The 81,955-nt window shown below is 29.5% G+C and carries 72 protein-coding genes, 4 tRNA genes and 1 rRNA gene (1 of these 77 only partly in view); 45 read left to right on the top strand and 32 right to left on the bottom strand.

Annotated features, from left to right (window positions below; translation table 11 throughout):
• Positions 1 to 88: 88 nt before the first annotated feature.
• Positions 89 to 197: ribosomal RNA gene (gene rrf / locus Q0881_RS09745) — 5S ribosomal RNA — on the top strand.
• Between the two features lie 62 nt (positions 198 to 259).
• Here the strand turns inward: rrf and Q0881_RS09740 are convergent.
• From Q0881_RS09740 to Q0881_RS09715, 6 genes are read right to left on the bottom strand one after another with little or no spacing between them, the layout of a single operon-like run.
• Complete coding sequence (locus Q0881_RS09740) at positions 260 to 2,836, bottom strand: phosphoenolpyruvate carboxylase (RefSeq protein ID WP_299159516.1); 2,577 nt, start codon at positions 2,834 to 2,836, stop codon at positions 260 to 262.
• A gap of 22 nt (positions 2,837 to 2,858) precedes the next feature.
• Positions 2,859 to 4,316, bottom strand: coding sequence for a glutamate synthase subunit beta (locus tag Q0881_RS09735; protein WP_299159514.1), 1,458 nt, complete (start codon positions 4,314 to 4,316; stop codon positions 2,859 to 2,861).
• 3 nt (positions 4,317 to 4,319) lie between these two features.
• Positions 4,320 to 8,831: a glutamate synthase large subunit gene (gltB, locus tag Q0881_RS09730; protein ID WP_299159512.1), complete on the bottom strand. Its 4,512-nt coding sequence runs from the start codon at positions 8,829 to 8,831 to the stop codon at positions 4,320 to 4,322.
• Positions 8,832 to 8,844: 13 nt separating this feature from the next.
• Complete coding sequence (gene amt, locus Q0881_RS09725; protein ID WP_299159510.1) at positions 8,845 to 10,083, bottom strand: ammonium transporter; 1,239 nt, start codon at positions 10,081 to 10,083, stop codon at positions 8,845 to 8,847.
• Between the two features lie 7 nt (positions 10,084 to 10,090).
• Positions 10,091 to 10,429, bottom strand: coding sequence for a P-II family nitrogen regulator (locus Q0881_RS09720; RefSeq protein ID WP_299159509.1), 339 nt, complete (start codon positions 10,427 to 10,429; stop codon positions 10,091 to 10,093).
• 16 nt (positions 10,430 to 10,445) lie between these two features.
• Positions 10,446 to 11,435, bottom strand: a complete 990-nt coding sequence (locus Q0881_RS09715) for an outer membrane beta-barrel protein (RefSeq protein ID WP_299159507.1) — start codon at positions 11,433 to 11,435, stop codon at positions 10,446 to 10,448.
• Positions 11,436 to 11,815: 380 nt separating this feature from the next.
• On the opposite strand from Q0881_RS09715, the gene Q0881_RS09710 reads away from it, so the two are divergent.
• On the top strand, positions 11,816 to 12,595 hold the full coding sequence (locus Q0881_RS09710; RefSeq protein ID WP_299159505.1) for a tRNA pseudouridine synthase A: 780 nt from the start codon (positions 11,816 to 11,818) through the stop codon (positions 12,593 to 12,595).
• A gap of 41 nt (positions 12,596 to 12,636) precedes the next feature.
• On the opposite strand, the gene Q0881_RS09705 is transcribed toward Q0881_RS09710, so the two are convergent.
• Together Q0881_RS09705 and Q0881_RS09700 are read right to left on the bottom strand one after the other, a co-directional pair.
• A complete protein-coding gene (locus Q0881_RS09705) occupies positions 12,637 to 13,122 on the bottom strand; it encodes an outer membrane beta-barrel protein (protein ID WP_299159503.1) in 486 nt (161 codons plus the stop codon).
• 119 nt (positions 13,123 to 13,241) lie between these two features.
• Positions 13,242 to 14,384 carry an acyl-CoA dehydrogenase gene (locus tag Q0881_RS09700; RefSeq protein WP_299159501.1) on the bottom strand — a complete coding sequence of 381 codons (1,143 nt, stop codon included), beginning with the start codon at positions 14,382 to 14,384 and terminating at the stop codon, positions 13,242 to 13,244.
• 92 nt (positions 14,385 to 14,476) lie between these two features.
• On the opposite strand from Q0881_RS09700, the gene Q0881_RS09695 reads away from it, so the two are divergent.
• From Q0881_RS09695 to Q0881_RS09510, 37 genes are all read left to right on the top strand, one after another.
• Complete coding sequence (locus Q0881_RS09695) at positions 14,477 to 15,544, top strand: anhydro-N-acetylmuramic acid kinase (protein WP_299159499.1); 1,068 nt, start codon at positions 14,477 to 14,479, stop codon at positions 15,542 to 15,544.
• A gap of 296 nt (positions 15,545 to 15,840) precedes the next feature.
• On the top strand, positions 15,841 to 17,073 hold the full coding sequence (locus Q0881_RS09690) for a Glu/Leu/Phe/Val dehydrogenase dimerization domain-containing protein (RefSeq protein WP_299159497.1): 1,233 nt from the start codon (positions 15,841 to 15,843) through the stop codon (positions 17,071 to 17,073).
• Positions 17,074 to 17,089: 16 nt separating this feature from the next.
• Positions 17,090 to 18,484 (top strand): sodium:proton antiporter NhaD, encoded by a 1,395-nt coding sequence (gene nhaD, locus Q0881_RS09685; protein ID WP_299159495.1) that lies wholly within the window; start codon positions 17,090 to 17,092, stop codon positions 18,482 to 18,484.
• A 142-nt stretch (positions 18,485 to 18,626) separates the two neighbouring features.
• Complete coding sequence (locus Q0881_RS09680; RefSeq protein WP_299159493.1) at positions 18,627 to 19,310, top strand: MotA/TolQ/ExbB proton channel family protein; 684 nt, start codon at positions 18,627 to 18,629, stop codon at positions 19,308 to 19,310.
• Positions 19,310 to 19,702 carry a biopolymer transporter ExbD gene (locus tag Q0881_RS09675; protein WP_299159490.1) on the top strand — a complete coding sequence of 131 codons (393 nt, stop codon included), beginning with the start codon at positions 19,310 to 19,312 and terminating at the stop codon, positions 19,700 to 19,702. The genes Q0881_RS09680 and Q0881_RS09675 overlap by 1 nt, the downstream gene beginning before the upstream one ends.
• Positions 19,703 to 19,705: 3 nt before the next feature.
• Positions 19,706 to 20,524 carry an energy transducer TonB gene (locus tag Q0881_RS09670; RefSeq protein WP_299159488.1) on the top strand — a complete coding sequence of 273 codons (819 nt, stop codon included), beginning with the start codon at positions 19,706 to 19,708 and terminating at the stop codon, positions 20,522 to 20,524.
• Between the two features lie 63 nt (positions 20,525 to 20,587).
• On the top strand, positions 20,588 to 21,796 hold the full coding sequence (locus tag Q0881_RS09665; protein WP_299159486.1) for a folylpolyglutamate synthase/dihydrofolate synthase family protein: 1,209 nt from the start codon (positions 20,588 to 20,590) through the stop codon (positions 21,794 to 21,796).
• A 70-nt stretch (positions 21,797 to 21,866) separates the two neighbouring features.
• Positions 21,867 to 21,941 (top strand) — tRNA-Val (locus tag Q0881_RS09660).
• A 26-nt stretch (positions 21,942 to 21,967) separates the two neighbouring features.
• Positions 21,968 to 22,045, top strand: a tRNA-Val gene (locus Q0881_RS09655).
• 221 nt (positions 22,046 to 22,266) lie between these two features.
• Positions 22,267 to 23,388: a GDP-mannose 4,6-dehydratase gene (gene gmd / locus Q0881_RS09650; RefSeq protein ID WP_299159483.1), complete on the top strand. Its 1,122-nt coding sequence runs from the start codon at positions 22,267 to 22,269 to the stop codon at positions 23,386 to 23,388.
• A gap of 3 nt (positions 23,389 to 23,391) precedes the next feature.
• The gene (locus Q0881_RS09645; RefSeq protein ID WP_299159480.1) at positions 23,392 to 24,324 is read left to right on the top strand and encodes a GDP-L-fucose synthase; all 933 of its coding nucleotides are present in this window, start codon (positions 23,392 to 23,394) and stop codon (positions 24,322 to 24,324) included.
• Entirely contained in the window at positions 24,311 to 25,471 is a 1,161-nt protein-coding gene (locus Q0881_RS09640) for a DegT/DnrJ/EryC1/StrS family aminotransferase (protein WP_299159478.1), read from the top strand. The genes Q0881_RS09645 and Q0881_RS09640 overlap by 14 nt, the downstream gene beginning before the upstream one ends.
• Positions 25,472 to 25,615: 144 nt before the next feature.
• Positions 25,616 to 26,902 carry a nucleotide sugar dehydrogenase gene (locus tag Q0881_RS09635; protein WP_299159476.1) on the top strand — a complete coding sequence of 429 codons (1,287 nt, stop codon included), beginning with the start codon at positions 25,616 to 25,618 and terminating at the stop codon, positions 26,900 to 26,902.
• A complete protein-coding gene (locus Q0881_RS09630; protein ID WP_299159474.1) occupies positions 26,902 to 27,837 on the top strand; it encodes a Gfo/Idh/MocA family oxidoreductase in 936 nt (311 codons plus the stop codon). The genes Q0881_RS09635 and Q0881_RS09630 overlap by 1 nt, the downstream gene beginning before the upstream one ends.
• Positions 27,834 to 29,150: a UDP-glucose/GDP-mannose dehydrogenase family protein gene (locus Q0881_RS09625; protein ID WP_299159472.1), complete on the top strand. Its 1,317-nt coding sequence runs from the start codon at positions 27,834 to 27,836 to the stop codon at positions 29,148 to 29,150. The genes Q0881_RS09630 and Q0881_RS09625 overlap by 4 nt, the downstream gene beginning before the upstream one ends.
• Complete coding sequence (gene wecB / locus Q0881_RS09620) at positions 29,147 to 30,286, top strand: UDP-N-acetylglucosamine 2-epimerase (non-hydrolyzing) (protein ID WP_299159470.1); 1,140 nt, start codon at positions 29,147 to 29,149, stop codon at positions 30,284 to 30,286. The genes Q0881_RS09625 and wecB overlap by 4 nt, the downstream gene beginning before the upstream one ends.
• A gap of 170 nt (positions 30,287 to 30,456) precedes the next feature.
• Positions 30,457 to 31,506 carry a dTDP-glucose 4,6-dehydratase gene (rfbB, locus tag Q0881_RS09615; RefSeq protein WP_299159468.1) on the top strand — a complete coding sequence of 350 codons (1,050 nt, stop codon included), beginning with the start codon at positions 30,457 to 30,459 and terminating at the stop codon, positions 31,504 to 31,506.
• Positions 31,507 to 31,508: 2 nt separating this feature from the next.
• Positions 31,509 to 32,384 (top strand): glucose-1-phosphate thymidylyltransferase RfbA, encoded by an 876-nt coding sequence (gene rfbA, locus Q0881_RS09610; protein WP_299159466.1) that lies wholly within the window; start codon positions 31,509 to 31,511, stop codon positions 32,382 to 32,384.
• 2 nt (positions 32,385 to 32,386) lie between these two features.
• Entirely contained in the window at positions 32,387 to 32,959 is a 573-nt protein-coding gene (gene rfbC, locus Q0881_RS09605) for a dTDP-4-dehydrorhamnose 3,5-epimerase (protein WP_299159464.1), read from the top strand.
• Positions 32,952 to 33,803, top strand: coding sequence for a dTDP-4-dehydrorhamnose reductase (gene rfbD, locus Q0881_RS09600; RefSeq protein WP_299159462.1), 852 nt, complete (start codon positions 32,952 to 32,954; stop codon positions 33,801 to 33,803). The genes rfbC and rfbD overlap by 8 nt, the downstream gene beginning before the upstream one ends.
• 133 nt (positions 33,804 to 33,936) lie before the next feature.
• Positions 33,937 to 35,277 carry an oligosaccharide flippase family protein gene (locus Q0881_RS09595; RefSeq protein ID WP_299159460.1) on the top strand — a complete coding sequence of 447 codons (1,341 nt, stop codon included), beginning with the start codon at positions 33,937 to 33,939 and terminating at the stop codon, positions 35,275 to 35,277.
• A 27-nt stretch (positions 35,278 to 35,304) separates the two neighbouring features.
• A complete protein-coding gene (locus Q0881_RS09590; protein WP_299159457.1) occupies positions 35,305 to 36,399 on the top strand; it encodes a glycosyltransferase in 1,095 nt (364 codons plus the stop codon).
• A 57-nt stretch (positions 36,400 to 36,456) separates the two neighbouring features.
• The gene (locus tag Q0881_RS09585) at positions 36,457 to 37,662 is read left to right on the top strand and encodes a hypothetical protein (protein ID WP_299159455.1); all 1,206 of its coding nucleotides are present in this window, start codon (positions 36,457 to 36,459) and stop codon (positions 37,660 to 37,662) included.
• A 38-nt stretch (positions 37,663 to 37,700) separates the two neighbouring features.
• Positions 37,701 to 38,774, top strand: a complete 1,074-nt coding sequence (locus tag Q0881_RS09580) for an acyltransferase family protein (protein WP_299159452.1) — start codon at positions 37,701 to 37,703, stop codon at positions 38,772 to 38,774.
• A 152-nt stretch (positions 38,775 to 38,926) separates the two neighbouring features.
• Positions 38,927 to 39,796, top strand: coding sequence for a glycosyltransferase (locus tag Q0881_RS09575; RefSeq protein ID WP_299159449.1), 870 nt, complete (start codon positions 38,927 to 38,929; stop codon positions 39,794 to 39,796).
• Positions 39,793 to 40,446: a hypothetical protein gene (locus Q0881_RS09570; RefSeq protein ID WP_299159446.1), complete on the top strand. Its 654-nt coding sequence runs from the start codon at positions 39,793 to 39,795 to the stop codon at positions 40,444 to 40,446. The genes Q0881_RS09575 and Q0881_RS09570 overlap by 4 nt, the downstream gene beginning before the upstream one ends.
• Positions 40,436 to 41,596, top strand: coding sequence for a phosphotransferase (locus Q0881_RS09565; RefSeq protein ID WP_299159444.1), 1,161 nt, complete (start codon positions 40,436 to 40,438; stop codon positions 41,594 to 41,596). Before Q0881_RS09570 ends, Q0881_RS09565 begins: the two co-directional genes overlap by 11 nt.
• A 262-nt stretch (positions 41,597 to 41,858) precedes the next feature.
• Positions 41,859 to 42,743 (top strand): hypothetical protein, encoded by an 885-nt coding sequence (locus Q0881_RS09560; RefSeq protein WP_299159442.1) that lies wholly within the window; start codon positions 41,859 to 41,861, stop codon positions 42,741 to 42,743.
• A gap of 6 nt (positions 42,744 to 42,749) precedes the next feature.
• On the top strand, positions 42,750 to 43,961 hold the full coding sequence (locus Q0881_RS09555) for a glycosyltransferase (RefSeq protein ID WP_299159439.1): 1,212 nt from the start codon (positions 42,750 to 42,752) through the stop codon (positions 43,959 to 43,961).
• A gap of 25 nt (positions 43,962 to 43,986) precedes the next feature.
• Positions 43,987 to 44,706, top strand: a complete 720-nt coding sequence (locus Q0881_RS09550) for a hypothetical protein (protein ID WP_299159436.1) — start codon at positions 43,987 to 43,989, stop codon at positions 44,704 to 44,706.
• Between the two features lie 4 nt (positions 44,707 to 44,710).
• Positions 44,711 to 45,316 (top strand): sugar transferase, encoded by a 606-nt coding sequence (locus Q0881_RS09545; RefSeq protein ID WP_299159434.1) that lies wholly within the window; start codon positions 44,711 to 44,713, stop codon positions 45,314 to 45,316.
• Entirely contained in the window at positions 45,303 to 46,280 is a 978-nt protein-coding gene (locus Q0881_RS09540) for an ATP-grasp domain-containing protein (RefSeq protein WP_299159431.1), read from the top strand. Before Q0881_RS09545 ends, Q0881_RS09540 begins: the two co-directional genes overlap by 14 nt.
• Complete coding sequence (locus Q0881_RS09535; RefSeq protein ID WP_299159429.1) at positions 46,264 to 46,923, top strand: HAD family hydrolase; 660 nt, start codon at positions 46,264 to 46,266, stop codon at positions 46,921 to 46,923. Before Q0881_RS09540 ends, Q0881_RS09535 begins: the two co-directional genes overlap by 17 nt.
• A gap of 9 nt (positions 46,924 to 46,932) precedes the next feature.
• Positions 46,933 to 48,072 (top strand): aminotransferase class I/II-fold pyridoxal phosphate-dependent enzyme, encoded by a 1,140-nt coding sequence (locus tag Q0881_RS09530; protein WP_299159427.1) that lies wholly within the window; start codon positions 46,933 to 46,935, stop codon positions 48,070 to 48,072.
• Between the two features lie 166 nt (positions 48,073 to 48,238).
• Positions 48,239 to 48,343: a dTDP-4-dehydrorhamnose 3,5-epimerase family protein gene (locus Q0881_RS09525; protein WP_299159425.1), complete on the top strand. Its 105-nt coding sequence runs from the start codon at positions 48,239 to 48,241 to the stop codon at positions 48,341 to 48,343.
• Positions 48,344 to 48,615: 272 nt separating this feature from the next.
• Entirely contained in the window at positions 48,616 to 48,780 is a 165-nt protein-coding gene (locus Q0881_RS09515; protein WP_299159524.1) for a sugar nucleotide-binding protein, read from the top strand.
• Complete coding sequence (locus Q0881_RS09510; RefSeq protein WP_366139562.1) at positions 48,749 to 48,895, top strand: sugar nucleotide-binding protein; 147 nt, start codon at positions 48,749 to 48,751, stop codon at positions 48,893 to 48,895. The genes Q0881_RS09515 and Q0881_RS09510 overlap by 32 nt, the downstream gene beginning before the upstream one ends.
• 72 nt (positions 48,896 to 48,967) lie before the next feature.
• On the opposite strand, the gene Q0881_RS09505 is transcribed toward Q0881_RS09510, so the two are convergent.
• The 5 genes from Q0881_RS09505 to porV form a co-directional block, all read right to left on the bottom strand.
• On the bottom strand, positions 48,968 to 50,818 hold the full coding sequence (locus Q0881_RS09505; RefSeq protein WP_299159419.1) for a LysM peptidoglycan-binding domain-containing protein: 1,851 nt from the start codon (positions 50,816 to 50,818) through the stop codon (positions 48,968 to 48,970).
• A 25-nt stretch (positions 50,819 to 50,843) separates the two neighbouring features.
• Complete coding sequence (guaA, locus tag Q0881_RS09500; RefSeq protein ID WP_299159417.1) at positions 50,844 to 52,379, bottom strand: glutamine-hydrolyzing GMP synthase; 1,536 nt, start codon at positions 52,377 to 52,379, stop codon at positions 50,844 to 50,846.
• Between the two features lie 62 nt (positions 52,380 to 52,441).
• Complete coding sequence (locus Q0881_RS09495; RefSeq protein WP_299159414.1) at positions 52,442 to 53,506, bottom strand: 3-oxoacyl-ACP synthase III family protein; 1,065 nt, start codon at positions 53,504 to 53,506, stop codon at positions 52,442 to 52,444.
• Positions 53,507 to 53,663: 157 nt separating this feature from the next.
• Positions 53,664 to 54,146 (bottom strand): cytidine deaminase, encoded by a 483-nt coding sequence (gene cdd, locus Q0881_RS09490; protein ID WP_299159412.1) that lies wholly within the window; start codon positions 54,144 to 54,146, stop codon positions 53,664 to 53,666.
• An 82-nt stretch (positions 54,147 to 54,228) separates the two neighbouring features.
• Positions 54,229 to 55,320 (bottom strand): type IX secretion system outer membrane channel protein PorV, encoded by a 1,092-nt coding sequence (gene porV, locus Q0881_RS09485; RefSeq protein ID WP_299159409.1) that lies wholly within the window; start codon positions 55,318 to 55,320, stop codon positions 54,229 to 54,231.
• A gap of 382 nt (positions 55,321 to 55,702) precedes the next feature.
• On the opposite strand from porV, the gene gldJ reads away from it, so the two are divergent.
• Positions 55,703 to 57,418 (top strand): gliding motility lipoprotein GldJ, encoded by a 1,716-nt coding sequence (gene gldJ / locus Q0881_RS09480; RefSeq protein WP_299159406.1) that lies wholly within the window; start codon positions 55,703 to 55,705, stop codon positions 57,416 to 57,418.
• A 66-nt stretch (positions 57,419 to 57,484) separates the two neighbouring features.
• A complete protein-coding gene (gene murF / locus Q0881_RS09475; protein ID WP_299159404.1) occupies positions 57,485 to 58,738 on the top strand; it encodes a UDP-N-acetylmuramoyl-tripeptide--D-alanyl-D-alanine ligase in 1,254 nt (417 codons plus the stop codon).
• Here murF and Q0881_RS09470 read toward each other — a convergent pair.
• Positions 58,735 to 59,586: an N-acetylglucosamine kinase gene (locus tag Q0881_RS09470; RefSeq protein ID WP_299159402.1), complete on the bottom strand. Its 852-nt coding sequence runs from the start codon at positions 59,584 to 59,586 to the stop codon at positions 58,735 to 58,737. The genes murF and Q0881_RS09470 overlap by 4 nt on opposite strands.
• Before the next feature lie 162 nt (positions 59,587 to 59,748).
• On the opposite strand from Q0881_RS09470, the gene Q0881_RS09465 reads away from it, so the two are divergent.
• Entirely contained in the window at positions 59,749 to 60,486 is a 738-nt protein-coding gene (locus Q0881_RS09465; RefSeq protein ID WP_299159401.1) for a CpsB/CapC family capsule biosynthesis tyrosine phosphatase, read from the top strand.
• 51 nt (positions 60,487 to 60,537) lie between these two features.
• On the opposite strand, the gene Q0881_RS09460 is transcribed toward Q0881_RS09465, so the two are convergent.
• The 11 genes from Q0881_RS09460 to Q0881_RS09410 form a co-directional block, all read right to left on the bottom strand.
• Positions 60,538 to 62,907, bottom strand: a complete 2,370-nt coding sequence (locus Q0881_RS09460; RefSeq protein WP_299159399.1) for a tyrosine-protein kinase — start codon at positions 62,905 to 62,907, stop codon at positions 60,538 to 60,540.
• A 6-nt stretch (positions 62,908 to 62,913) separates the two neighbouring features.
• On the bottom strand, positions 62,914 to 63,681 hold the full coding sequence (locus tag Q0881_RS09455) for a polysaccharide biosynthesis/export family protein (protein ID WP_299159396.1): 768 nt from the start codon (positions 63,679 to 63,681) through the stop codon (positions 62,914 to 62,916).
• 29 nt (positions 63,682 to 63,710) lie between these two features.
• Complete coding sequence (locus Q0881_RS09450) at positions 63,711 to 65,615, bottom strand: nucleoside-diphosphate sugar epimerase/dehydratase (protein WP_299159393.1); 1,905 nt, start codon at positions 65,613 to 65,615, stop codon at positions 63,711 to 63,713.
• Positions 65,616 to 65,658: 43 nt separating this feature from the next.
• Entirely contained in the window at positions 65,659 to 66,174 is a 516-nt protein-coding gene (locus tag Q0881_RS09445; protein ID WP_299159391.1) for a DUF2892 domain-containing protein, read from the bottom strand.
• Between the two features lie 50 nt (positions 66,175 to 66,224).
• A complete protein-coding gene (ccsA, locus tag Q0881_RS09440) occupies positions 66,225 to 69,374 on the bottom strand; it encodes a cytochrome c biogenesis protein CcsA (protein WP_299159389.1) in 3,150 nt (1,049 codons plus the stop codon).
• Between the two features lie 96 nt (positions 69,375 to 69,470).
• The gene (locus Q0881_RS09435) at positions 69,471 to 70,349 is read right to left on the bottom strand and encodes a phosphatidylserine decarboxylase (RefSeq protein WP_299159387.1); all 879 of its coding nucleotides are present in this window, start codon (positions 70,347 to 70,349) and stop codon (positions 69,471 to 69,473) included.
• Positions 70,350 to 70,353: 4 nt separating this feature from the next.
• On the bottom strand, positions 70,354 to 72,417 hold the full coding sequence (gene scpA / locus Q0881_RS09430) for a methylmalonyl-CoA mutase (protein WP_299159385.1): 2,064 nt from the start codon (positions 72,415 to 72,417) through the stop codon (positions 70,354 to 70,356).
• Positions 72,410 to 73,759: a methylmalonyl-CoA mutase subunit beta gene (locus Q0881_RS09425; protein ID WP_299159382.1), complete on the bottom strand. Its 1,350-nt coding sequence runs from the start codon at positions 73,757 to 73,759 to the stop codon at positions 72,410 to 72,412. The genes scpA and Q0881_RS09425 overlap by 8 nt, the downstream gene beginning before the upstream one ends.
• On the bottom strand, positions 73,759 to 74,076 hold the full coding sequence (locus Q0881_RS09420; RefSeq protein WP_299159380.1) for a septum formation initiator family protein: 318 nt from the start codon (positions 74,074 to 74,076) through the stop codon (positions 73,759 to 73,761). Before Q0881_RS09420 ends, Q0881_RS09425 begins: the two co-directional genes overlap by 1 nt.
• A gap of 1 nt (position 74,077) precedes the next feature.
• Positions 74,078 to 74,683 (bottom strand): uridine kinase, encoded by a 606-nt coding sequence (udk, locus tag Q0881_RS09415; protein WP_299159523.1) that lies wholly within the window; start codon positions 74,681 to 74,683, stop codon positions 74,078 to 74,080.
• Positions 74,684 to 74,785: 102 nt separating this feature from the next.
• A tRNA-Thr gene (locus Q0881_RS09410) sits at positions 74,786 to 74,859 on the bottom strand.
• A 793-nt stretch (positions 74,860 to 75,652) separates the two neighbouring features.
• On the opposite strand from Q0881_RS09410, the gene Q0881_RS09405 reads away from it, so the two are divergent.
• Both Q0881_RS09405 and Q0881_RS09400 read left to right on the top strand, forming a co-directional pair.
• Positions 75,653 to 75,802, top strand: coding sequence for a hypothetical protein (locus Q0881_RS09405; protein ID WP_299159379.1), 150 nt, complete (start codon positions 75,653 to 75,655; stop codon positions 75,800 to 75,802).
• 99 nt (positions 75,803 to 75,901) lie between these two features.
• Entirely contained in the window at positions 75,902 to 76,837 is a 936-nt protein-coding gene (locus tag Q0881_RS09400; protein WP_299159377.1) for a hypothetical protein, read from the top strand.
• Between the two features lie 532 nt (positions 76,838 to 77,369).
• On the opposite strand, the gene Q0881_RS09395 is transcribed toward Q0881_RS09400, so the two are convergent.
• From Q0881_RS09395 to Q0881_RS09375, 5 genes are all read right to left on the bottom strand, one after another.
• The gene (locus Q0881_RS09395; RefSeq protein WP_299159375.1) at positions 77,370 to 77,546 is read right to left on the bottom strand and encodes a hypothetical protein; all 177 of its coding nucleotides are present in this window, start codon (positions 77,544 to 77,546) and stop codon (positions 77,370 to 77,372) included.
• Positions 77,547 to 77,822: 276 nt separating this feature from the next.
• Positions 77,823 to 78,068 (bottom strand): hypothetical protein, encoded by a 246-nt coding sequence (locus Q0881_RS09390; protein ID WP_299159374.1) that lies wholly within the window; start codon positions 78,066 to 78,068, stop codon positions 77,823 to 77,825.
• A gap of 202 nt (positions 78,069 to 78,270) precedes the next feature.
• Positions 78,271 to 78,789, bottom strand: a complete 519-nt coding sequence (locus Q0881_RS09385; RefSeq protein WP_299159372.1) for a hypothetical protein — start codon at positions 78,787 to 78,789, stop codon at positions 78,271 to 78,273.
• Positions 78,790 to 79,411: 622 nt separating this feature from the next.
• A tRNA-Pro gene (locus Q0881_RS09380) sits at positions 79,412 to 79,486 on the bottom strand.
• Between the two features lie 156 nt (positions 79,487 to 79,642).
• Entirely contained in the window at positions 79,643 to 79,873 is a 231-nt protein-coding gene (locus tag Q0881_RS09375; RefSeq protein ID WP_299159369.1) for a hypothetical protein, read from the bottom strand.
• A gap of 426 nt (positions 79,874 to 80,299) precedes the next feature.
• Between Q0881_RS09375 and Q0881_RS09370 the strand changes: the two genes are divergently transcribed.
• Entirely contained in the window at positions 80,300 to 80,905 is a 606-nt protein-coding gene (locus Q0881_RS09370) for a DUF1684 domain-containing protein (RefSeq protein ID WP_299159366.1), read from the top strand.
• 27 nt (positions 80,906 to 80,932) lie between these two features.
• On the opposite strand, the gene Q0881_RS09365 is transcribed toward Q0881_RS09370, so the two are convergent.
• Together Q0881_RS09365 and crcB are read right to left on the bottom strand one after the other, a co-directional pair.
• On the bottom strand, positions 80,933 to 81,637 hold the full coding sequence (locus tag Q0881_RS09365) for a crotonase/enoyl-CoA hydratase family protein (protein WP_299159363.1): 705 nt from the start codon (positions 81,635 to 81,637) through the stop codon (positions 80,933 to 80,935).
• 4 nt (positions 81,638 to 81,641) lie between these two features.
• Positions 81,642 to 81,955 carry the 3' portion of a fluoride efflux transporter CrcB gene (gene crcB, locus Q0881_RS09360; RefSeq protein ID WP_299159361.1) on the bottom strand. Its footprint extends 58 nt past the window's final position, so only the last 314 of its 372 coding nucleotides appear in the window; its start codon lies beyond the right edge, outside the window — the gene reads right to left on this strand; the stop codon is at positions 81,642 to 81,644.

Raw genomic sequence — 81,955 nt, 5'->3', positions numbered from 1 at the left:
CCTTGTGAGGGAAGCGAAACTCTTTGACAATTTACGATATGATTTTACTAATATGTTAACTTATACAGTTGAAATATACTGAACGATTTAAGGTGATTATTGCAATGGGGCTCACCTCTTACCATTCCGAACAGAGAAGTTAAGCCCATTAGCGCCGATGGTACTGCCAATGGTGGGAGAGTAGGTCGTTGCCTTTCTTTTAAACCTCAATCTTTTTTAAGATTGAGGTTTTTTTTTGTTCTAAACTTAAATGAAATACTTATGCTGAATTTCTACTAGCATTAATATTTCCATATAAAGAACGAATTACGATCTTTTCTAATATGCTTATTTGATTTTGATTTACTGATTTATTCTTTTCTAATTCTTGTATTTCTTTTAAAGCATATTGTTGTATGGTTAATAGAGGACGAACAATTGATTCTCTAATATCTATAGAGGCTTTTACTGAAGGTTGATTTTCCATTAATTGATTGTATCCTGTTAATTTTAAAATTAATCGATATGATAATTGGTACTCTTCATAAATTATTTGCCAGAATTCTCCATATTCTTTGTTATTTCTCATATACTTTGTCAATTCAAAAAAAGATTTAGAAAGTGACATCATGCTGTTTTCAATTAAGGTTTTAAAAAAACTAGACTGATTATATAATTCTATTAATTTATCAAATTCATTATTATCTTCATAATGTTTTAAAGCTGTTCCAACTCCAAAAAAACCTGGAACATTTTGCTTTAATTGGCTCCATGAGCCCACAAATGGTATCGCTCTTAAATCACTAAATATTAATTTATCTGAGTTACTTCTCTTTGATGGTCTACTTCCAATGTTTGTTTTTGCATAATATTTTAGCGTACTCATTTTTTCTAAATAAGCTAAGAATTTTGGATGCTTTTTAAAGTTTGAATAAGTGTCATAACTAATTTCAGCCAATTTATTTATGGTTTGCAAATCGTTTGTAACTAGTTTATCATCTAGTTTATTTGTAATACCCGAACTAATTAATTGTTCAACGTTGTATTGTGACGATTCTAAAGTTCCAAAATTTGAACTTATGGTTTGCCCTTGAATAGTTAATTGTATTTCTTTATCTTCTATATTAGGTGCTAAAGATGCATAGAATTGATGCGTTTTGCCTCCTCCTCTTGCAGGTGGACCTCCACGACCATCAAAAAAGATTACCATAATTCCGTATTTACGTGAAATTTTGGTTAACTCTTCCTTCGCTTTGAATATTGCCCAGTTGGCCATTAAATATCCACCATCTTTTGTGCCATCACTAAAGCCTAACATGATTGTTTGTTTGCTATTCCTTTCTTTTAGATGGTTTATGTAAGATTTGTTTGTATATAATTCTTCCATAACAGAAGACGCATTTTCTAAATCTGATATAGTTTCAAATAATGGAACGATATCTACCGTTAGTTTTTCATGAAAAGCAACCAATTTTAACATTGCATATAATTGCATCACATTTAGAGATGTTTGATTGTTACTAATAATATATCTATTTGCTGCTTTTTCACCATTAATTTCTTGAATTGTTTTTATGGCTTTGATAGTTTCTAATGTTGTAATCACAAATTCGTCATTGAATATAGAGAGGTCTATTTTACCTTCCACTTTCGATAATATTTTTATTTGTTCCTCACTAGTTAATTCTTCATAATTGCTAGGAAAAATGTCAATGTTATTCTCTTTTAATTTTTGAATAATAGTATTGAAAACGTTGTGATGTTGACGACTATCTTGTCTTATATCTAAATTTGCAAAATGAAAGCCAAATAATTGTATTTTATTTATAAGACTTTCTATTTCTTTTAGATATAATGATTGATGTTGTGTTTTAAGAACTTCTCTAATCTTGGTTAATTCATCTTTAATATATTCTAATGTAAGAGAATTGTTTTTAGGATTTACAAGTGTACTATAGAGTTGTTGTTCGAGACTAAGTATTTTGTCTTCAACACCAACAAAAGTTAGCTTACGTTTTAAAAGTTTAATATCTCGATGATAACTTTTAATAATCGCTTCTTTTAATTTTTCAGCTACTTTTAATGTTATTTCTGGTGTTACGTAAGGATTACCATCTCTATCTCCTCCTGGCCAAAAACCTATGTTTATTATCTCGTTATTTAAATTTTTATCATTGTCAAATATGTTTTTTTTAACATAATCATAAATATCTCCAAACGATTTATAAAATACATTTTCTAAATACCATATTAAGCTAATAGCCTCATCATATGGAGTTGGTTTTTTTTGTCTAAAAAATGGTGTTTTTCCTAATTGAGCTAGTAATTGTGTTATTTGTTGTATATCATTTACTTTAATTGATTTAGAAAGATCATTTATAATTCCTAATACAGAATCAGGATAAAATTGTGTTGGATGTGCGGTAAGTACAATTCTAACTTTAAAGTCATTTAAATATTTTTTTAAATCATCGAGTTTATTGTTTTTACTTGCATACTCTTTTAAGTTTCTAAGTGTACCTATACCATCCATATTATTAATAATAGGAAAGGCTGCGTCTTCAATAGCATCAAATAATACAACTTGTCTTTCGATGTATTGTATAAACCTGAATAATAAATTTATTTGGCTTTTCTCATCTCTTCGTGCTTGATATTTATTAAAAAAAGATTTTACAATTGTTGTTGGATCATCTCCTCTTTCATATCCTTTTTGACATGTTTCATGAAATAGGGGTAATAAAACACCCGTTTTTGTAATACTATCAAAAGGTAAGGTCATAAATATACTATTGTATATTTTATATTTAGCTTCTACATTTTCTTTAAATCGTTGTATTTTAGGTAGCTTGGACATATTTTTTGTTTTAACTTATATTTTATACTAGAGGTATGTCTCCAGCACCTTTTGTTTGTAAATAAGAAACATTTGTTAAATATTTATCAACTTGCACAGCAACTTCTCTTCCTTCTGAAATGGCCCAGACAATTAGAGATTGACCTCTACGCATATCTCCTGCTGTGAATATGTGTGGTATACTGGTTTGATAATTTTTTGATTCATAATTATTTTTCTTATTTAAATTTATTCCCAACTGCTTACTTAATATTGTTTCGGGACCTGTAAATCCAAGAGAAAGTAAGACTAAATCACATGGCCATATTTTTTCGGTATTAGGTTTTTCAATTAATTTTGGTCTCTGGCCTGGAATAATTTCCCATTCAACTTGAATCGTTTTTATTGCCGTAAGATTCCCATCACTATCTGTTATAAATTCTTTCGTATTAATAAGCCAGTTTCGTTCACAACCTTCTTCGTGTGATGTAGTAGTTTTTAATTGTAGTGGCCAATAAGGCCATGGTGTCTTTTCACTTCTTGAACCTGGAGGTTTTGGCATAATTTCAAAGTTTGTAACAGATTTTGCTCCCTGTCTATTTGAAGTTCCTATGCAGTCTGAACCAGTATCTCCACCACCAATAACAATTACATTCTTGTTTTTGGCTGAGATTTTTTTTTCATCAATAGGTTTATTGAATACTATTTTAGTTTGTTGTGTAAGGAAATCCATTGCTTGATATACTCCTTTTGATTCTATACCTTTTATAGGTAAACTTCTAGGTTTGGTCGCTCCTCCACATAAAACAATTGCATCAAAATAATCTAAATTTTTTATATCGTAATTTACTCCAACATTTGCATTGGTTTTAAATATAATTCCTTCCTGTTCTAAGATTTTTAATCTTCTGTCTATAATATTTTTTTCTAATTTGAAATTTGGTATACCATAACGAAGTAAACCGCCTATCTCATCATCTCTTTCAAATACGGTTACATTATGACCTGCTCTGTTTAATTGTTGAGATGTAGCTAATCCAGATGGACCAGACCCGATAACTGCAACAGTTTTTCCTGTTCTTTTTTTAGGTGGTTGTGGTTGAATCCATCCATTTTTAAATGCCCTTTCTACAATATTTTTTTCAATATTTTCTATAGAAACAGGATCGTTTACAATTCCTAATACACATGATTTTTCACAAGGAGCTGGACAAAGTCTTCCTGTAAATTCTGGAAAGTTATTTGTTGAATGTAACAGTTTAGATGCTTTTTCCCATTCTCCTTTATATACCATGTCGTTAAAATCTGGAATTAAATTTCCAAGTGGGCAACCACTATGACAAAATGGAATACCACAATCCATGCATCTAGCTCCTTGTTTTTTTATTTCTGCTTCATTTAAAAGAATAGCAAATTCGTTATAATTTTTAATTCTTTCTTTTACAGGAATATTTTCTTCATTCTGTCTATTAATTTCGATAAATCCTTTTATTTTTCCCATAATTTACGCTGAAATTTTTTTAAGTATTGTTTTTTCTTCTGATAATCTTTTTAGGGCTTTTTTAAAGTCTTTAGGAAATACCTTTATGAAATGAAGTTTTTGTTCCTCCCAGTTTTCTAGAAATTCTTTTGCTAAACTACTATTCGTATAAGAATAATGTTCTTTTATATATTCTTTAAGTTCTTTAAAATCATCATTAGAGAGAGGGTCTAAATCGACCATTTCTTTATTACATGATGTTTTAGTAAATTCTTTGTCATTGTCAAAAACATACGCAGTTCCACCACTCATTCCTGCTGCAAAGTTTCTTCCTGTTTTACCTAATACAATAATTTTTCCTCCTGTCATATATTCACAACCGTGATCACCTACGCCTTCAACAACAGCTGTTACTCCCGAGTTTCTAACGGCAAAACGTTCTCCAGCGATCCCATTAATAAATGCTTTCCCACTTATTGCACCATAAAAACTTACATTTCCTGTAATTACATTTTCTGAAGCATTAAAAGTAGCTGTAGGTGGTTTTTTAATTATTAAGGTTGCTCCTGAAAGTCCTTTTCCTAAATAATCATTAGTTTCTCCTTCAACTATTAGTGTTAATCCTTTTGTAGAGAATGCTCCAAAACTTTGACCTGCTGATCCTTTAAATGTTATATTTAATGTGTTTTTTTGTAAGCCTGATTCTCCATAACGCTTAGAAATTTCGTTACTTAAAATTGCTCCAACTGCTCTATCTGTATTTTGAATTGGATAGGTTAATGTAGTTTCTTGTTTATTAATAATTGCTGCTTTAGCGTCATTAAAAATTTTGAAATCTAATACATTATCTAAATTATGGTTTTGATTTTCAGTATTGTATTGAATGTTATTCTTACTCTGTTGAGGCTTATACAGAATAGCTGAAAGATCTACTCCTTTTGCTTTATAATGTTTTATTGCTTTGTTTGTGTTTAGTTTATGACTTTGCCCAATCATTTCATTAAGTGTTCTATAGCCTAATTGCGCCATGATTTCTCTTAACTCTTCTGCAACGAAATACATGAAGTTGATTACATGTTCCGGTGTTCCTTTGAAGTTTTTTCTAAGCTTAGGATCTTGAGTAGCTATACCTACTGGGCAAGTGTTTAAATGACAAGCACGCATCATAATACAACCTGAAGCTACTAAAGGGGCTGTTGCAAAACCAAATTCTTCTGCCCCCAATAATGCAGCTATAGCGACATCTCTTCCTGTTTTTAATTGCCCATCACATTCAAGAACAACTCTATTTCTTAATCCGTTTAATATTAATGTTTGTTGCGCTTCTGCTAGTCCTAATTCCCAAGGAAGCCCTGCATGTTTCAATGAAGTTAAAGGAGAGGCTCCTGTTCCTCCATCAAATCCAGATATTAATATTACATCTGCTTTTGCTTTTGCTACTCCTGCTGCTATTGTTCCTACACCAACTTTAGAAACTAATTTTACATTAATTCTAGCTTCTCTATTGGCATTTTTTAAATCGAAAATTAATTGTGCTAAATCTTCTATTGAATAGATGTCGTGGTGAGGTGGTGGAGAGATTAAACCAACATAAGGAGTTGAATTTCTAACGTTAGCAATCCAAGGTAATACTTTTTCACCTGGAAGATGCCCTCCTTCTCCTGGCTTAGCTCCTTGAGCCATTTTAATTTGTATTTCTTTTGCATTGGTTAAATAATTACTTGAAACTCCAAATCTACCAGAAGCTACTTGTTTAATTGCACTATTCTTCCAATCACCATTTTTTTCTTTTATAAAACGTAATTTGTTTTCTCCTCCTTCTCCTGAGTTACTTTTAGCTCCAATTTTATTCATAGCAATGGCTAAATTCTCATGAGCTTCTTGACTTATTGATCCGTAAGACATAGCTCCAGTTTTAAAACGTTTTACTATTTCTGTCCATGGCTCAACTTCATCAATAGAAATTGGATCTAAATTATTAAACTCAAATAGACCTCGTAGGGTCATTAAATTTTCACTTTGTTTATTTACTTTATCAGCATAAACTTTATAACTGTCTTTACTTTTACTTCTAACTGCTTGTTGTAGTTTTGCAACTGTGGTTGGATTAAACATGTGTTTTTCACCGTTTCTTCTCCACCTATAATCACCACCAATTTCAAGATCTAATACCGATTTATAATTTTCTAGTTTAAATGCTTTGTCAAATCTTTTTTGAATATCTTTTTCTAAAACAACTAACCCTATTCCGCCAATTCTTGAAGGAGTATATGGAAAGTGTTTTTCAGTAAAAGCTTTTTTAAGCCCTAAAGCTTCGAAAATTTGTGATGCTCTGTATGAATGTAGTGTAGAGATCCCTATTTTATTCATTATTTTTAAAATCCCTTTTCCAATAGCTTTATTAAAATTATTTACTGCTGTTTCTTCATCTAAGTCTTTAATAACTTTTGTTTTTACTTGCTCTCTTATAATTTCATTTACTAAGTATGGATTAATGGCACTGGCTCCATAACCAAATAAAGTAGCAAAATGATGTGGTTCACGTGCTTCAGCAGTTTCTAAAACGATACCAAATTTTGACCTTTTTTGTTTGTTATTTAAAGAATGATGCACATAAGAACAAGCTAATAAAGCAGGTATTGGTGCATTATTTTTATCTACATTTCTATCTGAAAGTATAATAATATTTGCTCCTTCAAAAACAGCTTTTTCTACAGCAATAAGAATGTTGTCTAACGCTTTCTCTAAACCATTTACACCTTCAGAAATAGGGTATAACATAGGAATAGAAACCGCTTTAAATTCTGGATGCGTTATGTTTTTAATTTTATCTAAGTCGTCATTAGAAATAACAGGGTTTTGAATTTTCAATTTTTTTGCTTGATCGGGGATAATGTCGAAAATATTACGATCTCCTCCAATAGCTAAACTGATATCTGTAATTAATTCCTCTCTTATTCCATCTAATGGAGGATTGGTTACTTGTGCGAATAATTGTTTGAAATAATTATATAGCAATTGCGGTTTGTCTGATAAAACTGCAAGAGGAGTATCTGTTCCCATTGAACCAATAGCTTCTTTTGCTTTTATAGCCATTGGATTGATTATAGAACTGATTTCTTCTAAAGTATAACCAAAAGCTCGTAATCTTGTTTTATATGCTGTAGGTTCAATTGGACACATATTATTTGTGTAAGGAACTTGCGCTAGTGGTAACATGTGTTCCGAAACCCATTTTTTATATGGATTCTTAGATACAATTTTAGTTTTTATTTCTTCATCTTCAATAATTCTACCAGCATCCATGTCTACTAAAAACATTTTTCCGGGTTCTAGTCTACCGTGTTTTTCAACATTTTCTGGAGCAATTTTTACGACACCAATTTCTGAAGACATAATTACAAACCCATCTTTAGTAACTGTATATCTTGAAGGCCTTAATCCATTTCTATCTAGTAAGGCGCCGATATAGATTCCATCAGTAAAAGGAATTGATGCTGGACCGTCCCAAGGTTCCATTATACACGAGTTGTATTCATAAAAAGCCTTTTTATCTTCGGACATTGTTTGGTGTTTTTCCCAGGCTTCAGGAACCATAATCATCATTACTTCTGGTAATGTTCTTCCAGTCATTAATAGTAATTCTACGACTAAATCCATAGACGCAGAGTCAGATTTACCGTCGGTTACAATAGGAAATAATTTTTTTATGTCTTCTCCGAATAAGTCACTTTTCATTAATTCCTCTCGTGCTCTCATTCTACTAACGTTTCCACGAAGTGTATTAATTTCTCCATTATGACACATATAACGAAAAGGCTGTGCTAAACTCCAAGCTGGGAACGTGTTTGTAGAAAAACGCTGATGTACTAAAGCTAATCTGGTAACTACATCTTTTTCTTTTAAATCGATATAATACCTGCCTATATCTTCTGGAATTAATAAACCTTTGTAAATTAAAGTTGTTGTTGAAAGGCTAGAGATATAGAAATAATTTGCTTGCGAAAGTTTAGATTTAGCAATAATATGTTCTGCTATTTTACGAGCAGCAAATAGTTTAGCATTAAACTGTATATCTGTTAGTTTGCTTTCATTCTTATCTATGAATATTTGTTTTACTTTAGGTTCAGTTTTTGAAGCAATTTCTCCAATAATAGAAGTGTCTACAGGAACATCTCTCCACCCAATGATTCGTAAGCCTTGCTTTTTTATTTCATCTTCTAAAATTGAAACACAATAGTTTGTCTGGTTAGAACTTTTAGGTAGAAAGACCATACCTACGGCATATTCTTTTGATTTAGGAATTATAAATGAACAAACTCGTTTAAAGAATTTATGGGGGATATCAATTAAAATACCAGCACCATCTCCAGTTCGACCATCAGAACTAACAGCTCCACGATGCTCTAATTTTACTAAAATTTCAAGTGCATTATGAATAATTGTATTAGACTTTTCTCCATTTAAATTACAAATGAAGCCAGCACCACAATTGTCTCTTTCGAATTCGCTTAAATATAATCCCTGATCTTCCATATTGTTTATGTTTTTAATGTTCGTTTAATCTAAAATCTGGATATGCATTAATTCCATGTTCAAATTTGTCTAGTCCTTCTAATTCTTCTCTTTCGTTTACTCTAATTCCCATTGTCTTTTTTAAAGTAAAAATGATTATAAATGAAGAAGCTGAGCAGAATACTGTATACGCTAAAATTCCAATTAATTGAGAAACAAATTGATTCCAACCTGCTAAGTTTCCAAAGATTCCTACAGCCAATGTTCCCCAAATACCACATACTAAGTGTACAGCAATGGCACCAACAGGATCATCTAATTTTAAACGATCAATTATGCTTACTGCAAAAACGACAATGATACCTGCAATTCCTCCAATAAGTATAGCATCGGTAGGAGACATTTGATCTGCTCCAGCAGTGATCCCAACTAAACCACCTAAAATTCCATTTAAATACATGGTTAAATCAAATCCTTTATAAATAATTGAAGATGTTAGGAAAGCTAAGAAGCCTCCAGCGGCGGCAGCTAAACATGTAGTTACTAATGTTAGAGAAGTAGCTGATGGATTAGCTGAAAGTACTGAGCCTCCATTAAAACCGAACCAGCCTAACCATAGAATTAAAACTCCAGCAGTAGCAATAGGAATGTTATGCCCAGGAATAGCTTGTGCTTTTCCTTTTTTAAATTTTCCTATTCTTGGGCCTAATAAACAAACAGCAATTAAAGCTGCCCATCCACCTACAGAATGTACTAAAGTAGATCCAGCAAAATCATAAAATGGAGTTTCTAAGGTATGTAAAAAGCCACCTCCCCATTTCCATGAGCCAGCAATTGGATATATAATCCCTACATATATTATTGTAAAAATAATAAAGGGAATTAATTTCATTCTTTCAGCTACAGCCCCAGAAACAATTGTAGCAGCAGTTGCGGCAAACATTCCCTGAAATAAAAAGTCAGTCCAATATGTGTAACCTTCATTATATGTTAAATCTAAAACACCGTTTTTTAATGGAGCATCTAATCCAATTCCTGAAAAACCTAAAATGCCTAAAGCATCTTTAGAAAAACCAGGGTACATTAAATTGAAACCAATTAGATAGTATAAGAGTAATCCTACGGTGATTATAAAAATATTTTTGAATAATATATTTATCGTGTTTTTTTGTCTTGTTAGTCCTATTTCCAAAAAGGCAAAACCTAAATGCATAAAGAAAACAAGAGCTATGCATATCATCATCCACACATTATTTATTGTAAGCATATCCATAATTTTGTTAGTTAAGTGTGTTTTTTCCTTTTTCTCCTGTTCTTATTCTATAACTCTCCTCAATATTTGAAACAAATATTTTTCCGTCACCAACTTCTCCGGTTGAAGCAGAGGATAAAATAGCATTGATGGTAGCTTCTTTAAAATCATCATTAACAACAATAGATAAATATCTTCTTTGAATATCACTAGTACTATAAGACACACCTCTGTATACATGTCCTTCTTTTTCATTTCCAAGTCCGGTTACATCCCAATAAGAGAAGAAGTTAATGCCAGCTTCATGCAAAGATTTTTTGACTTGATGGAATTTTGATTTTCGTATAATTGCTTCTATTTTTTTCATGTATTAAGTGGTTTAGTTATTTTAAAGTATACACAGCTGCAACTGTAATTCCTGTTAGATTATTTCTATTAAAAAATGTTATATCTTTTGAAGTATCATATCTTATTTCTGCAATCATTTTTAATTCTTTTGAAAGAGTTTTTTGAGCAGTTAGAGTATAAGCAGACTGATCTAAGTTTTTTTGAGCAGAAATTGTAGAGAAAAACTCTGGTCTAAAGCCTAAAGCAAAATCGTTTTTGAATTCTTTTTGAAAGTATAAAGCAACTCCTTTGTATCCAGCTTCAGTTTTGTTAGAATAAGAATATGCTGCATTTATACCCATATAAATGGTACTTGAAAAATTTAAACCTGCTGTGTAATCAATTAAAAGAGCATCGTTAGCATTGAAACCATCTGCACCATAAATAAGATTTAAATATTGTTTTTTATAACCTATTTGAAAACCAGTTTGATAAGAACTTGTTGAATTGGATCCAGTAGTTATACCATGAGGATTAGTAACAGCTAACATTAAACTTAGATCATCAGAAGCATTGTAATCTATTCGTAAACCAGTATGAGAAAAAGGACCTGCGCTAAATAAGTATGAAACAGTATAGTTGAAGTTAACCGTTGGAGAGATTACTTCATATCCAAAAAAAGTGTTGAACTGACCAAGGGTGAATTTAAGGTTTTCAACAGGTTTGTAATAGACATATAGTTGATTGATTGCTCCATCGTAGGCATTTGCTGAATTAGCTCTAGGTCCAAAAGCTAAATCTGCAACGGCACCTATTTTCTCTTTTTTATAAGAAGCTATAGTGTTAACCATACCAAGACCAAAACCATTAGTTTGAACATCTGATAGTAATCCTAAAGTTCCTTTAGCATCTTTGTTGAGATTACTAGTATAATAGACATCCACACTTCCACTCAGAGAAAGATTACTTTTTTTAGAATCAGTTTGAGAAAATGAGTTAAAACAAAGTATCCCTAATGTAAGTGTGACAGGTTTAAAATGAATCATAATTGTTGGTTTTTTTTGCTTGATATGAGCTGCTAATTTTCAATATTTATTCGGTATAAGCAAATGATTTACAGTAGGTTGTGTGTAGAAAACGTTTTCGTTAAACCAGTAAGAATCAAAAAAGTAGGGTAAAAAATGATGATATAATAATTCACCCATATTTATAAGGAGAGGAAATAGAGAGAAACCAAAATGAGAGTAAAAAATTATTGATATGATAAAAATGATGATTATTGAAAAAAACAACAAATTATTGTGTTTTTGTTATTGTATTTTATGTGTAATCGTGTTTTTAATATATTTATTTGTATGTTTTATTTGTTTTTGTGAATTAAATGTAATTTTTATTTTAATCAAAAATCATTGTAGATTTGAGGCTTATGAATTACAAGCATTCTTACTTAGTTACAATACAATATTTAGGGTTTCGTTTTCATGGATGGCAAAAGCAACCTAATTTAAAAACAGGACATCTTTTTTTAGATAAAACTCTGAAGTTTATTTACAAAGGAATTCGATTTAAGAGCTTAGGAGTTGGAAGAACTGACGCTAGAGTTTCAGCTAATTATTTTGCATTTCAACTATTTATTGATCATGAAGTAGACTTTAATCAATTTATGTTAGATTTTAACGCAAATGCTCCAGGTGATATGAGAGCTCTAAAGATTGAAGATATTGATAGAGATTTTAATATAATTCAGCACCCAAAAGTTAAAGAGTATCGCTATTATTTTTCATATGGAGAAAAAAATCATCCGTATGCTGCACCTTTTTTAACACGTTTTAGAGAGCAATTAGATGTTCCTTTAATGAAAGAGGGAGCAAAGTTGTTTGAAGGTTTTCATAATTATAAGAGGTATTGTACTAAGCCATCTGAAGAAACGAAGGTTGAAAGGGAGATTATATATTGTAGAATTGAAAAAAATACTGAACTCACCGCTTCTTTTTTTCCGAAAGAAAGTTATGTTCTAATTGTTAGAGGAGAGGGGTTTTTAAGAAATCAAATTCGTTTAATAATGGGAGGTTTACATAGTTTAGGGAAAGGTGAATTTGATTTAAATTTTATTAGACAAAGTTTAGATCCAAATTCAGATATAGAGTTAATTAAAAATATAGCTCCAGCATCTGGGCTGCATTTACAAAATATAGAGTTTAAGTAAAAAAAACAGTCTCATTTTGAGACTGTTTTTAGTTAAGTTCTTTATAAACTAAAAGAAACTCCTATACCAATATTAGAAATGGTATTTCCATTTTTTGAAATTCCAGAATAGCTTCCTTGAATAGCCATCTTTTCTGAAATAGCATAACTAATTAATGGACGATAATAAAAGCCTCCATCATTACCATTGTTAATACCTATTCCATATCCTAAATCTGCTCCAAAAGAAAATTTTTCAGATAAATTATATCTAGCAGCAGCTGAAACTGGTAAAAATTGAATATCTCCAAAACCAATATTATTTTCTTCTTTACCAAAATAATTAATGAAAGCAACCGATGGTCCAACTTTAAAGTTTTCAGCGACTTCAAATAAGTAATTAACTTCAGCACCTAAGGTAAAAGAATGGGTTTTGTCAAAATCACCTATAGGCAAACCTCCGTTAATTCCTAGATTAAATTGTCCGTCTTGTGCATTAGCAGTTAAAGCAGTAATAACTAAAACAATTGTACATAATAATTTTTTCATAATTTTTATAATTTAAGATTAGATTACGGAAGTTTACAATTACTATGCCAGTGTTTTATAAATAAAAAACACCCATTATAAATTAATGAGTGTTTTTAAGTCTATTTTATGTAAAATCTTTATTCTTTAATTAAACTTCTTGAGATTACAATTTTCTGAATTTCTGAAGTTCCTTCATAGATTTGAGTAATTTTTGCATCACGCATTAAACGCTCAACGTGGTATTCTTTTACAAAACCATTACCACCATGAATTTGAACAGCCTCTACGGTATGTTCCATTGCAACTTTAGAAGCGTATAGTTTAGCCATAGCTCCAGAGCGCGTATAATCATCTCCATTGTCTTTATCACAAGCAGCTGCCATTACTAAATGACGAGCAGCAGTAATTTCAGTATACATATCTGCTAATTTAAAAGCAATAGCTTGATGGTTACAAATCTCAGTTCCGAAAGCTTTACGTTCTTTAGAATATTTTAAAGCTAGTTCATAACCTCCCGCGGCAATACCTAATGCTTGAGCAGCAATACCAATACGTCCACCAGATAAAGTTTTCATAGCAAATTTAAATCCGAAACCGTCTTCTCCAATTCTATTTTCTTTAGGAACTTTTACATCGTTAAATTGTAAAGTATGTGTATCAGAACCACGGATACCTAATTTATCCTCTTTAGGTCCAATGTCAAAACCTTCCATTCCTTTTTCAAGGATAAAAGCATTAATACCGCGATGTCCTTTTTCACGATCAGTTTGCGCAATTACTAAATAAACACCGGCACGACCACCATTGGTAATCCAGTTTTTTGTTCCATTTAATAAATAATGATCTCCTTTGTCGATAGCTGTAGTTGCTTGAGAAGTAGCATCAGAACCAGCCTCAGGTTCACTTAAACAAAAAGCTCCAATTTGTTCACCAGTAGCTAATTTTGTTAAATATTTTTGCTTTTGTTCTTCAGAACCATATGCTTCTAAACCATAACATACTAATGAATTATTCACAGAAACCATTACAGAAGCAGATGCATCAATTTTAGATAATTCTTCCATAATTAATACATAAGAAACAGCATCCATTCCACTTCCTCCATATTTAGGATCTACCATCACTCCCATAAAACCTAATTCTCCCATTTTACGAACTAATTCGTCAGGGAAACTTTGTTTTTCATCTCTTTCTATAACTCCAGGTAATAACTCAGTTTGAGCAAAATCACGTGCAGCATCTCTAATCATTAAATGCTCTTCAGTAAGATTAAAATCCATTATTTATTATGTGTTTTGTTAAATTCGTAAAAAATGTGCTCAAAGATACTTTTTTAATAGCAAATTTTCAATAGACTTGTTATTTTTACTTTATGAATAACAATTATACTTATTGTATAGGATTAATGTCTGGAACCTCACTAGATGGTGTTGATCTAGCGTATGTGAAAATTAATAATAACTCTTATGTTGATTTTGAAATTATTAAAGCGAATACGTTTTCGTATTCTAACGAATGGAAAAAGAAATTACAAGAAGCAATTTCTTATAATAAGAGTAATTTAATAAGTTTAGATATTGAGTATGGAATATTTTTAGGGAACCTTTTAAATGAATTTATAACTGTAAATAAAATTGCCAAATTAGATTTTATAGCTTCCCATGGACATACAGTTTTACATCAACCAGATGATGGAATTACTTTGCAAATTGGAAATGGTGAGGAAATAGCAAAAATAACCAATGAAAAAGTTATTTGCGATTTTAGAACTCAAGATGTTAAATATGGTGGACAAGGAGCTCCTTTAGTTCCAATAGGTGATAAACTATTATTTTCAAGTTATGAATATTGTTTGAATCTAGGAGGATTTGCTAATGTATCTTTTGAGAAGGGAGCTAACCGAATAGCATTTGATATTTGTCCAGTTAATATAGTTTTGAATCATTATACAAGAAAACTCGGTTTTGAATACGATGATGGTGGTGAAATATCTTCAAAAGGAAAGATAAATGAGCTTTTGTTAATGGAGTTAAATAAACTTAATTTCTATGCAGTTAAGCCACCAAAATCGTTAGGATTGGAATGGGTGCAAGAAGAAATTTTTCCACTAATTGATAATTTAGAAGAAGATATTCAAACAATATTGAGAACTTTTGTAGAGCACATTGCTATTCAAATAAGCAATATCATAAAGAATACAGAATCAGTATTGGCCACAGGAGGAGGTGTTTTTAATTCTTTTTTAATGAAGAGAATTGAATTTCACACAAAAAATAGAGTAGAAATCCCTAATGATAAACTTATAAACTATAAAGAAGCATTAATTTTTTCATTATTAGGAATGCTTAAGGATAATAATGAGGTAAATTGTTTAAGATCAGTAACTGGAGCAATAAAGGATCATTCATCGGGGGAAATTTTTTATCCAACAAAAGAATAATAGATATGTTAAAATTAACAAAAACCAAGGAAACTTTTTTAGTATTTAAAGTTTCCTATGTATTTTAGCACGGTTATTTTTAATATACTATTAAATAGTGCTTAAAAGTAATAAAGCTAATTGCATTAATAATGTGTAAAATATGTTTTTTTATGCTAGTTTTGTAAGCACAACTATTATTAATAAAACTACAGTAAAATGGATCAACTTTAACTCCCCTTAGGGGACAAATTGTAAAGAACTTCAAAGTATGAAAAAGAGAACAATTAAAGTTGAATTTACCTATAAGATTTAAAATGAAAGATTTATTAAAAAAATACGAAGAAAAACAACCAGAAATAGTTTTTAACTGGAAAGATTCAGAAACAGAAGCTGAAGGTTGGACAGTAATAAACTCATTAAGAGGTGGAGCTGCTGGCGGTGGAACAAGAATGCGCAAGGGTTTGAATAAAAATGAGGTTTTGTCTTTAGCAAAAACAATGGAAGTTAAGTTTACTGTTTCGGGACCTGCAATTGGAGGAGCAAAATCAGGAATTAATTTCGATCCGAATGATCCAAGAAAAAGAGGCGTTTTAGAGCGTTGGTATAAAGCGGTAACTCCGTTGTTAAAGCATTATTATGGAACAGGAGGAGATTTAAATGTTGATGCAGATAAAGATGTAATCCCAATCACAGAAAGTTGTGGTGTTTGGCATCCGCAAGAAGGTATTTTTAATGGTCATTTTAAGCCAACTGAAGCTGATAAAATTAATAGAATTGGTCAGTTACGTCAAGGGGTAATTAAAGTGATTGAAGACGAGCAGTTTTCGCCAGATTTATCTAAAAAATATACTGTAGCAGATATGTTAACTGGTTATGGTGTTGCCGAAGCGGTTAAGCATTATTATAATATTTATGGAGGAACTATTTCTGGAAAAAGAGCAATCGTTCAAGGTTTCGGAAATGTAGGTTCAGCTGCAGCTTATTACTTAACTCAGTTAGGAGCAAAAGTTGTTGGAATTATTGATAGAGATGGTGGAGTTATAAATGAAGAAGGATTTTCTATGGAAGAAATGAAAGATTTGTTTTTAGCTAAAGATGGAAACAAATTAGTTTCAGATAAGATGATTCCTTTTGATGAAATTAATAATAAAATATGGAGTTTGCCAGCAGAGATATTTGTTCCTGCAGCAGCTTCAAGACTAGTTTCTCAAGATCAAGTTCAACAAATGATTAATACAGGTTTAGAAGTAGTTTCTCCAGGAGCAAATGTTCCGTTTGCAGATAAAGAAATTTTCTTTGGGCCAATTATGGAATATACAGATAAACACTTAAGTTTATTGCCAGATTTCATCTCTAATTGTGGGATTGCTAGAGTTTTTGCTTATTTAATGGAAGCTAAAGTAGCATTACCAATGGAAGATAAAGCAATTTTTGATGATACTTCAAATACAATTAAAAAAGCATTGCAAAGATCATTTGCAAAAAGCGCATCAAAAACAAAAATCTGTTCAACAGCATTTGAAATTGCATTAAAAGAATTGATATAAACACAAATTATAAAAAATGGAGTCAGCGATTATTTTAGTATTCGTAATGGGATATTTGGCCATTACTTTAGAGCATAATATTAAGTTAGATAAATTAATACCAGCATTAATAATGATGGCTATTTGTTGGGCTTTAGTAGCTCTAGGAGTAGATAGCTTTTCTAACTGGTTTGATTCGTCAAAGCATGCTTTAGTAGAAGGTTTTGGAGCCTTAGCCCATGATGATAAGTTGCATTTAGTAGAAGAAACATTATTACATCATTTAGGTAAAACAGCAGAAATATTAGTTTTCCTTTTAGGAGCTATGACTATAGTTGAAATTATCGATTATTTTGATGGTTTTTCTACTATTAAAGGATATGTAAAAACTAAAAGCAAGAAGAAGATCTTATGGATGTTTGGGGTTTTAGCTTTTATATTATCGGCAATTATAGATAATTTAACTGCTACCATTGTATTAATATCTATTTTACAAAAAATAGTAAAGAGAAGAGAAGATCGAATCTGGTTTGCTGGTTTAATTATTATAGCAGCAAATGCAGGTGGTGCTTGGTCTCCTATTGGAGATGTTACAACAACAATGTTATGGATTGGTAAAAAAGTAAGTACACCAATGTTGATTACATACTTATTTATACCATCGGTTCTATGTATGATAGTACCAACGTTTATTGCATCTTTTTTACCAGCTTTTCAAGGAGAAATAGAATCTGATAGTAATGAAGAAGAGAAACAAAAAAGCCCGCATAGTGCAAGAATGTTATATTTAGGTCTAGGAGCAATAGTATTCGTTCCTTTCTTTAAAACGGTAACGCATTTGCCTCCATATGTAGGAATGATGTTGTCTTTAGCAGTTGTAGCAACTTTCGCTGAGATTTATAGTAGAACAAAATTCTCTCTTACAGATTTTGATAGCGAAGAATCTGATGCTCACGCACACCATAGCCCTGTACATGCGTCATTATCTAAAATAGAAATGCCTAGTATTTTATTCTTTTTAGGTATTTTAATGGCTGTAGCAGCTTTAGAATCTTTAGGAATCTTATTTAATTTTGCTGACAGTTTAAAGGAAGGAATACCTTTAATGGGAAGTGAATTAGATGGGACTAAAGTTTCTGATTTAGTAGTAATATTATTAGGAATAGGTTCAGCAGTAATTGATAATGTACCATTAGTAGCAGCATCATTAGGAATGTTTTCTGAGCCATTAGATAATCCGTTATGGCACTTTATTGCATTTTCAGCGGGTACTGGAGGAAGTATGTTAATTATCGGATCTGCAGCAGGTGTTGTAGCAATGGGAATGGAAAAAATAGACTTCTTTTGGTATTTGAAAAAAATATCATGGTTGGCTTTAATAGGATTTTTAGTTGGATCATTAGCATTTGTGTTAATGAGAGGAATCATATAAGTTTAACATAAAATAAAAAATAAAGTCTTCCTTAATTATGGTTATTGAGGAAGACTTTTTTATACTTGTGTTTTAAAGCAATTTTCAATAAAACAAAACGTTAGTTAGTTAACGTAAATTACAAACTCTAATATTATTTTTAATGTTATTATTTCAAGAAAGTAAAGAATTGTTAGAAGAAGTGTCAGAAGAAAAAACATTATCAATTATTCAATTAATTAAAGATGGTGGATTAGGAGGTCAAATTATTATAGCGCTATTGTTTGTGTTATTAGCAGTAGCATTATATATATACTTTGAACGATTCTTTGCAATAAAATCAGCATCTCAAGTTGATAAAAACTTCATGAATCAAATTAGAGATCACGTTACCAGTGGTAAGTTAGAGAGTGCAAAAGCAATGTGTGAAAACACGCAAACACCAACGGCAAGGTTGATAGGTAAAGGAATTTCTAGAATAGGAAAACCTTTAGATGATATTAATAAAGCAATAGAGAATGCAGGGAAGCTAGAGGTTTATCAATTAGAAAGAAATGTTTCAGTGTTAGCAACCATAGCAGGAGCAGCACCTATGATAGGTTTTTTAGGGACAGTAATTGGAATGATAGTTGCAATACACGAAATAGCAAATTCGGGAGGGCAAATAGATATAAAATTATTATCCGACGGATTGTATACAGCAATGACAACTACAGTAGCTGGATTAATAGTTGGTATTATAGCCTATATAGCGTATAATCATTTAGTAGTTCGTACAGATAAAGTAGTTTATCAAATGGAAGCTAAATCGGTAGAGTTTTTAGATCTATTAAATGAGCCAGTATAATGAATTTAAAAGGAAGAAATAAAGTAGATCCAAGTTTCAATATGTCTTCAATGACAGATATTGTTTTCTTATTGTTGATTTTTTTTATGTTAACATCTACATTAGTTACTGTAAGTGCAATTGATGTATTATTGCCAAAAGCAGGAGGGAAGACAGAAAACAATACAGCAGTAGCAGTTACAATAACAAAAAACTCTTCTTTTTATATAGACAAAACAAAGGTGAGTAATGTAAATTTAGAAAATACAATATTAGCCAAAGTAGGAGTAGATAAAAAGAAAACAGTAGTAATACGAGGAGATCAAAACGTTCCTTATAAAAATGTCATGAAAGTAATTGATATTGCAAATAGGAATAAGTTAAAAATGATTTTAGCGGTAAAGGGCAAATAAATAATGTCAGTTTTAGATACACAACATAAACGTAAGTCAGCTGTAATAACAGCTGTTATTTTGATACTTTTATTGTTAGGGATATTTAATTATGGAATGAAATATCTAGACCCTCCAATTGAGTATGGATTGGCAATTAATTTTGGTAATTCAGAAGTAGGGAGTGGAGAGCCTGTAGAAAAAACAAAAACACAATCAGCACCAGAAGAGCAAGAAGAAGTTGTTGAGGAAGTAAAAGTAACACCGCAAGAAACAATTCAAGAGGATGTAATTACTGATGAGTCAGCAAAAGATGTGCCTGTAATTGAAAAGGTAGAAGAAAAAAAAGAAGTAGTAAAAGATACTCAAAAGAAAGAAAAACCAAAAGAAAAGCCAAAGCCAAAACCTTCAAAAGAAACAACAGATGCTTTAAATAGTTTGTTAAATGGAACATCAAAAGATGGAGGGGATAAAGGAGAAGGAGATGATAATGAATCAGGGGTAAAAGGAAAAGAAAATGGAGATCCAAATTCAAATAAATATTATGGAAATTCAGGAAGTGGCTCAGGAGGTAATTATAATTTAGCAGGAAGGAAGGCGTTGTCTAAGCCTATAAAAAAACCAGATTGTCAAGAAGAAGGAACAGTGGTTGTTAGTATAGAGGTAGATCAGAATGGAAAGGTAATTAAAGCTGTTCCAGGAGTAAAAGGATCAACAAATACAGCACCTTGTTTACTTAGACCAGCAAAAGATGCAGCTTTAAGAACAAAATGGAATGCAGATGGTAAGGCACCGTCAAAACAAAGAGGAACAATAATCTACAAATTTTCTTTGTCACAATAATAAACTTATATCATAATTAATATCATCTCAAACATTGAAGTAGAGATGTTGTAAGAAATAAATATGACATATCAAGAAACTTTAAATTGGATGTTTGCTCAATTGCCAATGTACCAACGTCAAGGCAAGACAGCATTTAAAAAAGATTTAACAAATATTGTAGTTTTAAGTAAAGAGTTAGGAAGTCCAGAGAAAAAGTTTAAAACTATTCATGTAGGAGGAACTAATGGTAAGGGGTCAACAAGTCATATGATTGCTTCTATTCTGCAAGAGGCAGGCTATAAAGTAGGATTATATACTTCACCACATTTAAAAAACTTTACAGAGCGTATTCGAATTAATGGAGAAGAAATTCCGAGAGATAGTGTTATTGATTTTGTAACTGAGAATAAGAGGTTTTTAGAAGAGCAAAAGTTATCTTTTTTTGAAATGACAGTAGGAATGGCTTTTGACTATTTTGCAAAAGAAGAAGTAGATATAGCTATTATTGAAGTAGGTTTAGGGGGAAGATTAGATTCCACTAATATTATAGAGCCAGAAGTGTCGGTAATAACAAATATTGGATTAGATCATACACAGTTTTTGGGAGAGACTTTACCAGAAGTAGCATTTGAAAAAGCAGGGATAATAAAAGATAAAATTCCAGTAGTTATTGGTGAGAGGCAAGAGTCCATTGAACATGTTTTTATAAATAAAGCATTAGAATGTAATTCTGAAATTTTATTTGCTTCAGATGAAGAGAGTAAATTTAAGACTGATTTATTAGGAGAGTATCAATTGAAAAATGTTAAGACAGCAGTTTTAGCAGTTCAACAATTAAAAGAGTTTGTCGTTTCTGATGAAGCTATAAAGAAAGGATTGTTAAAAGTAGTAAAAAACACAAGTTTAAAAGGACGTTGGCAAGTTTTACAAGAAAAACCTAAAATAATTTGCGATACAGCTCATAATAAAGAGGGGTTGATTTATACATTAAGACAACTTAAAAAAGAGGAATATGGAAAATTGCATATTGTTTTAGGGATGGTTTCAGATAAGAAGTTGAATGAAATATTAGCATTATTTCCTAAAAAAGCAACTTATTATTTTTGCAAACCAAATATTCCTAGAGGAATGTCAGAAGTATTTTTGCAAGAGCAAGCAAGGGGGTATAATTTAAAAGGAGAAGTTTTTGAGTCTGTAAATCAAGCTCTTGAAAAAGCGAAAACACAATCAGAGAAAGAAGATGTAATTTATGTAGGTGGGAGTACGTTTGTCGTAGCGGAAATTTTATAAAAAAAAAGTAAAAAAAGTCATTGCAGATATCTAAAAGAGTTATATATTTGCACCCGCAATTAGCAATTAAGGGCGCGTAGCTCAGTTGGTTCAGAGCACTTGGTTTACACCCAAGGGGTCAGGGGTTCGAATCCCTTCGCGCCCACAACTCTTAAGAAGTTAATTGCAATAGGGCGCGTAGCTCAGTTGGTTCAGAGCACTTGGTTTACACCCAAGGGGTCAGGGGTTCGAATCCCTTCGCGCCCACCAAAAGTCTTCATCTTTTTAGATGAAGACTTTTTTGTTTTAGGATATTTTGTTAATGATGTTTTTTGTAATTTCGTAAGCTATTCTATGGTGAGAGAAATTAAAAATGAGTGAAGTCAATTTTAGTGATATTGATACATTGTTAATTTTGAAAAGGAGGAAAACGAGAAGTCTAAAAATATAATATAGGTAAAAGAAGAATTGCCTAACTTAATAAAATGATTATGAGTACTAAAAAAGTAGCATTGATTACTGGTGTAACTGGACAAGATGGGGCTTACTTAAGTGAGTTTTTATTGAAAAAGGGGTATGAAGTTCATGGGTTAAAAAGAAGAACATCTTTGTTTAATACAGATAGAATAGATCATTTATATCAAGATCCTCATGTAGAAGATAGAAATTTCTTTTTGCATTATGGGGACATGACAGATAGTACAAATATTATTCGTTTAATACAAGAAATTCAGCCAGATGAAATCTATAATCTGGCGGCAATGAGTCATGTTCATGTCTCTTTTGAAATACCAGAATATACAGGTAATGCGGATGGTCTAGGAACATTACGTATTTTAGATGCAGTTAGATTACTAGGTTTGGAAAAGAAAACAAGAATTTATCAGGCATCAACTTCAGAGCTTTATGGGAAAGTTCAAGAAGTACCACAGTCGGAAACAACACCTTTTTATCCTAGAAGCCCATATGCAGTAGCAAAAATGTATGCGTATTGGATAACAGTAAATTATAGAGAGGCATATGGGATGTATGCATGTAACGGAATTTTATTTAATCATGAATCACCAATAAGAGGTGAGACATTTGTTACAAGGAAAATAACAAGAGCAACATCAAGAATAGCATTAGGTTTACAAGATAAATTCTATTTAGGGAATTTAGATGCACAGAGAGATTGGGGGCATGCTAAAGATTATGTGCGAATGATGTGGATGATATTACAAGCGGATGAGGCAGAAGATTGGGTAATAGCAACAGGTAAAACAACAACAGTTCGTGATTTTGTTAAAATGAGTTTTAATGAAGCGGGAATAGAGTTAGAGTTTAAAGGAATTGGGGTTGAAGAGAGGGCTTATGTAAAAGCGTGTAACAATCCAGAATATCAAATAGAAATAGGAAAAGAAGTGTTATCGGTAGATCCTAAATATTTTAGACCAACAGAAGTAGATTTATTAATAGGAGATCCTACAAAAGCAAAAACAAAGTTAGGTTGGGAATTGCAATATGATTTACAGGATTTAATAAAAGATATGATGCAGAGTGATTTGAAGTTAATGACAAAAGATCAATACCTGAAAAAAGGAGGATACTATACTAATAATTATTTCGAATAGAGAATGAAGATATTGTTAACTGGAGCGTCAGGAATGGTGGGAAGAAATATTTTAGAATATTCCGAAGCTTCGAAACATCAATTTTTAGCGCCAACAAGTAAAGAGTTAAACTTGTTGAATTACGACTCAGTATATAATTATATAAAAGAGAATAAACCAGATTTTATTATTCATGCGGCTGGAAAAGTAGGAGGTATTCAAGCTAATATTGCGGAGCCAGTAAGTTTTTTAGTGGACAATATAGATATGGGCAGGAATATAATAATGGCTGCTAAAAATAATGGAGTAGAGAATCTGCTTAATTTAGGAAGTTCATGTATGTATCCTAGAAATGCTAAAAATCCACTATCAGAAGATCTTATTTTAAAAGGGGAATTAGAGCCAACAAATGAAGGTTATGCAATTGCAAAAGTAATGTCTGCTAGATTATGTGAATATATAATGAAAGAAGATAACACAAAAAACTATAAAACAGTAATTCCATGTAATTTATACGGTAAATATGATAAATTTAGCCCTAAGAATTCTCATATGATACCCGCTGTTATTAGAAAAATTTATGATGCTAAGTTAACTAAGGCTGAAGAGATTGATATTTGGGGAGATGGTTTAGCGAGGAGAGAGTTTATGTATGCTGAGGATTTAGCAGATTTTATTTTTTACGCCATTGATAAATTTAAATCAATGCCGCAAAATATTAACGTTGGTCTAGGTCATGATTATTCAATAAATGAATATTACAAAGAAGTTGCTGAGACTATAGGGTATAAAGGGCAATTTGTACATGACTTAACAAAGCCAATAGGAATGAAGCAAAAGTTGATAGATGATTCAAAATTAAAAGAGTTTGGCTGGGAGTTTAAAACAACTTTAAAAGAAGGGTTAAAAAAAACATTTGAATATTACAAAAAAGAAGAGTTCAATGAAGCAGTATAAGTTAGCATCTTCAACATGGGATGAGAAAGAATTAGGAGCAATACAATCTGTAATAGATAAGGATATTTATACTATGGGAGATAGTGTAAAAAAATTCGAAGAAGACTTTTCTAATTTTCTTGAGACAAAATATTGTGTAATGACGAGTTCTGGGTCTACCGCAAATTTATTAGCTGTAGCAGCACTTTTTTTTACTAAGAATCCTAAGTTAAAAAGAGGAGATGAGGTAATAGTCCCAGCGGTATCATGGTCTACGACTTATTTTCCTTTACAGCAATATGGTCTAAAGTTAAAGTTTGTAGATATAGATTTAGAAACTTTGAATTATGATTTAGAAGCTTTAGAAGAAGCAATATCAGAGACTACTAAAATGATAATGGTAGTAAATCTTTTAGGTAACCCAAATGATTTTGATAAAATTAACGACCTTATAAAAGATAAAGATATTTTTCTTATAGAGGATAACTGTGAATCAATGGGAGCTACTTATAAAAATAAGCAGGCAGGTACTTTTGGGGTTATGGGAACTTTTTCAACATTTTTCTCTCATCATATGGCTACAATGGAAGGTGGTTTTGTAACGACAGATGATGAAGAATTGTATCATATTTTGTTATCGATCAGAGCACACGGTTGGACTAGAAACTTGCCAAAAAAGAATTTAGTATCTAATAAAAGTGATGATTGGTTTGAGGAGTCATTTAGGTTTGTGCTTCCAGGATATAATGTTAGACCACTTGAAATGAGTGGAGCAATAGGGGTTGAGCAATTAAAAAAATTACCTTCTTTTATAGAGAATAGAAGGATGAATGCGGGATTTTTTGTTGAGTTATTTAAAGATCATAAAGATTTTATAATACAAAAAGAAATAAGTAAAAGTTCTTGGTTTGGATTTTCATTAATAATAAAACCAGAATCAGATTTAAATAGAAAGGACTTAGTTAATAAATTGTATGATAAAGAAATTGAGTGTAGGCCTATTGTAACTGGGGATTTTACTCAAAATGAAGTAATGAAATATTTCGACTATGAAATTCATAAAGAATTAAAGAATGCAAAATATTTACATGAAAATGGTTTGTTTGTAGGTAATCAACAAGTTTTGATTAAGGAGGAAATTCAATATTTATTTGATGTATTGAAATAGTTGTTAAAGAAGAAAAGAGAAAAGAGGAGTCTTTTCCGTTATAACAAAAAGTCTTCATCTTTTAAAGATGAAGACTTTTTGTTATATGATGTTTTGTTATGATGTTTTTTGTAATTTCGTAAGCTATTTTATTAGGTATAAGAGATGGATACACCAAAGATTGCAATTATTGGATTAGGGTATGTTGGTTTGCCGTTGGCAAGATTATTTGCAGAAAAATATTCAGTAGTAGGTTTTGATATAAAGACAAAAAGAGTTGAGGAGTTAAGATCAGGTATTGATGTGACACTAGAGGTAGAAAATGATTTGCTTAAGTCCGTTTTAGTTTCTGATAGAATTTCTGAAGATAAGGGCTTGTTTGTAACTACTAGTATAGAAGATATAGAAGATTGTGATTTTTATATTGTTACAGTTCCGACGTCGGTAGATAAAAATAACCAACCTATTTTGAAACCGTTATTAAGTGCAAGTAAGACAATTGGAAATGTCCTTAGAAAAGGTAATGTTGTTATTTATGAATCAACAGTATATCCAGGAGCAACAGAAGAAGATTGTGTACCTGTATTAGAGGAGATTTCAGATTTGGTATTCAATAAAGATTTTTTTGTAGGATATTCACCAGAAAGAATAAGTCCAGGAGATAAAATTCGAACAGTAGAAAATATTTTGAAGGTTACTTCAGGATCTGATGAAAAGACAGCTAAAAAGGTAGATGGATTGTATAAGTCAGTGATTAAGGCAGGGACGCATATGGCATCATCTATAAAAGTAGCAGAAGCTTCAAAAATTATAGAAAATTGTCAGAGAGATATTAATATAGCTTTTGTTAATGAACTTGCTAAGATTTTTAACCTAATGGATATTAATACTAGTGAGGTTTTAGAAGCTGCATCGACAAAGTGGAATTTTTTACCATTTAAACCAGGGTTAGTTGGAGGTCATTGTATCGGTGTTGATCCGTTTTATTTAGCTCAAAAAGCACAACAATTTGGCTATTATCCAGAGATAATATTATCGGGAAGAAGGTTGAATGATAGTATGGGGAGTCATGTAGCTTCAGAGGTTGTTAAGTTGATGATTTCAGAAGATGTTAAGGTGAAAAATGCAGAGGTTCTAATTTTGGGAATTACTTTTAAAGAAAATTGTCCAGATGTAAGAAATACTAAGGTGATTGATGTGTGTCATGCGCTTAAAGATTATGGGGTCAATATAAATATATATGATCCTTGGGCAAAAAAAGAAGAAGTGTCAGGAGAATATGATATTCAGCTAACAGAAGAGCTTTATGATAAAAAATACGATGCTGTCGTTTTAGCAGTGTCTCATGATGAATTTAAACAAATAGATTTGTTGAGGTTGAAAAAGCAAGATGGAGTAGTCTATGATGTGAAAGGTTTTTTCTCTCAAGAATTAATAGATAAAACTTTATAATGAAAAACTTTGCTTTAATAGGAGCTGCGGGTTATATCGCTCCACGTCATTTGAAGGCAATAAAAGATACTAATAATAATTTAATAGCTGCACTTGATAAATTTGATAGTGTAGGTGTTATGGATAGTTATTTTCCTAATGCTGATTTTTTTGTAGAATTTGAACGTTTTGATCGTCATATTGAAAAAATTAAACGTCAACAAAATATACAATTAGATTATGTAAGTATTTGTACACCAAATTACTTGCATGACTCACATATTAGGATGGCTTTACGAAGAGGGGCTGATGCGATTTGTGAAAAACCTTTAGTCTTAAATCCTTGGAATGTAGATGCTTTACAAGCAATAGAAAAAGAATCTGGGAATAAAATAAATACAATTCTTCAGTTGCGTTTGCATCCAAGTATTATTGCGTTGAAGAATAAAGTCGATGCGGAAAATAAAAAAGGAAAATACGATATTGATTTAACATATATTACTTCTCGAGGAAATTGGTATGATGTGTCATGGAAAGGAGATCAAAGTAAATCAGGAGGAATAGCTACAAATATTGGAGTGCACTTTTATGATATGTTATCATGGGTTTTTGGAGAAGTTCAGGAGAATATAGTACATCTTAGAGAGAAGAATAAATCAGCAGGATACTTGGAGTTTGAAAATGCCAGAGTACGTTGGTTTTTGTCAATAGACGAAGATTCGCTTCCAAAAGAAGTAAAAGAGAAAGAACAAAGAACATATCGTTCAATAACTGTAGATGGAGAAGAGATTGAGTTTAGCGGAGGATTTACAGAACTGCATACGGAAAGTTATAAAGAGATATTAAAAGGAAATAGCTTTGGGCTTTTAGATGCTAAATCTTCTATTCAAATAGTTCATGATATAAGAAATAAAGAGTTGGTGAATTTAGGAGAAAAACATTTTTACGTAAGATGAAAATAACAGTTGTTGGTACGGGTTATGTCGGTTTGGTAACTGGGACTTGTTTTGCAGAAATGGGAAACGAAGTTATCTGTGTAGATATAGATAAAGAAAAAATTAATAACCTTAAAAAAGGAATTGTTCCTATTTATGAGCCTGGCTTAAAAGAGTTGATAAATAATAATTTATCTAAAACGCTTTTGTTTTCCACAAATATAAATGAGGCAATAAATAAATCTGATATTGTTTTTATAGCGGTGGGTACACCTATGCAAGAAGATGGCAATGCTGATTTATCAGCAGTTTTTAATGTAGCTAAAACTATAGGGGAGAATATAAAAGATTATAAAGTTGTAGTTTCAAAATCTACAGTGCCAGTTGGAACGACTTTTGAAGTGCAAAAATGTATCAAATCAAAATTAATAGAGAGAGGAATTAGTGTTGGTTTTGATGTTGTTTCTAATCCAGAGTTTTTAAAAGAAGGGGCAGCTGTAAATGATTTCATGAAGCCAGATAGAGTATTGATTGGTGCAGAAAAGGACTCTGTTTTTTTAATGATGAAACAGTTATATAGTCCATTTTTTAGAACGCACGATCGTTTTATAACGATGGATATTCGTTCAGCAGAGATGACCAAATATGCAGCAAACGCAATGTTAGCAACAAAAATTTCGTTTATAAATGAAATAGCAAATATTTGTGAAAGAGTTGGAGCAGATGTTAATAAAGTTCGTGTTGGAATCGGTTCGGACTCTAGAATAGGCTATAGTTTTATGTATCCAGGAATAGGATATGGAGGAACTTGTTTTCCAAAAGATGTTTCAGCTTTGATTCAATTGGGCAAGAAAAACGGATATGAATCTAAGTTAATTTCTTCAGTAGATGAGGTAAATCAACAACAGAAGAGAATATTTTTAGAAAAGATAATCAATAGGTTCGGAGTAGATCTATCAAATTTGACTTTTGCAATTTGGGGTTTGTCGTTTAAGCCAGAGACTGATGATATGAGAGAAGCACCTTCGATATTTATAATTAATGAGTTGGTGAAGAGAGGGGCGAAAATAAAAGCATATGATCCAAAAGCGATGGGAGAGTCTAAAAGAATTTATTTAAAAGGGACTGATGTTTTTTATGGGGCAAATAAATATGAAGTAGTTGAAGATACTGATGCTTTAATATTACTGACGGAATGGAAGGAGTTTCGTTCGCCAGATTTTGAGAAAATTAAAGAAATTATGAATAATAATATTATCTTTGACGGTCGAAATCAGTATAAAGATTTTGAATTAGAAAAAAAAGAAATTGAATATTATCAAATAGGGAAATGAAAAAGAAAAATTTAATAATTTTTGGTACAAGACCAGAAGCAATAAAAATGGCACCTCTTGTTAAGGAGTTTTTTAAAAATTCTGATGTGTTTGAAACGAAAGTTTGTATTACGGCTCAGCATAGAGAAATGTTAGATCAGGTTTTAGATTTTTTTGAGATTACTCCAGATTATGATATGAATTTGATGAAACCGAATCAAAATTTATATGGCTTAACAGCAGATATAATTACAGGTTTAAAACCAATTCTTGAAGAATTTAAACCAGATTATGTATATGTTCATGGAGATACAACAACTACAATGGCATCTAGTATTGCTGCATTTTATTCAGGAGCAAAAGTTTGTCATGTAGAAGCAGGTTTAAGAACATTTAATAAGCGTTCACCTTTTCCAGAAGAAGTAAATAGAAGTGTAGCAGGAAGTATTTGTGATTATCATTTTTCTCCAACAACAACTTCAGAAAAGAATTTATTAAACGAAAACATTTCAAAAGAAAATATTTTAATAACTGGTAATACAGTTATAGATGCATTACATTTTAGTTCAGATAAAGTTACTTCAGATTCTTATTCAGATAATGAAGTTACTATGCTAAAAGATGTTGTAAATAGTTCTAAGAAGTTGGTTTTAGTTACTGGACATAGGAGAGAAAATCATGGACAAGGATTTGTAAATATTTGCTCTGCATTAAAACTGATAGCAGAAAAAAATCCTGATGCTCAAATAATTTACCCAGTACATTTAAATCCGAATGTACAAAGACCTGTTTATGAATTATTAGACGGAGTTAATAATATTAAATTAATTTCACCATTATCATACCCTTCTTTTGTGTGGTTAATGAATCAATCATATTTAATAATTACTGATAGTGGTGGTGTGCAAGAAGAAGCACCAAGTTTGGGAAAACCTGTTTTGGTAATGAGAAACACAACAGAAAGACCAGAAGCTGTAGAAGTTGGTACGGTTTTATTAGTTGGTACAAATACAGAAAAAATAGTTTCAGAAGCACAGAAATTATTGAATAATAAAGAAGATTATGTTTCAATGAGTAAGTTACATAATCCTTATGGAGATGGAACAGCTTGTGCTAAAATTGTTAACTTTATTAAAGGGTTAGAAATGAGTAAGTAAAAAAATAATGACTATACTAAATTGTATTGAAATTCTATAGAGTATAAATAAGGTTAGATTAAAAATATAAACGTTATAATCTAAGTTACAGGCGATATTAGTATTTTCAATTAAAGAATAATGTTTGAAAATAGTAATAGTTTACTGTGAAATAAAATCATAATTTAAATATGAGTAAAAAAATATTAATTACAGGAGGAGCAGGTTTTATAGGTTCTCATGTTGTACGACTTATTGTAAATAAATACCATGAGTATGAGGTCTATAATATAGATTTGCTTACGTATGCTGGTAATTTAGAAAACTTAACAGACATAGAAAATAGATCTAATTACACTTTTATTAAAGGTGATATAACTGATGAAGTTTTTATAAGAAAACTTTTTAGAAAGTATAAATTTGATAGTGTTATACATTTAGCCGCTGAATCTCATGTGGATAGGTCTATATCAGATCCATTGGCATTTGCGAAAACTAATATATTGGGAACTATGGTATTGTTGAATGCTTTCAAAGAATTGTGGCAAGATAAATGGGAAAACAAATTGTTTTACCATATAAGTACTGACGAAGTATACGGAACACTTGGAGAAACTGGGTTGTTTACTGAAACAACTTCTTATGACCCTAATTCACCTTATTCTGCTAGTAAGGCAAGTTCTGATCATTTTGTAAGAGCTTATGGAGAAACATATGGATTACCATATGTGATTTCTAATTGTTCAAATAATTATGGAGGTAATCAATTTCCAGAAAAGTTAATTCCATTGTTTATTAATAATATAATAAAGAATAAAGCATTACCTGTTTATGGAGATGGTAAATACACACGTGATTGGTTATACGTTGTAGATCATGCCATTGCAATAGATTTGATTTTTCACAAAGGAAAAAATGAAGAAACGTATAATATTGGCGGTTTTAATGAATGGCAAAATATTAACTTGATTAAATTATTATGCCTTCAGATGGATGAAAAACTTGGAAGAGATAAAGGAGAAAGCGAAAAACTAATTACTTATGTAAAAGATCGTCCAGGGCACGACTTGCGCTATGCTATTGATGCTTCAAAAATAAGTAAAGAGTTGGGGTGGAAGCCTTCCGTTACTTTTGAAGAAGGTTTGTCTAAGACAATTGATTGGTACCTTGATAATGAAGGATGGATGAAGCGTATTGTAAGTGGAGAGTATGAAAAATATTATAAAAAACAATACAAGTAAATATGAAAGGAATTATTTTAGCGGGAGGCTCAGGAACTAGGTTGTATCCATTAACAAAGGCTGTTTCAAAACAGTTGTTACCTATTAACGATAAACCGATGATTTATTACCCTTTGTCAGTATTAATGCTGGCAGGTATTAAAGAAGTATTGATAATTTCGACACCAGATGATTTACCAAATTTCATTAAATTATTGGGAACAGGTGAGGAGTTGGGAATGAAGTTTTTATATAAGGTGCAACCCTCGCCAGATGGACTTGCTCAAGCGTTTATTTTAGGCGAAGATTTTATAGGTAATGATGATGTGTGCTTGGTATTAGGAGATAATATTTTTTATGGCCATGGATTTACAAAATTACTAGCATCCTCTCTGAGAAATGTTGAAGAAGAAAAAATGGCTACTGTTTTTGGTTATTATGTGCAGGATCCAGAACGTTATGGGGTTGTAGACTTTAATAAAGAAGGAAGTGCATTGAGTATTGAAGAAAAACCCAAAAATCCAAAAAGTAACCATGCCGTTGTTGGTTTATATTTTTATCCAAATTCGGTTATAGGAATAGCTAAGAAGGTGAAACCAAGTGATAGAGGTGAGTTAGAAATTACTTCGATAAATCAAGCTTACTTAGATAAAGGTAATCTAAAAGTGGAGTTAATGGGGAGAGGATATGCTTGGTTAGACACAGGTACTCATGAATCACTGTTAGAAGCTTCAAACTATATTCAAGCAATAGAAAATAGACAAGGGTTAAAAATAGCTTGTATTGAGGAAATTGCTTTTGAAATGGGGTATATTTCTAAAGAAGAATTATTAGTGTTAGCAGAACCATTAAAGAAAAATGGTTATGGACAATATTTAATTAATAGGGTAAAAAATTAGTGATGAGATTTACAAGAACAGAAATACCTGATGTAGTGATTTGTGAACCTCAAATTTTTGGTGATGAGCGTGGGTATTTTACAGAAACATTTCGAGAAGACAAGCTAGATGCTTTTTTAGGGTTTGATATAGATTTTTGTCAAGATAATGAGTCAAAATCATCGTATGGAGTTTTAAGAGGACTTCACTATCAATTAGCACCGTATGCACAAACAAAATTAGTTAGAGTAATTACAGGTAGTGTATTAGATGTAGCTGTTGATATTAGAAAAGGGTCTCCTACATTTGGAAAGCATGTTGCAGTTGAATTGACAGGAGAAAATAAAAAACAACTATTAGTTCCTAGAGGGTTTGCTCATGGTTTTTTAGTATTAAGTGAGGAAGCTACTTTTGCATATAAAGTAGATAATTTCTACAATCCAGAATGTGATAGAGGAATTGCATTTGATGATGATTTTTTAAATATTGATTGGGGGATTCCTATAGAAGTAATGAAGTTGTCAGAAAAAGATACGAAACAACCTGTTTTTGAAAAGGCATCCTATTTTAATTTCAAAGATAAATTGTATGTCTAAGATATTAGTTACAGGAGGAAGTGGCCAATTAGGCTCTGAATTGAAAGATTTTCAGAGTAAGTATTATGAGCATGTTTTTTATTTTACAGATTCAAAAGAGTTAGATATTACAAATCATTCTTTAGTGAAAAATTTCATTATAAACAATGAAATTGAAGTGATTGTTAATTGTGCAGCTTATACTGCTGTCGATAAAGCTGAAGGAGAAAAGGAACTGAATGATGAGGTAAATCATTTGGCTGTTAAGAATTTTGCTAGAATTGCCAAAGACTTAAAAATTAAATTAATTCAAATCTCTACAGATTATGTGTTTGATGGAATCCAAAACAGACCTTATTTAGAATCAGATGCTACAAACCCACAAACTGTTTATGGAATAACAAAAGCGGCAGGAGAAGTAGCAGTTCAGGAAATTGCTCCAGAAAACTCTATTATTATTAGAACGTCATGGGTGTATTCTAATTATGGTAATAATTTTGTAAAAACAATGCTAAGATTGGGGAGTGAAAGAGATGAGTTATCTGTTATAGCTGATCAAGTCGGTACTCCCACATACGCTAAAGATTTAGCAAGAATTATTCTTGAAATTTTACCTCAATTACAAAATAAAGAGGTAGAAGTGTATCATTTTTCAAATCAGGGTATTTGTAGTTGGTATGATTTTGCAAAGGCAATCTTTGAATGTTCTGGAATTGATATTAAAGTGAATCCTATTGAGACAAACCAATATCCTACAGCAGCAAAAAGACCATTATATTCTATATTAAGCAAAAGAAAGATTATAGAACAATATAATATAGAAATACCATATTGGAAAGACTCATTAAGACTTTGTTTAAAATAATTTTTAATATTGATTAATCTTACCTTTACCAATGATATGTAGCGTTTAGTGAACTAAAAAAACAGATAGATACATTACTTAAATTAAGTAATTTCTTTGCAGGTAAAAAATCTAAATCATCTAATAAATAGTTTTGAATAATATAGGAGTTAAAATATATTCGATTCTTCCAAAGGTTCTTAAAAAGTTTTGGAATAGAGTTGAAGAATCAGATATAGGAAGGCGAATTGCTAGTGGAGCTTTATGGTCTCTAACAGGTTCAGTTCTTTCACAAGGATTAATGTTAGTAGCTTCGATAGTTGTTGCGCGAATATTAGGGAAAACAGAATTTGGAGAATTAGGAATTATTCGTTCTACGGTAAATATGTTTACAGTTTTTGCGGGTTTTGGATTAGGCTTGACAGCAACCAAATATATCGCTGAATTTAAGATAAAAGATAAAGATAAAGCAGGGAAAATTATTGGACTTACATCCCTTTTTGCAGGAGCTACGGGAGGTGTTATTGCTGTTTTTTTATTAATTTCCGCACCATTTTTAGCGGAAAAAACTATAAATGCAGCCCACTTGGTTAATGAAATTCGCTTGAGTGCATTTATACTTTTTTTTAGTTCGCTAAACGGAGCACAAACAGGTATACTTGCAGGTTTTGAGTCTTTCAAGATTATAGCTAAGGTTAATATTATATCAGTAATTCTGGTTTTTCCAATTCAAATTGGCTTTACTTTTGTTTTTGGTTTACCTGGATCTGTAATTGGTTTTGGGTTAAATTTTTTAATTTTGTGGGTACTTAATTTTGTAGCGGTTCGGAGAGAATCTTTTAAATTTGGGATTACTATCCAATTTAAAAAAGCATTAAATGAATGGCCAATTCTTTATAAATTTAGTTTGCCAGCTCTTCTTTCTGGATTAATGGTGAGTCCTATTATTTGGGCATGTAATGCAATGTTAGTGAATGAACCAAAAGGTTTTGATGAAATGGCTATGTTTTCTGCGGCTAATCAATGGAAGAGTGCCATTCTTTTTGTACCTGTTGTCCTTTCTCAGATTGTATTACCACTTTTGTCGGGTTCTACCGACCGACAACAATTTATGCGTATCTTGAAACTAAATGTTATAATTAATTTTATAATTTCATTGATTATGGCAATTGGAATCTCTCTCTTTTCTTCTATAATCATGAATACTTATGGGAAAGGTTTTGCTGAGGGAAATATTATTCTTATAATATTGGCATTTTCTACTGTTTTAATTTCAATTAATGGAGTTGTTGGACAAGCAATAGCTGGAAAAGGTAAAATGTGGATTGGGTTTATTTTTAATTCAATTTGGGGTGCAGTCTTATTGATAAGTACATTTATTTTATTAAAATTAGGATATGGAGCAAAAGGTTTAGCTTATAGTTTTTTGATATCTTACTTGATACACACTATTATTCAATCAGTTTTTACAGTTAAGTATTTAGATAGAATGTAATCAAATCATAATTAATATTTTACAAAAATGGAACATAGTAAAAGAAAAATGCTATATATAATGCATGTTAGTTGGTATTGGATAAAGCAAAGACCGCACTTTTTAGCAGAAAACTTAAATGAATATTTTGACGTAACTATATTATATAAAAAATCACTTACAGACTTCTTGACAAGATCAACGATTCCAAATAATTGTATTGGTATATTCCAATTTCCATTAAGTAGATTTCAAATTATTGCAAAGTTAAATAGATTTATTTATAGACAATATGTCAAAAAATATTTAAAGAATGTTGACTGCCTTTGGATGAGTAGTGCTATTGATTATTCAAGTATTTCGGACATAATAGATATTAAACTAAATTTAGTTTATGACTGCATGGATGATGTATGTGAATTTCCTAAATATAAGAAAGAACCAGAAGCTTCAAAAATTATTAATAAGGAAAAGAAGTTCGTTGAAAGAGCTAATAATATAATTGTTTCATCTAATTGGTTAAAACAGGTAATATATAAGCGATATGGAATTAAAAAAAATATTCATTTAATAAATAATGCAATTGACCAAAATTTTTTGCACAAGAATTTGCTTAATAAAGAAATAAGTTATCCACTCAAAAAAGCGTATGTAGATATTATGTACATAGGTACAATATCTGAGTGGTTAAACTTTGAGATCATTCAAAAAGCGTTAGATGATTTTTCTGAATTAAGACTCATTTTGATTGGTCCTTTAGGGAGTGAAATACCTACTCACAACCGAATTATTCACCTAGGAGCAAAAGCACATGTTGAGTTGCCTCTTTTTATGGCAAAAGCGGATGCATTAATTATGCCGTTCATAGTTAATGATTTAATATTATCTGTGAATCCAGTAAAATTATATGAATATATATTTGCAGGAAAACCGGTAATAACATGTAATTATAAGGAAATTGAACAGTTTAATGAATTTGTTTATGCTTATAATGATGATGAAGATTTTTTACAGTTAATAAATAATTTAATGCTTGGAAACTTATCTGTTAAATCAAAAGAAGAGAGAACTAATTTTCTTAAAATTAATTCTTGGAAGGAACGGTCATTAGATATATCTAAAATTATTTTAAGAGATTTTTAAAAAAGAACTAATATGCTTGCTTTTCTTAGTGTTGTTGTCTTTTTAGTATTAATTATAATGATACTAAAAACTCTTTATAGCAAACCTTATTATTCTGCAATGTTTTTTGCTTTAGCAACAAGTTTATCACCTGTTATAAATGCAAATTTTCGTTCAGGCTCATACTTGTTAATAGCCTTAATAATATTAATGTTATCCATACATCTTGTTAAAGATAGTTTAATTAAAACTAAGCATATTGTAATTTGGGCTTTAGTTAGTGTTTTGATCTTACTACAAGTATTGTTGGTGTCATTATCAGGATTTCAAATAATTCTTTCAATTTATAGATTTATTGTAATACCGTTTGTTATATATTATTCTTTCATTTATTCAAAAAAAAATAATTTAAAATTCTCCCAACTTTTAGTGCCTTATTTTATTGTAAACTTAATTATAGTTTATTACAGAACTGTTATTGATTATTCCTTTTTTGGAGTGGTTAATATTTATTCTGGTACTGAATTTGAACATTTATTTGCATATGGAGGACAAAGTTTTAGACCGTCAAACCTTAGTACTCCAATTATTTTTTCTATTGAACTTGTAAGCTTTTTGTCTTTTTTTTATTATGAAAATAAAAAAACTAAAATGTTTTATTTTCTTGTGATTATATCTATAATACCTATGATAGTTATGGGAAGTAGATCTTCATATGTAATGCTTTTTGTTGTTATTTGTTATAACTTGATTTACCACAAGAAAACCTTAAAAATTTTGTTATCAAGTTTTGTTTTTGCGTTTGCAGTTGTTCTTACAGGTAAATTGGATGATATATTATCGATTGTTACATTAAAGGAGCATAGTTATACAGCAAGGTTAGGTTCTATAACACAATTAATAGATAATTTAGGGAATGACAATTTTATAACAATCTTATTTGGAAAAGGTGTTGGTTTTGCAAATATGGAACTTGAACCAGGAATGGGGTTTGGGGTTTATGTAGAAAATTTTCATTTAGCATTATTATATGATAGTGGGATATTCATTTTCCTTTTTTGGATTTTATTTAACCTTACTCTTATTCTCTTTACTATTTTTAAAAAGCGATATTTTGAATTAGCAATAATTATTTTTGGTATTTTATTGGTAAATATATTTTCTTCAAATTTGACAGGATATACTGTTGAAATTATATACTGGCTTCTTGTATTCAAACAAATGGATAATTTAAGAATCACTAGTTATAGTAAGAGAAATGATTTTCAATATAAACCTTTATAATTTTTACGGTTTAAATTTCATAAAAAAAGCAATTCTTTATGAGTAAAATAAATAAAATGAATGAAAGATTTAAGTTTTTAGATATTAGTAAAGCTATCTTAATAATTTTAATGGTAATAGGTCATTCAGGTGCTCCATTCACTTCTTATATCTATTTGTTTCATATGGCTGCATTTATTTTTTTATCTGGTTATACTTTTAATGGTAAATACCCTTTAAAAATAGCTATGGTAAAAAAAATTAAATCGCTTTACATTCCATTCATTAAATATTCATTGTTTTTTTTAATATGTTATAATATTTTTGTATGGTTTGGTCTGTTTAAAGATAGTGTTATGGTTTGGTCATTTGACTTTTATCTTAAGCCTATGATAAACATTTTACTTCTTGGAGGAGGTATTAAAGGAGATGGGCTTCTTGGAGCATTTTGGTTTTTAACAATGTTAATAGAAATCAGTATGATTTATTTAATTTTGAACTTTATAGTTGTAAAATATTTAAAAAATGTTAGAGCAATGACAATTATTTGTTTATTGATTTTTATTATAGCTAACACTATTCTTATGATGGGATATAAACTACCTAGGTTTTTGGATAATTCCTTAATAATGATTTTAATTTATCATGCTGGTGTTATATATCGCCAATATGAAGATAAAATACCAAATAAATTTCAATACGCATTAATTTCAATTTTTATATTAATATTTTTTAATCAATTCGGTTCTATTAATGTAGGATTAAATGTTTATGTAAATCCATTATTTTTTATTATATCCTCAATGTCAGGTGTTTATTTGGTTTTGTATATATCAAAGACTTTAATAAGATTTTCTGAATGTAATTTTTTAAATTATATTGGAAAAAATACGTTAACAATATTAGCATTACACTTCTTTTCTTTTAAATTGGTTAGCTTAATTATTATTTATGTTTATTCATATCCTTATGAAAAAATTTCATCTTTTCCTGTCATTAGTATTAAAGGATCTATGTGGTGGTTTTTGTATAGTATTGTTGGAGTAATTTTACCACTTATAATACACCAAGTATATAAATATATTTTTTTTAATCAGAAAAATAAAAATCCAAGATTATTGCGTAGAAACTAAATAATTTATGAACTAGAAGAAATTAAAAATAGTATTTTTGCGCTTCATTGATTTTAAGCTTATGAAGTTTTTTAAAATAAAACTTAATTTGAGTTTTATAATGATTTTAAGTAAACAATAATCTACCAATAGCCTTATTAATAATTTAATAAATGATTTCAGTTATTATCGTCACATTTCACTCAGAAGAAGTTATTTTTGATTGTTTAGATTCATTATTAAAATACAATGATATTGGTAGGGGATTAGAAATTATTGTTGTTGATAATAGCAATGATGAAGTTTCAAATAGAATGAGTGATAATTTTATTAATCTTTATGGTGATAAGATTATATATAAAAGAAGTGGGGGTAACGTCGGATTTGGTACTGCCAATAATATAGGTTTTAATATTTCCTCTGGAGAAATTTTACTTTTTTTGAACCCTGATACAATATTGATTGAACCAATATTTTTAAAAATAATTGAAAGTTTTAAGAATACAAAATTGGGCACATTAGGATTACAAATGGTTGATGAACATTTAAATAAACAGATTTCTTTCTTTTTTATACGAGGTTACTTTACTCCTTTGTTAAATTTTCTTGTAAAATGGTTTAATAGATTCGATTTTAAACTTGGTAATATGATAAGTTCAGGAGCTTGCCTTTTTATTAAAAGAAATGTTTTTGAAGATATTGGAGGTTTTAATACAAATATGTTTTTATACCACGAAGAGTCATATATAGCTAAGAAAATTTTAAATTTACCAGAAAAATATTTATTAGGATTTAGATCTGATTTAAAATATATTCATTTGGAAAAGAAAGTTCAGATGTCTGAGTTTTTGTTAAACGAACACCACAAATCTCTTTCATTTTATTATAAATATTTTGGATTTAATTTTAAAATAGTTAAATATTTAAACTTACTTCTGCTAAGTGTTAAGGGACTTGTTTTCTACATTACAAACAATAAAAAAAAGCTGTTACAATTAAATAAAGAAAAAGAGAGTTTTAATAAATTAATAAATAAGAAATGATAGTTTTTTCAGGATTAGATGGTGCGGGTAAGTCGACACAAATAGAGATATTGAAACAATATTTTGAAAAAAAAGGATCCAAAGTTTTGGTTTTTTGGAGCCGTGGAGGATATACTGATGGATTTGAGCTTCTTAAAACAATTTTGAGGAAGGTTTTAAGAAAGAAACTGCCAAAATCAGGAAATACACCAGCTAGAGACAAGGCAATTAGTAATGTTAAAGTACAGAAAGTTTGGTTGTTTATAGCAATTGTTGATTTGATTTTTTATTATTCATTTTACCTTAGGTTTCAAGAAAAAATTTTACGAAAAGTAGTTATATGTGATAGGTATCTTTATGATACATTTATTGATTTTAGATTGAATTTTCCTTTGCAAAAATTCGAGAATTGGGTTATTTGGAAAATCCTTGTTAAGACTATGTATAAGCCTTCTAGTCATTTTGTAGCGCTAATTACAGTAGAAGAATCTGTTATAAGGTCAAAACAAAAGTTTGAACCATTTCCAGATACTCCTGAAGTTTTAGCAAAAAGATTAAACTATTATAAAAAATATTTAGAAAATAATAAAGGGATTTATATAAATGGTTTTGATAGTAAATCAGATATTAAAAAGCAAATAATTTCGTATATAGAAAAAAATGAGAATTAGCGAATTAGTTAAAAGGGAACCTTTTTTTAATATTATTGAAAGTACACTTATTGAAGCTAAAAGAGAAGCTGTAATAGGGAGCATGATTAATAATAATGAAGGAGTTTACTATATTAATAAATATTTGAATTTTATAACAACTCTCCCAAAAACAAAACATTTTTTTACTAATTTGAGTAATGAATATTCTGTTGGTAAAACTTACTTAAGAACTGTTTTACAGAGCAGCTATGTATTCTTAGCGACTAACAGAATGATATTGCCTATTTTATGTAAAAAAATTAGGTTTCAATTTACAATAAGTGATTTTTTAATTATTGGAGGTAATCATAGAATGAGATTGTCAAATGAAATAAAGGGACAAATTTATGTATTACTAAAAAAAGGAGAAGATACATCACTAATATCTAATGAAATTAACTTTAGAAAATCTAGTGCTAATGATGTTTCATATATACCTAAGTTAATAAATCATGGGATGTTTTGGTTTCAGGAAGAGTTTATTTATGCGACTCCTATTAATAGACTTAAGAATACGAAAACAACTTTTAATTTAAAATTAAAATGTTATGAGTTGCATGAAAAAGAACTGTTAAAACCAAATTTAAGTGAAATTAATGTATTAACTTACTTTAAACATTTAATATCAACGCTTGAAGTTAAAATATGGGATGTCGCAAGTAAATTTAACAATAAAGAGATTAATAATAGAGCTTTTAAAACTGTTACTGAATTGAACAGCTTAAAGGATCTGATTAATAAATATTCTGATATTATAATCCCTATATCATTAAATCATGGAGATTTTCAATCTTCAAATATCTTAATTAATTCAAAAAACAAGCCTGTGGTTATTGATTGGGAAATGGTGTCGAATAGATTTATGTTTTATGATCTTTTTGTTTTGGTATCAGGTATAAGAGAAGGGAATAATTTAATTAAAGCTTTTGAAAAACATGAGATTTTTAAACAAAAAAATTCTAAATATTTTATAAAAACAAAAGGAATACCTGATGAGCTATATAAACTATTAATCTTAATTGAAGAATTCTCATTTTTGATAATGAATGATTGGTCAATAAACTTTTTTAATCCAGGTGTAAGAACAGATAAGTTTATAAAAGAATATAATTCGTTTTTATATGATTAGAAAAGTTGTTATAGTTTCAAATTTTTTTGAAAGACTACCAAATTCAAGGCCTTACCTTGCATCAAAATATTTCGAACAAAGAGAAGATTTCGAGATGCATGTTGTATACTCCGATTTCTCTCATAGTAACAAGAAAAAAAGAGAATTTGATGCTCCTAATTACCATAAGATTAATACTCTTGGTTATAGTTCGAATTTCTCTGTGATTAGAATAATTTCTCATATTATTTTTAGCATCAAGACTTTATTTTTTTTAAAAAAAATGAATGTAGATTTACTTTTTGTAACTGTGCCCCCAAATTTTTTAGGTTATTTATTGACAAAGTTTTCAAAAAAAAATAACATAAAAATAATAGTTGATATTATTGACGTATGGCCAGAAGCATTACCTGTACCTGTACCTGCAAAAAAAATACTTAATATAACCTTTGGTAAAATTTGGAAGAGTCTTAGAAATTTTACGATCCAGAATTCGGATTATATAATTACAGAATCTAATTACTTTTTTCAACTCATGCAAATTGATAAAGAAAAAAAAGCCAGAATTATTTACCTTAAAAAAACTCAAGAAAATGAATTAATAGACTATAATAGTTCTATTTCAGAAACGTTAACCTTTTGTTATTTAGGAAATATTGGGAGGATTAATGATATTGATAGTTTTATTCAGATAGCTTTAATTGTATCAAAAAAACGTGAAATTTTCATAAAAATTATTGGAGATGGAGATAAAAAAGATTATTTTATTGATAAATTGAATTTTTACGGAATTAACTATGTTTATTATGGTAAAATTTTTGAAGAAAATAAAAAATATGAATTATTAAAAGACTCGTGGTTTGGTTTTAATGGCTATAAAGATACCACAGAAGTAGCGTTATCATATAAATCTATTGATTACTGGTCTTATGGTATTCCTATAATTAATTCTGCAAAAGGTGATACTTCGTTGTTTATTAAGGGAAATAGAATAGGTGTTAATTTTAGTGAAAATGATTTAACTTATGCTATAAGCTTTTTAGAATCTATTAGTTTAAATGAAGTTAAATTAATGAAAACAATGTCTTATAATTTTTTTAAAGAGAATTTTTCATATTCTTCTTATGTTAAGGATTTTGATGATATTTTGTTAAACATATATAAATAGAAAACGATGAGAGTTTTAAATTTAGCAAATGTTGCTGGTCTTAAAAGAGGTGGAGGAGTACACGAGGTTGCTTTTGCGTATTTTAAATTACAAAACTTTAAAGAAGTTGATTCTCATTTATGGTTTCCAGGAAGTAAAAATGAAGAAATAGAGATAAGAGAAGATTTAACAAATGAAATGAAAATTAGAATAAAAGCCTTAGATACATATTTAAACCCTAATTATGGGCTTTTAAAAAAAATGAATTTTTTAAAAAAAGAGTTAAGTGATTTTGATTTGATTCATCAACACGGACTATGGTTAAGGAATTCAGAACTTTCAATTGCAGCTGCTCGTGATAATATACCTGTAATTATTCAACCACATGGTTATTTAGAGCCTTTTAGTTTGAAAATGTCTAGTTTGAAAAAAAAAGTTATGTATAATTTATTTGAAAAAATAAATTTAACTAGATCATCTATATTAATTGGTTGTTCAGAAAGAGAAGTAAAACATTTAAGAGATTTATTTCCAAATAAAGATATTGCTCTAATACCAAATGGGGTTTGGAGAAGTTTTATTAAAAAAGAAGAAAAAAAGAAGTCTTTAGCCGAAAAGAGAAAAATGCTTTTTTTGTCAAGAATTCACCCTTCAAAAGGAATTGAGAGATTATTTTTAGCATTTTCAAAATTAAACCAAACAAGACAAAATAGTTGGGAACTAACAATTGCGGGTAATGGAGAAGCTATATATATAGAGTCTTTAAAGGCATATGCAAATGAGCTTGGAATAAAAGACAAAGTTATTTTTTGCGGGCCGGTTTTTAATGACAATAAAATAAAATTATTTGATTCTTCTGATTTATTTGTTTTACCTACATACACTGAGAATTTTGGTATTGTTGTAGCAGAAGCATTAGCAAGATCGGTACCAGTATTAACGACTTATGGTGCTCCATGGGAAAATTTACATACTACAAATAGTGGGTTTTGGGTAGAGAATACTCAAGAAGGAATTGAAGATGGGCTTTTTGAGGCTACTAGCAAATCTACTGCTGAATTAGAAGAAATGGGAGTTAATGGGAGAGAATTAGTATTAAAAGATTATGTTTGGGAAGATATTGGTCATAAAACTATTCAACTATATAAATGGTTATTAGGTGAAGTTAGTAATATTCCTAATTTTGTTTCTTTAGGAAATAAAAAAATAAAAAATAAAAAAATGTTTAAAAACTTTTAAAATTAGATGTTTTAATAAATTGATTATGGATGCTATTTTTTTGAGAGAATTATTTGAAGAATTAAATAAGGAGTCTATAAGGTATTGTGTTTTAAGAGGGTATGAAAAACTGCCAAAAAAAGTTGTAAATGACGTAGATTTTGGAATTGCTTCGAGTGATAAAAAGTTTTTTTTTAGTATTTTGAATAAATTAGCCTTTAAACATTGTTATGATGTAAAGATTGAATTGATAAGGCTTGATGTTATTAAGATGCAGTTTTATAATGAGTTTGATGAGGTTTTAAAAATAGATATATGGTGGAGTTTTAATTATGTTGGACTTGAATATTTAAATATTGATGAGCTGTTAAGTTCTAAAATGCTTTATAATGGTTTAATTTATGTCCCTTCAGAAGAATATGAATTTGCTTTATCTTTTTTAAAGGAATTATTGCATAATAATTGGATAAGAAAAGATAAGATAAAAACATTGAAATCTAAAATGAAAGAGAATAGCTATAAGCCCTTTGAAGGAAGCTTCAATAAAGCAATTGTAAAAAGTTTTTATTTGGCAGTAAATAATAGTGAATTGAAACTAAGTAAATTGTCTGCAAAAGCAAAAGTTAGCCTTATATTTAATAATTTTAAGAATAAAAGTTTATATCATGTTTTTAATAAAATATTTATTTTTTTTAAAATTAGATATAACTATAAAGATGAATATGGTTTTTTGTTAAAACAATTTTCGTTAGATTTTAAAAATTAAAAATATGTATAACAAGATATTTAAAAGAGTTATAGATTTTATATTTGCTACTTTAGGATTGTTTTTAACATTCCCGTTACTTGTTTTAGTTTCAATTGGCTTAACTATTGTAAATAAAGGGAAACCTTTCTTTTTTCAATCTCGACCAGGAAAAGATGAAAAATTGTTTTACATTATAAAGTTTAAAACAATGAATGATAAAAAGGATAGTAAAGGAAATTTGCTACCTGATTCTAAACGGATTAGTAAAATTGGACGTATAGTGCGTAAATCATCCTTAGATGAATTGCCTCAATTAATTAATGTATTAAAAGGTGATATGAGTATAATTGGACCTAGACCTTTATTACCAGAATATTTATTATACTATAATCAAGAACAAAAAAAACGACATGATGTTAGACCTGGTATTTCTGGTTGGGCACAAGTAAATGGTAGAAATGCCATTAGTTGGACTTCAAAATTTCAGTTGGATATTTATTATGTTAATAATATCTCGTTTTATTTAGACCTAGAAATCTTTTTTAAATCTTTTAAAAAAGTTATTAAGTCAGAAGGAATATCAGCCGAGAATCATGCTACAATAGAGAAATTTAATGGAAAAAACTAATATACTTATTACATCAGCAGGGAGAAGAGTTTCTCTTGTGAATTCTTTCAAAGAAGAGGTTAAATCACTAGGGCTTTTTTCTAGAATCTATTGCACTGATCTTAATCCAATATTATCTTCAGCATGTCAAGTTGCAGATGGCTTTTTTAAAGTAAAAAAAGTTACAGATATAGAATATATTAATGATTTATTAGATATATGTATTGAGAATAATATAAGAATCGTAATTCCAACTATTGATACTGAATTAGAAACTTTAGCTAAAAATGTAGAGCTTTTTTCTAAAAATGGGATTATAGTTTTAATATCTAATCTAGAGTTTATTCAGAAATGTAGAGATAAAAGGTTGATACATGATTTTTTTGATTCAATAGAGTTTAAAAGAGCACAGGAATATAATATTAAAAAACTTAAATACCCATCTTTTGTAAAACCATCTGATGGAAGTAGGTCACAAGGTATTTATTTGATAGAATCCAAAAATGACTTAACTCAAGAGATTTTAGAGAATAACAAAAATATGTTCTTAGAATATTTACCAAGCGATAATTATGTTGAATTTACAATTGACATTTATTTTACGAAACATTCTAAAATTAAATGTATTGTTCCTAGAGAAAGAATAATTGTCCGCGATGGAGAAGTCAATACTGCATGCACTAGGAATAATAGCATTGTATTATACGTAAAAGAAAAATTAAAGAATTTGAATGGATTGAGAGGCTGCATTACACTTCAAGTTTTTAAGCATAATGATAAAGATGAAATTATTGGAATTGAAATAAATCCAAGGTTTGGAGGAGGTTATCCTCTATCTTATAATTCTGGAGCAAACTTTCCTAAATGGATCATTGAAGAATATATATTAGATAGATTTGAAGATGATTATTTTGATGATTGGATAGAAAATTTATTAATGATTAGATATGATCAAGAAATAATAGTTAATGGATATAAAGGTTGATTTTAATACTTTGATAGTCTTTGATTTAGACGACACACTTTACAATGAGTTAGATTATCTAATTTCTGGATATAAATGTATTGCTAGTTACATTGATAAAACAAAAGAGAGAGAAATATTCTCTGTTATGTTTTCATTATATAGAAATAACCAAGATGTATTTGAATATTTATCAGGTGTTTATCCAGTACAAAAAGAGAATCTTTTAAGTATTTATAGAAATCATAAACCTTCATTAAGTTTAGATTACTCAGTCTTAGAATTATTTCAAATACTTAAAACTAAATCTGTAAAATTGGCTTTATTGACAGATGGAAGATCAATTACTCAAAGGAATAAATTAAGGGCTTTAGGGATTCAAGAAATGTTTGATTATATTTCTATTTCTGAAGAGATAGGTGAAGTTAAGCCTTCTTTAAAAGGGTTTCAATTAATTCAAAATGAATTTAAAAGAGAAGATTGCTATTATATTGGAGATAACCTTTTGAAAGATTTTATTGCACCAAACAAGTTAAATTGGAAAACGATATGCCTAATAGATAACGGAAAAAATATCCATCACCATTCTCAAGAGAAATTAGATGTAGGAAAACTCCCAAACTATTATATTTATTCATTAAAAGATATACGGATAATTTCTTAAAAAAAAGAGATGAAAAAACATAAAATTTGGCTATCCTCTCCACATATGGGAGGAGCTGAGCAAAAATACGTACAGGAAGCTTTTGATACAAATTGGGTAGCCCCGTTAGGCCCAAATGTAAATGGGTTTGAGAAAGATTTAGAAGATTATATAGAAGAAAACTCAAAGGTAGCTTGTTTGTCTTCAGGGACTTCTGCGTTACATTTAGCGCTAATACTAGCTGAAGTATCTAATAAAGATCAAGTTATTTGTCAAAGTATGACTTTTTCGGCTTCGGCAAACCCAATTATTTATCAAGGAGCAACTCCTGTTTTTGTAGATAGTGAGAAAGATACATGGAATATGTGTCCGATTGCGCTAGAAGAAGCTATTAAAGATAAAATAGTAAAAGGCAATAAGCCTAAAGCAATTATTGTAGTTCATTTATATGGTATGCCTGCTAAAATGGATGAGATCTTAGCTATTTCAAAAAAATATGATATTTCTTTAATAGAGGATGCTGCAGAAGCCTTAGGTTCAACCTTTAAAGGGCAAAAATGTGGGACTTTTGGTGATTTTAGTATTTTATCTTTCAATGGAAATAAAATCATAACAACTTCAGGAGGAGGAGCATTGGTTTGTAAAAATAAAGAAGATAAAGAAAAAGCTATCTTTTTTGCTACTCAAGCACGTGACAATGCACCCCACTATCAACATTCAGAAGTTGGATATAACTATCGCATGAGTAATATTGTAGCAGGTATTGGTCGTGGTCAAATGGAAGTGTTGGATGAACATATTGATTATCGTAGAGCAAATAACCAGTTTTATAAAGAAGTATTTAAAAATATTGAAGGAATAACTGTATTCGAAGAGGCTACACAAGATTATTACTCGAATCATTGGTTAAGTGCTATAATTGTAGATGAATCTAAAACAGGGTTTTCAAGAGAAGATTTACGTTTAGCTATAGAAAAAGATAATATTGAATCTCGTCCATTATGGAAACCAATGCATTTACAACCAATTTTTAAAGATTATGATTATTATGGTTCTAATGTGTCAGAGAAATTGTTTAAAGATGGATTGTGTTTACCTTCTGGGTCAAATTTAACAGACGAAGATAGAATTAGAATTAAAAAATCTATAAATAAGGTACTAAATAAGTAAAAATAAAGCTCAGAAAAATATCTGGGCTTTATTTTTCTATAATTTGGTTAGATATCATGTTGCTTTATAAAAGGGATCATATTAACTAATAGATTGGTAACTTATAGTATAATAGAGGTAGTAATAATGAATCTTTTAAATATTTAATAAATTTAGTTAAATAATAATGAAGTTTGTAAATACAGAAATCCCTGAAGTAATAATAATAGTACCAACTATATTTGGTGATAAAAGAGGTTGTTTTTTTGAATCGTTTAAACAAAAAAATTGAAGAATGTATAAAAAATACAACTTTTATTCAAGATAATGAATCTAAATTAAATAAAGGAGTTTTAAGAGGATTACATTTTTAAAAGTCTCCTTTTACACAGTCTAAATTGATTAGATACATTAGTAGTAGATATAAGAGTTACTTAACCTACTTATGGAAAACATATTGTAGAAGAATTATCAGAAGAAAATAAAAGACAACTATAAGCTTATAAAGTAGATAATTATTATACGCCAACTTATGCTAGAGATTTAGCTAGAGTCTGTTTAAATATCTTATCAAAAGAAGGGGAAATAGATGAAAAATCTAAAATTTATCATTATTCTAATGAAGGAGTAACTTCTTGGTATGATTTTGCCATTGCTATTATGGAAATTTCTAATTTAAAGTGTAAGATAAGTCCTATTGAGACTAAAAAATTACTTAACTCTCGCTAAAAGACCAAATTATTCACTTTTGAATAAATCTAAAATAAAAGAAGACTTTAATATTGAAATACCATATTGGAGAGATTCATTAAAAGAGTGTTTAGAAAGAATAAACAAAAAATAATGAGAGTAAAGACAATGTTAAAATAAGTAATAAATAAAAAGGGAAGTTATTAATAACTTCCCTTTTTATTTATTACTTAAGTCTACTTAAACTTAAATCTTTATTGTATTTTACAATAAACAAACCACTATTACTACTGCTACCAAAAACCTTTTTACGATAGTCAAATTTGTTTTCTAAACGAAGTGATACACCATCTTTAAAAGTATCAGTTAAGCTTTTTCCTGAAGCTAATCTCATTAACACATCATAAGTAATATCAAACCCTTTAATAGCATAATCAGAAGGAATAGTGTTATTTTTAGTATAATATTTTTTATTGAAAGCTTTTACATCAGTAGATGAATCATCAGCAAAAGAATTAGAAACATAAGTGAAATCAATACTAGCTAGTTTATTATTCTCTATTTTATCATATGCTTTGTTTTTCTCGATAGCAAATACCTGAACAGTTATATCATCAGGTAAACCAATCATACTATTTAAAGCATCAGCAATTGCTACATTATTGTTTGATGTGATTACAACCCAATTGTGCTTTTTAGGGTTCATTTCTTTAGTAAATCGTTCTCTTTTAATATAACCATCTTTAGGTTTTAAAACATGAATGTTTTTAATTGAATCATGGCTTTTTAAACTACGAACAATTTTATTTATTCTAGCATTAGAATTTGAATCACCATCACCAACAATAAAAATTTCTTCACCATTATAAGTGTCTTTTAAGAAAGATGTTAAATAATCTGTATAATTATCTTTTTCTGGAGCAGTTTTTATCAGTTTAGAAGCTGAGAAATTTTGCTGTTTACTTGAAAAATGAGGAAAAACAACAGGAACACTAACTTTACGAGCAATGATTTCGGCTTTGTTAGAATAAAAAGGACCAATAACAACATCTGCACTGTCTAGTTTATCTTCATCTAATATTGAAGTTATATTATTTCCTCTGTTTCCAGTATCAAAAATATTCATATTAACAATAACTCCTTGTTTTTTTATAGAATCAATTGCCATTTCTGAACCCATGTAAAAATCGGTAACCATGTTAGCTAATGAAGCTGATTTGTTTTTCTTCTCGCTAAAAATATTTCTTGCTGATAAAGAATCGTATTCTTTAGCTTTGAAAGGAAGTAAAATAGCTAAGTTAATAGATGTATTTTCTTGAATAGTATCTTTATAAAAAGTATAATTTTCATCTGAATTAACCTCTTCTATCGGTTTAATTTTAAGTAATTGATCAATAGAAAGTTCATTGTCAACAATATTAGGATATTCAGGATTCAATCGAATTAAATCCTCTTTAGAAATATTGTAAAAACGTGTCAAGCTATAAACAGTCTCTTTACTTTTAACAGTGTGTGTTAAAAACTTTTTTAACACCTCTTCACGATCAATAGTTATTACATTCTCAGTTGCCTTAACTTTTAAAACTTGACCAATGCTTAAATCGTTATTTTTAATACCTGGATATTCAGGATTCCACTTAATTAAATCATCTTTAGATATATTATATTCTTTAGTGATTCTATATACAGTTTCACCTGCTTTTACTACATGTGTTTCATATTCATAAACAGTTTGTTGAAATATGTTTTCTGTAGTTTCTGTGTTTTTCTCTGGCGATTCAGATTCTGTACTTTCTGTATCAGTTATAACAGGATCCTCTGTATTTTCAGATGAAGATGAAGAAACTCCTTTTTTAATTTCAGGATTCGGAATAACAATTACCGTATTTGCATCTGGTCTTCTCCCTACATCAGGGTTTAAACGAAGCAAATCTTTAGTTTTCATGTCTAGGCGTTTAGCAATGTCACGCATTGTTTCACCATCTTGAACTTTATAAGAGACATATCGTTTTTGTTGACCACAAGAAACGGCAAAGGTTAAAATACAAATTAAAAGTAAAAATTGTAATTTCTTCATCTACGTTGTTTTTATTATTAGGATTTTATTCCCATTCAATTGTTGCAGGTGGTTTTGAGCTAATGTCATAAACAACTCTATTAACACCTTTCACATTATTAATTATTTTATTCGATATTTTTTGTAAAAACTCATAAGGTAAATTTACCCAATCAGCAGTCATTCCATCAGTACTTTCAACAGCACGTAAAGCTACTACTTTTTCATAAGTTCTTTCATCACCCATAACTCCAACAGAGTTAACTGGTAATAAAATTGCTCCTGCTTGCCATACCTTATTATATAAACCATCTTCCTTTAATCCGTTGATAAAAACAGCATCAACTTCTTGTAAGATTCTAACTTTTTCTGAAGTTATATCTCCTAAAATTCTAATTGCTAAACCTGGTCCTGGAAAAGGATGACGACCTAATAATTCTTTATCAATTCCCATAGATGCACCTACACGACGAACTTCATCCTTAAAGATCATACGTAGAGGTTCAACAATTTTCAATTTCATAAAATCTGGTAAGCCGCCTACATTATGATGACTTTTAATCGTTGCTGATGGGCCACCATTAACAGAAACAGACTCGATAACATCTGGATAAATAGTTCCTTGAGCCAGCCATTTTGCATCTTTAATTTGGTTTGCTTCATCATCAAAAACATCTATAAAAACTTTACCAATAGCTTTACGTTTAGCTTCAGGGTCACTTAACCCAGCAAGTTCATTCAAGAAACGTGCCGAAGCATCTACTCCTTTTACGTTTAAGCCCATACCTTCATATTGTTTTAATACGTCAGTAAATTCGTTTTTTCGTAACAAACCGTTGTTAACAAATATACAGTGTAAATTACTACCAATAGCTTTGTGCAATAATACTGCTGCTACTGTTGAATCTACACCTCCAGATAACCCTAAAACAACTTTGTCGTTTCCAACTTTAGCTTTTATATCGGCTACTGTTTCATCAACAAAAGATGCTGGTGTCCATGTTTGAGCTACTCCTGCTATATTAACTAAAAAATTTTGTAATAATTGTTTTCCATCTGTAGAATGATAAACTTCAGGGTGAAATTGAATAGCATAGGTAGCTTCTCCTTCAATTTTATATGCTGCATTTTTTACATCATGAGTACTTGCTAATAAAGTTCCTCCAGTTGGTAATTCTTTAATCGTATCTGAATGACTCATCCAAACTTGACTTCCTTCTGAAATTTCTTTAAAAAACTCTTCACCTTCTTTTACAAAAGATAAGTTAGCTCTACCATATTCTCTAGTGTTTGACGGAGCTACAAGACCGCCAGAAAAATGGGCTAAATACTGAGCACCATAACAAACAGCTAATAAAGGTTTTTTACCTCTAATCTCTGATAAATCTGGGTGTGGAGCTTCATCAGAACGAACAGAAGATGGACTTCCTGATAGAATTACAGCTTTAAAATAGTTTAAGTTTTTTGGTATTTTGTTATACGGATGAATTTCACAATAAATGTTTAATTCTCTTACCCGGCGCGCAATTAATTGCGTGTATTGCGATCCGAAATCTAATATAAGTACGTTGTGTTGTTGCATGTGCAAAAATAGTACTTAGATTTTAGATTTTAAGTATTTGATTTTAGATTTTTTGAAGTTTTTTAATAGCGATAAACTATTGCATTTATATTCATACCTGAGCCTACAGAAGCTAACATAATTACATCTCCTTTTTCTACTTTCTGATTTTCTATTTGGTTTTTTAAAACTAAATCTAAGAGGGTAGGTACCGTAGCTACTGAACTATTTCCAAGTTTATGAATACTCATTGGCATAATGCCTTCAGGGATTGGTTTTTTATATAACCTATAGAAGCGTTTAATAATTGCTTCATCCATTTTTTCGTTAGCCTGATGGATAAATATTTTTTTAACTTCATCTATTTCGATACCACTTTTATCTAATGCAGTTTTCATGGCATTAGGTACGTTATTTAATGCAAATTCATAAATTTTACGACCATGCATTTTTATATAACGTACATCTTTATCATGTTTTTTATTAAAAGATTTTCCGAAAAATAAATAAAAAGCTTCTTCTTTTGTGAATGTTTGAGTCGCATGACTAATAACTCCAGATTCAGCACCTTCTTTAGCTTCAAGAATACAAGCGCCAGCACCATCGCTATATATCATAGAATCTCTATCGTTTTTGTCGACAACTCTAGATAAAGTTTCAGCTCCAATAACTAAACATTTTTTTGCAATTCCTGCTTTTATAAAAGCTTGTGCTTGAATTACTCCTTCAATCCATCCAGGGCAACCAAATAAAATATCATAAGCTACGCAATTTGGATTTTCTATGCCTAACTTGAATTTGACCCTGGTGGCTAAACTCGGTAAGATGTCACTTTGTATAGCATTACTTTTTACATCACCAAAATTATGAGCTAGTATAATATAATCTAATTGTTCTGGATTTACACCAGCGTCTTCAATCGCTTTTTGAGCAGCAAAATAACCCAAGTCTGAAGTATTGTATTCATCCTTAGCATAACGACGTTCTTCAATACCAGTAATCGATTTAAATTTATTAATAATAACATCATTAGTGCTAGGGAAATCTGAACCATCTTCATTTAAAAACTGATGATTAGAAAACTCTGCATTTGTTTTTTGAACGGTAGTAATATATGTACCTGTTCCTGTAATTACTGATGATGTCATTAGATTCTTTTATATTTAAAGAATACAAATAAAGCATTTTTAATTACATTAATGGTTTAATTATCAGTCAATTTTAAAGAATTGTTGAATTCTTAAAAAAGAAGAAAATAATTAGTTATTTTTTAATAAAAAGATGGCTTTTCTAAGCTTGTTGTTTTTATAAATAAGAGCTATCAAAAGAAAAAGGTAATAAAGATAGTAAAGATTCAGTTTTTATAATCTTACCAACTTCTCCCATAAATAAAATTTCCATAGGTTCTTTTTGATTGATTTCATATTCAGACAAAGTTTGTCTACAAGCTCCACAAGGTCCAACTGGTTTATTTACTTTGGTTTGAGTTGATGCAGCAGTAATTGCAAGCTTTTTAATTTTGACTCCAGGAAATTCAGAGCCAATTTTCCAAATACCAACCCTTTCAGCACACATACCTGAAGGGTATGCCGCATTCTCTTGATTGTTTCCTAAAATAACAGCTCCATTTTCTAATAAAAAAGCAGCTCCAACATTAAATTTAGAATAAGGGGCATAAGCTTTTGCTCTAGCTTCTACAGCTTTATCCATTAACATTTTATCTTCCTGCGATAATTCTCCTACATTATTATAAATGATAGCTGAAGTTTTTACTTCTATTTTTTCCATAAGAAATAGTATTGGTCAAAAAAAGCAGTCGATAAGACTGCTTTTAAATTTTGTTACGAAATTATAAAAAAAAATATAAATTTTAGTAATCTTCGTATATTTCTCCTAGATCAAATGATAAAGAGAACCTTAATGTATTTTCTAATGGGTTATTTACTGATGAAGTATTTATTAAGTATGATAAATCCAACGTAAATGCTTTTGCACTAAACCCTGTTCCTAGAGTTAAAAATTGTCTTAAACCTTTCTCTTCACTTTCGTGAAAATATCCAGCTCTTAAAGCAAAGGCTTTGTTATACAAATACTCAGCTCCTAAAGCCCAAGTTGTTTCCTTTAATTCTTCTCCAAAACCTCTATCTCCTAATGAAGTAAACATTCCTTCGAACCAACCCCTTGAAGATTGTGCACTACTAGATGGAACTAATAATTTTGTGAATTCTAAATTTAAACCTAATGTATTTTGACTATCAAAGATAAAATCGAAACCACCACCTAATTTAGCATTAGTTGGAATAAAATTTTCTTGTCCAGGAGTGTATTCTACTTTTGGGCCAATATTAGCTATGTTAAAACCTAAACGGTAACGACCATTGAAGTTTCCATAATTTCTTTCGTCTGATTGATAGTAACCAGAAATATCTACAGCAAAAGAATTTACTGCTTCTATACTATTACTATTCACATCTAAATTAGAATTAATGTATTTTAAGCCAATACCCATTGAGAATTTTTCACTTAACTTCATTGAGTAAATACCAGTAATAGCAAATTCACTTGGATTTATTGTTCCAGTACTATTACCATTTAAATCAGTTAATTGAACTTGACCAAGAGAAAAATATTTAACATCAACTCCCCAAGCTGCGTTTTCCTTGAATCTATTTATGTAAGAAGAATTTCCAACAAAAATATCATCAGTTAAATTACGTAACCAAGGCGTATAATTTATACCAATACTTATTTTGTTTTGGTTAAAAGCTGCTTTTGCAGGGTTATGAAAAATTGAAAAAGCGTCAGATGACGTAGCGACACCTACATCACCCATACCACCAGCACGAGCGTCTGATGAAATTAATAAAAATGGAGTAGCTGTTGTGATTCCACTTGATGTTGTTTGTGCTTTGATTTGAAGGGCAAAACATGCAAAAAACAATAAAATTGATAATTTTTTCATGTAAAAATTTGATTATTAGTTCGGCAAATATATGATTTTCTTAAAATATTGCTAAAATTTGTTAAATTTTAATCACTACCTTAACGATTGAAGGATAAAATTATTACATTTTTTTCAAGATTAGTTGAAAATATTTTAAAATATACATTTTATGGTGTTTTTTGTTTTGAAAGTGAGTTGTTTAGAATGAGAATGTTATAAAATAATAAAAATTAATGCTAGATATTTAATCTTTTTCTTAGATTCGTAATACTAAACTTAAAAAATGGTCGTTTGTAATCTTGCAAGAGCAACTTTCTAAGTATGAGAAATTATAGATAAATAAGTTGTAAGAAATTAGAAATATTGTAAATTGCGGCACCCTTAAAATAGTTAAAAATACATGAAAAGTACCTTAAAATTATTTAGTTTATTGGCTATCACTAGCTTATTAATTACTTCTTGTAAAAGTAACAGAAGTGGTGGTTCAAGTAAATCTTCGCTAACTGGATGGAATTTTAATGACCCTAATTATGGTGGTTATTTAAAAGGGAAGTTTAAAGATGGAAAAACCCCTCCAGGTATGGTGCATATTGAGGGAGGTAGTTTTACTATGGGGTTAGTACAAGATGATGTAATGTTTGATTGGAATACTACTCCAAAGAAAATGCATGTTCGTTCATTTTATATGGATGAGACTGAAGTAACAAATGCAGAGTATGGGTTATTTATGCAATATACCAAAGATATTTTTCCTCCAGAAGAAGAACAATTTAAAGACATATATTCTTCAATTTTACCAGATACATTAGTATGGAGAAAAGGATTAGGTAATACGAATTTATTATCTGAAAGTTATTTAAGACATCCATCTTATGCAGAATATCCTGTAGTAGGAGTTAGTTGGTTACAAGCTAATAAATATTGTAAATGGCGTACTAATGCCGTTAACTTGAAGATATTAATGGATAAAGGTGTTATCAAAAATATATTTAAAGAAGATTCTTTAAACTTTAAAGGGAAAAACAATTTTGATACAGATACTTATTTAACAAATCCGTACGCGTTGTTTGAAGGAGATTCAACAATTTATAAAAAAGGAATTCCTGTACCAAGGAAAAAAGGAGACCCTAAACCAGGGAAAGATGAGTTTTCTGGAAGACAAGTTACTTCTTCTGATGGTGTTTTATCACAAAAATTTAGACTTCCTACTGAGGTTGAATGGGAATATGCTGCAAAAGCTATTTTCGAAAACCGTGAATATAATAATATAAGAGGAAGAAAGAAATATGCTTGGAATGGTAAATATACTAGAGATAGAGATAAAAGAAGAAGAGGTGATCAATTAGGTAACTTTAAGCAAGGAAAAGGAGACTATAGTGGTATTGCTGGTTGGAGTAGTGATGGTTCTGATATTCCAAATGCAGTTAGAAGTTACCCTCCAAATGCTTTTGGTTTATATGACATGTCTGGAAATGTTGCAGAATGGGTTGAAGATGTTTATCGTCCAATTATAGATTCAGAAGCAAATGATTTCAATTATTTTAGAGGAAATATCTTTACTAAAAAAATGATTGATCAAGATGGTAAAGTTGTAATCGTAGGAGATGAATTAGGAGATGTTGAGTATGATACTTTAGAAAACGGAAGAATTATTCCTAAAGATTTACCTGGAAGTGTTAAGTATATTCCAATTACTAAGGAAGATACTTATATGAGAAGAAATTATAATCTTGCAAATAACTCAAGTTTAGGTGATGGAGATCAAGCTTCTTCAAAGAATTATGGTTTAGATAAAGATCAGTTAGATCCTAAAGCAAGAATGTACAATTCACCTCAAAAACCTGAATCAGAAAAAGATTCTTTAGGAAATGTGATCAATAATTATAAGTATGATTCTAAGACAAGATCTACTTTAATTAGTGACAAATCTAGAGTATATAAAGGTGGTTCTTGGACAGACAGAGAGTATTGGTTAGATCCAGCACAAAGAAGATATTTCCCAGAATATATGGCTACTAATTTCATAGGTTTTAGATGTGCTACTGATAAAATGGGGCCAATGATGTTAAATGAAAAGAAATCAGCAACACCTAGATATGTTAAAAAGAGAAGATAAATAAGATATCTCAAATTATAAAACCAAACCTCATTGAAATTCAATGAGGTTTTTTATTTTTACACTATGAAGATAGAGGATTTACATAGTTTATATATTCAACATGGTTTAGTTGATACAGATACTAGAAACATAAGGCTAAATACAGTTTTCTTTGCTTTAAAGGGAGCTAATTTTAATGGTAATAAGTTTGCAGAAGAAGCTTTATCCAAAGGGGCTAAATATGCTATTGTAGATGAAATAAAATATAAAACGTCTGATAATATAATATTGGTTGAAAATGTTTTAAAATCATTACAAGAATTAGCTAGTTATCATCGAAAATATTTGAAAATTCCTATAATTGCTTTAACTGGAAGTAATGGTAAAACCACAACAAAAGAATTAATTAACGTTGTCTTATCTTCTAAGTATAAAACTATAGCGACTGTAGGTAATTTAAATAACCATATAGGTGTTCCTTTAACTTTGCTATCTATGGACTCTAGTACAGAGATAGGTATTGTTGAAATGGGTGCAAATCACCTAAATGAAATATCTTTTTTATCTAAGATAGTAAGTCCTGATTACGGTTATGTTACGAATTTTGGAAGTGCACATCTAGAAGGTTTCGGCTCTATTGAAGGAGTCATAAAAGGTAAGTCTGAATTATATGATTTTATAGAGGAAAATAATCGCAAGGCTTTTATTAATACAGAAGATAAAATTCAAGTAGAAAAAACAAAAGGAATTCAAACTATATGTTTTAATGACTCGATTAAATTTATTGAATCAAATCCATTCGTTAAATTGAGTTTTTATAATGAAGAAATTACTAGCAAGCTTATAGGAAGTTATAATTTTGCAAATATTTCTGCAGCTATTACTATAGGTAATTATTTTAAAGTAACAAAAGAGGAAATAAAAAATGTAATAGAAAATTATATTCCATCAAATAACAGATCAGAAATAATAGAAACAAATAATAATAAGATAATTTTAGATGCTTACAATGCGAATCCTACTAGTATAAAAGCTGCTTTAAATAGCTTTGTTGAATATAAAACAGATCATAAAACTATTATTTTAGGAGACATGTTTGAGTTAGGAGAATTTAGTTCTATAGAGCATCAAAAAGTAGTTGATTTTGTTTCAAGTGCAAATTTTGATTCAGTTTTTTTTGTTGGAAGTAATTTTTCGGAGACAATATCAAATCACTTAAAATTTAAAACATTAGCTGCATTAGAAAAATACTTATTGAATGAACCTATTAAAAATAGCACTATTTTAATTAAAGGATCAAGAGGTGTTGCATTAGAAAAAATTGTTCCTTATTGTTAAATATCATTATTCATGTGAAATTTGACTAAATTATCAATAGGACGTTGGATTACATCTGTGATAATTAAATTGTTTTTAGAGGCAATGTTCTCTAGTATATCTCTAAAGTAATAAGCAATAGATCCAATAAAATAAATAGGTGTTTCACTTCCCTTTTGATATGGCAATATTCTATATTTAAAAAATTCTTGAAACCCTTTTTTAATAATTTTTTTAACGTATTTTTTATCTTTATAATCAAACATAAACTTAGCAAAAGAAGCTAGATACATGTTTGGATTAGGTTTTCTATATAAATTCATCTTAATATGATCTGCATCAATATTGAATTCGTTTTCAAAAGATTCAGCGATTTTTTTTGGCATCTTTTTATAATAGTAATCTTTCAATAAAAGTTTTCCAAAATAATTACCACTAGCTTCATCCATGATAGTATAGCCTAGCGATGGGGCTACCATTTCCATAATATTTCCATCATAATAACAACTATTAGATCCAGTACCTAAAATGCAAACAATGGCAGGGTTTTGAGCAGAACTTGCATAAACTGCGGCCAACATATCTTCTGATATATTAATTGAAGCGTTTGTAAATATAGATTGTAATACGTTTTCTAATATTTTAACAGGTAAAGCTGTACCACAACCAGCTCCATAAAAATGAATAGCTTCAACAGTTTCTTTAATATTAATAAGTTGAAATATATTCTCTATTCTATTTAATAATTCTTCTTTAGCAACTACGGCAGGATTTAAGCCCAAGGTTCTTACTCTAAAAACTTCTTCTTTATTATTATCTAAAGCAATCCAATCTGCTTTTGTAGAACCGCCATCAGCTATTAAAATCATTATATTTTATTTAGTTTTGCTCAAATATATACTATCAAATTTAGTTGTACAATAGGAGAAATAATCTCAATCGTTTTCGTTGTGAAAAAAGGTATAGATTTTGTTAAGATAGGGTATATTATTAGTGTAAATTTGTAAATTAATTAGTGATTAATATATTATATGTTGTTTTTTAAGAAAAAAGATATTCCATTAAATGAGTTTTTCCCAGATGGATTTGTTGATATACATTCTCATTTACTTCCAGGAATTGATGATGGAGCAAAAGATTTAGAAAATTCAATCTCCTTAATAACTAAGATGCACTCTTATGGAATTAAGAATTTTATTACTACACCACATGTTTTAGGAGATGTGTATCCTAATTCATCAAAAACGATAAAAGATAAATTAACGTTAGTAAAAGATGAGTTAATTAAACAAGGTTTTCATGATATAAATATTAATGCAGCAGCTGAATATATGATGGATGAACAATTTGTAGAAAGACTTAAAGAAAATGATATTTTAACTTTAAATGATAATTATATTTTGGTAGAAATGTCATATTTCAATGCACCATATAATTTATATGATGTTTTATTTGAAATTCAGTTAAAAGGATATAAACCTGTATTAGCTCACCCAGAACGTTATAATTTTTATCATAATGATTTTCAAAATTTTTATAAATTAAAAAAAGCAGGATGTGTTTTTCAACTTAATTTATTGTCTTTAACGGAGCAATATGGTAAAGGAGTACAAAAAACGGCTCAGAAATTATTAAAAGAAAATATGTATGATTTTGTAGGGACAGATACACATCACCATAATCATCTTAAACTATTAAATAGAATAGGAACAATTAAGATTAAAAAACAAATAGAACATTTATTGAGAAATAATAAAAAATTTTTATAAATAAAAAGGAAGCATTAGGCTTCCTTTTTATTTATAAGTAGTATAAACTATTTAACTAAATAGTCTTTTGTACCATGGTAAATCTTCTTCTTCTGGGATACCATATCCATATCCATATCCATACCCATATCCATACCCACGTTTTATATCAACATCATTTAAGACAATAGCTACATTAGGAAGCTTTTTATCTTTATATAAAGTTTGTGGTACTATTAACATTCTTTTATCAAGATAATTAGCTCTTGTAACATATAACACCATGTTTGCATGTTTTGATATTAACATCGTATCTGTAACTAAATTAACAGGAGCAGTATCTATAATGACATAATCATATTTCTCTTCTAATTCAGTAAAAATATCTCCGATTTTGTCAGACATTAACAATTCAGCTGGGTTAGGAGGTATAGCACCAGAAGCAATAATGTCTAAGCTTGGTATTTCATCAATAGAAAATTTTAACGAATCTAAAGTAATACTATTATTAGTTAGAAAATTAGTAATTCCTTTTCTGTCAGGAATTTCAAGATATTCTGTGATTTTTGGAGCCCTTAAGTCCATACCAACTAAAACAATTTTTTTTCCAGATAAAGATAAAGAAGCTGCTAAGTTAATTGATGTAAATGATTTTCCTTCTCCACTAGTTGTAGAAGTAACAAAAATAGTGTTACCTTTTTCCGTAGTTTTTTGCGGAAGCATAAAATCTAGATTAGTTCTAATTAATCTAAAAGCTTCAGCAGTACTAGAACGAGCACTTGAGTTTATAACAATTTTCTCTCTAGTTACAGAATGAGGAATATCACCTAAGTAAGGAATTGTTGTATGTTCTTCAATATCTTTCTTAGTATGAACTTTTGTATCTAAAAGCTCTTTTAAATATATAATTATAAAAGGTATTATGAGGCCTAATAAAAGAGCTGCTAAGTATATTATTTTTCTTTTAGGACTTACAGGGATGTTTGAGCCATAAGCTTTATCTATAATTTTTGCATTTGGAACAGCAGTTGCGGTAAGAGATATAGCCGTTTCTTCTTTTTTCTTTAATAAATAAGAATACAAACCAGCAATAATCTCTTGTTGACGAGCAATATCTAAAAACTCTCTTTCTTTAGAAGGAATAGATGAAATTTTAGAGCTAAATCTACCTGATTCACGTTGTAAGCTATTTACTTTAATTTGAAGTGATTTGACAGCGTTTTCTAAACTTTTTCTCAAAGAATTTTTTAAATTAGAAATATTATCTTGAACTTCTATAAGTACAGTATTCTTATCTCCAGCACTTTTCTCTAAACGTTTTAATTGGGTAATCAATAAATTATATTCGGCTATAGATTTAGCTATATTTGAATCTGATAAGCCTAAATTTGCAGGTAGATAATCATTATTAGTTAGTTCTTTACTTAATGATTTAGCTAAACTCAATTCAGTCGATGCTTCTATTAATTTCTGACGGTTTTGTGTATTGGTTTCTAGGGTTAATTTAGCTTCGGATTCAATATCAGTAATATTGTTTTTACTTTTAAATATCTGAACTTTATCATCTATTCCTGCTAATTCATTACCAACACTATTTAAACGTTCAATAATAAAATCATTAGTTTTTTCTGAAACTTGTTTTTTATCTAAAATAGCATCATTATTATATTGAATAACTAATTCATCTAATACGTCTTCAGCTTTTTCCTTTAATTCAGATTGTAAAGACAATTTTAAAACACTAGATCTTTTATTTATTGGAGATACGTTAATGCTATTTTGGTAAGAATCAATAGTTCTATCTATTGAACTAAAAAGTATTTTTAAAGTTTTATTTATTGAGTTTTTTGAAAAATTATTACTTTTTATAATTCTAAACTTTCCAATATTAGGGCTTTTGATAGATTTATTAAATGAATTTTCTGAAATAGAATTACCGTTTTTGTCTAATAGGTTAAATTTTTTATCAGATAAAATACGAACGTTTAAAACAGTATCTAATTTATTTAAATTATACGACAAAGAATCTATAGAGATTAAAGAAATTGGACTATTATTATATAACTCTGATTCTTTAATAGTACCTTCAACTATATATTTAACATTTAAATTTAGTTTATTTATAACATCATGTATAAGCCTTCTTGATTTTATAATTTCAATTTCATTATCAATATTTTTACTTGACCCTCCAACAATACCAAGGTCACCGAACGCAGCGAGCTCATCTGAAAGCCCTCCCTTTTTATCATTTTTAATTAGGATAGTAGCCGTTGCATTATATTTAGGAGTACTATATCTTAAATATAAAAAAGCTCCAATAACAGAAATTATAATACCTAAAACAAACCATTTCCAATGAATCAAATATTTTTCTAATTCAGCTCTAATGTTAATGGTATCGTTATCTTGAATTTGTGGAGAATATTGTTCGTTATTCATGTTCGTTTACCTTGTTAAAATAGAGATTAAAGAAATAATTACAGAACCAATAGAAATAAATAAACCAGTATTTTGGTTATAAGAAGCAGATTGTGACGCCGCTTTGTTAGGTTTTACATATACGATATCATTTTGTTGTAAATAGTATGCAGGCGAAGTGAAAATCATATTAGAACGTAAATCTAAATTATAAGTTTTAATTGTACTGTTTTCTTCCCTTTTTACTTCTATGTTTCGTATTCCAGAAATATTTAAGTCACCAGCTAAACCAATTGCTTCTATCACTGAAACTCTTTCATTAGGAATAATAAAATTCCCAGGACTTTTAACATCTCCTAAAACAGTAACCGAAAAATTCGAAATTTTTATATTAATAGTCGGATTTTTAACATAATCAGGAGATAGTTTGTTTTTTAATAATGAAATAGCTTCCTGTCTTGTTAACCCTCCTAACTTTATATTTCCTAAAATAGGAAACTCTATAAAACCATTACTATCTATTAGATAAGATTGTTGTTGTGGAGCAGCAGCAAGACTATTTGTTGTTGTTGCATATGCAACAGCTGATAAATTAAAAGGTTTTACAGCTTCTAAGTCTGAAGCTGAAATCGTTATTTGAACCAAATCACTTGGTTTAAAAGTAATTTTATAAGTGTTATTTATTAATGATTGACTTGTTTCATGGTTTTGGAAGTATACAATTTCCTTTTTCGAAACACATGAAGTAATAGTTAGCAGTAGAATGGCTAACAAAATTTTTATAACTCTTAGCATTTGTTGAATTTTTTTGCGAAAGTACTAATTTAATTTCTTGTAACAACATCTAATTTTTCATAGATAGAATTGTTCGATTTATATTCTGGTACAATTTCTTTTATTAGTTGTACCGTTTTTTGATTATCGTGACTTTTATTAGCAAGACATAAATCAATAATTTTATTTTTTATTAGATCAATATTTAATTCTTGATTTCTAGCAATCATAATTTTATCATGATAAGTTGGAGAAGTATTCTCTCCATTAGCTAATAATTCTTCGTATAGTTTTTCGCCAGGGCGTAATCCAGTTATTTTTATATCAATATCTTCAGGGAAATATAATCCAGATAAATGAATCATTCTTTTAGCAATGTCATATATTTTAACAGAATTCCCCATGTCAAAAATATAAATCTCACCACCATTTCCCATTGTTCCAGCTTCTAGTACCAAACGACAAGCTTCAGGGATAGTCATAAAATATCGCGTAATATCTTTATGAGTAACTGTTAATGGCCCTCCATTTTCAATTTGTCTCTTAAAAAGAGGGATAACTGAACCATTAGAGCCTAAAACATTTCCAAAACGTGTTGTTGTGAACTTTGTATTATGATTGTTTAACTTACTTAAACAGCTAATATACATTTCTGCGACTCTTTTTGTAGCTCCCATTACATTAGTAGGGTTTACTGCTTTATCAGTAGAAACCATTACAAAACGATCAACGTGGTGTTTTATTGCTAAGTCAGCAATAGTTTTTGTTCCTCCAATGTTTATTTTCACAGCTTCGTAAGGACTCATTTCCATTAAAGGAACATGTTTATATGCAGCAGCGTGAAAAACTTTATGAGGTTTATATTGTTCAAATATTTGAGACATTCTTTTTTCATCTCTTACATCAGCAACTATTGAAGTGAAGTTTTTTTTATCTTTTTGAATAAGTTCTTGTTGAAGATCGTATAAAGGAGATTCAGCTTGATCAACTAAAATTAATTGTTCATGGTCATATGAACTTAGTTGTCTAGAAATTTCTGAACCAATAGAACCAGCAGCTCCGGTTACTAAAATAATTTTATTAGCAACCTCTCGTTTAACGATAGGGTTATCTATTAAAATAGGTTTCCTATCAAGTAAATCTTCTATTTTAACACTTTTAATTTGATTAGCTTCTAAATCTCCGTCAATCCATTTTGAAAGAGGAGGTACAATTTTAACTTTAACACCAAGTGCTAATAAATTATCTGTTAAATAAAGTAGTTTTTCAGGTTTAGCATTTTGAATAGAAATAATGATTTCATCGATTTGTTTGTTGTCAATAAAATTTTTGTCTATTTTTTTTCCATCAAAAATTTTGATTCGATTAATCTTCTTTCCTGCTTTTTTTTCATCATCATCAAGAAAGCCTAATACTTCGTATTTGTTTTTTGTATCTCTATTTAATGCTCCATAAGTAATTAAACCAGAATCACCAGCACCATAAATAAGTACATTAGTAATTGTATCTAATTCAGTAGAAATAATTTCAAAAAAAGCTTTAAATACATACCTGCTGACGACTAAGATTAATACTGAAATTAAATAATGGATAATAACAATAGATTTCGGAATAGTAAAGCTAGGAATGATTTTAAATGTATTATTAATTAAAACAATACTTATTGTTATCATTGATAGCAAAGTAACACCTACAAAAACATTAAAAGCATCTCTAGTTCCGGTATGTCTTACGATACCTCTATAGGACCCAACGGTAAGAAAACTAACTAGAGCTATTGTGGCTATAAACGGAATTTGATAATATAAATTTTGAACGTCAAAATTTAAACTAGCATTAAAACGAACAGTATAAGCTAAAAGAAAAGATATACAAACTAATATAATATCTATTATTAAAACAACCCATCGAGAAGCATATTTCTCAAAGGCTTTTAAAACTAGTTTTCTAATCATTGATTGTTTATTAGAAGTTAAAAGTACAAAAAAATAAAAAGAACTAAATTTTCTTCATTTGTTGTTTCATCATTTGCATTTGCTCTTTTAGCATTCCATGCTTGTCTAGCTTTTTAGCTTCAGCCATTAAATTAGTTGCTTCACGTTTTCTACGTTTAGTCATAGCAATTCCTGCCAATTGTAATTTAGCCATAGCTAAATCATGATCCATTGCCAATCCTAATTTTACAGCTTTTCGTAAAAACTTTTCAGCTTGCGTAATGTTAGTTTGAGACAACATTATACCATGAAGATAGTTGTAATAACCTTCTTGTTTTTGAATTAAAGCTGTTGAAGGATTTTTAATATAACTTAACCATTTTGTAGCTCCTGCAAAGTTTTGTTTTCTTAATTGTAAAAAAGCTAATAAAATAAACTCATTTTTGAAATAGAAAAGTATAAATATACCTGTAAGTAACAAAATAGATATACCATTCATTATATTACCTTGAGTAAATTCATATACCGACCAAATAGCAGTTAATCCAGCTAAAACTAATTTTATATTTTTATTGAACATAATTTCTTTTTTAACAACGCGCAAAAGTACGTCATTCTAATTTATTATAATTATTTTTTGTAAAACTTCTTGTGTTTAAACCATGCAATTAAGCCGATGATAAATACAAAAGAAATAGAGTAATATACAGAAGTTGGAGTAATTACTTTATCTCCACTGGCATAAGAGTGTAGCCCAGATAAATAGAAATTAACACCAAAATATGTCATCATAATAGATGCAAATGCAATTATTGACCATAAATTAAATGTGTATTTACTACGTAATCCAGGAATTAAACGCATATGCAAAATAAATGCATAGACCATAATAGATATTAACGCCCAAGTTTCTTTAGGGTCCCAACCCCAATAACGGCCCCAACTTTCATTGGCCCACATACCTCCTAAAAAGTTACCAATGGTAAGCATTACTAAACCAACAGTTATTGCCATTTCATTAATGGTAGTTAGTTCTTTTAAATGTAATTTCATTTTCTTTTTATTCTTTTTGTTTGTGAAAATAATTAAGAATAAAGAGAAAACTCCTAAAATCATACCTAAAGCAAAAGGTCCATAACTAGCAACAATAATAGAAACATGTACATATAGCCACCAAGAGTTTAATACAGGAACTAGATTAGCAATTTCTGGATCTAACCAATTTTGATGCGCAAAAAACAAAATGGTAGAAGTTAAAAATGTAGTAGCAGCTATAGTTAAAGAAGAATTTTTCCCTAAGATTAAACCAAATAACATGGTTGCTAGACCAACAAAAATAATAGTTTCATAAGCATTACTCCATGGAGCATTTCCACTTATATACCAACGAGAGGCTAAACCTAAAATATGAGTAATGAATAGAATTATGATAATTCCTATAAAAGCTTTAATTACATAATTAATCCAAGGTTTATTATTGAAAATTTGAAAGAAGACAAATACAATCATTAATAAACTGATGCAGCCATAGTATTTAGATAACTTAACAAAAATGTTAGCTTTATTGTAAGCTATTTCTAATTGAATTTTATCTTGAGTAGGGATTACTTTTGAACCAAATTTTCTTTGAAATTTTTTAATTCCATCTAAAATTTTATTAGTTTCAGTATAATCTGATGTCTTTTTTGAAGCTTGTAATAATTGAAAGTATACAGGTAAAGATTGGCGAACAAATACCGAATCTGTTCCTTTAAAGTTTGCTTGTGAAGTTTCTGGTTGTGAAACCCATTTGTTTTCTTCGTTATTAGGAATTGGATAAATTCTTAAAATACCACCACCTAATGCTTGAGAAAGCAACCAAACTCTTCGTTCTATTTTTATAGCATCTTGTTCAAGTTTACTTTGAATTCTTTTTTTCTGAGCTTCAATAACTAAATGGCTAATTTTTGAACTCCCATTTTGATCATAAAAATCGATAAAGCGAGCATATTTAGCATTTTTAGGTAAACCTAAGATTTCACGAATTTGTGTATTCCCTTTTTCAAGATAAATGAAAGGGACGTTTAACCAAAACATAGGAGCTTCTGTAATAGAAACTAAAATTTGGCTAGGAGTTAATCCTTTAAAATTATCAGTGTGTGCCACTTTTCTTACTAATTCAGAAGCAAAAGTGTGAGCTGGTTTCATTCTTCCACCTGCATCTTGTATTACCAATTGGCTAAATAAATCAGCATGCTCTTTATTTACTATAGATTTTTGTAAAATAGAATCAATTTGAGTTATTGATAATTCTTTTGGTTGGTGTGTTGGTTTGTGTTGAGAAAAACTAATAGCACTAAAAAGTAATAATCCAATTGACAGTGAAGCTTTTTTGTTTCGTATTTTATTTAATGATTTTTTTAATTCATAAAAACGAGTGTTTTTAACAAATAAAGAGGCTATTAAACCAAAAAACAATAAGAAATAACCAATATAGGTAATATTAGTTCCCCAAGAATCATGGTTTATAGAAAGATGCGTTTGTTCTATTTTTTCACCAGCATTAGAATAACTCGATTGAAATAAACGATATCCTTTATAATGTAAAATATTATTCATAAAAATTCTAAAATCAAAAGTTTCATTTTTATCAATAACAGTAACTTCACTCGCAAATGAAGCTGCATTTTCCGAACCAGGGTATTTTTCTAATTGAAAATCGTTTAATTTAACACTAAAAGGTGTTTTACGTTGTTTGGCTCCGTACCAAGCTCTAAAGTTTAAATCACCAATTTTAAATTGTTTTTGACCATCAACATTAAATTGACCACCAGTTAATTCAATACGTTCAGTTTTTTCATTAGTAGTAACATCAAAAACTACCATATCATATTTTTTAGGGTCTTTCTTCCCTCGAACAGTTCTTACTTCACCTTTAATGGGGTAGTTTGGTACAACAAAAGGTAACCCAGATACATTATAAAGTGATCGTAATTTAAAATCTTGGATAGTATCTTGTTTTACAAATCCTTTTTCTTGGGTAGCCATCACCTGAAAATTACCCGTAGCTTTTGTAAGTATTTTTAAAGAATCGTTTCGTTTAAAAATATTAATATTCGCTCCACCTTCTTTTGAATTAAATCCAACAAGTATATTGTGAATATTTTGTACAGTTCCACTTTTGATATAATGTTCGTGTCTGCTTCCGCTTGAGCTTTCTACAAATAAAATGTGTTCGGTAGCATTATCTTCTTCTATAAATTTTTCTTCAACCCAAGGAATATAATCAACTAAATTAAATTCTATAGTATGATTTTCACCATCTTTTTTAGGTTGAAAGTATTCTGTAAAATTAGCAGAGTTACTACCCCAAGCAGATAATAATAATTTGTTATTAGTTTCTTTTTGAAACTCATTATTATCTATAACTACGTTAAGATAATTCGTGTCTGACAAAAAAGTATTGGTGGTTTCTCCTTCATCAATAATCATTAATCCTTCGTAACTTATATATCTAGTAATACCAGCACCTATTAAAATAAATAAGAAAGCTACATGAAATAATAAAACAGACCATTTTTCTTTTCTGTATAAACGGTATCTAAAAATGTTACCAAAGAAATTAATAACAAAAAATATCATGATTAACTCAAACCACCAAGTATTGTAAATTAGAGCTTTTGATGTTTGGGTGCCAAAATCATTTTCAATAAAAGTAGCAATTCCCATTGCAGTTGCAAAAACGAAAAACAACACAGCCATTAAGCGGGTTGAGTAAAGAATATTTAGAACTTTTTTCATCTGTAAATCTGATAAGTATAAAACTTCGCAAATTTACGGATTAATGCGGGAATAAAATTATGATTTCAATCATTTTTAAATGTTAAAATAAATAGTTTAAAGTCCTATTTTTTCTCCCATTTTCACAAAAGTTTCAATACGATTTTTTGTGTTGTTTATAATATCTTGATCAATTGTAATTTTTTCTTTGTTTACTAATAAGACAATAGTTGATCCGCCAAAAGCAAAATACCCCATTTCATCTCCTGTATTTATAGGTTTGTTCGGTGTGTAGGTTTCAATAATACTACCAACCATTGTTGCTCCTACAGGAGCTACAATAATTTCACCTTTGTCTTTAGATGATAAAATGCAATATTCACGTTTGTTTTCGCAAAATACCTTTGTGAAGTTTGAAGCTAAAGCGTAAGGGGAAACAGAAAAATAATCTCCTTTTATTTTTGTCATTTCAGAAGGAACTCCGTTATAGGGAAAATGATAGCGATGATAATCGTTTGGAGCCAAGCGTAAAATAATCAAAGAAGAATCTTTGTGTTTTTCGGCTAACTTTTCATTTCCTAGAAATTCCTTAAGTGTAAATTTTCGCCCTTTAACAAAGAAATTATGAATATCGTCAATGTTTTCAAAGGCAAGCATTTTTCCATCACCAGGAGAAACAAAGCCATTTTCAATAGGTCTTGCGTTTGGTTTTAGTTTTCTGTAGAAAAAATCATTGAAAGAAGTGAATTCTGATACCGATTTTTCAGCTTCATCTATGTCAATGTCTAGTTGTTTTACAAAATTGTCTATTTTTTTTACAGATTTAGGTTTGTCCATTTTTTTACCATACCAAGCAGATAAAAATTTACGTTTAGCTATAGGTAAAAAAGCCATTTTACCAAATGGATTGTTGTATAATAACTTTAAAAAAACTTCTCCAGGAGGTGTTTCTGTAATGGTGTTGCCAGACTTTCTATCGATGAATTTTATTTGCATGGTTTTATTCTTCTATACTGTCAATTAAAATAGTTAGCATGTCAATGGCAGCTTGCGCAATTTTTGTTCCAGGACCAAAAACACCTACAGCTCCAGCATCAAATAAAAATTGATAGTCCTGAGCAGGAATTACTCCACCAACAATAACCATTATATCTTCTCTACCATATTTTTTTAATTCAGCAATTACTTGAGGAACTAAGGTTTTATGACCAGCGGCTAATGACGATATTCCTAAAATATGAACATCATTTTCTATAGCTTGTTTTGTTGCTTCAATTGGAGTTTGAAAAAGTGGACCTATATCTACATCAAAGCCTAAGTCAGCATAACCAGTAGCAACAACTTTAGCACCACGATCGTGACCATCTTGACCTAATTTAGCAATCATTATTCTTGGTCTTCTACCTTCTAACTCAGCAAATTTATCTGCTAATTCAGTAGCTTTTTTAAATAATTTATCGTCTTTTATTTCTTTACTATACACGCCTGAAATGGTTTTATGAACTGCTTTATGACGGCCGAAAATACTTTCTAAGGCGTCAGAAATTTCACCTAAAGTAGCTCTTTTTCTAGCGGCCTTTACAGCTAAGTCTAGTAAGTTTCCGTTATTTGATTTTGCACATTCAGTTAATTCAGTAAGTATTTCATCAACATCTGTTTGATTTCTTTTCGATTTTAAATCGTTTAATCTGTCAACTTGTGATTGACGCACAGCTTCGTTGTCTACTTCTAAAATATGTAAAGGATCTTCTTGTTCTAATTGATATTTGTTTACACCAACAATTATATCCTGACTGCTATCTATTTTAGCTTGCTTTTTAGCAGCAGCTTCTTCAATACGCATTTTCGGAATTCCTTTTTCAATCGCTTTGGTCATTCCGCCTAATTCTTCTACTTCTTTAATTAACTCCCACGCTTTGTTGGCTATTTCTTCAGTTAATTGCTCAACATGATAACTACCAGCCCAAGGATCTACGGTCTTAGTTATTTGTGTTTCTTGTTGTAAATATATTTGCGTGTTACGAGCAATTCGAGCAGAAAAATCTGTAGGAAGTGCTATTGCTTCGTCTAAAGCATTGGTGTGTAAACTTTGTGTTCCTCCAAAAGCAGCAGCCATGGCTTCAATTGTTGTTCTTGCAACATTGTTAAACGGATCTTGTTCTGTTAGGGACCATCCGCTTGTTTGACAATGCGTTCTTAATGCTAATGATTTTGGGTTTTTAGGGTTGAATTGTTTCACTAATTTTGCCCATAACATTCTACCTGCACGCATTTTTGCAATTTCCATAAAATGATTCATTCCTATTGCCCAGAAAAATGAAAGGCGAGGAGCAAAGGTGTCTATATCCATCCCTGCTTCTAATCCTTTCTTTATATACTCTAGTCCATCAGCTAAAGTGTAAGCTAACTCAATTTCTGCGGTTGCACCTGCTTCTTGCATATGGTAACCAGATATTGATATTGAGTTGAATTTAGGCATATTGTCAGATGTATATTTAAAAATATCTGCAATAATCTTCATTGAAGGTGTTGGTGGGTAAATGTAAGTGTTACGCACCATGAATTCTTTTAAAATATCATTTTGAATGGTTCCTGTTAATAATTTAGGATCCACACCTTGTTCTTCTGCGGCAACAATGTAAAATGCTAGGATTGGTAAAACGGCTCCGTTCATGGTCATAGAAACGGACATTTTATCTAAAGGTATTTGGTCGAATAAAACTTTCATGTCTTCAACCGAATCTATAGCTACTCCTGCCTTACCAACATCTCCTTGTACTCGTTCATGATCTGAGTCGTAGCCTCTGTGGGTTGCTAAATCAAAAGCGACAGAAAGTCCTTTTTGTCCAGCTGCTAAATTTCTTCTGTAGAAAGCATTACTTTCTTCGGCTGTAGAAAACCCTGCATATTGTCGTATAGTCCAAGGTCTACGTACGTACATTGTAGAGTAGGGACCACGTAAGTTTGGTGCAATACCCGCAACAAAGTTTTCGTGAGAAAAGTTTTTGTTTTCTACTTCTTTGTTTTCTGCTAATGCAATATTTGAAATATCTTTTCTACTCATTACTTAATCGTTCTTGTTCTAACTTTTCAGCTAGTCGTTTTTGAATAATTGGTTGAATAAGGGTTTTCTCATTTCTAATGTTAGCAAAAGGAAATAACTCTAAATCGTTTTTCATGAGATCTTTTTCATTTTGAATTTTGTTAGTTCCCAGTAAAGCTATTTCGCCTGTATCGAATTTTGCTTGCTCTTTTTCTGCAGATTCTTTTATTTTTCTTTGAATAACGCCTTCTTTTAGCTGTTTTAAAAATCCACCTCCTTTTTCAATAGACTTGAAAATTGTTAACGCATTTTGTGCTAATTGTTGCGTAATTGATTCGATGTAGTAGGCTCCGTCAGAAAAATTTTGAGCATTTGCTAATTCGCTTTCTTGTTGTAGAATTAGCAACTGGTTTCTTGAAATTCGTTCGCCAAATTCATTTGAAACATGGAAAATATCGTCGTAAGAAATATTGTTAACGGTATCAGCTCCTCCTAAAACAGCACTCATACATTCCGATGTTGTACGTAGCATATTTACATTATAATCGTATAATGTTTTGTTTCGTAAACTTGGTTGTGCAAAAATGTGTGCTTTTTGATTTTTGATGGTATACTCTTTTAAAAGAGCGTCCCATAAAATTCTGAATGCTTTTAGTTTTGCTATTTCAAAGAAATAATTGCTTCCTACTGAAAAATTAAAATGAATTTTGTTTGCTATATTACTATCAAAATGATTTAAATATTCATTTGCATGGGCAAGCGTATAGGCTAATTGCTGAGTAATATTAGCTCCTGCATTTTGATATATGGATGCATTTACACAAATAGCATTGTCGATTGAAGTAGCTATTTTTTCTAATGCTGTATGATCGTTGTTTAAGTTGGTAAACCAATTACCTGTATTGGTTAGGTTACCTATGATATCAATGTTAAAATAACAGTTTTTTGACTTTATGAATTTAGATAATTCAATAACAAAATCAGCATCTAAAAATTTAAAGTTAAAATAAAGAACAGTATTTTGTATGTTAATTTCACTTAATAAAGTTCTGTAGTTAAATTTATTTTTAGCTTTAAATTCTATTGATTTAGCACCTCTTTTTAGTGAGTCTAAAGCAAAAATATTTGCTGTTTTTTCATCTTCAATAAAAACAGACTGACATACTTTGAAACCTTCGTTGGAAGTATTTGTTTTTAACTGTGTTCGATCTTCTTTTGAGTAAAAAGGTTTAACAGTAATTCCTTCATCAGTTTTCCAAAGAAGTGTTTCGTTATAGTCAGCTCCTTTAAGGTCTGCTTGAATTTTTTGCTTCCATTCTGCAGCACTGACTTCATTGAATTCATTAAATAAATAATTACTCATTATTTCTGTATCGTATCAAATTCTATAATATAAATATCTTCATCCTCTTTCTTCATTAAGTATTTTTCACGTGCATAACGTTCTAATTGAAGAGAATCTTGGAGTTTTTGTATGGTTTCTTTATCTTTTTCAATCTTATTTTTATGATAATCTATCCAGGTTTCAAGCTCTTCTATTTCATTGTTGAACTCTCTATGTGTAATATATGAATTTTCATCAAAAAAAAGCATCCAAACAACAAATACCGTTAGGATTATAACATAGATGTTGGTTGCTATTTTAAAGGACGACTTATTTTTAATTGATTTTAAATTCATTTTATAAACGGTCGCTAATTACAGTTCTAACTATGTCTATGGCAACCGTATTGTATCGATCATTTGGTATAATAATGTCGGCGTAATTTTTTGTTGGCTCAATAAATTGTTGGTGCATTGGTTTTAAAGTACTTTGATACCTGCTTAAAACTTCGTCTATATCTCTACCACGTTCTTTAATATCTCTTCGTACACGTCTTATTAGGCGTTCGTCAGCGTCAGCATGTACAAATACTTTAATGTCGCAAAGGTTTCTTAACTCTTTACTATTGAAGATTAGAATCCCTTCAACGATAACAACCTTTCTTGGATGTGTTTTTATGGTATCTTTTGTTCTGTTATGAGCAACAAAAGAATATACGGGTTGTTCTATTATTTTATTGTTCTTTAAATCGGTTAAGTGCTGAACCAATAAATCAAAATCAATAGCTCTTGGGTGATCGAAGTTTATCTTTGTTCGCTCGTCGTACGATAAATTATCTGTTTGGCTGTAATATGAATCTTGAGAAATAACACAAACTTCGTCTTGTGGTAGTTCGTTAATTATTTGATTTACTACAGTAGTTTTCCCGCTTCCAGTTCCACCAGCAATACCGATTACAAATATATTTTTCATTGAGTTTAATTAAGATAAAAAATTACAAGACAAATTTAGGAAAATATGTGTACAAAAAAAGCGCTAACTTAAGTTAGCGCTTTTTATTTTTTGAGCCGATGGAGGGACTCGAACCCACGACCTGCTGATTACAAATCAGCTGCTCTAGCCAGCTGAGCTACATCGGCTTTTGCCTTAAAGCGCTGCAAATATAGAATGTTTTTTGATACTGCCAAAAACTTTTTTCACTTTTTTTTAGGTTAAAAACACTGTGCTTTTTTTTAGTATTTATAACTGTTTGTTTTTTAAAAGTTTGGGCTTGTTTTGTGCTAAAAAAAATATTTTATTTTTTTTAGTTAATAATTAAAAAAATGTAAAAAAGGCTATGAGATGAAGGTAGAGGTATTTTATTTAGCTTGATTTTTGAAACTAAAGATGTAAGTGAGTTTGATAGATTATGTTTAAAAGGGGGAGTTTTTTTACTGATAAAAGCATACGCTTTTAGAATAGGAATGAGAGAGATCATAAGTTTCTAAAGAAGTTTCTAAAGAAGTTTTTAAAAGAACTAATGAATTGTGTTTAAACTCGGAAATAACAAATTGCAAGAAACTATAACAAAAAACTAAAAACTAAAACAAGGATTATTATGAGTATATAAATAATTAAAAAAAGAGAAAAAATGTATTTCGAAACATTGCTAGATTTAAAGCAATTTTCAATACTAGTTAAAATTGTTGAGTAATTAAACTGTAGTTATTAATTTATATAAAGAGGAGTCCTCGCCATCAATCAGCCAAGGACTCCAATTATAAAGTTTAGTATTAATCAACTTGAAAAAAAAAATTATATACTAAACCTTTTGTAAGGTACACTATTATATATAAGTAGAGCTATATAAAGTAATTATAAAAAAACAAAACTGTAGGTTTTCACTTACGCAAAAATTAATACAAAAACGTAAAAACATGTATAGAATAATTAATGGAAAATACGCAGTTGAATTTATTAACGTCAGGAAGAGATGAAGAAGATGAGTTTAACGAAATGCAATCTTTTTTAGATACTGGGGATGTAATTACTATAGCTGAGGATATAGGAGAAGCAGAATTAGTAGTAAGAGGTTATTTATAAAACTGTAGGTTTTCAGATCCTTTAAAACTGAAAAGTTCTCTGACATAATTGTGGTAAGTAAAAAAGTATATTTTTGTATTTTTAAAATTAAAAATTATTATGAGATCAAAAATTAAGATAACTATCCTAGCTTTAATGGGAATGAGTTTAGGTGTTAATTCCCAAAATCAAACAGAAAGTTATTTTCAAATAAACGCAGATAATGGAACAGGATACGTTGCTTCTAGATTATTTCTTAAAAGTCATAACGACTACAGAGGCGCAGGTATATTTAGTACTGGGCAAACTAATAATTGGTTTATAGGGAATCCTTATACTGATCATGCAAATAGTTTTATGATTGGTGTTACGAATATAAGTGATGGAGAACAAGCAAGTGCTCAATTAAAGTACGCAAAATTTTATTTAAATAAAGATGGTGACTTGGGAATTGGAACTACGAGTCCAAATGCAAGGTTAGAGATAAAAGGTTCAGAAACAAGCTATCATCAAATGATTGTAGGTGGAGGAATTGGAGCGGCAATACAATTAGAATCAAAAAATAACACAACACAAAGACCTGTTTTGAATGGTAATAATGGTAACTTCTCTATTCAAATGTGGAAAAATCGTGGAGCTTGGAAATCTACTCCATTTCATATTGATTCAAATGGAATGATAGGGATAGGAATTAAAGATACTAAAGGTTTCAAACTTGGGGTCAATGGGAAAATAGCAGCTACAGAAATCAAAGTAGCAACTTATTCAAATTGGGCAGATTTTGTATTCAAAAAAGATTACAATTTACCAACACTTGTAGAAGTAGAAAGACATATTAAAGAAAAAGGACACCTAAAAGATATCCCAAGTGCAAAAGAAGTAGAAAAGAATGGTTTCTTTTTAGGGAAAATGGATTCTAAATTGTTACAAAAAATTGAGGAATTGACTTTGTATACTATTGAGCAAGAGAAAAAAATTAAGGTTCTAGTAAAACAATCTCAAGAGATTAAAGAATTAAAAATCTTAGTTAAAAAATTACTTGATAATAAAAAGTAAATTAAAAAATGTACTACTTATCTCAAACACCTTTTTTAAGGTGTTTTTTTATGTCAAAAGTTTAAGAAACAAATTAAAGTAAAAGTGTAGTTATAGGATGATTAAAGTGAAGCATATTTGGATAGTTTTTTCCAAATAAAATGAGTTGCAATAGAACTGATTAAACCTAATTTTAAAAATAACATATGAAAATCCATATTACTTGGTCCACAATATGTAGTTCCAGAGAAATTTGCTCTCGGAATATAGAAAAAACGAGGTAGTATAATACTATAAAATATAATGAAGACAATCAGTAGGTAAAAATCATTTATAAATAAATTATTTTCTTTTTTGAAGGAAGTAAATTTATCTGAATTGTTATAAGAATAAAAACAAAATTGGATTATTGATGTAATTAGACAAATTTGAAATGTTAAATCAAGAGACATTAAATAGATTGAGATTTTTTATCAAAAAAAAACATAATTAATTAAAACTGTAGTATGAAGAATATAAGTAAAATTTAAGCGAACCGAAGTCCGCTTAAATTTTAAATAGTTTCCCATACAAGACAACAACTAGGGTTAATTGGTACAGCACACCTAACTGCTTCTCTTGGTAAAGGAACACATAGCTCATTTACAGGAGGTAAACCATCACCACCCTTAATAGATTTTTGTTCTGATTTGTTCAAAGTTGAACCTAAGTTTGAAATGTTCTTTAACATAATTTGAGTTTTAATTTCTCAAATCTAAAAAGTAAAAAATAATAGAGTTAATAAAAAACCATAAAATAAGTAAGGATTTACCTTACTTAACTAAAATTAACAAATAACATTAAATAGTGTAGTTATGATAGATAAAGGGAGGCTAAAACCAGTCATCAAAGAAGATGGGGTAAGTGATGTAATTGTACAGTGCCATAATTAACAAGCAGTGGCATTTCAGGTAGAAGAGCTTTATGTTTGAAATGTATGGGATACTAGTGTAATTAAGCTGTAAGCTTATGAAGGCTCAAGTACCGATATTCTTTTGTTTGTCGTTTCTAAATTAATTAAGCTCTTAATTAATAGCTGTTTGTGTTTGTTTTTTTGAGGTTCATCGGTAGTGTTTTCTATAATATGAAAATGATAATTAAAAGACTTAGTATGATTTTGAGCAATTTTATTGAGACGGAATAATTTAAGACTTACAAGTAATTTTTTAATCATAGGAAATAAATGTATTAATATAGATTTTAACTTGTTCATAATCAGAAGTTTTTGTATTAATAACAATTAAAAAGTTAAAATCCCTAATTAAAAATTTTAACAAAACGAATTTTCATTATTTCATACAACGAATAAGTTTCAATTAAGAGACTTATTCGTTGTTTAACTTACTAATTATTAATGTTATATTTTATTTACTTAATAAAAGTATGAGTTTGGTAAGGTGTTCTTTGATGGAGGTTTAAGCGATATCCCCGTGACCACAATTATTCATTGTTGATTGTGTTGCTAAATCAGCGGTTGTAAAAGAACCTTGTCCTGTATCTGTATCATATGAATAATATCCGTATACATAACAATTAGTTGCATAATTGAATACATAGCCAGGCCAAGTTATAATTAATCCTTGAGGAGGGTCTTCATTAACTCCACCAGTATTTATAATGACTGAAACTTGTTCTTTTGTTTTTGTATTCACAGCAATTCTATGCTTTAAAGTTTCAGATATACTTTCTGAAGGTTCGTCAAAATTATATTCAATTGTATGAATATCCGAATATTCTAGTTTTCCATATTTATTAACAGGGCCAAATTCTAATTTCACATGAATAATTCCACTCTTAGAATTTTTGGATTCATTTTGTTTTTTTGGATGCGCAATCTCTGAATTGTATAACAGTTCTTCTGATGTTAATTGCTCTGGACTGCAGCTCATAAATAGAGCAACGAAGGCTACGGGTAATAATTTTAAAAATTTCATATTTTTTTTATTTATACATACAAGGTAAAAGAATTTCAAAGAGCATTTACTTATTTCTTTCCGTAATGACCGTTTTGGCTTCCAAAAAGTAAAAAACAAAACTGAACGTATTATTTTGAGAGTAATTCTACGGTATTATGAAAAAATAGACCAATGAAGAGCAATTCAAACAAATTGAGGAACTTGGTTTTAATAATTATAGTTAGTTTTTAGAAATTGTTAAAAACATAGTCTATTGATTTGTATTTATTATTTTCGGCTTTAAAAAAAGGCAACCATCCTAGCTGTAATTTATTATTAATAATCTCAATCATTTTTTTTGAGTGTTGTGTACGCTCATGCAATGGAGAAATTTTAGGGGCTCTTATTCTAAAACGCTTTAATTCATTTGTAGTTGGAATTTTTACAAAGTAAACAATTAACCAGTCTTTGTTTTTACGAAGTTCCGCAAGTTTATAGTCTATAAACTTGCGGAACTGGAGATTTTTAAATTTGATATTTTTTTATTACCGTCTCATTTCTAATGAATTGAGCAGTGATAAAAGATGACACATATTTGACATAAATATTTTATATTTATATGTGTAAGTGTTTGTTATTTAGCTTACTACTCTGTTTTTAGTCGGGATGAGAGGATTCGAACCTCCGATCTCACGGCCCCCAGCCGTGCACTTTAACCGGACTAAGCTACATCCCGAATTGTAAACAAATATATTTTAAAAATAAAAAGTTCTAGGGAATGCCTAGAACTTTTATCAAGAATAAATATTATAAAGAATAATAGTTGATGAAAAGTATTATTCTATCTGCTTTAATAAACGTTATAAATTATTGTTTATTGTTATGTTTAATGTTACGCAGTTAAAGGTTTACCTTTTAAACGTTTTTCAATTCGCTGTTTTACAACAGTTAATCGTTTCATAGCGTCCATTAAGGCGGCATCTTTAGTTTCTTTGTATACTTCGTTGATTTCTAATATTAAAGCTTTGGCCTCTCTTGAAGCTAATATTCTATCACTAGTAGTAATAAATTTGAACTTTCTAGTTTCAAATTCATCTGCTTTACTTATTAATTCTGAGTTCATAAAATATCTACTAATTTTAATTAAATTTTCTTTTTAGAATGAGTCTGGTAATTGATTCTAAATAAAAAGATTTATTTTTTCTATAAATAAATTGGGCGACAAATATATATTAATCTTTGATTTAACCTATAATAAATTCATCAAATTATTTTATTTTTTTATAAATTTTCTTTATATCGTAATTAAGAGTGAAAATCCACCCTTTTTTTCAATCATAGACGCTGTCTATTGAGTTAAATATAATAATTTTTAATTATTCTGTCAAATTTATTTACAGAAATTTAACAGATATCTAGCGTTTTGTTGATGATTATTCATTTAGTTATAGAAAATTATTGAGAATAAAGTATTTTTGAAGTCTAAATTGAGTTGAAGATTTTTGTAGGTTTTTTACCTTGAATCTTGATTTTAAACTGTATATATTAAATGAAGAAAGTATTATTAGTACTATTAATTGTTGTGTTTCAGTCATGTAATAGTCAAAAGAAAAGAGAAATTTTAGGGAAATCTGATTTTCAAACCGAAATGAACTCTAAATTTAAAGACGCTTCTAAATCTCCGTTAACTAAAAAAGGACTACGAAAATTTAGAGGATTGGATTTTTTTCCAATTTCAAATGCATATAAAGTAAGAGCAAAATTAAATAAAACGCCAGACGCTCCAACTTTTAATTTTCCAACTACAACCGATAGAGTTGCTGTATATAAAAAATATGGGGTAGTTTCTTTTAAGATTAATGATGAAGATTTTGAATTAGCAATTTATCAAGATGAAAATCCATCTCCAAAATATAAAGATTATTTGTTTTTACCTTTTTTAGATGATACTAATGGGAAAACGTCCTACCAAGGTGGGCGTTTTGTAGAGGTTTTAACTTCTGATGAAAATGATGATGGTACTATTACTATTGATTTTAATAAAGCTTATAATCCTTATTGTGCGTATAGCGACCGTTATTCTTGCCCTATTACGCCTAGAAGTAATTATATAAATACTGAAATTAAAGCTGGTGTTATGGCTTATAAAAAATAAAAAACCTGCATTTGCAGGTTTTTTATTTTATTTAGATGGAGGACTTAAACCTTCCTTACTATCTTGTTCTATTGCTTTTTGTAATAAGTTTAAATAGTTTTTTCGAACTTTTATTTTAGTCTCTGCATGTGCTTTCTTATTTAATTTAGAAAACATTTCTGCAATTTTTATAGCAGTAGGTAGTAAATGGTCTTCAGGAACAATTCTATCTAAGAAACCTGCTGTAATAGCATTTGTAGGAGTGTATATTTCTGAATTGCTTATGCTTCGTTCCAAATAAATAGGAGCTAAACGGGCTTTGGCTATTTCAATACCAGCATTGTGCATTGTCATTCCTATCATAACTTCGTTTAGACCAATTTTAAAATCACCTTCAGTTCCTATTCTGTAATCGGCAGATAGTAATAAGAATGCTCCTTTGGCAATTGCATGCCCGCTACACGCTATAATAATAGGAAAAGGAAACGATAGCATTCTAAGCGATAATTTTGAGCCTTTGGTTACTAAATCTAAAGCAGATTCAGGAGAGGCAGTCATGCTTTTTAAATCATAACCAGCAGAAAATATTCCTGGTTGCCCTGTTAAAATAACAACTTTCTTTTCTAGTTCTGCTTGATTTAATGCTAAATTTAAAGCCATTATTACTTCGTGCGAAATGACATTGGCTTTTCCATTAGAAATTGTAATAATTACATAATTATCTTTTGATGTATATTGAATAAGGTTATTCATGTGTTTAAATAAATTTAATTAAATGGATTCCAGCAAAAACTGCTGAAAAACCTAGGATGAAACTAGCTATTGTATAAAAAGCAAATGAAGTAAAATCTCCAGATTTTAAGAAAATATGATTCTCGTAAGCAAAGGTTGAAAACGTGGTAAAACCACCACAAAAACCAGTTGCTAATAATAAGGTATGACTTTGGCTTAAGGTTTCGTTTTTAGCAGCTAACCCTAGAATAATTCCTATTAAAAGGCTTCCTAAAACATTTGCAGCAAAAGTACCATAAGGAATTCCTGTTTCCGAATTGTTTAAAAGTTTACCAATAA

Source organism: uncultured Tenacibaculum sp., assembly GCF_947494125.1.
Classification (GTDB): Bacteria; Bacteroidota; Bacteroidia; order Flavobacteriales; family Flavobacteriaceae; genus Polaribacter.
The sequence above is the reverse complement of the archived record's forward strand: the minus strand, read 5'-3'. Positions and strand labels throughout refer to the sequence as shown.

What these genes read in the sequence shown, in the direction of transcription:
- Q0881_RS09740 (WP_299159516.1), bottom strand. Translation starts at nt 2,836, where the DNA reads ATGTCCAAGCTACCTAAAATACAACGATTTAAAGAAAATGTAGAAGCT.
- Q0881_RS09735 (WP_299159514.1), bottom strand. Translation starts at nt 4,316, where the DNA reads ATGGGAAAAATAAAAGGATTTATCGAAATTAATAGACAGAATGAAGAA.
- gltB (WP_299159512.1), bottom strand. Translation starts at nt 8,831, where the DNA reads ATGGAAGATCAGGGATTATATTTAAGCGAATTCGAAAGAGACAATTGT.
- amt (WP_299159510.1), bottom strand. Translation starts at nt 10,083, where the DNA reads ATGGATATGCTTACAATAAATAATGTGTGGATGATGATATGCATAGCT.
- Q0881_RS09720 (WP_299159509.1), bottom strand. Translation starts at nt 10,429, where the DNA reads ATGAAAAAAATAGAAGCAATTATACGAAAATCAAAATTCCATCAAGTC.
- Q0881_RS09715 (WP_299159507.1), bottom strand. Translation starts at nt 11,435, where the DNA reads ATGATTCATTTTAAACCTGTCACACTTACATTAGGGATACTTTGTTTT.
- Q0881_RS09710 (WP_299159505.1), top strand. Translation starts at nt 11,816, where the DNA reads ATGAATTACAAGCATTCTTACTTAGTTACAATACAATATTTAGGGTTT.
- Q0881_RS09705 (WP_299159503.1), bottom strand. Translation starts at nt 13,122, where the DNA reads ATGAAAAAATTATTATGTACAATTGTTTTAGTTATTACTGCTTTAACT.
- Q0881_RS09700 (WP_299159501.1), bottom strand. Translation starts at nt 14,384, where the DNA reads ATGGATTTTAATCTTACTGAAGAGCATTTAATGATTAGAGATGCTGCA.
- Q0881_RS09695 (WP_299159499.1), top strand. Translation starts at nt 14,477, where the DNA reads ATGAATAACAATTATACTTATTGTATAGGATTAATGTCTGGAACCTCA.
- Q0881_RS09690 (WP_299159497.1), top strand. Translation starts at nt 15,841, where the DNA reads ATGAAAGATTTATTAAAAAAATACGAAGAAAAACAACCAGAAATAGTT.
- nhaD (WP_299159495.1), top strand. Translation starts at nt 17,090, where the DNA reads ATGGAGTCAGCGATTATTTTAGTATTCGTAATGGGATATTTGGCCATT.
- Q0881_RS09680 (WP_299159493.1), top strand. Translation starts at nt 18,627, where the DNA reads ATGTTATTATTTCAAGAAAGTAAAGAATTGTTAGAAGAAGTGTCAGAA.
- Q0881_RS09675 (WP_299159490.1), top strand. Translation starts at nt 19,310, where the DNA reads ATGAATTTAAAAGGAAGAAATAAAGTAGATCCAAGTTTCAATATGTCT.
- Q0881_RS09670 (WP_299159488.1), top strand. Translation starts at nt 19,706, where the DNA reads ATGTCAGTTTTAGATACACAACATAAACGTAAGTCAGCTGTAATAACA.
- Q0881_RS09665 (WP_299159486.1), top strand. Translation starts at nt 20,588, where the DNA reads ATGACATATCAAGAAACTTTAAATTGGATGTTTGCTCAATTGCCAATG.
- gmd (WP_299159483.1), top strand. Translation starts at nt 22,267, where the DNA reads ATGAGTACTAAAAAAGTAGCATTGATTACTGGTGTAACTGGACAAGAT.
- Q0881_RS09645 (WP_299159480.1), top strand. Translation starts at nt 23,392, where the DNA reads ATGAAGATATTGTTAACTGGAGCGTCAGGAATGGTGGGAAGAAATATT.
- Q0881_RS09640 (WP_299159478.1), top strand. Translation starts at nt 24,311, where the DNA reads ATGAAGCAGTATAAGTTAGCATCTTCAACATGGGATGAGAAAGAATTA.
- Q0881_RS09635 (WP_299159476.1), top strand. Translation starts at nt 25,616, where the DNA reads ATGGATACACCAAAGATTGCAATTATTGGATTAGGGTATGTTGGTTTG.
- Q0881_RS09630 (WP_299159474.1), top strand. Translation starts at nt 26,902, where the DNA reads ATGAAAAACTTTGCTTTAATAGGAGCTGCGGGTTATATCGCTCCACGT.
- Q0881_RS09625 (WP_299159472.1), top strand. Translation starts at nt 27,834, where the DNA reads ATGAAAATAACAGTTGTTGGTACGGGTTATGTCGGTTTGGTAACTGGG.
- wecB (WP_299159470.1), top strand. Translation starts at nt 29,147, where the DNA reads ATGAAAAAGAAAAATTTAATAATTTTTGGTACAAGACCAGAAGCAATA.
- rfbB (WP_299159468.1), top strand. Translation starts at nt 30,457, where the DNA reads ATGAGTAAAAAAATATTAATTACAGGAGGAGCAGGTTTTATAGGTTCT.
- rfbA (WP_299159466.1), top strand. Translation starts at nt 31,509, where the DNA reads ATGAAAGGAATTATTTTAGCGGGAGGCTCAGGAACTAGGTTGTATCCA.
- rfbC (WP_299159464.1), top strand. Translation starts at nt 32,387, where the DNA reads ATGAGATTTACAAGAACAGAAATACCTGATGTAGTGATTTGTGAACCT.
- rfbD (WP_299159462.1), top strand. Translation starts at nt 32,952, where the DNA reads ATGTCTAAGATATTAGTTACAGGAGGAAGTGGCCAATTAGGCTCTGAA.
- Q0881_RS09590 (WP_299159457.1), top strand. Translation starts at nt 35,305, where the DNA reads ATGGAACATAGTAAAAGAAAAATGCTATATATAATGCATGTTAGTTGG.
- Q0881_RS09585 (WP_299159455.1), top strand. Translation starts at nt 36,457, where the DNA reads ATGATACTAAAAACTCTTTATAGCAAACCTTATTATTCTGCAATGTTT.
- Q0881_RS09580 (WP_299159452.1), top strand. Translation starts at nt 37,701, where the DNA reads ATGAGTAAAATAAATAAAATGAATGAAAGATTTAAGTTTTTAGATATT.
- Q0881_RS09575 (WP_299159449.1), top strand. Translation starts at nt 38,927, where the DNA reads ATGATTTCAGTTATTATCGTCACATTTCACTCAGAAGAAGTTATTTTT.
- Q0881_RS09570 (WP_299159446.1), top strand. Translation starts at nt 39,793, where the DNA reads ATGATAGTTTTTTCAGGATTAGATGGTGCGGGTAAGTCGACACAAATA.
- Q0881_RS09565 (WP_299159444.1), top strand. Translation starts at nt 40,436, where the DNA reads ATGAGAATTAGCGAATTAGTTAAAAGGGAACCTTTTTTTAATATTATT.
- Q0881_RS09560 (WP_299159442.1), top strand. Translation starts at nt 41,859, where the DNA reads ATGAATGTAGATTTACTTTTTGTAACTGTGCCCCCAAATTTTTTAGGT.
- Q0881_RS09555 (WP_299159439.1), top strand. Translation starts at nt 42,750, where the DNA reads ATGAGAGTTTTAAATTTAGCAAATGTTGCTGGTCTTAAAAGAGGTGGA.
- Q0881_RS09550 (WP_299159436.1), top strand. Translation starts at nt 43,987, where the DNA reads ATGGATGCTATTTTTTTGAGAGAATTATTTGAAGAATTAAATAAGGAG.
- Q0881_RS09545 (WP_299159434.1), top strand. Translation starts at nt 44,711, where the DNA reads ATGTATAACAAGATATTTAAAAGAGTTATAGATTTTATATTTGCTACT.
- Q0881_RS09540 (WP_299159431.1), top strand. Translation starts at nt 45,303, where the DNA reads ATGGAAAAAACTAATATACTTATTACATCAGCAGGGAGAAGAGTTTCT.
- Q0881_RS09535 (WP_299159429.1), top strand. Translation starts at nt 46,264, where the DNA reads ATGGATATAAAGGTTGATTTTAATACTTTGATAGTCTTTGATTTAGAC.
- Q0881_RS09530 (WP_299159427.1), top strand. Translation starts at nt 46,933, where the DNA reads ATGAAAAAACATAAAATTTGGCTATCCTCTCCACATATGGGAGGAGCT.
- Q0881_RS09525 (WP_299159425.1), top strand. Translation starts at nt 48,239, where the DNA reads ATGAAGTTTGTAAATACAGAAATCCCTGAAGTAATAATAATAGTACCA.
- Q0881_RS09505 (WP_299159419.1), bottom strand. Translation starts at nt 50,818, where the DNA reads ATGAAGAAATTACAATTTTTACTTTTAATTTGTATTTTAACCTTTGCC.
- guaA (WP_299159417.1), bottom strand. Translation starts at nt 52,379, where the DNA reads ATGCAACAACACAACGTACTTATATTAGATTTCGGATCGCAATACACG.
- Q0881_RS09495 (WP_299159414.1), bottom strand. Translation starts at nt 53,506, where the DNA reads ATGACATCATCAGTAATTACAGGAACAGGTACATATATTACTACCGTT.
- cdd (WP_299159412.1), bottom strand. Translation starts at nt 54,146, where the DNA reads ATGGAAAAAATAGAAGTAAAAACTTCAGCTATCATTTATAATAATGTA.
- porV (WP_299159409.1), bottom strand. Translation starts at nt 55,320, where the DNA reads ATGAAAAAATTATCAATTTTATTGTTTTTTGCATGTTTTGCCCTTCAA.
- gldJ (WP_299159406.1), top strand. Translation starts at nt 55,703, where the DNA reads ATGAAAAGTACCTTAAAATTATTTAGTTTATTGGCTATCACTAGCTTA.
- murF (WP_299159404.1), top strand. Translation starts at nt 57,485, where the DNA reads ATGAAGATAGAGGATTTACATAGTTTATATATTCAACATGGTTTAGTT.
- Q0881_RS09470 (WP_299159402.1), bottom strand. Translation starts at nt 59,586, where the DNA reads ATGATTTTAATAGCTGATGGCGGTTCTACAAAAGCAGATTGGATTGCT.
- Q0881_RS09465 (WP_299159401.1), top strand. Translation starts at nt 59,749, where the DNA reads ATGTTGTTTTTTAAGAAAAAAGATATTCCATTAAATGAGTTTTTCCCA.
- Q0881_RS09460 (WP_299159399.1), bottom strand. Translation starts at nt 62,907, where the DNA reads ATGAATAACGAACAATATTCTCCACAAATTCAAGATAACGATACCATT.
- Q0881_RS09455 (WP_299159396.1), bottom strand. Translation starts at nt 63,681, where the DNA reads ATGCTAAGAGTTATAAAAATTTTGTTAGCCATTCTACTGCTAACTATT.
- Q0881_RS09450 (WP_299159393.1), bottom strand. Translation starts at nt 65,615, where the DNA reads ATGATTAGAAAACTAGTTTTAAAAGCCTTTGAGAAATATGCTTCTCGA.
- Q0881_RS09445 (WP_299159391.1), bottom strand. Translation starts at nt 66,174, where the DNA reads ATGTTCAATAAAAATATAAAATTAGTTTTAGCTGGATTAACTGCTATT.
- ccsA (WP_299159389.1), bottom strand. Translation starts at nt 69,374, where the DNA reads ATGAAAAAAGTTCTAAATATTCTTTACTCAACCCGCTTAATGGCTGTG.
- Q0881_RS09435 (WP_299159387.1), bottom strand. Translation starts at nt 70,349, where the DNA reads ATGCAAATAAAATTCATCGATAGAAAGTCTGGCAACACCATTACAGAA.
- scpA (WP_299159385.1), bottom strand. Translation starts at nt 72,417, where the DNA reads ATGAGTAGAAAAGATATTTCAAATATTGCATTAGCAGAAAACAAAGAA.
- Q0881_RS09425 (WP_299159382.1), bottom strand. Translation starts at nt 73,759, where the DNA reads ATGAGTAATTATTTATTTAATGAATTCAATGAAGTCAGTGCTGCAGAA.
- Q0881_RS09420 (WP_299159380.1), bottom strand. Translation starts at nt 74,076, where the DNA reads ATGAATTTAAAATCAATTAAAAATAAGTCGTCCTTTAAAATAGCAACC.
- Q0881_RS09405 (WP_299159379.1), top strand. Translation starts at nt 75,653, where the DNA reads ATGGAAAATACGCAGTTGAATTTATTAACGTCAGGAAGAGATGAAGAA.
- Q0881_RS09400 (WP_299159377.1), top strand. Translation starts at nt 75,902, where the DNA reads ATGAGATCAAAAATTAAGATAACTATCCTAGCTTTAATGGGAATGAGT.
- Q0881_RS09395 (WP_299159375.1), bottom strand. Translation starts at nt 77,546, where the DNA reads ATGTTAAAGAACATTTCAAACTTAGGTTCAACTTTGAACAAATCAGAA.
- Q0881_RS09390 (WP_299159374.1), bottom strand. Translation starts at nt 78,068, where the DNA reads ATGAACAAGTTAAAATCTATATTAATACATTTATTTCCTATGATTAAA.
- Q0881_RS09385 (WP_299159372.1), bottom strand. Translation starts at nt 78,789, where the DNA reads ATGAAATTTTTAAAATTATTACCCGTAGCCTTCGTTGCTCTATTTATG.
- Q0881_RS09375 (WP_299159369.1), bottom strand. Translation starts at nt 79,873, where the DNA reads ATGAACTCAGAATTAATAAGTAAAGCAGATGAATTTGAAACTAGAAAG.
- Q0881_RS09370 (WP_299159366.1), top strand. Translation starts at nt 80,300, where the DNA reads ATGAAGAAAGTATTATTAGTACTATTAATTGTTGTGTTTCAGTCATGT.
- Q0881_RS09365 (WP_299159363.1), bottom strand. Translation starts at nt 81,637, where the DNA reads ATGAATAACCTTATTCAATATACATCAAAAGATAATTATGTAATTATT.